This window comes from Kaistia sp. UC242_56, assembly GCF_044452255.1.
Lineage (GTDB): Bacteria > Pseudomonadota > Alphaproteobacteria > Rhizobiales > Kaistiaceae > Kaistia > Kaistia defluvii_A.
The window spans coordinates 132740-246324 of the sequence record NZ_JBIOAN010000002.1 but is presented as its reverse complement, the minus strand read 5'-3'; the positions used below and the strand labels follow the sequence as shown (position 1 = coordinate 246324).

Sequence of the window (113585 nt, the reverse complement as noted above, 5' to 3'; positions counted from 1 at the left end):
GCGGTCGGTCAGCATGGCGAGGGCGCGCTCGGTCGGCGTCGCATCCTCGTCGGTGTCGCCGATCGATCCGGCGGAGGAGAGCGTCGCGTCGAGCTGGGCGATCACCGCCTCGCCGTCATATTCCGCGCCGATATGCCGGCCGGCGATGGCGCGCACGATGCGCAGCGTCGCCTCGGTGCGCTCGACATAGCGGCCGAGCCAGAACAGGTTTTCCGCCGCCCGGCTGGGCAGCGTCTGCGTCATGCGCTGCAGCGCAACCTTGTCGGGCGAGGCAAGCAGCGTCGTCTCCGCCACCGGCTTGTCAGACAGCACCCAGACATCGGCCGAAGCGCCGCCCTGGTGCAGGGTAACGGCGCGGGCGTCGGGCTGGTCGGAAACCCGGCAGAAGCCGCCGGGCATCACCGTCCAGCCGTCATTCGTGCGCGCCACATAGAGGCGGAGGATCGAGGGGCGGGGCTCCAGCCGGGCGCTGTCGCCCTCGCCGCGCCAGACCGGCGTGGTCGAGAGCTTGACCGCTTCCTGGCCCACGAAATCCGTGCCGCGCCGGCCGATGGCGCGAATCAGGGCGGCCTTGCGGTCGGGATCGATGGTGGCGCCAAGCACCGCGCCGCGATCGAGCAGGCCGGGCACGCTGGAGCCGAGCGCCGGCGCGATCACCATCCGGTCGAACTCGGCCACGACATGGTCGCGCTCCAGCGTCTGGCCGCACCACCAGGTGGCGACATTCGGCAGGATCAGGTCTTCGCCAAGGATGCGGCGGGAGAGGCCGGGCAGGAAACCCAGAATGGCCCGCGCCTCGACCAGACCGGAGCCCAGCGCATTGGCTATCGCCACATTGCGCTGGCGCACCGCGCCGGCCAAGCCCGGCACGCCGAGCCGCGAGGCGGGGTTCAGTTCCAGCGGATCGGCGAAATCGGCGTCGAGGCGGCGCAACAGCACATCGGCCCGCTTCAGGCCGGAAATGGTGCGCATGTAGACGGTGTCGTCGCGGACCGTCAGGTCCTCGCCCTCGACCAGGACGAAGCCGAGATAGCGCGCCAGATAGGCGTGCTCGAAATAGGTCTCGTTGAGCGGGCCCGGCGTCAGCAGCGCGACGCGGGTTTCCTCATGCCGGTTCAGCCGGTTCAGCCCGGTTCGAAACGCCTGGAAGAAGCCGGCCAGCCGCTCGACGTTGAAGCTGCGATAGAGGTCGGGCAGCGCGCGGGACAGGGCGATTCGGTTTTCGAGCGCGTAGCCGGCGCCGGATGGCGCCTGGGTGCGGTCGGACACGACCCACCAGCGCCCGTCGGGACCACGGCCGACATCGACGGCGTAGAAACGCAGATGATGGCCGCCGACCGGCTCGGCGCCGACCAGCGGGCGCAGATATTCCGGACTGCCGGCAATGATCGCCGCCGGCAGCGCGCCATCGGCGGCGAGCCGCCCCTCGCCATAGGCATCGCCCAGAATCGCATCGAGCAGCTTGGCACGCTGGATCAGGCCGGCTTCGAGGCGGGCCCATTCCTTCGGCTCGATCAGGAAGGGCACATGCGACAGCGGCCAGGGCCGCTCGTCGCCATTTTCCGCGCCATAGACGCGGAAGACGACGCCGGAATCGGCCAGGTGCCGGTCGGCCTGGCCGAAACGGTGCTGCACTTCGCTCGGGCCGAGCTCGGCCATCGATTCGACGAAGCGCATCCAATGCGGCCGGATGCTGCCATCGGCGCCGATGAACTCGTCGGCGATGCCGGGCAGCGGCCGGTAATTGGCGATCAGCCGCTCCGCCCGGTCGGCCGCGACCTTGCTGCGGCGCAGCGTTTCCTTACGCGTCACGGGCATCGGCAATCCTGCGCAAGGGCGACGTGGTGCTTCTCTCCCTCAGGGAGAGGTGAAAGGGCAGTCCTCGCATCAGGACTTTCCGGACCGCCATCAAAGATTGGCCGGGCGGCGGAGGTCGAGCGTCATCGGGAACTCCGGCGAACCGGTCTCGGCCTGCGGCATGAAGTGGCCGGCCGTGTGGCCGATCGCCTCGAAGCGCGCCAGCCGGCGGGCTTCCGCCTCATAGGAATTGACCGGGAAAGTGTCGTAGCTGCGGCCGCCCGGATGGGCGACGTGATAGACGCAGCCCCCCAGCGAGCGCTGCGACCAGCTGTCGACAATGTCGAAGGTGAGCGGCGCGTGGGCGGGAATGGTCGGGTGCAGGCCGCGCGCCGGCTGCCACGCCTTGTAGCGCACGCCGGCGACGAACTGGCCGGCCGTGCCGGTGGACGTCATCGGCACGCGGCGGCCATTGCAGGAAACGACATGCCGGCGCGGGTCGAGACCTTCGACCTCCACCTGCATGCGCTCGACCGAGGAATCGACATAGCGCACCGTGCCGCCGATCGCGCCCTCCTCGCCCAGCACATGCCAGGGCTCCAGCGCCTGGCGCAGCTCCAGCTTGACGCCCTGCTGCTGGATGCGGCCGACGAAGGGGAAGCGGAACTCGCGCTGCGCCTCGAACCAGACGGGATCGAAGGCATAGCCGGCGCGCTGCAGATCGCCGAGCACGTCGAGGAAATCCGCCCAGACGAAATGGGGCAGCATGAAGCGGTCATGCAGCTGCGTGCCCCAGCGGGTCAGCAGGCCGTGCTGCGGGTTGTTCCAGAACATCGAGATCAGCGCCCGCACCAGCAATTGCTGCGCCAGGCTCATGCGGTAATCCGGCGGCATCTCGAAGGAGCGGAACTCGACCAGGCCCAGCCGGCCGGTCGGACCGTCCGGCGAATAGAGCTTGTCGATGCAGATCTCGGAGCGATGCGTGTTGCCGGTGACGTCGGTCAGCAGGTTGCGGAACAGCCGGTCGACGAGCCAGGGCGGCGGCGGCGTGCCATAGCCGGGCGCTGGCACGCTGGCCATGGCGATTTCCAGCTCGTAGAGCGCGTCGTGCCGGGCCTCGTCGATGCGGGGCGCCTGGCTGGTCGGGCCGATGAACAGGCCGGAGAACAGATAGGAAAGCGAAGGGTGGCGCTGCCAATAGAGCACCAGGCTCTTCAGCAGGTCGGGCCGGCGCAGGAAAGGGCTATCGGCCGGATGGGCGCCGCCGACCACGACATGGTTACCGCCGCCGGTGCCGGTGTGGCGGCCGTCGGTCATGAACTTCTCGGTGCCGAGCCGCGACAGCCGGGCTTCCTCATAGAGGTCGCGGGTGATGGCGACGCATTCGGTCCAATCGCCCGCCGGCTGCACGTTGACCTCGATGACGCCGGGATCCGGCGTCACCTTGATCACGTCCATGCGCGGATCGATCGGCGGCGGATAGCCCTCGACATGCACGGCGAGGCCGAGCGCGCGGGCACTCTCCTCCAGCGAGGCGAGCAACTCCAGATAATCCTCGAGCTTCTCGGTCGGCGGCATGAAGACGCAAAGCCTGCCGTCGCGCGGTTCGACCGACAGCGCGGTGCGCACGGTCTCGCCCTCGGTCAGGAATTGCTCGACCTGCTCGCCGCGCTCGGATTCGGCGTCCTCCGATCCTGCGCCGGCCAGATGGCGGGCCAGTTCCTCCTGCCGGGCGAGGGCTTCATGGCCCGCGCGATCGCGACCGGCCAAGACCTCGGGATCGGGCAGCGGTCCGCTGACGGCTCCGGGATCGCGCTGGACGATGAAGGGATAGGACGAGACCGGGACGAAGGGCAGCGAGGACAGCGGCAGGCGGAAGCCGACCGGGCTGTCGCCGGGCACCAGGAACATCTTGCCGCGCCGCAGCGGCCATTTCTCCGACATCCAGCGCTTGTCGGGCGCGGCCTCGGCCTGCCAGCGCTGCACCGGCAGGATATAGCCGGAAGGCTCGGTCAGGCCGCGCTCGAACACGCGGGCGATGCGGGCGCGGGCCTCCGGGTCGTCGAGCTTGGAATCAAGCGGGGTGACGTTTTCCGGCAGCTCGGCTTCCTTGAGGATCCAGTGCGCCGGATCCTCATAGGCCGGGACGACATGGTCCGCCGAAATGCCCAGCCGCTCCGAGAGATCGGCCAGCAGCGCACCGGCCTGCGCCGGGGTCGCGTTGAGGTCGTCGGCCTCGGCGGCGATCAGGCTGGAATCGCGCCAGATCGGCTTGCCATCCTTGCGCCAGTAGAGCGCGAAGGTCCAGCGCGGCAGGCTCTCGCCCGGATACCATTTGCCTTGGCCGTAATGCAGGAACCCGCCCGGCGCGAAACGCTCGCGCAGCCGGCGGATCAGGTCGTCGGCGCGGTCGCGCTTGGTCGGACCCACGGCTTCCGTATTCCATTCCTCGGCCTGGTAATCGTCGATCGACACGAAGGTCGGCTCGCCGCCCATGGTGAGGCGGACATCGTTCGCCTTGAGATCGGCGTCGACCCGGAGGCCGAGCGCGTCGAGCGCCGCCCAGCTGTCGTCGGAGAAGGGCAGCGTCACGCGCGGATTCTCGGCGACGCGGTTGACCGTCATCTCGAATTCGAACGAGGTCTCGGTGCCCGGATCGGCGATGAACGAGCCGGTGATCGGCGCCGCCGAACGGAAATGCGGCGTGGCGCAGAGCGGAAGATGCCCTTCGCCGGTGAACAGGCCCGAGGTCGGATCCATGCCGATCCAGCCCGCGCCCGGCACATAGACCTCGGCCCAGGCGTGCAGGTCGGTGAAATCGACCTTGGTGCCGGAGGGGCCGTCGAGGGCGGCGACGTCGGGCTTCAGCTGGATCAGGTAGCCGGAGACGAAGCGGGCGGCGAGGCCGAGATGGCGCAGCGCCTGCACCAGCAGCCAGCCGGAATCGCGGCAGGAGCCGGCGGCCGAGGACAGCGTCTCCTCCGGCGTCTGTACGCCCGGCTCCATGCGGATCAGATAGCGGATGTCGTTCTGGAGCCGCTGGTTGATCGAGACGAGGAAATCGACGATCTGCATCTGCCCGCGCGGGATCGATGCCAGGAAATTGGTCAGCAGCGGCCCGGCCGGCTCCGGCGCCAGATAGGCGGCCAGTTCCTCGGCGAGCGCCGGCTCATAGGCGAAGGGGAACTGGTCGGCATAGGGTTCGACGAAGAAGTCGAACGGATTGTAGACCTCGAGCTCCGCCAGCAGATCGACCTCGATGGCAAACTCCGTGGTCTTTTCCGGGAAGACGAAACGCGCCTGCCAGTTGCCGTGCGGGTCCTGCTGCCAGTTCACGAAATGGTTGGCCGGCGTCACCTTCAGCGAATAGCTCGGCACCTTGGTGCGACAATGCGGGGCCGGACGCAGCCGGATAACCTGCGGCCCCAATTGGACCGGCCGGTCATAGCGATAACGGGTGACGTGGCGAAGCGCGGCGAGGATCGACATCGGCTTTTGGGCTCTCCATGGGCGTTCGCAGCAGGACGTTGGCGGCGGGCGCACCGACCGGAATGACGCAAGAATCACGCCATGCCGGTCCCTTGGCACGTCCGCCCGAAGTTCAGGCCTTCACGACCGTCGAGCGGAATTTCGACGCAAGATACTCGCCGGACCCCACCGGAGGATAGCTCGCCGTTTCGCCCGGCTTGAGGCAGGTCGGGATGCAGGCGATGGCCGCGTCCCAGTTCGGCTGGTGGAAAAAGGCCATCGACTGGCGCCTGGCCGAGCGGCCGAGATCACGCGGCGGGATGGTGACGCGGTGCAGCGTCGACTTCCACTGATCATTCGTCCAGCGCTGCATCAGATCGCCGATATTGATGACGAAGCTGTCGGGAATGGCCGGAACGCGGTGCCATTCGCCGTCCAGCCCCTTCACTTCCAGGCCGCCCGGCGCGTCTTCCTGCATCAGGATGGTGATCGAGCCGTAATCGGAATGGACGCCGGCGCGAAGCTGGCCGGGGACGGGATCTTCCGTGAGGTCGGGATAGTTGAGCAGGCGCAGCGCGCTGGCCTCGCGGTCGATGAAGCGATCGAAATAACTCTCTTCCAGATCGAGCGCGAGGGCGAAGAAGCGCAGGATCCGGCCCGCCAGCGCCGACATTTCCCGGTAATAGGCCTGGGTGGCGAGGCGGAATTCGTCGCCACCGAGCGGCCAGGGATTGGCGGAGAACACGAAGGCTTCGGCGTCGTCGGCCGGCTTGTGGTCGAGGCGCTGGAAGGCGGAGGGCCCGAAGGAAAACGTCTCCTTCAGATCGGCCGGCTTGGCGTCGCCGAGCGAGGCTGCGAGCGTCTCGCCCTTGACCGGGCTGTAGCCATAGGGATAGCCCGGGTAGGGCATCACGGCGGTCAGCTTCTCTTCGACCGGGCGATCGAAGAAGGCGCGGGCCGCCTGCCAGCCGCGCTCGACGATTTCGCGGTTCGCGCCATGGCCGGTAATAAGGAAGAAACCCGTTTCGCGGCAGGTGCGGACGATGGCATCGGCGACCGCGCGCGGGCCCTGGGGATCGGAGAGATCGATGATCGGAATGATCGACATGCGGGTCCTTGAACCATGACGAAGCGAGACGCCGAGACTATGGGGCCACCACGACCTTGGGAACCGTCAATCGGCGGAGCGTGCACATGAATGAGGCAACCGCGGCCCTGCAGGGCGATCGCGCCGCCGCTTCCACCGCCATCGCCCGCCCGCCGCGCATCGCCGCCCTCGACGTGGCGCGCGGCGTGGCGCTGGTCTGCATGGCGATCTTCCATGGCGCGTGGGACGTCGCCTTCCTGCATATCGTACGCTTCGACCCCGGCGCCTCGATCGGCTGGGTGATCTTCGCCCGCGCCATCGCCGGCTCGTTCCTGATGCTGGTCGGCATCAGCCTGGTGCTCTCGACCCGCAACGGCTTTCGCCCCAGGCCCTATCTGATCCGGCTGGCGATGATCGTCGCGGCCGCGGCGCTGGTCTCGGCCGCAACCTATTTCGTCATGCCGGAAGGGTGGATCTTCTTCGGCATCCTGCACCAGATCGCGCTGGCAAGCGTGCTCGGCCTGGCCTTCCTGCGGCTGCCGCCGCGCCTCGTCTTCCTCGCCGCCATCGCCATCTTCGCCCTGCCCTTCCTGTATCGAAGCGAGGTGTTCGCCCAGCCGGCGCTCTGGTGGGTCGGGCTGGCACCGAAGCCGCCGGGCTCGTTCGACTATGTGCCGCTCTTTCCCTGGTTCGGCGTGGTCCTGGCCGGCATGGCGCTGGCCAAGCTCGCGATTTCGCAGGGCTGGGACCGGCGGCTCGCCACCTGGCAGCCGCGCTTCGTGCTCGGCAGATGGCTGGCCTTTGGCGGGCGCCATTCGCTCGCCGTCTATCTGATCCACCAGCCGGTGCTCTACGCCCTCTTCTTCGCGCTCGCCGCCATCGTCGCGCCGAACGGCGCGGAAAGAGATGCGCGCGCCGATTGCGCCGATCGCTGCGTCGCGGTCGGCAAGAGCGCGGCCGATTGCCAGAGCTATTGCGGCTGCGTGTTCGACGATCTGAACGGCAAGGGGCTGATGGCCGCCTTCATGGCGCGCACCCTGGCCGAGGACCAGACCCTCCGGCTGCAGGAGACGATCGCCGTCTGCTCGGCCAAGACATTCCCTCCCGTGCCGGAAACCCCGGAGTCCGGCACGCTGCAATGAGCTTCAAGGAATCCCCATGAACGAACCCGTCCGCACGCCGATCGTCCAGTTCGGCACCAGCCGCTTCCTGCAGGCGCATGCCGATCTCTTCCTGTCGGAGGCGCGAGACCAGGGTCAGGATGTCGGCCCCGTCACCATCGTGCAGACGACGGCCTCCGGCGCCCGCTCCGGCCGGCTCAAGGCCTTTGACGGTTCGCCGATCCCGATCGTCATCCGCGGCATCGAGAATGGCGCCCCGGTCGAGCGCACGGTCGGCGTCACCTCGCTGGTGCGCGGCCTCTCCGCCGTCGACAACTGGGACGAGGTCGAGCGCATCGTCGTCGAGGAGGCGAAGATCCTGATCTCGAACACGTCGGATGCCGGCTTTGCGCTCAACGAGGGCGAAAGGCTTGGCAGCGACGTGCCGCGCGCCTTCCCGCTCAAGCTCCTGAAGCTCCTGCTCGCCAGATGGCAGGCGAAGGGCGCGCCGCTGACGCTGTTTCCCTGCGAGCTGATCCCGCGCAATGGCGACGTGCTCAAGGCGCTGCTCATGACGCTCGCCGACGAGAACGAACTGCCGGCGGAATTCGTGGCCTGGCTCGACACCTGCATCTTCGCCAATTCGCTGGTCGACCGCATCGTCTCCGAGCCGATCGAACCGGCCGGCGCGGTGGCCGAACCCTATGCGCTCTGGGCGATCGAGAAGCAGCCGGGGCTCGTCGCGCCCTGCCTCCATCCGGACGTGCGCATGGTCGACGACCTCGCCGTCTATGAGCGGCTGAAGCTGTTCATTCTCAATCTCGGCCATACCGTGCTGGCCGAAGGCTGGCGGGAGACCTACCGGCCGGAAGGCGAGCTGGTGCGCGAGAGCCTTGCCGATCCGGTCGTGCGCGAAAAGCTCGATGCGATCTATGACGCCGAAGTGCTGCCGATCTTTGCCGCCGGCGGCATCCATGAGGCGCCGGAATATCGGGCGAGCGTGCTGGAGCGGTTCGAAAACCCCTTCCTCGCCCACCGTCTGGCCGAGATTTTCGGCAACCATGCCGAAAAGAAGCGCCGCCGCATCGGCGGCCTGCTGGCGTGGAAGCGCGAGCTCGGCCTCGACCTGCCGACAGCGCGCCTCGACGCGATTTTGGCCTCCAGCATCGGGTAGCGGGCGGAGAGGATCGGCCGGTCGCCGACCCTCGTCTCCCAAGCTGGATCATCATCCTGAGGCACCCGGCAAGGCCGGGCCTCGAAGGAGGGTCCAGCGAACTCACCCGATGTGGATTGCCGGCGGCGTTGTCCGCCTCCCGCTGTGCTCGGCTGGAGCCTCCTTCGAGGCTTCGCTCACGCGAAGCACCTCAGGATGATGGCGGAGCCATAGGAGGCAGCAACGGCGCCCGCGTCACGCATGCCGCCCACCGGACTAGCGCCCGAGGACAGACCCCTCAATCCGGCCGGGCGTTATACCCGCGATACCAATCGACGAAGCGGTCCATGCCCTCGTCGATCGAGGTTTTGGGCGCGAAGCCGAGCTCGGAAGTGGCGAGGTCGATATTGGCGAAGGTGGTCTCGACATCGGCCTTGCGCATCGGCGCGAAATTGATCTCGGCCTTGCGGCCCGTCGCCCGCTCGATCGTGGCGATGAAATCCATCAGCGCCACCGGCTGGTTGTTGCCGAGGTTGAAGATGCGGTTTTCCGCCCGCTCGGGGTGGCGGTCGACCGCGCCCAGCACGCCGGCGACGATGTCGTCGATGAAGGTGAAATCGCGCTGCATCGCGCCATTGTTGTAGACGGTGATCGGCCGCCCCTCGAGGATGGCGCTGGTGAACAGCCACGGCGCCATGTCCGGCCGGCCCCAGGGGCCGTAGACGGTGAAGAAGCGCAGGCCCGTCGAGGCGATGCCCTGAACATTGGCATAGGAATGGGCGATCAGCTCGCCGGCGCGCTTGGTCGCGGCATAGAGCGAGGCGGGCCGGTCGACCCGGTCGCTTTCGCGAAACGGCACGTCCTCGTTCAGGCCATAGACCGAGGAAGACGAGGCATAGACGACATGGCGCAGGCGTGGCAGGCGCAGCGCGGCCTCGAACATCACCACCTGGCCGGTGACGTTGGCGTCGGCATAGGCGAGCGGGTTCTCGATCGAATAGGCCACGCCCGCCTGGGCTGCGAGATGCACCACCGCCTCGATGTCGGCATGGGTGGTGACCAGCCGCTCCATCGCCGCCATGTCGCTGACGCTGGCCTCGACGAATTCGAAATGCCGGTGTGCCGCCAGCCGGTCGAGCCGGGCCTGTTTCAGCGCCGGGTCGTAATAGGCGTTCATGTTGTCGACGCCGATCACGGCGTCGCCGCGCTCGAGGGCCGCCTTCGCAACCTGCGAGCCGATGAAGCCCGCCGCACCGGTGATCAGCATTTTCATGCTTCAGGACTTAGCTGATTTGCCGCTGCCGACAAAGGCTTCGCCCGGCTTTTCGCGAGCTTTCGTTTCATTCCTTGCGCCGATCCGCTATGACAGGAGCGCGCCGCCCCGGTGCGAAAGGATGCTGGACGTCGGATGATTTCGCAGAAGGCCAAATACGCATTCAAGGCGCTGATCCATCTCGCCAAGCAGCCCCAGGGCGAGACGACGCAGATCGACGACATCGCCCGGCAGGCCGGCGTGCCGCGCAAGTTTCTCGAGCATATCCTGCTCGACCTGAAACATCGCGGCATCATCGCCAGCCGGCGGGGCCGCGCCGGCGGCTATGTCATGATCAAGCAGCCCGGCGAGGTCACGATCGGCCAGGTCCTGCGCGCCATAGACGGGCCGATCGCGCCCCTCTCCTGCATTTCCCGCACCGCCTACCAGCCCTGCGCCGACTGCCCGGACGAGGCCGCCTGCGCGGTCCGCCGCATGTTCGCCGGCCCCTATGAGACCCAGCTCCAGGCCTTCGAGGCCACGACGCTGGCGGACGCGCTGGGGCATGAGGCGGATCCGGTAGATCTGGACATCTCCCGCGACATCGTTTCTGCTGGGGGCCGGATCTAGGAAGGATTTTCTAGAACGGCTCTAACAGAAGGCGTTGCGTGGTTTGAAATTGTCGAGCGCCTATGTCGAGATAATGGGGTCATCGATCAGGGAGCACACGATGGTCCGCCCGATATCCACGCTTGTCCGCCGCCTCCGACCCGGGCTTGCCGCCCTCGTCGCCGGCGTGGCGATGGTTGTGACGCCGGCGCTGGCCGACGTGTCGCTGCTCAACGTCAGCTATGACCCGACCCGCGAGCTCTACAAGGCCTACAACGCCGCCTTCGCCGCGCACTGGAAGGCGGAGACCGGCGAGACGGTCACCATCCAGCAGTCGCATGGCGGCTCCGGCAAGCAGGCGCGCTCGGTCATCGACGGGCTCGACGCGGATGTCGTGACGCTGGCGCTCGAAGCCGATATCGACGCGATCGCCAAAGCGACGGGCAAGATCCCGGCCGATTGGCGCGGTCGCCTGCCGCACAATTCCTCCCCCTACACCTCGACCATCGTCTTCCTGGTCCGCAAGGGCAATCCGAAGGGCATCGCCGACTGGGGCGACCTGGTCAAGGACGGCGTCGAGGTCATCACCCCCAACCCGAAGACCTCGGGCGGTGCGCGCTGGAATTATCTGGCGGCCTGGGCCTATGCCAACAAGGCGTTCGGCAACGATCCGGAAAAGACCAAGGAATACGTCTCGACGCTGTACAAGCACGTCCCCGTGCTCGATACCGGCGCGCGCGGCTCGACCACCACCTTCGCCCAGCGCGGCATCGGCGACGTGCTGCTTGCCTGGGAGAACGAGGCCTTCCTGGCGCTGGAGGAACTCGGCCCCGACAAGTTCGACATCGTCGTGCCGCCGCTCTCGATCCTGGCCGAGCCCCCGGTCGCGCTGGTCGACGCCAATGTCGATGCCAAGGGCAGCCGCAAGGCAGCCGAAGCCTACCTGACCTATCTCTATTCGCCTGAAGGCCAGACGATCGCGGCGAAGAACTATTATCGCCCGTCCAAGCCGGAAACCGTCGACGCAGCGCTGCTGGCGCGGTTCCCCAAGCTCGACCTCGTGACCATCGACGACCCGCAATTCGGCGGATGGGCCAAGGCCCAGCCGGAGCATTTCGGCGATGGCGGCATCTTCGACCAGATCTACAAGCCGAACTGAACGGATCCAGATGGCCGCAACGACCATCGCATCGGTCAGGAAGTCGAGCGTCATCCCGGGCTTCGGGTTGGCGCTCGGCGTCACGTTGACCTATCTCAGCCTGATCGTGCTGATCCCGCTCGCCGGCCTGTTCTGGCGCTCGGCCAGCGGCGGTCTCGACGAGTTCATCCGCATCTCGACCGATCCGCGCACGCTCGCGGCGCTGCGCCTGTCCTTCACGACGTCCTTCGTCGCCGCCCTGGTCAATCTCGTCTTCGGCATGATCCTCGCCTGGATCCTGGTGCGCTACGAGTTTCCCGGCCGTCGCCTGATCGACGCCGTCATCGACCTGCCCTTCGCGCTGCCGACCGCCGTCGCCGGCATCGCGCTGACGACGCTCTATGCGCCGAATGGCTGGATCGGCGCCTGGCTGGCGCCGCTCGGCATCCGCATCGCCTATTCGCAGACCGGCATCATCATCGCGCTGATCTTCATCGGCCTGCCCTTCGTCGTGCGCAGCGTGCAGCCGGTGCTGGAGGACCTCAACCGCGAGGTCGAGGAAGTCGCGGCGACGCTCGGCGCCAACCGCCGCCAGACGGTGCGCCGGGTCGTCATGCCGGCGCTGTGGCCGGCGCTGCTGACCGGCTTCGCGCTCGCCTTCGCCCGCGCGGTCGGCGAATACGGCTCGGTGATCTTCATCGCCGGCAACAGCCCCTACAAGACCGAGATCGCGCCGCTGCTGATCGTCATCAAGCTGGAGGAATTCTCCTATTCCGGCGCGACGACGATCGCCGTGCTGATGCTGATCGCATCATTCCTGGTCCTGCTCGCGATCAACCTGATCCAGAGCTGGAGCCGGCGGAGATATGGCGATGTCTGACGAAGCCTTCACCACCGCCCGCCTGCCGGGAGCCTCGGCGATCCGCTTCCGTCCGGTGACGATGGAGCGCAAGCGCGTCCGCGTCGCGCTGATCCTGGTCTCGCTGGCGTTTCTCGGCCTGTTCCTGGTCATGCCGGTCGTCGCCGTCTTCGTCGAGGCGTTTCGCGGCGGCATGCCGGCCTTCGCCGAGGCGATCTTCGAGCCGGACGCGGCCGCCGCCATCCGCCTGACCCTGCTGGTTGCGGCGATCTCGGTGCCGTGCAACCTCGTCTTCGGCCTGGCTGCCTCCTGGGCGATCGCCAAGTTCGACTTCAAGGGCAAGAGCCTGCTCAACACGCTGATCGACCTGCCCTTCTCGGTCTCGCCCGTGATCGCGGGCCTGATCTACATCCTGATGTTCGGTTCGCAGAGCCTGCTCGGCCCCTGGCTGAAGAGCGAGGGCATCCAGGTCATCTTCGCGGTGCCCGGCATCGTGCTGGCGACGATCTTCGTCACCTTCCCCTTCGTGGCGCGCGAACTGATCCCGCTGATGGAAGAACAGGGCCGCGGCGACGAAGAGGCGGCGCTGTCGCTCGGCGCCTCCGGCTTCCAGGTATTTTTTCGCGTGACCCTGCCCAACGTCAAATGGGCACTGCTCTATGGCGTGCTGCTCTGCAACGCCCGCGCCATGGGCGAATTCGGCGCGGTTTCCGTGGTTTCCGGCCACATTCGCGGCCTGACCAACACCATGCCGCTGCATGTCGAGATTCTCTACAACGAGTATAATTTCGCGGCCGCATTCGCCGTAGCCTCGCTGCTGGCGCTGCTCGCCCTCTTTACACTGGTCGTCAAGTCGGTCTTGGAATGGCGTTATGCCGACGAGATCGCCGCGACGCGCCGCCACTGAGGTAACTGGAATGAACGCGATCACCCCGATCGACAAGGGTGCTTCGGTGGCGCTTGGCGCGCCGATCGACGTGACCATCGAGAACGTCCAGAAGGCGTTCGGCGACACGCCGGCGCTGCATGGCGTCTCGCTCGACGTCAAGGCGGGCGAGCTGGTGGCGCTGCTGGGCCCGTCCGGCTCCGGCAAGACGACGCTGCTCAGGATCCTCGCCGGCCTCGACGCGCCGACCGCCGGCCGCGTGCTGTTCGGCGGCGACGATGCGCTGGGCCTTTCGGTGCAGGACCGCAATGTCGGCTTCGTGTTCCAGCATTACGCGCTGTTCCGTCACATGACGGTGTTCCAGAACATCGCCTTCGGCCTGACGGTGCGGCCGCGCGGCGAGCGCCCGCCCAAGGCCGAGATCCGCAAGCGTGTGCTGCATCTGCTCGACCTGGTCCAGCTCACCGGCCTCGACAAGCGCTATCCCTCGCAGCTCTCGGGCGGCCAGCGCCAGCGCGTGGCGCTCGCCCGGGCGCTGGCGATCGAGCCGCGCGTGCTGCTGCTCGACGAGCCCTTTGGCGCGCTCGACGCGCAGGTCCGCAAGGATCTGCGCCGCTGGCTGCGCGAGATCCACGACCAGACCGGCCACACCACCTTCTTCGTCACGCACGACCAGGAAGAGGCGCTGGAGCTTGCCGACCGCGTCGTCGTCATGTCGAAGGGCCGCATCGAGCAGGTCGGCACGCCGGACGAGATCTATGACGCGCCCGCCAGCCCCTTCGTGTTCGAGTTCATCGGCGAATCCTCGTTCCTGCCGGTCACCGTCGTCGACGGCGCCGTACAGCTGGATGGCCGGCCGCTCGACCTCTCCGGCCTCGGCGCGCCCTCCGGCACGGCCACGCTCGGCTTCCGGCCGCATGACGTCTCGATCGTCGAGGATGGTGGCCCGGCGATCACCGGCACGATCGTCACCGAGCGCCGGCATGGCGGCGCCCGCCGGCTCGAGCTCGAAGTCGGCGCGGACAAGCATCGCGTGGAGATCGACATGCCCGTCGACCACAGCCGCCTTACCGGCAACCAGATCGCCTTCCGCCCGCATCGCTGGCGGATCTTTCCGCGCTAGGTCGCCTCGCGGGCACGGATATCCTATCTTTTCTGCGCGCCCGCTGGGCGTCCGTCCGTCGATCTCCCGACCGCTCTAGCCGGAAAGCGGTCGCCGTTTCGTGCTTGCGAATCACATAAGTGTACGCTTATGTAACGGCATGATTGAGTCTGCGATCTTCAAGGCCCTGGCCGATCCGACCCGTTGCGCCATCTTCGAAAAGCTGGCGGCAGGCGGCATGAACGCCAGCGCCTTGCGGCAGGGCATGGCGATCAGCCAGCCGGCCATGTCCCAGCACCTGTCGGTCCTGCGCCAGGCGAAATTGGTGCGGGAAGAGCGGCAGGGCCGCTTCATGCATTACGAGGTCGACCCCGAGGGCCTGGCGCTGATCGGCGCATGGCTGGCTAGATATCGCGCCTACTGGCCCGCGCGCATCGACGATCTCAAGGCCTTGCTGAGGGAGATGGACCCATGAGCGACATCGAGACCAAAGAGCAGGCCGGACGACGGACGAACGTTCTGGTGCTCGAATACGAACTCGACGCGCCGCCGGAAAAGGTCTGGCGGGCCATCAGCATCCCCGCCCTTCGCGAGAAATGGCTGCCGAAGGGCAGCCTGGCCGACGCAGAGCCGGTCTCTTCGACGCCGGGCGAAGAGATTCGCTACGGGATGCGGGAGACCGAACCGCCTTTTCTCGACAGCGTCGTCACCTTCCAGCTCAGCCCCAATGAAACGGGCGGCACCCGGTTGCGGATCGTCCACGGTCTGACGGACGCGCGACAATGGCTGCGTCCGCAAAGCGCCGCGAACGGCAACGCCGTCTGCAGCCTGCGCGCGGCCTGACCCGCCGGCCCAACCAAGGCTTTTCAAAACGGAAGGAATTCGCCAATGCGCGAAGCGATGCAACTCGTCCCTATGGTGGTCGAACAATCCAGCCGCGGGGAGCGGTCCTTCGACATCTACTCCCGCCTCCTGCGCGAGCGGATCATCTTTCTGAACGGCGAGGTCAACGACACCGTGTCCGCGCTCGTCTGCGCGCAACTTCTGTTTCTGGAGGCGGAAAACTCCCGTCGTCCCATCCAGCTCTATATCAATTCGCCGGGCGGCGTGGTTACCAGCGGCCTCGCCATGTACGACACCATGCGCTACATCCGGGCGCCCGTGCACACCCTCTGCATGGGCACCGCCCGGTCGATGGGGTCCTTCCTGCTGATGGCGGGCGAGCCCGGCCAGCGCGCCGCCTTGCCCAATGCGAGCATCCACATCCACCAGCCGCTTGGCGGATTCCAGGGGCAAGCGTCGGACATCCTCATCCACGCCGAGGAAATCCAGCGAACCAAGCATCGCCTGACACGGCTCTACGCCGAGCACTGCGGACGCAGCTATGGAGAGCTTGAGGCTGCGATGGATCGGGACCGATTCCTGACCGCCGAGGAGGCGCTGGAATGGGGGCTCATCGACCGCGTCCTGACCGAGCGCGACGATCGGGCGGAGGCGATGCTGTCGGCGCCGTGACGGCGCTCCCGGGAAGGTGCGGCGGCAGGTTGCCGCCGCCGTTCGTCACTCACACGTCGAGGATCGGCGCGAAGCCGCCATAGATCATGCGCTGGCCGTCGAACGGCATGTCGAACCGCATGCGCGGATCGGCCATCACCTTCTCCCAGCCGGCATTGCGGGCTTCCTTGCTCGGCCATTCGATCCAGGAATAGACGACCTTCTCGCCGTCGGTCGCCTTCACCGCGCGGCGGAAATCGGTGACCTTGCCGTCCGGCACGTCATCGGCCCAGGTTTCGACGACGCGCGACGCGCCATGTTCGCGGAACATCGGCGCCGTCTTCGAGGCGAGCGCGAGATAGGCCTCCTTGTTGGCCTCCGGCACGGCGATCAGGATGCCGTCGACATAGCCGGGCTTGCCGGGCCGACCGTCATCCAGGAACGCTTCGAAGCCGCCAAAGATCATCCGCTTGGCGTCGAAGGGCATCGAGCTTCCCATCGCTTCCATGCGCGGATCGCTCATCATCTTCTTGTTGCAGGCATCGCGCGTCGCGCGGTCGGGATATTCGAACCAGGAGAAGACGATGACCTCGTCGGGCTCAGCCTGCACGGCGCCCTTGAAATCGGTGACCTTGCCGTCTGGCACGTCGTCGCCCCAGGTCTCGACCATCCGGGTGACGCCATGTTCCTTGACGAAGGCCGCCGCGTCGGCGGCATGCTTGCGATAGGCTTCCTTGTTGGCAGCCGGAACGGCCACCACGAATCCCTCGATATAGGTCATGGTTCGATCTCCTCCTGATCATCCCGCTTGGCGGGTCGTTCTCCCGCGTCTTCCCTTGCCGGGCCTCCGGCGCCTCGGCGCGCCCCCGGTGGACAACGGCTTTCGTGATGGATTGTCCGATTGACAATTTAGGTTGATATCAACATAAGAAAGGCATGTCAAACGCCGGCCCCGTGCCCTTCTCAACCACGCTGCATGTCCGCGATCATTGCCTGTGCCTGGCCGCCCAGCGCGCCGCCCGCGCCCTGGCGCGCCGCTTCGACGAGGCGTTGCGGCCCGTCGGCCTGACGAGCGGCCAGTTCTCGCTGCTGATGTCGCTGAACCGGCCGCAGCCGCCGTCGATCGGCGCCGTGGCGGCGCTGCTCGCCATGGACCGCACGACGCTGACCGCCAATCTGAAGCCGCTGGAGCGGCAGGGCTTCCTGAGCACCGCCGTCGACCCGGAAGATCGGCGCAGCCGCCGCCTGGCGTTGACCGATTCCGGCCGGGCCGTGCTGGCCGCCGCTTTGCCGATCTGGCAGCAGACGCATGCCGAGGTCGAGGCGCCGCTCGGCGAGGGCGTGGCAGATCTTCTGCGCGCCGGCCTGATGGCACTGGCCTAGGAGAGGCGGCGGCGCTACTGGCGGGCCAGCTCTTCGGCGCGGCCGCGCTTGCGCAGGCTCTTCTGGCGCTGGAAGGCGACGTCGACCGAGCCCACCGTCATGCCGAGCATCGAGATGACGCCCTTGTTGACGATGCTGTCGCGGCCGGTGCGGCGGATCGTATCCTCGAAATGCAGCTGCAGCTTGCTGCCATTCTTGCCGCGCGTAATCAGGTCGTAGGACATGCGGATGGCATCCTCGCCCACCACGACCTTGGCCGTGCCGACGACATCGTCGCGCGTGCCGACATAGGTGTTGGGGCCGGTCTTGCGGAAATGCCAGGTGCGGCGGTCGAGCGCGCCATTGTCGAAGCGGAAGACCTGGTCGAGCACGAACTTGCCGCCGGCGCCGCGCCCCTTGGTGGTGACGACGAAGCCGCGATCGACCCCAGCGAGCTGGCTCTTGAAGCGGCCGACGCCCGTCGCCTCGCCGCGGAACGCCTCTTCCAGCGTCGGCCCGGCCTGGGCGGCGCCAAGCCCGGCGCCCGAAAGCAGCAGCGCCAGCAGGAGGACGAGAGGATGCGCGATCTTCATGGAAAAGGCCCCGTGCATGAACCCGATGTCCCTGCCCGGAGCCAGTCTAGCCTGAGTTTTGTGGTTTCGTCAGCCATGGCGCGGCGCAATCGCGCCGAAGGTCAGCTCGAGGCGCTGACGGGCGCGGAGGCGGCGCTCTCGGTCAGCACGGCAAACAGCGCCGACTGATCGCTCGAGGCGCGCAGCTTGTTGGCGAGGCCAGGCTCGCGCAGGAGGCGCGCAATGCGGGCGAGCGCCTTCAGATGGTCGGCGCCGGCATTTTCCGGCGCCAGCAACAGGAAGATCAGGTCGACCGGCTGGTCGTCGAGCGATTCGAAATCGATCGGCTTGGGAAGGCGGGCGAACACGCCATAGATCCGCGTCAGCTGCTGCAGCTTGCCATGCGGGATCGCGATGCCGTTGCCGACGCCGGTCGAGCCGAGGCGCTCGCGCTGCAGCAGGGTGTCGAAGATCTGCCGTTCGTCGAGACCGGTCAGTTTCGCAGCCTTTTCGGCCAGTTCCTGAAGAGCCTGCTTTTTGCCATTGGCTTTCAGGGCCGGGACGATGGCGTCCTGGCTGATGAGATCACTGAGGTCCATGACTTGGTTCAAAAATGCCTCGGTTCAAACCTTCAAGACCCGTCGTTTCGGCGCACTCCCCGAGCGCGCCGAAAATCCATTCCGAGTTTACGCGGAATCAGCTGACGACGGAATCCCCTTTGCCGGCCTGGGCCGGGTCGATCCACCCAATGTTGCCGTCGCGCCGGCGGTAGACGATGTTCACGCCACCATGCCCGGCATGCCGGAACACCACGACCTGCGACTGCGCCAGATCCATCGCCATCACGGCGCCGGATACCGACATCGTCCGCAGGGCCTTCGTTTCCTCGGCGATGACCATCGGGTTGTAGTCGGCCGCCAGTTCCTCGTCCTCGTCGGGCGTCGCCGCCAGAACGGTGTAGTTGGCGTCGATATCCGCCGCGCCGTTGCGCGGATGATGATCCTTCAGCTTGCGCTTGTAGCGCCGCAACTGCTTTTCGATCCGCTCCGCGGCCTGGTCAAAGGTCGGGTAGATCTCGTGCCCACGTCCCTCGGCGTGCAAATCCGCCCCGCTATCGAGATGCAGGGCACAGTCAACGCGATAGCCGGTTCCATCACGCTCCAAGACGACGCGGCCCGAGAAGCCGCCGGCGAAATACTTGCCGATCGCGTCACCAACGCGGCCCTCCACATGGGTGCGGTAGGCGTCGCTGATTTCGATATTCTTACCGGAGATGCGCAGAGACATGGATTTCTCGTACCCCTTGGTCGTCGTTGCGAACCGAGGCTCCCTCGCGCATTCGCGTGAAGCAGCCCCGTCGGGCACGTCGCGTTCCGGCGTCACCAAGGCCTGCCGACTTCGAGCCGATATCCTCCCGGCTCAGAGGCCTCGGCTGCCGTTGGCGCCGCGCCCTTCTAGTGACAGCATGCCGGGAAGTCAAGAAAGGCCGCCCGGCAACAGCCGCCATGTCTTGAAGCTGGTCCTTCTACGGTCCCAAGGCAAGGGCAGACGGCTAAACTTTAAGTCGCCAGAAGGGCTTGCTTTTCGCGGCGGCGCTGTACCGACGAGGGAATCCGCAACGCTTCGCGGTACTTGGCGACGGTGCGCCGCGCGATGTCGATGCCGGAATCACGCAGCATCTTGACGAGCGTATCGTCGGAAAGAACATCATCCGGTGTCTCGCCGTCGATCAGCGCCTTGATGCGGTGGCGCACGGCCTCGGCCGAATGCGCCTCGCCGCCCTCCGACGAAGCGATCGAGGCGGTGAAGAAATATTTCAGTTCAAACACGCCGCGCGGCGTCGCCATGTACTTGTTCGAGGTGACGCGCGAGACGGTCGATTCGTGCATTGCGATCGCCTCGGCTACCGTCTTCAGGTTGAGCGGACGCAGATGCGCCACGCCCTGGGCCAGGAAGGCGTCCTGCTGACGCACGATCTCGGTCGCCACCTTCAGGATCGTCTTGGCCCGCTGGTCCAGGCTCTTCACCAGCCAGTTGGCGGTCTGCAGGCATTCGCTCAGATAGGTGCGGTCCTCGCCCTTCGAATGGCGCGCGACATTGGCGTAGTAGCTCTGGTTGACCAGCACGCGCGGCAGCGTGTCGGTATTGAGCTCGATGCGCCAGCTGCCATCCGGCGCGGCGCGCACGACCACGTCCGGCACCACCGGATGGATCGGCGCCGAGCCGAAGGCGCTGCCGGGCTTGGGGTTGAGGGCGCGCACTTCGCGCAGCATCTCGGCCAGATCCTCGTCATCGACGCCGCAAAGCCGCTTCAAGCCCGCATGGTCGCGGCGGGCGACGAGATCGAGATGGGCGAGCAGGATCGCCATGGCGGGATCGTAGCGGCCGCGCTCGCGAAGCTGGATGGCCAGGCAATCGGCCAAATCCCGGGCGCAGACGCCCGTCGGCTCGAAGGTCTGCAGGATGGCCAGAACCCGCTCGACCAGCGCCAGCGGCGCGCCCAGCCGCGTCGCGACGGCATCCAGGCTGCCGCGCATGTAGCCGGCCTCGTCGACCTCGTCGATCAGCGCCTGGCCGATCAGCCGCAGCGTCGGGTCGGTGACGGCGAGGCCGAGCTGGTCGCCCAGCGCGCCGGCCAGCGACTTCTCCTCGGCGACGAAGGCTTCGAGGTTGTAGTCGTCGCTGCTGACCGAATGGCGGTCGGACGGCGTCGCCCAGGGGTCGGCTGCCGGCATCGCGGCGCCCTCGCCCGCCGGGGCGCCGTGGTCGTCGGGAAAGACATTGGCGAGGTCGGTATCGAGCCGCTCGGCGATCGCGTCGGGCGAGACCTCCAGCCGGGTCTCCAGCCAATCCGGCCGCTCGTCGGCGACATCGCCCGCGACGTCGCGATCCTCGGCGGCGTCCGAAGCGCTCTCGGCGGGAAGCGCGATGCCGGCGCTGTCGTCCCGCTCGTCGCGCTCGAGCAGCGGATTGCGCTCGAGTTCGGCATCGACATAGGCGACGAGGTCGAGATTGGAAAGCTGGAGCAGCTTGATGGCCTGCATCAGCTGCGGTGTCATCACCAGGGACTGGCTCTGCCGAAGCAGTAGTTTTTGTGAAAGAGCCATTCTTCGGCAGCGAATCCCGGATGTGGTCCAAGGCTTTTTGCCTTATGGCCGCGGACCTTCCGGCCCGGTGGCCCAAGACTTGCTTGGTTCACCCTTTGGTATCGCAAGCCGCGCCGGCTTCAAAGCGTAAACTGCTCTCCGAGATAGAGCCGTCGCACGTCCGGGCTGGCGACGATATCCTCCGGCCGGCCTTCCATCAGCACCTCGCCGGCGTGGATAATGTAGGCGCGGTCGATCAAACCGAGCGTTTCGCGCACATTATGGTCGGTGATCAGCACGCCGATGCCGCGCTGGGTCAGATGGCGGACCAGCGTCTGAATGTCGCCCACCGCGATCGGATCGATGCCGGCGAAGGGCTCGTCGAGCAGCATGAAGGCCGGACGGCTGGCCAAAGCGCGGGCGATTTCGCAACGCCTACGCTCACCGCCGGACAGGGCAATGGCCGGCGACTTGCGCAGATGGCTGATGTGGAACTCGGCCAGCAGCGAATCGAGCTCCTCCTCGCGCTTGTGGCGGTCCGGCTCGACCACTTCCAGCACGGCCTTGATGTTCTGCTCGACCGTCATGCCGCGAAAGATCGAGGTTTCCTGCGGCAGGTAGCCGATGCCGAGGCGCGCGCGGCGATACATGGGCAGGTTGGTGACGTCGTTGCCGTCCAGCTCGATGCGGCCGTGATCGGCCTGCACCAGGCCGGTGATCATGTAGAAGATCGTCGTCTTGCCGGCGCCATTGGGGCCGAGCAGGCCGACCGCCTCGCCCCGCGCCACGGCGAGGCTGGCCGAATTGACGACGCGGCGGCGGCGATAGCTCTTGCCGATGCCATGGGCGACGAGCCAGCCGGGACCGCCGGCGTCCTGCGCATAGCGGGTGACTTGCGGCTCGGCGGCGCGCATGGCGGCAAGATCGGCCGTTGCCGGTCCCCGGCGCTTGAATAGGCTCGAAAAAATGTCCGGCGCTCCGTTCGATGCCCCGGCGCTGCCGGCTGCTGTTGTCATCGGGACGATCCCTGTGGGACCGCGGCGTCCTCCGACGCCTCGCCTCGGGCCGCCGCGACGCGGCCGCCCGCCGGCGCTCTGCGGCGCCTAGGGCGTCTTGCCCGGCGCCGAACCCGGCGTGAAGATGCCGCGAATGCGGGCGCCCGGCTTCTGGTCGACGCGGGCGCGGCCGGTCGTCATGTCCCAGGTCAGCTTGTTGCCGGTGATGACGTTGGGGCCCTGGCTCAGCACGACATTACCCGAAAGGGTGACGAGCTTGCCGACCATGTCGACGACGGCGGTGTCGCCGGTCGCCGTCTGGGCGCCGGAATTGACGTAGACCTTGCCGCTCGCCTCGATGCGGGTGAAGCTGCCGGCGCCCGGAAGGTTGCCTTCGAGCTGCGAGGCTTCCTTGTTGGCGGCGGCCGGCTTGGCGTCCGTCGCCTTGGCGTCCGCCGGATTCGCATCCGCGGCTTTGGCATCAGCAGCCTTGGGCGCGGTTTTCGAGCCGGCCGAGAAGATCGAGATCTTGCCCGCCTTGAGCACGCTGTCGCCGCGCGTGACGGTGACGTTGCCGGTAAAGGTCGAGATCCGCTGGCCGTCCTTTTCCACCACGTCGAGCGAATCCGCCTCGACATTGACCGGGCCCTTCTGGCCGGTCTGGAAGCCCTTGAACAGATCGGCGGAGGACTGCGCCCGCGCTTCGACAGCGCCAAGCGCCAACGGCAGGAAGGCGAGTGCAAAGACGAGGCGGTGGGACAATCTTGTCATTCGATCACCGAAGGTGCGGCGGGCTGCGGGGAAGGCGAGTCGGCAGGGGCAGAGTATGTCACCTTTACCCCATTTCTGAACAGAACGCGCTTGCCGCGATCCTGCACTTCGACGCTGTTGGCCTGGATGCGGCTTCCCTGGGCGGTGAAGTCGATCGGCTGGTCGGAGCGCATGGTGCCGGCCTTCATGTCGATGTCGGCGTTCTGCAGCGTGCCGGCGATGCCGGTCGAGGTCGACAGCGTGATCGCCTTGTCGAGGTACAGGCGCTGCTTGTCGGCATAATAGGTGCCGGTGGTCGCAATGACCTTGGCCGTGCCGCCGGTGTCGTCCATGCCGATCGTGGCGCCGATCTTCTGCAGCGTGACGACCTTGGTGTCCTTCAGCGACTGCTCGGCCCGGTCGGCCTTCAGCTCATAGGCACGGCCATTGTTGGTGAAGCCCGAGACATGCGGGTTTTCCATCACCACGGCGTTGTTGGTCACGTCGATCGAGCCGAACGAGACGCCTTCCGGCAGGCTCGGTACGAAATAGGTGAAGGCGAAGAAGGCGCCGGCGACCAGCACGCTGACGGTGGGCAGGGCGATCTTGAGGATGCGCACGAAGCGGCTGTGGCGCATGGCCGCGCGATAGCGCGTGTCGACGCCCGGGCGGGCGTCCACATATCGGCCAGGGCCTCCTGCTGACCAGGTCGGGTCAGTCGACGCGCTCATGCACTCTCCGCTCTTTCATCGTTTCCCACCGCAGCAAGCCTGCGACACCATATGGATATCCGACGGCGCAAACCAAGGCGCGACGCAACGTCGCCCTACGTTCAGGAATGCGCGAAGATATCCTGTTCCGGCCAGCCTGCAAGGTCGAGCGCCGCGCGGGTCGGCAGGAAGCGGAAGCAGGCCTCGGCCAGCTCCGTCCTGTTCTCGCGCGCCAGACGCTCGTCGAGCCGGGTCTTCAGGCCATGCAGATACAAGACATCGGAGGCGGCATAGGCAAGCTGCGCCTCCGTCAGTTTCTCCGCCGCCCAGTCGGAACTCTGCTGCTGCTTCGACAGATCGACGTCGAGCAACTCCTTGACCAGATCCTTCAGGCCGTGCCGGTCGGTATAGGTCCGGGTCAGGCGCGAGGCGATCTTGGTGCAATAGATCGGATTGACCGTGATGCCGAAGGCATGGCCGAGCACGGCCACGTCGAAGCGGGCAAAATGGAAGATCTTGGTGACGCAGGGATCGGTCAGCAGCTTGACCAGGTTCGGCGCTTCGCGCTGGCCCTGCGCGATCTGCACGACATCGGCCGAGCCGTCGCCGGGCGACAGCTGCACGACGCAGAGCCGGTCGCGATGCGGATTGAGCCCCAAAGTCTCGGTATCGATCGCGACCGATGCGCCATAATTCGAGAGATCGGGCAGATCGCCGCGATGCAGGCGGATCGTCATGACAGAAAAAATCCTCAGATTTCGGAAGCGTTTGCGTTTTCCTAGCGAAGCATGTCGACTTCTGCAATGACGCAGGTCACAGCGACGCGGGTGCAGCGCCCCGAAGCCGCGCAGACGAAGGAACCCCGCCATGCCCAACCCGCCAGGCGAGCCCGCCACCGACCCGGTGCGCTGGGGCATTCTGAGCACCGCCCGCATCGCCCGCCAGCGGGTCGTGCCGGCCATGCTGAAGAGCCCGTCGACACGCGTCACCGCCGTCGCGTCGCGCAGCCTCGACAATGCCCGGAACTTCGCCGCCGCCTTCGATATTCCCAAGGCCTATGGCTCGTATCAGGAACTGATCGACGATCCCGAGATCGACGCGATCTACAATGCGCTGCCCAACCATCTGCATGTCGAGACGACGCTCGCCGCCGCCGCGAAGGGCAAGCATGTCCTGTGCGAAAAGCCGATCGGCCTCGATCTCACCGACGCGCTGCGGCTGAAGGCCGTGCCGGCCGGCATCCTGATCGGCGAGGCCTTCATGATCCGCCACCACCCGCAGTGGCAGGAGGTGCAGAAGCTCCTCGCGGCAGGTCGGATCGGCAAGGTCCGCGCCGTGCAGACCTTCTTCGCCTTCCTGAACGTCGACCCGGCCAACATCCGCAACCGGCCCGAGACGGGCGGCGGCGCCATTCTGGACATTGGCTGCTACGCCATCGCCTCGGCGCGGCTGATCTTCGGCGCCGAGCCGCTGCGCGTCATGGCGCTGATCGACCGCGACCCGGCGATGCACACCGACCGCACCACGTCGATCCTCGCCGATTTCGGCGCCGGGCGGCAGTTTTCCGCGACGCTCTCGACCCAGGCCTTCCGCTATCAGCGCGTCGGCATCGTCGGCAGCGAAGGCCGGATTGAGATGGAAACGCCGTTCTCGGCGCCGACGGACGAGAAGTCGAAGATCCTCCTCGACCTGCATGGTCCCGGCCAGCCGGTCGAGACCATCACCTTCCCGCCCGTCGACCAGTATGCCCTGCAGGCGGAAGCGTTTTCGCGCGCGGTGCGCGGCACGGGGCCGTGGCCCTACGGGCTCGACGACGCCCTGGCCAACATGGCCGTTCTGGACGCCCTCTTCCGCTCGGAACGGTCGGGAATATGGGAGAAACCCGAGCTTTTGCCTGCGGCAACGGGACCCTGAAGGATCGGTTGCCAACGTTCTTGAAGCGTCGGGTCGGCACAACCATATTGGGACCACGGGAAGGTTCCCGTCGGATGCCTCGTAGAGGGTCCGGTTACAAGGTCGCTTAGTGAAAGGACTTTGTGGATGTCGCGCGTTTCTGCGTTCTCCAGTCCGTTGCTTCTGGGATTCGACGAGATCGAACGGGTTCTCGATCGGGTCGCGAAAGCGTCGGGCGACGGATATCCGCCTTATAATATCGAGCGGATCACCAAAAGCGGTGCGCGCGACGAGTGCCTGCGGATCACGCTGGCGGTCGCCGGCTTCTGCCGCGAGGCGCTCGAAGTCACCGTGGAAGAAAATCAACTCGTCATCCGCGGACGCCAAACCGACGACCGGGAGCGTATCTACCTTCACCGCGGCATCGCGGCACGACAGTTCCAGAAGACCTTCGTGCTGGCCGACGGGATCGAGATCATCTCGGCGGAGTTGAAAGATGGACTGCTTGCCATCGATCTCGCCCGGCCCACGCCGGAGCGGGTGGTGCGCAAGATCGAGATCGGCGTTCGCGACTGAGGTCGCCGGTCCTTCTCGCTCTCAATGAGGAGACATATTATGTCTGCACGTACTGCCATTTCGCCCGAGAGCCTTGCGGGTCTCGGCAACGGCCAGATCGCCTATGTGAAGGCGGTCCAGTCCGAGAATATCCGCGACCTGTTTCCCGATGCGCCTGAACTCGCAGCCGGCCAGAAGTTTTGGGCCCTGCTCGACGCACGCGGCACGCCGCTGATGATTTCCGACAGCCGCGACGCCGTCGTCATGAACGCGCATGAAAACGACCTCGAAGCGGTGAGCCTGCACTAGGCTCGATCCCTGCCGCGCCGGCCTCCCCCGGCGGCGGCGGACTTCAAGACGATGCTGGGCATCGGATTCTTCCCGCGGGAAGATCCGGTGCCTTTTGCATTTTGGGGAGAGGGCTTCGGGACCTGCGCCTTGCAAGCCGAGGGATCCCCTCGCCCATCATATGAGGCGCTTCGCGCAGCGAAGCCTCGAAGGAGGATCCAGCGGAGCTCCCACTTTCGGGCGGTCCACCGATCCGAGTTCCCTGGACCCTCCTTCGAGGCCCGGCTTTGCCGGGCACCTCAGGATGATGGCGGAGCGGACGGAGCCTCAGGGTGGATCGGTAGGCGGAGACCTTGGGAGCACCACGCCCCTTAGACGATCCGCGTGCCCGGCCAAAATCCGAAAAAGCCCCCTCAGCCTCCCCCGGCGGCGGCGGACTTCAAGTCGATGCTGGTCCTTCCCCCCGGAAGATCCGATGCCTTTTGCATTTTGGGAAGAGGGCTTCGGCGACCTGCGCCTTGCAAGCCGAGGGATACCCTCCCCCATCATCCTGAGGCGCTTCGCGCAGCGAAGCCTCGAAGGAGGATCCAGCGGCACTCCTGCCTTCGGGCGGCCAGCGATCCCAGATCCCTGGACCCTCCTTCGAGGCCCGGCCTTGCCGGGCACCTCAGGATGATGGTCGGGGAAATGCCACCTTGGAGCGGCCCACGAAAGCTCGCCCCGACAGACAAAAAAGCCGCCCGAACCAAGTCCGGGCGGCTTTCTGCATTCAACTATGCGCGGTCAGGAACGCAGGACGCCCTGCGTTGCCTTGCCGACCTGGGCGACGATCTTGGCGGCGACCGCCTCGATCTCCTCGTCGGTCAGCGTCTTCTGCGTTGGGCGAAGCGTCACCTCGATGGCAACAGACTTCTTGTCGGCGCCGAGCGCCGCGCCCTCAAACACGTCGAACACCGAGACGCTGGAGATCAGCGCCTTGTCGGCGCCCTGCGCCGCCTTGACCAGCTTCGCCGCCTCGACCTTGCGATCGACGACAAAGGCGAAGTCGCGCGTCACCGGCTGGTAGGGCACCAACTCCAGCGGCGGCTTGGTCTTGGTCGGACGGGCGCGCGGCACGGGAATCGCGTCGAGCAGGATCTCGAAGCCGACCAGCGGGCCGGAAACGTCGAGCGCCTCCAGCACGGAAGGGTGCAGTTCGCCGAACCAGCCGATGATGTTCTGCGGTCCCAGCTGGATCGTGCCGGAACGGCCGGGATGGAACCAGGACGGTGCCCCCGCGACGATCTGGAACTTGTCCACCGGCGCGCCGAGCACGTCGAGCAGCGCCAGCGCGTCGGCCTTGGCGTCGAAGACCGAAACCGCCGGCGCCTTGCCCTGCCAATGGCGGCCGGCGCCGTTCACCGTTGCGGTGCCGCGACGGATGCCGGTGGCCGCGGTCAGCTGGTCGGACGGCTTGGTGCCGCGGAAGATCTGACCGACTTCGAACAAAGCGAGGTCCGCGACACCGCGATCGGCATTGCGCTGGGCGGCCAGCAGCAGGCCGGGCAGCAGGCTCGGCCGCATGTCGGACAGGTCGGCCGCGATCGGATTGGCCAGCGCCAGTTCCGGCTTGCCGCCGCCAAAGGCTTCGGCCACCGGCTTCGCCACGAAGGACCAGGTCACCGCCTCGACCATACCGCGCGCCGCGAGGCCGCGCTTGGCGCGGCGGGTGCGGGTCTGGGCCAGGGTCAGCACCGGCTTGGTGACGTTTTCGGACTTCGGCAGCGGCGTCGAGGGCACGCGGTCGACGCCGAGGATGCGCATGACTTCCTCGACCAGATCGGCCTTGCCGTGGACATCCGGCCGCCAGGACGGCACGCCGACCGTAAGCGACGGCGCATGGCCCGAGACCGAGAAGCCGAGGGCCGTCAAAACGTTGCGGATCTCGTCCTCGCTCGGATCGATGCCGGCCAGGCGCTTCACCTCCGTGATCGGGAAGGCGATCGTGAGATGCGGCTCCGGCACGCTGCCGGACATCACGACCTCGCTCGCCTCGCCGCCGCACAGATCCTGCACCAGGCGGGTCGCCAGCTCCAGGCCGGGCACCATGAAGGCCGGATCGACGCCGCGCTCGAAGCGATAGCGCGCATCCGAGTTGATGCCGAGCTTGCGGCCGGTCTGGGCGATGTTGAGCGGGTCCCAGAGCGCCGATTCGATCAGCACGTCGACGGTGTTCTCGTCGCAGCCGGAGGCTTCGCCGCCCATGATGCCGCCGAGCGACTCGATGCCATTATCATCGGAGATGACGACGATCGATGGGTCGAGCGCATAGGTCTTGCCGTCGAGCGCGAGCAGGCTTTCGCCCTCCTTCGCCCGACGCACGACCAGATCGCCCTTCACTTTGGCCGCGTCGAAGACATGCAGCGGACGATTGCGGTCGAAGGTCAGGAAGTTGGTGATGTCGACCAGCGCATTGATCGGCCGGAGCCCGATGGCGCGCAGCTGGCGCTGCATCCATTCCGGCGAGGGGCCGTTCTTGACGCCGCGCACCAGGCGCAGCGCGAAGGCGGGCGTCAGCGACGGCGTGTCGCCGAGGTCGAGATGCACGCGGACCGGCGACGGGAAGTTACCCACGACCGGAGCGACGGAGCGATCCTTCAACTGGCCGAGGCCGGCGGCTGCCAGGTCGCGCGCCACGCCATGGATTCCGAGGCAATCCGGGCGGTTCGGCGTGATGGCAATGTCGATGACGGGATCACCGAGGCCGGCATATTCGGCGTAAGGCTGGCCAACCGGCGCGTCGGCCGGCAGCTCGATGATGCCGTCATGGTCTTCCGACAGCTCCAGCTCGGCGGCCGAGCACAGCATGCCGTGGCTCTCGACGCCGCGGATGGTGCCGACCGTCAGGGTGATGTCCTTGCCGGGGATGTAGGTGCCGGCCGGCGAGAAGACGCTCTTCATGCCGGTGCGGGCGTTGGGCGCGCCGCAGACGACCTGCACGGGATCGCCCGAGCCGGTATCGACCATGCAGACGCGCAGCCGGTCGGCATTGGGGTGCTGAGCGGCGGAGACGACATAGGCGATGGTGAACGGCGCGAGCAGCTTCGCCTTGTCCTCGACGCCCTCGACCTCGAGCCCCACGCGGGTCAGCGCATCGGTGATCTCGTCGAGCGAGGCGGTGGTCTCAAGATGCTCCTTGAGCCAGGAAAGCGTGAATTTCATGGGTCTTTCCTTACGAGCTCAGGCCGCCGACGAGCGTCGGCAGGTCCAGCGGACGGAAGCCGTAATGATTCAGCCAGCGCTGATCGGCGTCGAAGAAGGCGCGCAGGTCGGGCATGCCGTATTTCAGCATGGCGATCCGATCGATGCCCATGCCGAAGGCAAAGCCCTGGTAGACGTCGGGATCGAGGCCGGCGAAGCGGATGACGTTCGGGTGGACCATGCCGCAGCCGAGGATTTCCAGCCAGTCGTCGCCCTCGCCGAAGCGCACTTCATTGCCGACGCGCTTGCAGCGGATGTCGACTTCCATCGACGGCTCGGTGAAGGGGAAGAAGGACGGGCGCATGCGCATCTCGACCTTGTCGACCTCGAAGAAGGCGCGGCAGAACTCTTCCAGCAGCCACTTCAGGTGACCGATATGGCTCGACGTGTCGATCACCAGGCCCTCGACCTGGTGGAACATCGGCGTGTGGGTCTGGTCGCTGTCGTTGCGATAGGTGCGGCCGGGCGCGATGACGCGGATCGGCGGCTTCTCGCGCTCCATGGTGCGCATCTGCACCGGCGAGGTGTGGGTGCGCAGCAGCAGGCGCTCGCCGTTCTCGTCGGGATTGAAGAAGAAGGTGTCGTGCATCTCGCGCGCCGGATGGCCGACGGGGAAATTCAGCGCGGTGAAATTGTAGTGGTCGGTCTCGACATCCGGGCCCTCGGCGATGGCGAAGCCGAGATCGCCGAAGATCGCCGTGATCTCGTCGATCACCTGGGAGATCGGATGGATGCGGCCCTGCTCGAGCGGGCTGGGCCGGAGCGGCAGCGTGACGTCGACGGCTTCCGAAGCGAGGCGGGCGGCGAGGCCGGCTTCCTTCAGCGTGGCGCGGCGGGCGGTCAATGCCTCGGAAATGCGATCGCGAAGGCCGTTCAGCGCCGGTCCCATGACCTTGCGCTCGTCCGGCGTCATGGCGCCGAGGCCCTTCAGCAGATCGGAAACGGAGCCCTTCTTGCCAAGGGCGGCGACACGGACCGTCTCGATGGCGGCTTCGTCGGAAGCGCCGTCAATGGCCGCGCGGATGTCGCGTTCGAGAAGTTCGAGATCGGACATGTCATTCCTCATGGGCGCCCGTCGAGCGCCGGATCATCGTCAGTTCGATCCGAAGAGGAATGCTCGCCGGATCACGCCAAACGCCGCAGCCGCTGTTCAAGCGGCGGCGGCGCGGTTGCGTTCCGGCCCCGGAAAGTCCGGTAGGAGGCCGCCCGAGGGCGGCCGCCCAACTCAGGCGGCCTGCTGCTGCAGAGCGCCCTGAGCCTGATCGACCAGCGCCTTGAAGGCTGCCGGCTGGCTGATAGCCAGTTCGGCCAGCACCTTGCGGTCGACTTCGATACCAGCCTTTGCGAGGCCATCGATAAATCGGCTGTAGGTCAGGCCCTCGGCAACTTCGCGGACAGCCGCGTTGATGCGCTGGATCCAGAGAGCGCGGAAATTGCGCTTCTTGGCCTTGCGGTCACGGAACGCGTACTGGGCGGCCTTATCGACGGCTGCCTTGGCGGTCCGGATGGTGTTCTTGCGACGGCCGTAGAAGCCCTTGGCGCGCTTCAGGACCTTCTTGTGCTTGGCGTGGGAGGTTACGCCCCGCTTAACTCGCGACATGGTTCAAACTCCAGGTAAGGGGGACGGTTCAGCCGTTCAGGAACTGCTTGACGATCTTCGCATCCGCATCCGAAAGCACGGTGGTGCCGCGTGCATTACGGACAAACTTCGCGGTGCGCTTGATCATGCCATGGCGCTTGCCTGCCTGGCCTGCCTTGACGCGTCCGGTACCGGTGAGCTTGAAACGCTTCTTCGCGCCGCTCTTGGTCTTCAACTTGGGCATTTTGCTCATCCTTAATCATGCTGCCGAGATGAGAACCACCCTCGCCCGTCTTGCAACGGGCGCTGAATGGTCGCTTCGGCATGGAAGCATTCGTGAGCCGACGCGGCATGCCCTGAGAAAATCGTCAACGAATTGACGTTCCTCGCGCCGGGCGGCTCGGAAACGGCGGATCTATAGCGGGAGACGGGGTTGGTGGCAAGGTCCTGTGAAAGGGCGGGCCGATGATTCCGGTCCGCCGACTTGTCAGGCCTGCAAAGCCATGGGGCGACGTTCCTGCGAACGTCGATCCCGGGCTGCGTATCCGCTTAGCGGGGTGCCAGAACCATGATCATCTGGCGGCCTTCGAGCTTCGGTTCCGCCTCGACCTTGGAGATCTCGGCCGTCTCGTCGCGAACCCGCTCGAGAAGCTTCATGCCGAGATGCTGGTGCGCCATTTCGCGGCCACGGAAGCGGAGCGTCAGCTTGACCTTGTCGCCCTCTTCGAAGAAGCGCTTGATCGCCTTCATCTTGACCTCGTAATCGTGGTCATCGATGGCGGGGCGCATCTTGATCTCTTTGACCTCGACGACCTTCTGGTTCTTGCGAGCCTCGTTGGCCTTCTTCTGGGTCTGATACTTGAAGCGGCCGAAATCGAGGATCTTGCAGACCGGCGGCTCGGAATTCGGCGAGATCTCGACGAGGTCGAGGCCTGCTTCCTGGGCAGCAGCCAACGCATCCTGAATCGGGGTGACGCCAACATTCTGGCCGTCTTCACCGATCAACTGAACTTCACGGACACCACGAATTTCGCGGTTGATACGCGGCCCATCCTTAGTGGGTTCCTGCGCTTTGAACGGACGGCGAATGGGGGCACTCTCCTCTAACGTTAATGAATCTGGCCGGATTGACTAAATGGGTACGGTCCACTTGTTTGGCTAGGCCCCGGATTCGGGTGCGAGACAAAAAGCGGACACGCGGGTCAAAGATCCCGGACAGCCCGGCAAACCTCTGCCAAGCTGCCGGGAAAGTCAACCAAAAGCAGCCATTCCGCGCCGGCCTGGCGCAGCGCGGCGCTTATTTCGAGTCGTGGATGAGAAATTGATACAGTCAGAACCCCGAACCATCCCTGTCGGCGCCGGTGCGGAAGCCCGCGACATCGCCGTGCTGGCCCGTCCGGGCAAGGGACCGGGCGTGCTTTTTCTCGGCGGCTTCATGTCCGACATGATGGGCTCCAAGGCCGAGGCGCTCGACCAGTGGGCGGCGGAAACCGGCCGCGCCCTCACCCGCTTCGACTATTCCGGGCACGGCCGTTCGGGCGGCGACTTTGCCGACGGCACCATCACCCGCTGGCTGGAGGAATCGCGCGCCGTGCTCGACCAGGCCGAGGGACCGCAGATCCTGGTCGGCTCGTCGATGGGCGGCTGGATCGCCCTGCTGCTGGCGCTGGAAATGATCAAGGCGGCGCCCGGCCGCATCGCCGGGCTGGTACTGCTGGCGCCGGCCGTCGACATGACGCGCGACCTGATCTACGCCCGGATGACCCCGGCCGAGCGGGCCGAAATGGCGGCGACCGGCGCGCTGAAGCAGCCCAGCGCCTATTCCGACCAGCCCTATCTGATCACGCAGAAGCTCATCGACGACGGCGAGACACATCTTCTCGGCCACAGACCCGTTGCGCTCGGCGCGCCGGTCCATATCATCCAGGGCGTCCTCGACGACGAAGTGCCGTGGCAGGTCGCGATCGACCTTGTCGCGCAGCTGGCCCAGGACGATGTGGTGCTGACGATCATCAAGGATGCCGGCCACCGGCTGTCGCGGCCGGAAGATCTCAAGAAGCTGATCGCCGCGGTCGAGGCGATCGCCTGAACGGAATTTTGCGGGGGAGCCGGATGGCCGGTTCGCCCGAAACAGGATCGGAGCGAGGCATGGCGACACGCGGCTTCATCGGCAAGCGGCCCACCGACGGCGTCGGCGACAGGCTGCCGCCGGGGCAATATCTGACCGAGGACTTCCCCGTCCTCTCGGCCGGACCGACGCCGCGCGTCGCGACGGCCGAGTGGCGCTTCACCCTCAAGGACGGCGTCCGGCCGGTGATGAGCTGGGATTGGGAGGCCTTCAACCAGCTGCCGCAATCGAAGCTGACGCGCGACATCCACTGCGTGACGAAGTGGTCGAAGTTCAACACCGCCTGGTCCGGCGTGATGGTCGACGACATCCTGGCGGAGGCCGGCATCGCCGCGCCCAGCGAATGGACGCTGGCGCATGCCTATGACGGCTATTCCACCAATGTGCCGACCGAGGATCTGATCGGCGGCAAAGCGATGGTGGCGACGCATTTCGAGGGCCAGCCGCTGAACGCCGATCATGGCGGCCCGGCACGGCTGCTTGTGCCGCATCTCTATTTCTGGAAATCGGCGAAATGGGTGAACGGCCTGCAGTTCACCCGGCGTGACGAGGCTGGATTCTGGGAGCTGCGCGGCTATCACATGCGCGGCGACCCGTGGCGCGAGCAGCGCTTTACCGGAGATTGAGATTCCGCCTTGAGCAGCCTTCCCGACATTGCGCCACAGCCCTCCCGGCTGGTCTGGCAGCCGGCCACCGTGGTCGCCATCACGATCGAGACGCCGCGCGTCAAGATCTTCCGGCTGAAGCCGGCGGACTGGCATGGCTTCACCGCCGGCCAGCATGTCGACGTGCGGCTGACCGCGCCGGACGGCTACCAGGCCGAGCGCAGCTATTCGATCGGCTCGGCGCCGGATGGCAGCGGCGAGATCGAACTGGTCATCGACCTCATCGAGGAGGGCGAGGTGTCGCCCTTTTTCCATGAGGTCGTGGAGATCGGCGACACGATCGAGATCCGCGGCCCGATCGGCGGCCATTTCATCTGGCGCGCCGAAGATGGCGGGCCGCTGCTGCTGATTGCCGGCGGCTCCGGCCTGGTGCCGCTGATGTCGATGCTGCGCTACCGCGCCCAAGCCGCGCCCGAAATCCCGGCGGCGCTGATCTATTCCGCCCGCCACCGCGACGACCTGATCTGGTGCGACGAACTGCTGCGCCGCACGGCCGAGGATCCGAACTTCAGCCTGTTCGCGACGCTGAGCCGCGAGACGGCCCCGACCGAGGGCATTCGCCACGGCCGGATCGACCGCGCCCTGGTCGATGCCGCGCTGGCGAGCCTGCCCGCCGCGCCGAAGACTACTTTCCTCTGCGGCTCCAATCCCTTTGTCAGCGCGGCCTCCGGCTTCGCGCTCGATGCCGGCCTCCCCTTCGCCAGCATCAAGGCCGAACGCTATGGGGGCTGAGCCGCACGCGATCGTCACCTCTGCCGTGCCCGAGACGATCGACGCCCGCGCCACCGACGAGCTGCTCGCCGTCGCGGCCCATCTCGACCGCATGGCGGCGGCCTGGCTCGACAGCCTCGGCCCAAGCGTCCGACGCGACGGCAGGCGCGTCGCCTATGTGCTGGTCGGCACGGCGGAATATGCGCTGGGCCTGGATGTGCTGGTGCGCTCGCTGCGCGCCGTCACCGACCTGCCGATCCTGCTTCTCGCGGCCGGCGGCTGGCAGCCGGCGCTTCAGGCACCGAACCTGGCCGTGCTAGCCGTGCCGGAAATCGTCAAGCTGGACCTGGAAGGAAGCATGGCGGCGCGGTTTCGCCGGACGCTGACTAAGCTCTGGACGTTCGGCTTCGTCTCGCTCGACCGGCTGGTCTATCTCGATGGCGATTGCCTGGTGCGGCAGCCGATCGACGATCTGTTCGACGGGGCGGGCTTCGCCGCCGCGCCCGACCTGCTCAGCAACCAGCCCTTCCCCGTCTTCAACTCCGGCGTCTTCGCGCTTTCCCCGGATGCCGCGCTGCGCAACGCGCTGTTCGAAAGCCTGCCGGCGACGCCCTCCTTCGACGGCGGCGACCAGGGCATCCTCAACGCCATGCTCGGCAAGGATGTCCGCTGGCTGCCGATCCGCGACAATTACCTGCGAACCTACGAGCCGATCCTGCCGGGCGCGGCAAGCGCGGCGCGCGTCATCCACTATACCGCCAAGAAGCCCTGGACCGTCGTCTCCGAAGCGGTCGGCGATCCTGCGCTGCTGGGGCTCGACGATGTCTGGACTGAAAGGCTCGACCGCGCCGGGCTGATGGGGATGGTCACCGCCTGGCGGCGCAGCGTCGCCGAAAGCGAGATGGCCGCCAATGCGGCGCTCGGGCGGGTCGAGGCGGACCTCGCCCTCCAGCGCCGCCGGATCAACCGGCTGATGCGCCGCGTGCTGGCCGGCCTCGGCCTCGTCGCGCTGCTGCAGCTGGCCCTGCTGGTTGCCTGGCTGTTCGGCTGATCAGCCGCGCCAGCTGCCATCGTTCCAGAGCGCGGTGATCCCCTCGCGATAGGTCGGATAGGCGAGCCGCACGCCGAGATCGCCGGCGAGGCGCTTGTTGCCGACCCGCTTGTTCTCGCCATAGAAGGACCGCGCCATCGGCGACAGATCGGCGGTCTCGAAATCGATTGCGGGCGGCACGGGCTTGCCGGCGATCTCGGCCGCGAAGGCCACCACGTCCTGCGGCGGACCGGGCTCGTCATCGGTGACGTTGAACACGCCGGAAGCCTTCTGCGCCGCGCCGGCCGCCACCGCGGTCGCGATATCGGCCACATGGATGCGGTTGAACACCTGCCCCGGCTTGACCAGGCGCCGCGCGGTTCCCTCGGCGATCTGCACCAGCGCGTTGCGGCCGGGACCATAGATGCCGGACAGGCGGAACAGCGCTACCGGTACGTGGCGTTCCTCGCCGAGAATCTGCCATTCCGTCTCGGCCCGCACCCGCTCGACCGAGCGGCCGGACTGCGGATTGGGCGGCGTCGCCTCGTCGACCCAGGCGCCGCCATGGTCGCCATAGACGCCGACGGTCGAGAGATAGCCGATCCATTCGAGGTTTTCCGCGCCGATCAGGGCCTCGCGCAGCAGGGCGATGACCGGGTCGCCGGCCGTGCCGGGCGCGATCGACTGGACGATATGCGTCGCCCGCCGGGTCGCGGCGATCACCGCGTCGCTGGCGCTCTCGCCGTCGAAGACCAGCGCCTCGATGCCGGCCTCGCGCAGCCGCGCCGCCTTCTCTTCCGTGCGGACCGTGCCGCCGATCGAGGCGTAGTCGCCCTTCACGCGCTGCGCCAGCGCCTGGCTCGAAAAGCCCAGCCCGAAAATGAAGAGGTGCTTGCCGGTCATGCTGTCTCCGCGGGCCAGGGAAGGAAACCCGGTCTATCGCCCAAGCGGGCGGGCGTACAAGCCCCCTCGCGGCGCCGTCCTCAGGCGTGGCGGACGGAGGCCAGCGCCTGGGTCAGGGCGGTCGCGAAGGATTCGCGATCGTCCGGATTGAGGAAGCCGCCGATCGCAAGCCGCCGGCCATGCGAGGCGAGCGCCATGCGGATGATGCCCCAATCCGGCACGCGCTCGACCTCAAGCCGCGCCCAGTAGGGATTGAAATCGAAGGCCTCGGCGCGGCCGTTCGGCGCGATCCGGCGCACCGTCAGGTGCTCCTGCGTCATCTCGACGATCTCGCAGGCGCGGGCCGAGCGATAGTTGAGGCGGAAGGCGAACTGGATGGCGAGGATGTCGAGCCCGAAAAAGGCGGCGATCGGCCAGGCGCCCATCGACCAGAACAGCAGCGCGCTGCCGAGGCAGGTGAAGACGACGACCATCATCAGCGCCGCGAAGCCGCGCGGCGTCAGCGATCGGTACGGCGTCAGCGTCGCCCGGAACAGCACGTTTCCGGACGCCTGCGGCGCGGTCTGCGGCATGTCGACATTGCGGTCGCTCATGGGGTGTCAGTATAGAGGATGTATGTCCGATGCACAGCCTCTCCCGCCATCCGCGCCACCGCGCCGCAAGGCCCCGCGCGCCCTGAAGCGCTTTACCAAGGCGGAGGTGGCCGAGGTTTTCGCGCGTTTCGAGGCGCGCGACCCGGAGCCCAAGGGCGAGCTCGAAAGCGTCAACACCTTCACGCTGCTGGTCGCCGTGGTGTTGTCGGCGCAGGCGACCGACGCCGGCGTCAACAAGGCGACCCGGGCGCTGTTCGCCATCGCCGACACGCCGGCCAAGATGCTGGCGCTCGGCGAGGACAGCGTGCGCGACTATATCAAAACGATCGGCCTCTACCGCACCAAGGCCAGGAATGTCATGGGCCTCTGCCGGCAATTGGTGGAACTGCATGGCGGCGAGGTTCCCGATGACCGCGCCGCGCTCGAGGCGCTGCCCGGCGTCGGCCGCAAGACGGCGAATGTCGTGCTCAACATCGCCTTTGGCCATCCGACCATCGCCGTCGACACGCATATCTTCCGGATCGGCAACCGCACGGGCCTCGCCCCCGGCAAGACCGTCGATGCGGTGGAAAAGGAACTGAACCGGATCATCCCGGCGCGATACATGCTGCACGCGCATCACTGGCTGATCCTGCACGGCCGCTATGTCTGCAAAGCGCGCAAGCCCGACTGCCCGGTCTGCCTCATCAACGACCTCTGCCGCTACCCGGACAAGACGCTGGCATAGCCGGGCTTTTCGCACACCCCGCCCAACCCAGACCGGCCGTCATCCTCGCGAAAGTGAGCGCTCCGATCTCCACCATCCTGAGGCGCTTCGCGCAGCGAAGCCTCGAAGGACGCACCGCCCTGAGGGCAGATCCTGATAGCGGCGCCGCTGTGCGTGCTTCGAGACGGCCCTCCGGGCCTCCTCAGCATGTTGAGGAGGGTGTTCGCGAGCGTCTCCCGAGGTAGGGTGAAAAAGCCTCAGATCCCGATGCCGCGCGCCATCATCGATGCGAAGATCACCACCAGCACCAGCATCGCCGTCTCGGCATGCACCAGCCGGCGCACGCCGGCGATCTCGGCCGCCGAGGGGGCGAAGCCTGGCTCGACCTTGGCCCGCTTGCGCCAGGCGAGAATGCGGTGCGTCGGCTGGATCGAGATCACGCCCAGCGCCGCGAAGGCGAGGATCTTCGCCCAGAACACGGGATTGCCGATATAGAATTCGGAGCCCTTCAGGCCGAGGAACACCCGGCCGAAGCCCGCCAGGATCAGCAGCGTCGCCGCCCCGCCATAGATCGCATCGACCCGGCCGAGCTTCTCCAGCGCCGCACCGGCAAGCCCCGGCTTCAGCAGCATCAGCTCCATCGTGAGCACGGTGACGATGGCGAAGACGAGCAGGAAATGGGCGATGGCGAGCAGCAGATCGACGAGCATGGCGATGTCCCCCGTGGCGCGGACCCTGGACCGCCCGCCTATCTTGTCGAGATTTCGGCCGGGCGGGAACCCGTCACGCGCTTGTGCACATGCGTCATGAAGGCGGTGGCGAAGAGCGGCGTCAGCAGGTTGAGGATCGGGATCGCGAGGAAGGCGGCGATGACGAATCCGGCGAACAGCACCGTCACCGCATTGTCGCGCCGAAGCTGCCTTGCTTCCGCGACGGGGCGAAAGCGCGACGCGGCGGATTCAAAGAATTCGCGCCCGAGCAGATAGCCATTGCCGAGAAAGAAGGCGACGAGGTTGACGCCGGGGATCAGCAGCAGGAACAGGCAGACGATGTTGACTAGGATCACCGTCGCGGTGAAGCCGAGCGTCGAGACGACGCTGTCGACAAAGGAAAGCCCCCGTCCCGGCGGGTCCTGCGGATAATGCGTGGTCTCGACCACCGCCGCGATATCGTCGGAAAACAGGCCCGCCATCAGCGCCGAAACCGGCGCGATCAGGAAGCCGAGGCCGATGACCAGCCCGAAGCCGGTGACGATGGCGACCGAGGTGTTGATCCAGGGCTGGCTCGGCCAATCGGCGAAATGCACCACCAGCGCCTGCAGCCCGAACCAGAGGCCGATCAGCAGCACGAGGGTGAGCCCGAGCGTCTTCCACAGCACGGCGCGGAAGGGCGGCGTCCAGATATCGCTGAGAGCCAGCCAGGCAGCCGAAAGCATGTTTGCACCCTCCCCCGATCGACGCACGCAGATAGGATGCGGCCTCGCCCCGCGCAAGGCAACGCGCGTGGGGGGCTTACGGGCGGGGCGAGATCCCGACTTCGCGCAGGAGATCGAGCGTCGCCGCGACAACCGGGGCGACCGGAATGTCCGTCATCGCCGAACCGCCAAAATCCTGCGCCCGCACGATGCGCGAGGCCGGCGTATTCGGCGCCCAGCGCTCCGGCTTGGTCGGGCCGAACAGGCTGACCACCGGCACGCCGGCGGCGCCGAACAGATGACCGAGGCCGCAATCATTGGCGACCAGCAGCTTTATGGACGGCGCCAGCGCCAAGGGGGCATCAAGCTTCCCACGCGGCGTGTCGATCGCCATCGCCGTCATGTCGACGACGTCGACATCCGGCGCGGTCTCGGCCAAGACCGGGAGCGCCGCGCGCTCGTCCGGCCCGGCGAGCAAAACGGGCCGGTAGCCAGCGGTCCGCAGTTCCCGCGCCAGCGCAACAAAACGTTCGAGAGGCCAGTTCTTCCAGGCCTTGTTGCTGCCAAAGGCAAAGCCGATCCAGGGCTCGGAAGGCGGCAGGATGGTGGCCGCCAGCGCTTCGGCGCCGGCGCTCGCGGCGATCCGGCCTGTGGCATCGACGGTGTCGAACGCCTGATGCGCCAGGTTCAGCGCGCGCTCGCCGATATGGGCCGGCCGCCGCCGGTCCCACCAGGGCGCGCCGACACGGCGGTTCAGCCCGGGCAGGCAGACGTAATATTCCTCCGCCGTCAGCGCCAGCCGCGCCGCCAGCACGCTGGCCACGCGGGTGCGCGTGTCGAAGACGGCGCTGAAGGCCGGCAATTGCTTCAGCGTGCGAAACCCCTGCAGCAACGGCTCCGTGAAATGCAGCTGCGACATCACCCGGGCGATCTCGCCCTCGACATAGGGCAGGACGGCCGCCTCCATGGCGGTATCATGCGCCGAAATCCACCAGATCGCGCGATCCGGCCGGGCATGGCGGATCGCCCTGAGCAGCGGCAGCTTGAGGATGACGTCGCCCAGCCCCTCGCGCTCGACGATCACCGCGATCGGACGGTTCGCGGCGGGGTCTCCGGTGGTCTGGCTTATCATCCTGCCCATTCCAAAATAATGCGTGCCGCCGCACGCCGGTACGGCGGCAACCGTCCGCGGCGCCTTCTCTGGGGTGCGTTTGTGTCGGGCTTGCGACGAGCCGCCGCGCGACACGGCCAGACGCACCGTTTCTCCCGCGCCGCAGGGTGGTTGCACGGCGAACGACCGACTGTATAGTCCGCCTCCGTCACTCCCGCCGGCCAAGGGCCGCTTGCTCTATCAGGATTTTCTCATGACGGAAGCCCGCTACGACGTTCTCGGCATCGGTAATGCGATCGTCGACATTCTGGCGCGGGCGGAAGAGGACTTCCTGGTCGAGCAGCAATTGTCCAAGGGCTCGATGCGGCTGGTCGACATGACCGAGTCGAAGCGGCTCTACGCCGCCATGGGCCCGGCGATCGAGGCATCGGGCGGCTCGGCCGGCAATACCGTCGCCGGCGTCGCCTCGCTGGGCGGCAAGACCGCCTTTGTCGGCAAGGTCGCCGATGACGAACTGGGCGCGATCTATGGCCACGACATGCGCTCGATCGGCGCCACCTTCGACGTGGCGCCGCTGGTCGGCGGCGCACCGACGGCGCGCTGCATGATCTTTGTCACGCCCGATGGCGAGCGGACGATGAACACCTATCTCGGCGCCTGCCATGCGCTGACCCCGGACGACATCGACCCGGTACTCTTCGCCGATACCAAGATCACCTATTTCGAAGGCTTCCTCTGGGATGCGCCGACGGCGCGCGACGCCTTCTTCAAGGCGGCCGACATCGCCCATTCCGCCGGAAGGCAGGTGTCGCTGACCCTTTCCGACGCCTTCTGCGTCGATCGCTTCCGCGGCGATTTCCTGCGCCTGCTGCGCGACGGCACGATCGACATCCTGTTCGCCAACGAGGTCGAGCTGAAGTCCTTCTACGAGACGTCGAGCTTCAACACGGCGCTGAAGGCGCTGCGCGAGGATTGCCGTATCGCCACGGTGACGGTCGGCGCCGAAGGCTCCTATGTCGTGACGCCGGACGGCATCGAGCATGTGCCGGCCACGGTGGTGGAGGACGTGGTCGACACGACCGGCGCCGGCGACCTCTACGCCTCGGGCTTCCTCTACGCCGTCGCCAAGGGCCTCGACCTCCGGACGGCGGCGGCGCTCGGCTCGCTGGCGGCCGGCGAGGTGATCAACCATATGGGCCCGCGCCCGGCGACCTCGCTGATCGACCTCGCCCGCCAGTCCGGCTACGCCCTCTAGCGCCCGGACTCGATTGAGCCAGTCGGCGCGGATTGCGGCCGGGACCGCGCCGAAGTGGAGCTCCCGGCCAACGTCTCGTATCGGGTGGCGACCCGGCGGAAGTCCTTGACAATGCGCCCCATGCGCTCGACGCGGTTTCCATCCTTGTAGGCGAGGAGTTGGAGGGGACGGGTTCCCGTCGCGAGGCGGTGGACGGGATCGCGGCCTCTGTGCCCTGGGCGGCCGGGCGCCGCCGGAGGGGGCCGCGTCGTAGCCATTGTTGGCCGGCAACAGCCGGGATCGGCCCTACGGCCTGGATCAGCGCCTCGGCACGCGGATATCCGCCGACGAGGCTTCGGGCCGAGATGGCCTCGAAGGCGGATGCCGAGGCAATCCGGCTTGCAAGGCCGCGGAAATTCGTGTCGCAGCGCGCCTCCGCGGCCGTATCCGGAGCCTCGATCGCGGTTTCGCTTGTGCGAGCCTCGGGGCATAGGCGGCTCCCGCTGGGGCCTCTCGTGGCGGAAGCGGCATAGGCGGCTCAGAGTTTTCCCCAGCCCCGAATTATCCCTCGCGATCGCATCGTCTCGTGATTGACAAGCCCCCGGCCTCCCCGTATTCATCCCCCCGCGCCCAGATGGCGGAATTGGTAGACGCGCACGGTTCAGGTCCGTGTGACGAAAGTCGTGGAGGTTCGAGTCCTCTTCTGGGCACCAATTTCTGCAAAAAGCCCCGTATTCCGAACAGGATGCGGGGCTTTTGCTTTTTGGGCTTTTCCCGCTGGAGGCAGGGCTGCCCGCGCGACCGCGTTCCGGCTGGCCCGGCGCCCCGGCTATGGACAGTTGTGTTTGACGTCCGCCACGTTTCCAGAATCAATAGGCCCACCTTAGGGAACGTTCGGCAGCTAGCGCTTGGGCGGGGCAGACATGACGTGGATCCGGAGCGGCCGAGGCAGGCCGCTGGACATCTTCCTGGTTCTCGCGGGAATCGTTGCCCTGGCCTGGATCTCGGCGATGCCCGCCAGCGCCTGCTCGGGTTGCGGCTGCCGCGGTGGGCCGGGCTATCGCGGGCCGAATGGCCGCTGCGTCAGCTGGGCCAATATCGGCCGGGTCTGCGGCTCGCCGCCGAGCGAACGCTGTTCGCCGGATGGGCCGAATGCCGGCGCCGAGGAAGCGGCCCGGCTGGGTGTGCGCCCGCCCAAGCCGGAACGACCTGCACTTTCGCAAGAAACCCCGCCCGAGCCGAAGCCGGAATAGTCTAAACCAGCCGGCGATGGCGTGTGCCACCGCCGGCCGGGTTGGATCAGGAGGGGGTCGGGGCGTCGGCGCGCAGCAGGCCGGCCATCTTCAAATCGGACCAGAGCGAGGCCGGCACCGACCGGTCGAAGGCGGCGCGGTTGCGCTTCGTCTCCTCGGCCGAGACCGAGCCCATGACCAGCGAGGCGACCGCGGGATGGCCGAGCGGGAACTTCAGCGCCGCGTCCGCGAGCGTCACGCCATGCGCCTCGCATACCCTCTGGATCGCCGCCACGCGCTCGAGGATCTCCGGCGGGGCGTCGCGGTAATTATACTTGGCGCCGGGCACCGGGCCGGTGGCGAGGATGCCCGAATTGAACACGCCGCCCAGCATCATGCCGATGCCCTTTTCCTGCGCCAGCGGCAGGAAGCTGTCGAGCGCCGGCTGCTCCAGCAGCGAGTAGCGCCCGGCCAGCAGCATGGCGTCGAAATCGCCGGCGCGGGCGAAGCGCTCGCACATGTCGGCCTCGTTGAGGCCGACGCCGATCGCGTCGATCACCCTCTCCGAGCGCAATTGCTCCAGCGCCTTGTAGGCGCCCTCCATCGCGGCCTTGAAATGGCCCTCGACCGCCGCCGCGCCATGCGAATAGACGTCGACGTCGTGGATCAGCACGATCTCGATCCGGTCGACGCCGAGGCGGATCAGCGACTGCTCCAGCGAGCGCATGGCGCCGTCATAGGAATAATCGAGGCGGGCGGGATGCGGCTGGCCACCGGCGAAGTTCGGCGGCTGGGTGTTGCCGTCGGCGGGCTGGTGCAGCGGGTCCATCCAGCGGCCGACCTTGGTCGACAGCACGAAGGATTTGCGCGGCACGCCGCGCAGCACGGTGCCGATGCGGTGCTCGGCCAGGCCGTGGCCGTAGAAGGGCGACGTGTCGTAGAGGGTGACGCCGGCCTCGACGGCCGCCGCGACCGCGCCGCGCGCCGTTTCGTCATCCAGCCGGTGATAGAGGTCGCCCAGCGGGGCGGAGCCGAAGCCGAGGGTCGTGACCGGAATCCCCGTGCGTCCGAGCGGGCGCGTCTCAAGTGCCATGGCGTTTCATTCCCTTTGTCTTTTTTGGATCGCGGGATGCTGCCGTCCCGATCGCGGTCACCTTGCCGGTCTAGCCGGTGTCGCGCCCCGTTGCGGCAAGGCCCCGTCCTCCTCGCGGCGACAGGTTTCTCGATCGCCGCCGCCGGCGTCAAGCCAAGATCGCGAACGGACACGAACAACCGGACGAGCCCACGTGAAAAGGCCGCCCTCTTGGGGCGGCCTGGGAAGGCGCTTGGAACCGGAGGGCAGAACAGACTGCCGCGGCCGTCGCGTGACGTCACTTCGTATTGATGCCACTGCCGTCCGAAAAGTTGCTGTCTTCCTGGAAACCGACGGTGCCGTTGTCATTCTTGGTGACGATCACGTGCTCGCCGCCATAGACGCCGCGCAGCAGCATCGGCTGGCTGACCTGGAACGTGCCGGCGCCCACGACGGTGACGGTTCCGGTAGAAGGATTCACATTCGAGACGACGCCGCCATAGGTCTCGGCCGCGAGGGCCGGGCCCACGGCCAGCAGGCCGGCGACGGGAAGAAGGAACAGGATCTTGCGCATGATGTTCATCCGTTGTTTGCCCCACGATGGAGACATGGCGCGGGCCGGGCGGCTGACAATCGGTGGCAAGGATCATGAACAAATTTTAATCCGGCATCCATATAATGCGCCTCCCTGCTTCATCCGCCCGGCGGCCGCGAAACAGCAGGATCCCGCGCTCAAATGCCGATCCGCCCTGTTGCCAGGCCATAGATCGCGGCAACAGCGCCGAGCGATGCCAGCAGAAAGAGCGCGACCTCCGGCGCCGAAAACACACGCCTTCCCTGCTCGCGCCGCGCGATCGCGAACAGGATCGTGCCCGGCGCGTAGATCACGGTCGAAAGCAGCAGGAATTTGAGCCCGCCAGCATAGATCAGGCCGACCGCATAGATCGTGGCGAGGCCGGCGCGGGCCAGATCGTGGCGTCGGGCAGCCGGTTCCCCGGCATAGGTCTCCCGCGTCCAGGCGAGCTTCAGCGCATAGGCGGCGACCAGGAGATAGGGCAGCAGGATCATCGACGAGGTCAGCTTCAGCGCCAGCAAAAAGGCTTCCTCGGCGAAAAACGTAAAGATCAGGAACAACTGGATCAGGCCGCTGGTCAGCCAGAGCGCCGCGGCCGGGACCTGGTTGCGGTTCTCGATCGCCAGGAATCTCGGCATGCTTTCCATCCGCGCCGCCGAATAGAGCACCTCGGCGGCCAGCAGCGACCAGGAGAGGTAGGCGCCGAGCACCGAGACGATCAGCCCGAGGCTGACGAAGACGGCGCCCCAGGGGCCCACGACCGCCTGCAGCACGCCCGCCATGGACGGGTTGCGCAGCGCCGTCAGGTCCGGCCGCACCAGCACGCCATAGGACAGCATCGTCACCAGCACGAGCAGGCAAAGCACGCCGACGAAACCGAGGATGGTGGCAAGGCCGACATCGCTGCGGTTCCTGGCATAGCGCGAATAGACGCTGGCGCCCTCGATGCCGACGAAGACGAAGACGGTCACGAGCATGGTGCCGCGCACCTGCTCGAACACATGGCCCAAGGTCGCCGCCTCGCCGCCCCAGAAATTGAGCGCGAAGATGTCCGCCTTGAAGCCGAAGCCGACAAAGACCAGGAAGATCAGGATCGGGATGATCTTGGCGACGGTGACGATGGTGTTGAGGCCGGCCGCCTGCTTGACCCCGCGCAGGATCATGAAATGCACGCCCCACAGGATCAGCGACGAGCTGACGATCGCCGGGATGGTGTTGCCTTCGCCAAAGGCCGGCACCAGCGCGCCCAGCGTCGACTTGATCAGCACGAAATAGGAGACGTTGCCGAGGCAGCAGACCGTCCAGTAGCCGAGCGCCGAGGCGAAGCCGAGATAGTTGCCGAAACCCGCCTTGGCATAGGCGAAGACGCCGGCGTCGAGGTCGGGCTTGCGGCGCGACAGGCTCTGGAAAGTCAGCGCCAGCATCAGCATGCCGGTGCCGGCGATCGCCCAGGCGATCAGCGCGCCGAAGCCGCCGGTGACGCGGCCGAAGGTCTGCGGCAGCGAGAAGATCCCGGCCCCGACCATCGAGCCGACCACCATCGCGCTCAGATTCGGCAGCGACAGCTTTTGCGCCGATGCAGACTCCATCCCCGCCTCCCCCGCGCCGCTCGCCACTACCGGAAGATGTGGCGCTCCAGCTTCGCTCATCCCGGCTTGGCGCGCGAGCTCAAAAGTGGGGCTGGAATCGGGGAAGCCGTGCCGATTCCGTCGACGCAACGCACCGGGGCGGAGCCACCCGTCCCGGAAGCGCGCCGCATGCCTCAGCCGCCCCGCAGAGCGCCTGGGCGGAAGGGATGCGGATCAGTAATCGCCGGCTCCCGCATAGGAACTGTCTTCCTGCACGCCGATGGTGCCATTGTTGTTGCGGGTCACGATGACATGTTCACCGGGGGCGAGATTGCGCAGCAGCCGCGGATCTGTGACCTGGACGCGACCACCGCCAACGATTTCCAACTCGCCCGTATTCGGATCGGCCCGCGCCACGACGCCGTTCAGCGTCTCCGCGGCAAGGGCGGTGCCGGACACAAGAAGCAGGCCGGCGAAGGAAAGGAACAGCAGGTTCTTTTTCATGGCTGATCTCCAGCGTTTCGGCTTCGGAGTGCCCCTGGCGCCCGACAAGGGGCGACGGTCTGGAAGATGGGAATTTCGCGCCGCAGCACCAGAAAATCTCAAGGCATTGTGAAGAGACGAGGCGCGCATCGCGCACCTCGTCGTCATGCGGCGCTGCTTCGGAGGCTATGCGCCGGGCGACAGGGCGACCGCGTCGGCGCCGGCGGGGATGCGCATCGGCGCGTTGGCATCGGTCGCCGCGCGCCAGACCGCCTCGGCGACGTCCAGCGACGTCGTGATCGCGTCATCCGGCTGCTGGAAGCGGGCCACCACAGCCTGCACGAGATCGTCATACGGCTCCGGGAAGCCGCCCTCGCCGGTGATCCGGCCGCGCGCGGTCGTCGCGAAGCTCGTGTCGGGAGCGCGACCCGGCAGGACGAGATGCGCGCGCAGGTCGAAGGCGGCCAGTTCCAGCGCGAGGCTTTCGGTGAAGGCGTTCACGGCCGCCTTGCTGGCCGTATAGGCAGAGAGCAGCAGAAGCGGCTTCAGCGTGACGCTGGAGGTGACGTTGACGATGATGCCCGACCGCCGCTGCCGGAACTGAGGCAGGATGGCCTGGATCATGGCCATCGTGCCAAACGTGTTCGTCTCGAAGAGTTCACGCGCCACCTGCATCGGCGTGCCCTCCAGAGCATTGAGCCAGCCGATTCCGGCATTGTTGACGAGGACGTCGACCGGACCGGCAGCGTCGATGGCAGCGGCGATGCTGGCAGCATCCGTCACGTCGAGCGGCAGGATACGCAACCGGTCCGATGGCGGCAGGATGCCGTCTCGCGGGGTGCGCATGGTCGCGATCACGCTCCAGTCACGGTCGAGGAAATAACGCGCGATCTCGAGGCCGAAGCCCGACGAGCAGCCGGTGATCATCACGGTCTTCATGGAAAGTCTCCTGGTTCATCGATGGGTCGAATGTGGACAGAGAGAACCGGACTTTCTATCATCAGAAATCCAGTCTGAATTCGCATGAGTCCAAAAATGGCTGACCCCCTCGCCGAGATCGTCACCTTGCTCCAGCCGGGCGCGCCCTTTTCCAAGATCGCGCGGGCGTCCGGCGCCTGGCGGGTGCAGCGGACGGAGGTGGGGCAGGTCTATTACGGGCTGATGATCTCAGGCAGCGCCCGGCTGGAGGTCGGTGGCAAGCCGGCGATCATCCTGCGGCAGGGCGATTTCGTGCTGGTGCCGGCGATCCAGGATTTCACCATGTCGAGCCTCGACCCGGCGCCCCCGGCGGGGCTCTACAGCCAGCCCGTGATGCAGGCGGATGGAACCGCCCGCATCGGCTCGCCGGACGCGCCGGTCGAGGTCGAGCAGCTGATCGGCTATTGCCGGTTCGGATCGCCAGACGCCACCCTGCTGGTAGCCCTGCTGCCCGATATCGTCGTCGTTCGGGGAGAAAGCCGGTTGGGCATCCTGGCGACGCTGGTGGCGGAGGAGGCCCGTGCCAGCCGCCCGGCGCGCGATGTCGTGCTGGCCCGGCTGCTCGAAGTGCTGCTGATCGAAGCGTTCCGATCCACCGGTGAGAGGACGGCCAGCCCCGGCGTGTTGCGGGGCATGGGCGACGACCGGCTGGTCGTGGCCCTGCGCTGCATGCATGCGGATCCGGCCCGCGCCTGGACCGTCGCGGAACTGGCGAGGGAAGCAGGCCTCTCCCGCTCGACCTTCTTCACGCGATTCCAGCGGGAAGTCGGCAGGCCGCCGATGGACTATCTGACGGACTGGCGGATCACGCTTGCCAAGGACCTGCTGCGCCGGGGCCGCAGCCTTGCCGAAGTGGCGCAGCGCATCGGCTATGGCTCGACCAGCGCCTTCAGCGTCGCCTTTTCGCGCCAGGTCGGCAAGCCGCCGGCGCGCTATGCCGAGGAACTGAGCCTGTCGGCGGGCTAAGCGCTTGCGGGGGAAAAAAGGCCCAGAACGCGAAAAGCCGCCCCGAGGGGCGGCTTTCGTTCGCTTCAGTTGCCTGAAGGGTGGAATTGGTGGAGCCAATCGGAATCGAACCGACGACCTCTTGAATGCCATTCAAGCGCTCTCCCAACTGAGCTATGGCCCCACTCGTTCCAGAAGTCGGAGGGGTTGGGACCCCCCCGGAACGGCGCAACTCTTAAGCCGCGCTCTTTTTCAAATCAAGCGCCAATTCCAAAAATCGAACCGGTGCCTGTGGATAGCCTCAGGACTCCTCGTCCTCGACGCCACCGATGATGTCGGCCACGTCGTCGCCTTCCTCTTCCTCGTCCTCGATGAAGACGTCATCGGCTTCGTCGTCGACGATCTCGACGTCGTCGTCATCGCTCTCGACCACAACGGCGCCGCCGGAAGCCTCTTCATCGGCTTCCTCGAGGCTGACGAACTCGGCGCCCTTGGCGACGTCGTCCTCGACCTCTTCGTCCTCATCGTCCGTCACATTGGCCGGACGCGCCTTGGCCGGTCCGCTCTCGAAGAAGGAGCGGGGATACGAAACGCCCGTGAAGGGCGAAACGATTGGGTCTTTGTTCAGGTCGTAGAACTTCTTGCCCGTCTCCGGGTCGACCCGCTTGGTGCCGAGTTCCGCTTTCGCCACGTCGTGCCTCATCGGTTAAAAGAGCGGCTGTCCCATAATGACTCGTATCGGCGCTGTCAAAAGCAATTCTGACACGGCCGTCAACTCGCGCGCCGCCGGGTCCTCAACTCGGGTGACGGCAGCGGACAGGCGTGCTATCCGACGACCGTCCCTTCTGGTCTCTGAGCCCGCATGCGCGACCGCGAATTCGCCCGTGCCGAATGCCCGAGGTGCCGACCCGATGCCATCCATGTCCCCATCGCCCGCCCCCCTGGTCGCGGCTTCTGCCCGCCCGCTTCAGGGGCGCGTCCGCGTGCCGGGCGACAAGTCGATTTCGCATCGTGCGCTGATGTTGGGCGCGCTGGCAATCGGCGAAACGACGATCGACGGACTGCTGGAAGGCGACGATGTGCTGGCCACAGCGGCGGCCATGCGCGCCTTCGGCGCCATCGTGACGCGGACCGAGCCCGGCCGCTGGCGGGTGCGCGGCGTCGGCGTCGGCGGCTTCCTGGAACCGGAAGACTGCATCGACTTCGGCAATTCGGGCACCGGCGCCCGGCTCGCCATGGGCCTGGTCGCCAGCCAGGCGATCAGCGTCACCTTCACCGGCGACGCATCGCTGCGCGCCCGGCCGATGGGCCGCATCCTCGATCCGCTTCGCCGCATGGGCGTGCAGGTGCTGGCCCGCTCGAAGGATCGCCTGCCTTTGACCCTCAAGGGCCCCGACATCACGCTGCCGATCGAATATCGCGTGCCGGTGCCGTCGGCGCGGGTCAAATCGGCCGTGCTGTTCGCCGGCCTCAACACGCCCGGCATCACCACGATCATCGAACCGACGCCGACGCGCGACCACACCGAGCGGCTGCTCGAACGGTTTGGCGCGGCGCTCGAGGTCGATCGCAACGAGGATGGCGAGCGGGTGGTCCGGCTGGAGGGGCGCCGCGATCTCAAGGCGCAACCCCTGGTCATTCCCGGCGATCCGAGCTCGGCCGCTTTCCTGATCGTCGCGGCGCTACTGATCGACGGTTCGGACCTGACGATCGAATCCATGCTGCTGAACCCGATGCGCATCGGTCTGATCGAGACGCTGGTCGAGATGGGCGGCGCCATCGAGATCGACAATCGCCGCACCGTCGGCGGCGAGGCGGTGGGCGACGTGCGCGTGCGGGCAAGCCGCCTGCGCGGCGTCGTCGTGCCGGCGGAGCGCGCGCCCTCGATGATCGACGAATATCCGGCGCTTGCCATCGCCGCCGCCTTCGCCGAGGGGGTGACGGTGATGAACGGCATCAGCGAGCTCCGGCTGAAGGAATCCGACCGGATCGCGGCGCTAGCCGCCGGCCTCGGCGCCAATGGCGTCACCGTCGAGGAGGGGCCGGAATCGCTCGCCGTCACCGGCGGCGCGGCGCGGATCGGCGGCGGCACGGTCGCCACCCGGCTCGACCACCGCATCGCGATCAGCTTCCTGGTGCTGGGCCTCGCCGGGCACGCCCCCGTGACGATCGACGATTCCCGGGCGATCGACACCCACTTCCCTGAATTCCAGGCCCTGATGAACGGGCTTGGCGCGCATTTCGAAAGGGCGGAGCCCGCCGCAGCATGATCATCGCAATTGACGGACCCGCCGCCGCGGGCAAGGGCACGATCGCCCTGAAGCTGGCCAAGCACTATGGCCTCAACCATCTCGATACCGGCCTGCTCTATCGCGCCATCGGCCGGCTGATGACCGAACAGGGTCTTGACGTCGACAATGCCGCCGAGGCCGGCGCCGTCGCCCGCAAGCTGAAGGCAAAAGACCTGAACCACCCGGACCTGCGCGGCCGCGAGGCGGGCGAGCTGGCTTCGCGCATCGCCGTGCATCCCGAAGTCCGCGCTGCGCTGGTCGATTTCCAGCGCAATTTCGCGCGCACGCCGCCCGGCGCTGTGCTCGACGGGCGCGACATCGGCACCGCGATCTGTCCCGAGGCCGACGTCAAGATCTTCGTCACCGCCTCGCCGGAAGTGCGCGCCCGCCGCCGCACCGACGAGCTCAACGCCAAGGGCCGCGACGTGCCCTATGAGCGGATCCTGGCCGAGATCCTGGAGCGCGACGAGCGGGATTCGCATCGCTCCGCGGCGCCGCTGCGCCAGGCAGACGACGCGGTGCGGCTGGATACGACGGCGCTGGACGCCGAGGCCGCCTTTGCCGCCGCAATCGAGATCGTCGACGCCGGACACGAGTGATTGAACGTTTTACGGCGCCGGAAGGGCTGAAATCGGCCAGTTTTGCCTTGCCGCATGGGCATCAAGCCTATATAGAGCCCCAGATCCGCGAAGTCTCGACGTCGGTCCCCATCCCCGGATGGAGGCCTGGCGGCTGGAATTCATGGAAAAACACCCGAATCCAGGTCCGGAAGCGTCGGTCCGCCACATGCGGTTGCCCCGATTTCCGTCGAGGGCAGGATCGAGATCTCGGGTTTCAGCAACACCAACCGCCGACGCATGCCAGAAATGGCACCAGGAGATTTCATGGCTGTTACCAACCCGTCCCGCGAAGATTTCGCCGCCCTTCTTGAAGAGTCCTTCGCCAACGAAGACCTCTTTGAAGGCAGCGTCGTCAAGGGAACGATCGTCGCCATCGAGAAGGACCTCGCCGTCATCGACGTCGGGCTCAAGACCGAAGGCCGCGTGGCGCTCAAGGAATTCAATGGCCCGGGCCGCGAAAACGCGCTCAAGGTCGGCGATGTGGTCGAGGTCTATCTCGAGCGCGTTGAAAATGCTCTCGGCGAAGCCGTTCTCTCGCGCGACAAGGCTCGCCGCGAAGAGAGCTGGATCCGTCTCGAGGAGCAGTTCAACAAGAACGAGAAGGTCACGGGCGTCATCTTCAACCAGGTCAAGGGCGGCTTCACCGTCGACCTGGACGGCGCCGTTGCCTTCCTGCCGCGTTCGCAGGTCGACATCCGCCCGGTGCGCGACGTCGGCCCGCTGATGCACACGCCGCAGCCCTTCCAGATCCTCAAGATGGACAAGCGTCGCGGCAACATCGTCGTCTCGCGTCGTACCGTGCTTGAAGAGACCCGCGCCGAGCAGCGTTCGGAGCTCGTCCAGAGCCTCGAAGAAGGTCAGATCATCGAAGGCGTCGTCAAGAACATCACCGATTACGGTGCGTTCGTCGACCTCGGCGGCATCGATGGCCTGCTGCACGTCACCGACATCGCGTGGCGCCGCATCAACCATCCGACCGAGGTGCTCTCGATCGGCCAGACCGTCCGCGTGCAGATCATCCGCGTCAATCACGAGACGCACCGCATCTCGCTCGGCATGAAGCAGCTCGAGGCCGATCCGTGGTCTGGCATCGAAGCCAAGTACCCGGTCCAGGCCAAGTTCTCGGGCCGCGTCACGAACATCACCGACTACGGTGCGTTCGTCGAGCTGGAGCCGGGCATCGAAGGCCTGATCCACGTCTCCGAGATGTCCTGGACGAAGAAGAACGTTCATCCGGGCAAGATCGTCTCCACCTCGCAAGAGGTTGAGGTCATGATCCTCGAAGTCGATCCGGTGAAGCGTCGTATCTCGCTCGGTCTCAAGCAGACCCTGTCGAACCCGTGGGAGAGCTTCTCCGAGAAGTTCCCGATCGGCACGATCGTCGAAGGCGAAGTCAAGAACAAGACCGAGTTCGGTCTGTTCATCGGCCTCGACGGCGACGTCGACGGCATGGTTCACCTGTCGGATCTCGACTGGAACCGTCCCGGCGAGCAGGTCATCGACGAGTACAACCGTGGCGATATCGTCAAGGCGCAGGTTCTCGACGTCGACATCGACAAGGAGCGTATCTCGCTCGGCATCAAGCAGGTTGGCGGCGATCCGTTCGTCGAAGCTTCCGGCGAGCTGCGCAAGGGTGCGGTTGTCACCTGCGAGATCACGGCTGTGACCGAAGGCGGCCTGGAAGTTCGGATTGCGGATTCCGACCTGACCTCCTTCATCCGTCGCGCCGATCTGTCGCGTGATCGTTCGGAGCAGCGTCCGGAGCGTTTCGCCGTTGGCGAGAAGGTCGACGCCCGCATCACCAACTTCGACAAGAAGGCCCGCAAGGTCGCCGTCTCGATCAAGGCGCTTGAAATCGCCGAAGAGAAGGAAGCGGTTGCGCAGTTCGGCTCGTCGGATTCGGGTGCATCGCTCGGCGACATCCTCGGCGCCGCCCTCAAGGCACGCCAGGGCACCGACGAGTAATCGTCACCGCCCCATGGATCTAGGAAACGCCCCGGCTCGTCCGGGGCGTTTTCGTTTTGGGAGGCTATTTTTTCGAAATCGCCAGTGCCGACAATCGCTTGGCACGGTCTTGTTTGATTTCGCAGTGCAAAACATATAACCCGTACAGGGTCTTCGAGATCGACCGGGAGCGTATGGATGAGCATCGACGCGGATCAGATCCTGGATCGCCGACGCCTGAGGCGAAAGCTGACGACCTGGCGTGTCGTCGCCTTCGTGGCGGCGGCGCTCGCCATTGTCGGCGGCGGCCTGCTCGCGGCCGGTCCCGATGCGCTGGGCGGACGCTCGCGGCCGCATATCGCGCGGCTGACGATTTCCGGCTTCATTTCCGAAAACCGCGCCGAACTCGACCTGATCGACAAGATCGGCAAGAGCGACGCCGTCCAGGGCGTCATCGTCTCGATCAATTCCGGCGGCGGCGCCACCGCAGGCGGCGAAGCGCTCTATGACGCGATCCGCAGGCTCTCGGACAAGAAGCCGACCGTTGCCGCCATCCGCACCGTCGGCGCCTCCGCCGCCTACATGACCGCGATCGCCGCCGACCATGTCGTCGCCTACCGCACCTCGATCACTGGCTCGATCGGCGTCCTGTTCCAGTCGCCGGAAGTGAGCGAGGCGATGGCCAAGCTCGGCATCAAGCTGACCGAGGTGAAGTCGTCGCCGCTCAAGGCCGCGCCCTCGCCCTTCGCGCCGCCGACACCCGAGGCGCTGGCCGTGATCGACTCGATGATCCGCGATACCTACAACTGGTTCGTCGACATCGTCGCCGAGCGCCGCAATCTCGACCGCCCCAAGGCCCTGCAGCTGGCCGATGGCCGTGTCTTCTCCGGCCACCAGGCGCTCGAAGCCGGCCTGATCGACGAAATCGGCGGCGAGGAAACGGCGATTGCCTGGCTGACGACCAAGAAGGGCGTCGATGCGCGTCTGCGCGTGGTCGACTGGGAGCCGGAAAGCAGCAGCAGCCCGTTCTCCTTTTCCAGCGCCGCCTTCGTCTGGCTGGCGCGCCAGGCCGGCTTCTCGCCCGACCTTCTCTATGCTTCCGGCGTGGCGGGCCTGCTGCCTTCCAGACTCCAGCTTGACGGTCTCCTATCCGTTTGGCACGCTCCGTCCGGTCTGAACGACGCTGAGGGGGCGCCGCGGTGATCAAGTCCGAACTGGTGCAGAAGATCGCCGAGCAAAATCCGCATCTCTATCAACGGGATGTGGAGCACATCGTGAACTCGATTCTCGACGAGATCATCGATGCGCTGGCCCGAGGCGATCGGGTCGAGCTCCGCGGCTTCGGAGCTTTCTCCGTGAAGAACCGCCCGGCGCGACAGGGCCGCAACCCGCGCACCGGCTCGAAGGTCGAGGTCACGGAAAAATACGTGCCGTTCTTCAAGACCGGCAAGGAGATGCGTGAGCGTCTCAACGACGAGGACTAGACCACGACCGGTTCGAAAGGCCGCGCGCCGCGCCTTGAACCAAACGTGATCTGGAATGTTATTGGCGCAGGCCCTGGCCGGATGGTCAGCGGCGTTCCGGCGTCCGGCTCGAGGCAATGTTGATGAAGAAGTTCCTTGCGGTCGTGATCCTGGTGCCGATCGCAATCATCGCGGTGGCGCTCTCGGTCGCCAACCGCCATGCCGTGGCGCTGTCGCTGGACCCGTTCAATTCGACCGATCCCGCCGTCGTCATCAGCATGCCGCTGTTCGTCCTGGTCTTCGGCGCGATCGCGCTCGGCGTCCTGATCGGCGGCGTGGGCGCCTGGCTCGGCCAGGGCCGATGGCGCCGCCAGGCCCGCAAGCTCCGGCACGAGCTGCAGGACACGCGCCGCGAGAACACGCAGTATCGCGCCGCCGCCAGCGCCAGCCCGGCAACCACCCTGCCCGCGCCCCGTCGCGTCGCCTGAACGGCGGAAACCCGCCCCTTCCGTCTTTTCACGTGAAACGCGCTTCCCTGTATCCAGGCATGGGCCTGCCGCGTTGATGCAAGCCACGCCTTTCCCGGTGCGGCGCGGACGGCTTTCAGACAGACCCGCGTCAGGCTTCGTGCGATCTGCTCCGGCAAAGGCCCGGGCGACCGCGGACTTTCCATCGCGGACTTTTCTTGGACTTGCCGCCTCTTTCGTGCCAAACCGTTGCGCCAAACCATGACCGTGACATCGCCGCTGCTCGTGAACCCATGGCTGATCGTGAATCCATGACCGTGACCGTCAAAATCTGCGGTCTTTCGACCGAGGAGACGCTCGACGCCGCGCTGGACGCCGGCGCCGACATGGTCGGCTTTGTGTTTTTTCCGAAGAGCCCGCGCGCTGTTTCGAACGAGCGCGCCCGGCAGCTCGCCGACCAGGCGCGCGGCAAGGCCGAGATCGTCGCGCTCACCGTCGACATGGACGATGCGGCGCTGGCCGCGATCGTCGAAACGGTGCGGCCCGACTGGCTGCAGCTGCATGGCGGCGAGAGCGTGGAGCGTGTCGCCGAGATCAGCCGCCGCTTCGGCCTGCCCGTCTTGAAGGCGCTCGGCATTCGCGAGGCAGCCGATCTCGCCGGGATCGGCGCCTATGCCGCGGTGGCGGACCGTCTGTTGCTCGACGCCAAGCCGCCCAAGGGCGCGACGCTGCCGGGCGGCAATGGCGTGTCCTTTGACTGGCACCTGCTGGATGCGCTTGACCCCGGCCTTGCCTATATGCTTTCCGGAGGCCTCGACGCCGGCAATGTCGCGCAGGCGCTGGCGGTGACCCAGGCCCCCGGCATCGATGCTTCCTCGGGCGTGGAAAGTGCGCCCGGTATCAAGGATCCCGACCGGATCCGCGCCTTCATCGCCGCCATTCGCGGCTTTCGACCCAACCCTGACCACAGCCGGGCTCTTGCCGGCGAGAGGATTTCGTCGTGACCGTTGCTGTCGAGCCCAATTCCTTCAAGACCGGCCCGGACGAGCGGGGCTATTTCGGCATCTATGGCGGCCGCTTCGTCGCCGAGACGCTGATGCCGCTGATCCTCGAGCTGCAGCAGGCCTATGACGACGCCAAGGCCGATCCCGCCTTCAAGGCCGAACTGCAGGCGCTCTCGACCTATTATGCGGGCCGCCCGTCCAAGCTCTATTTCGCCGAAGGCCTGACCAACCATCTCGGCGGCGCGCGCATCTTCTTCAAGCGCGAGGACCTGAACCACACCGGCAGCCACAAGATCAACAACTGCCTCGGCCAGATCCTGCTCGCCAAGCGCATGGGCAAGACGCGGATCATCGCCGAGACCGGCGCCGGCCAGCACGGCGTGGCCTCGGCCACCGTCTCGGCCCGCTTCGGCCTGCCCTGCGTCGTCTATATGGGCGCCACCGACGTCGAGCGTCAGGCGCCGAACGTGTTCCGCATGAAGCTGCTGGGCGCCACCGTCAATCCGGTCACCGCCGGCAACGGCACGCTCAAGGACGCGATGAACGAGGCTCTGCGCGACTGGGTCTCGAATGTCGAGGATACCTATTATCTCATCGGCACAGCGGCCGGCCCCCATCCCTATCCGGAGATGGTGCGCGACTTCCAGTCGGTGATCGGCATCGAGGCGCGCGCGCAGATGCTGGAGCAGGAAGGCCGCCTGCCCGACATGATCATCGCGGCGGTCGGCGGCGGCTCGAACGCCATCGGCCTGTTCCATCCGTTCCTCGATGACAAGGATGTCGAGATCGTCGGCGTCGAAGCCGGTGGCCACGGCATCGCCGTCGAGAACGGCCATGCCGCCTCGATGACCGGCGGCCGCCCCGGCGTGCTGCATGGCAACCGCACCTATCTGCTGCAGGATGCCGACGGCCAGATCCTTGAGGGCCACTCGGTCTCGGCCGGCCTCGATTATCCCGGCGTCGGCCCCGAGCACAGCTGGCTGCGCGACACCGGCCGCGTCCAGTACGTGCCGATCGTCGACCAAGAGGCGATCGACGCGTTCCAGGTCTGCACCCGCGTCGAGGGCATCATCCCGGCGCTGGAATCGGCGCATGCGATCGCCCAGGCGATCAAGGTCGCGCCGACCATGGCCAAGGACAAGATCATCGTCATCAACCTGTCCGGCCGCGGCGACAAGGACGTCCACACCGTGGGCAAGCTGCTCGGCATGGACATCTGACCGATGCCGGCGGCGCGGCTCCCGACCTGTTCTTCCCCTCCTCCCGAGGGAAGGGTAAAGAGGGCGCCGTTCCGCGTTTCGCTTCTCCGTCGACTTGACGTCACAAAGCATCGAGCCTAGGCCCATTGTCATGACTGAAACCCGTATCGATCGCCGCTTCGCGGCCCTCAAGGCCGAGGGCCGGCCGGCGCTCGTCACCTTCATGACCGCCGGCGACCCGGATCCCGCCACGACGCTGGCCCTGCTGAAGGCGCTGCCCGGCGCCGGCGCCGACGTGATCGAGCTCGGCATGCCGTTCTCCGATCCCATGGCCGACGGCCCGGCGATCCAGGCCGCGGGCCTGCGCGCGCTGAAGGGCGGGCAGACGCTGGTCAAGACGCTCGATCTCGTGCGCGAATTCCGCCAGTTCGACGACGCCACGCCGATCGTGTTGATGGGCTATTACAACCCGATCTACAGCCACGGCTCGGAAGCCTTCGTCACCGAGGCCAAGGCTGCCGGCGTCGACGGGCTGATCATCGTCGACCTGCCGCCGGAAGCCGATGACGAGCTCTGCATCCCGGCGCTCGAAGCGGGCCTGAACTTCATCCGCCTCGCCACGCCCACCACCGACGACAAGCGGCTTCCCGCCGTGCTCGCCAACACCTCGGGCTTCGTCTACTACGTCTCGATCAACGGCATCACCGGTTCGGCAGCCCCCGACGCCTCGCGCGTCGCCGAATCCGTTGCACGGATCAAGCGTCACACCCATCTACCGGTTGCCGTCGGTTTCGGCGTCAGGACAGCCGAGCAGGCGGCAGCGATCGGCGCGAATGCCGATGGCGTCGTGGTCGGCTCGGCCATCGTATCGGCCGTCGCCGCCTCGCTCGACAGCGAGGGCCGCGCCACGGCCGCCACCGTACCCGCCGTCCTGGCCCTCGTATCCGAGCTTTCGGGCGGCGTTCGCGCTTCCCGCAAATCGGTCGCCGCCTGAACAAGGATTACGCGATGAACTGGATCAACGACGTCGTTCGTCCGAAGATCAAGAGCCTCCTGAACAAGCGCGAGGTTCCGGAAAACCTCTGGATCAAGTGCCCCGAGACCGGCGAGATGGTGTTCCATCGCGACCTCGAGGCCAACCATTACGTGATCCCGAATTCGGGCTATCACATGCGCATGAGCGCGCCGAAGCGGCTCGCCTATTTCTTCGACGATGGCCAGTATGAATCCATCGCCGTGCCGGAAGTGGCGATCGACCCGCTGAAGTTCCGCGACGAGCGCCGCTATACCGACCGCCTCAAGGACGCCCGGACCAAGACCGGCCTGCAGGACGCGATCCTGGTCGGTGCCGGCACCGTCGAGGGCGTGCCGATGGTCACCGCCGTGCAGGACTTCGACTTCATGGGCGGTTCGCTCGGCATGGCCGCCGGCGAAGCGGTCATCGCCGGCATGGAAGCGGCGCTGAACCGCAAGCAGCCCTTCGTGATGTTCGCCGCCTCTGGCGGCGCGCGCATGCAGGAAGGCATCCTCTCGCTGATGCAGCTGCCGCGGACCACCGCCGGCGTCATCGCGCTGCGCGAGGCGAAGCTGCCCTATATCGTCGTGCTGACCAACCCGACCACGGGCGGCGTCACCGCTTCCTACGCCATGCTGGGCGACATCCAGATCGCCGAGCCGGGTGCGCTGATCGGCTTTGCAGGCCCGCGCGTCATCGAGCAGACGATCCGCGAAAAGCTGCCGCCCGGCTTCCAGCGCTCGGAATTCCTGCATGAGCACGGCATGGTCGACCTCGTCGTCCACCGCCATGAACTGCGCCAGACGATCGCGCGGCTTTGCGGAATCCTGACGCCGCAGCCGACCCGGCAGATCGACAAGCCCGAAGCCAAGGCGAAGGCGAAGTCCGCGCCGGCACAGGATGTCGCGCTGGCGTCCTGATCGACGCCGCGCACACGCCCATCACACCATCACGGTCGGCGGCCCCCGGGGCCGCCGCCGGCATTGCGTGGATCCTCTCCACGCCACGGGATCGCGTCATGGACCATATCATGGACCGCAGCACCGTCATCCTGGAGCGCCTGTTCCAGCTCCACCCCAAGGAAATCGACCTCTCGCTCGACCGGCTGAAGCCGCTGATGGCGAAGCTCGGCGCGCCCGAGACGAAGCTCGGCCCGGTGCTGCATATTGCCGGCACCAACGGCAAGGGTTCGACCACCGCCTTCCTGCGCGCCATGCTGGAGGCGGCCGGCCTCTCCGTGCATGTCTACACCTCGCCGCATCTCGTCCGCTTCCACGAGCGCATCCGCCTCGGCAAGCCGGGCGGCGGCCGCTTCGTCGACGAGGCGGAGCTGGTCGACACGCTGCTCGACATCGAGAAGGTCAATGACGGCGCGCCGATCACGCATTTCGAGATCACCACCGCCGCCGCCTTCAAGCTGTTCGCCGACCATCCGGCCGATGTGACGCTGCTCGAAGTGGGCCTGGGCGGGCGCTATGACGCCACCAACATCATCGACCATCCCGACGTCGCCGTGATCACGCCGATCTCGGTCGACCACGAGAAGTTCTTCGGCAGCGCGCTGGACGGCATCGCGCATGAGAAATCCGGCGTCATCAAGCGCGGCCGTCCCGTCGTGGTGGCGCCGCAGCCGGGCATCGTTCTCGACGTGATCGAGCGCGACGCGGCGCGGCTGCGCGCGCCGACCTTCATCGGCAACCGGGACTGGGTGGCGCATGCCGAGCGCGGCCGTCTTGTCTACCAGGACGAGGACGGTCTGCTCGACCTGCCGCCGCCGCGCCTGCCGGGCCGGCACCAGTTCGTCAATGCGGGGGCGGCCATCGCGGCGCTACGCAAATCGAGCCTCGACGTACCGACGGCGGCGATCGAGGCCGGGTTGCAGAACGTCGAATGGCCGGCCCGGATGCAGCGGCTGACCAGCGGCAAGCTGGTCGACCAGGCGCCGGCCGAATCCGAGATCTGGCTCGATGGCGGCCACAATCCCGGCGCCGGCGTGGTCATCTCCGAGGCGATCGCCGATCTCGAGGAGCGCGTGTCGCGGCCGCTCTACCTGATCGCCGGCATGCTGGTGACCAAGGACCCTGTCGGCTTCTTCCGACCCTTCGCCGGGCTGGCGCAGCATGTCTACACGGTGCCGATCGAAGGCTCGGCCGCCGGTCGCGACCCGCTGGAACTCGCCGCCGCCGCCGAGGCCGCCGGCATCACCGCCGAGGCGACGTCGGGCGTCGAGGCGGCGCTCGCCGCGATCAAGAAGCTGCTGCCGCCCGGCATCGCGCCCCGGATTCTGATCTGCGGCTCGCTCTATCTCGGCGGTACGGTGCTGGCGGCTAACGGGACGCTACCAAAGTGACCAAAAGCGGTCGCCGTTAACCCGGCTGTTAACCCCAACGAAAACGGGGCCCATCGGGCCCCGTTTCCATATTCCAAGTCTGTCGGGAAGCGATCAGATCGCGCCCTTGATCCAGTCGGCCAGGCGGCTCTTCGGCGCGGCGCCAACCTGGATCGAAGCCGGCTCGCCATCCTTGAACAGGATCAGCGTCGGGATCGAGCGCACGCCATAGCGCACGGCAATTTCCGGATTCTCGTCGATGTTGAGCTTGGCGATGGTCACCTTGCCTTCCATTTCGGTCTGGATCTCTTCCAGAGCCGGGGCGATCATGCGGCAGGGACCGCACCATTCCGCCCAGAAATCGACGACGACCGGGCCGGATGCCCCCAGAACGTCGGCGTCGAAGGAACTATCCGTTACTTTGGCAGTCGCCATGGCAAGCCTCAAATGGGATGGAGGAGAGTGGTTCTAAGGTAGGAACCCGTCTCTTGCCGGTCAAGGCAAAGGGATTTCACGCCGCGGTAATGGCAGCCATGCGACTATCGAGCAACTCCGACGGGATCGCCATCAACAGCGGGATCTCGGTCCAGAGCAGCGCCGTCTCGATCGGCCGGTCGGGATAGAGCGTCGATAGCAGCGCCCGGTAGAGCGCCAGCTGGGCCAGATGCGCTTCCGGCACCTCCGAAAGCTCCCGCGGCGCCGGGCGGTTGGTCTTGTAGTCGACCAGGATCACCCGGTCCGGCAGCACGACGAGCCGGTCGATCCGGCCGGAGACGGACGCCGTGCCGCTGCGCGTCTCGATCGAGCCGGCGATCGGCACCTCGGCGCGGCTCTGCGGCCCGAACAGGGCGGAGAAGCTGGCGTCGTCGAGGATCGGCAGGATGCGATCGAGCAGGCCTTGGCGGGCCGTTTCCGGCCATTCACGGCCAACGACTTCCAGATAGCGCGTGGCAATGGCGGCGCGCTGCTCGGGCGGCTGGTCCGGCAGCGCCTGCAGCAGGCGGTGGATGATCCGGCCTCGATCCAGCGCCGTCAACGCCGCCGGATCGAGCCTTGCATCCAGCGCGGTCACCGGCGGAAAGGCCGGCTCGGCTTCCGCGAAACCGACCGCGGCCGAGGGCGTCAGCCGCTTCGGCTGGGTGGGCGGCGGCGGCGGATTTTCAGCCAGCCAATCGGGCAGCGGCGCGATGGCGCGCTCGCCGGACCCTGCTGTTTCGGCGACCGGCGGCACCGCTTGGCGGCTCCAGTCCTGCCGCCATTCGATCGTGTCAAAGCTTTCGCTCGGCAGCTCGACCGGAACGGTCTTGCCATCAACGCCGAGCGCCTTGCCGACCAGTTCGTGCCAGAGCAGATCGGCGCCGGTATTCGCCTTGACCGTGCCGCAGACGATCAGATGGTCGCGCGCCCGCGTCAGCCCCACATAGAGCAGCCGGCGGTATTCTTCGCGCGCCTTGTCGCGCAGCGTGCCGATCGCCTGCTCGACAATCCTAGGCTTCCGGGCGCCGGGCGCGACCCAGATCAGCGGCGCGCCATCGGCATCGTCGGGATCCTCGGCCAGCGCAACGATCTTCGGGTCATGGCTCGCATGCACCGGCTTGGAACCGGTATCGACGAGGAAGACGATGTCGGCCTCGAGCCCCTTGGCGCCATGCACGGTCATGACGCGGATCTCGTCACGGGCGAGGTCGGCGTCGCGCTTGATCTCCGTCGCCGCCTCGCGCATCCAGCCGACAAAGCCCTGCAGCGAGGGCACGGAGGCCTGCTCATGCGCCAAAGCCTGCGCGAGGAACTCGTCCAGCACGTCGTCGGCCTCCGGTCCCAGCCGCGCCAGCAGCCGCTTGCGGCCGCCATCGGGTCCAAGGATGCGGGCGAAGAAGGCGTAGGGGCTCATGAACTCGGCCCGGCTGCGCCAAGTCTTCAGCCGCGCCGAGGCGGCCATCGCGGCCGGATCGGTCGAGCGGTCGAGCGCATACCAGAGCGAGCCGCCGCGCGGATGCGCCAGCTCGAACAGCTGCTCCTCGGTGAGGCCGATCAGCGGGCTCTTCAGCAGCGCGGCGAGCGCGAGGTCGTCGCGCGGCTGCAGCAGGATCTCGGCCAGCGCCAGCAGGTCGAGCACGGCGATATGGCTTGCCAGAGCCAACCGGTCGGCGCCGGCGACCGAGAGGCCCGCCGCCTTCAGCGCGCGGTTGATCGCGTCGGTCTGCGGCCCGCGCTTCCGTGTCAACACCAGGATGCCGCCCTCGCGGATCGGTTTGCCCGTCGCGGCGATCGTCGCCTTGTCCCGCTTCCAGCCGGCGACGGTCTCGGCGATGCGCTCGGCCAGCCGCACTTCCGGGCTCTTCTCGTCGAGCCGGTCGAGCGGCGTATGCCAGTCGTCCGGCTGCGGCGGCTTGTCGGCCTCGATCGGCGGCCAATAGGTGACGCGGCCTGGATCGAGCCGGCGCGCCGCGGCATGGACCGGGGCCGCCTTCGCCTGGGTCAGGCCGGTATGGGCGTCCTCGGGCCGGAAGATCTCATCCACTGCGGCCAGCACGTCCGGGGTCGAGCGGAAGGAGAGCTGCAGTTCGAGCTCGTGGAACAGGGCGCCCGCCTCGCGCGCGCCCCGGCCGATCGCCTCGCGCTGCCGCGCAAACCAGGCCGGAACCGCGCCCTGGAACGAATAGATCGACTGCTTCTCGTCGCCGACGGCGAAGAAGGTGCGGATGATCTCGCGCGCGCTCTGCCCCGAGAAGAACTCGCCGGCCAGCCGCTCGATCACCTGCCACTGGCGCGGGCTGGTGTCCTGCGCCTCGTCGACGAGGATATGGTCGAGGCCGCGGTCGAGCTTGTAATGCACCCAGGCGGCGGCGTCCGAGCGCGCCAGCAGATTGGCGGTCTTCACCACCAGATCCTGGAAATCAAGCGCGCCGCGCAGCTGCTTGGCCCGCTCATAGTGGCCTATCACCGCGTCGCCGAGGATCAGCAGCGCGCTCGTCACGCCATAGGCCTCGGCCGCGGCAATGCGATCGAGCAGGAACTCGATGCGCTCGCGCTCCGCCTGCAGGATTTCTTCGAGGCCAGGCCAAGCGGTCCGGACGCCCTTGGCCGTCAGGCTGCCGACAACGCGAAGATCGCCATCCTGCTTCATCCAGAAGCCGAGCCAGGCTGCCGCCCGGCCTTCCATCGTCTCGGCCGTCAGGATCGGCGCCAGGCGCGCCGCGCTCTTCTGGTCATTGGCGCCGCTGGCCGAAAGCCGGTCGACCAGTTGCTTGAGCTCGGCATCGTCGAACGGGATTTCCGAGCCGATGCGCTCGCGCAGGCTTTCCGCCGTCTCGCCCGAGCCAAGGCTGAGCGCCCGGCGCAGATCGCGCAGGCCATTGGCGAGATCGCCCGACCGGACGATGAACTCGCGCACCGCGTCGCGCGAGGCGACAATCGCCGCCAGCGCCGCATCGATACCCTGGTCGCTCGCCGCCTCCAGCACGCGCGCAAAGGCGCGGCCCTGCGCCGTGTCGGCCTCCAGCGAAGCGCGGGCGATCACCTGGCGCTGCGCCTCGGCGATAAGGATCGACGCGCCGCGATCGTCCAAAACTTCAAAACTGCCGGCGACATTGGCCTCGAACGGGAACTGGTGCAGCAGCCTTTCGCAGAAGGCGTGGATGGTCTGGATCTTCAGCCCGCCCGGCGTCTCCAGCGCGCGGGCGAACAGCCGGCGGGCGCTGATCCGATGCGCCGGCAAAGCGGGCACGCCCTGATAATCCGCCAGGATCGCCGCTAGCTCGGCGTCGGGCATCGTCGTCCAGCCGGCGAGTATCTCGAACACGCGGCTCGACATTTCCGCCGCCGCCGCCTTGGTGAAGGTCAGGCACAGGATGGAGGATGGGTCAGCGCCATTGAGCAGCAGGCGGATGACGCGGCGCGCCAATACATAGGTCTTGCCGGAGCCGGCATTGGCGGAAACCCAGGCCGAGGCCTCGGGATCGGTCGCCCGCGACTGGGTGTCCCTCGTCTTGTCGTCGACCGAGATCACGCCGCTCATTCGCCGCCCTCCTCGGCGTCGCCCAGCGCCCATTCCCGGATTCGGGCGAGATGATCATAGGGGCTTTCGAAGCGGGTCTCGAACATCGGCCGAGCGCGGGAGACATAGGCGCGCTTCGGATCGTCGAAGGCTTCGATCAACGAATAGAGCCGCGCCCTGGCCTCGTCGCCGAGTTCATCGGCCGTCTTATCCTTGGTGACCGCCGAGGAGAAGGGATCGCCCTTGCCGACCTTGCCGAGGCCGATCCAGCCGAGCGTGGATACGGAGACGCCGGCCTCGACCCGGTCGAAGCCGCCGCCGCGCGCCATGGCCACTTCCAGCGCCAGCTGCGGCGCGAGGCCGGTCGAAAGCTGCTTGGCGCTTGGCGGCGAGCCGGTCTTGAAATCGAGGATCTCGAGCGAGCCGTCGAACCGGATATCGACACGATCGGCGCGGCCGGTGAGCTTGAATTCGCCGGCCGGCGCGGGGAACGCCCAGGCGCCGCCGATCTCGGCATGGCGGTGGGCGACCGAGGCCCGGCTCGCCTCCCAGCCGATGAACCATTCGGCGATCACCAGGAAACGCGGCCACCACAAAGCGTAGACGGCCGGGAACGCCTCGATCCGGGCGAAGACGCGGCGGCCGATGATCGTCAGCGCCGTCAGCGCGGTGGCGTCGAACGGACCCTGCCATTCCTGAATGAAATCGCCGAGGGCCTCATGGATCAGCGTGCCGCGCAGCGCCACGTCCGGCACCACGCCGATCGGATCGAGCGGATCGAGCTTCAGGATGCGGCGCGCATAGATCGCGTAGGGATCGCGGATCAGCGTCTCGATCTCGGTCACCGAAAGTCGGCGGGGCCGGGCCTCCAGCGGCGGCAGCGGCGCGGGGCGGCGGATCGGCACCGGGCGGGCGGTGCGGTCGAGCGCGCGGGCCCAGTCGAGATAGCGCAGTCCGCGGCCGGCCAGCGCCTTGGCCTCGCCCTTGCCGAGGCGGGCCAGCAGGCGCTGCAGCCAACGCGCGGCAACGGTGGGCGTGCCGCCGCGCCGCTCGGCACGGGTGACGACGACTTTGCCGGCTGACAAAGCGCTGGTGAAATCATGCGCCGACTGGCCGAGCTTGCGCTCCGGCGCCTCCAGTCCCAGTTCGGCGCGCATCGAGCGCGACAGCCAGGGGTCAGTTCGGGTCTCGGACGGCCAGACGCCCTCGTCGAGCCCGCCCAGCACCATCAGATCGACCTGCTGCAGCCGGGCCTCGAGCGTGCCCCAGATGAACAGGCGCGGATCGGAGCCCGGCCGGGCCGGAACGCCTACGCCGGCCATGGTCGCGTCGAGGAAGCCCGGATATTCGTAGCCGGCCATGTCGAGCGCCTGGGCGTCGTCGCTCATCAGGCCGGCGAGAAGAGTCGCCAGGGCCTGGCCGGATTCCTCGGCCCACAGCACGTCGGCGCTGCCATCCTCTCGCGCGGCGACCAGATTGAGCGCGGCGACGACGGCCGATGTCATCGCCTTGGCGTCAGAGGCATTCACGCCGTCCATGAGTCGGCTAAGCGGCTCGATCGCCTCGGCCATCCGGCCGGCGAGATCGCGCGCCGCCTGCCACTCGGTCGCGCCGAGCCGCTTGACGGCCGCCGGCGCATAACGCGCGGTCGGCAGGTCCGCCTCGGCCCTGTCCAGCGCCTCGACCAGCCCTTCGAGGCCGTCGGAAAGCAATTGGCCGCGAAAAAGCACGAGGTCGAGAATGTCGATCGCGGCGCGACACGCCGCGCGACCGAGCCCGAACGAGGCGAGCGGATGCTTGGCGAGCGCCAGCAGATCGACGGGCGCGCCGTTCGACTTCGCGGCCGCGACCAGCAGGCGTGCCAGCGTGCCGGGCGACGAGGTCATCAGCGGACGGCCGGCGGAATCATCGACCGACAAGCCGAAGCGGCCGAGCTCGATGGCGACGCGGCCGGCGAGGCGACGGTCCGGGGTCACCAGCGCCGCCGTCCGGCCCGGCTCGCGGATCGCCTCGCGCATGGCGAGCGCGATCGCCACCGCCTCTTCCTGCTCGGTGCGGGCGACGACCAGCGCGACATCGCCGATGGCCGAAGCCGCGACCGGCGGCGCGGTAGCCCAGTCCTCGGTGGTTTTCGGCCGGGCGCATCGCTTCGGAGATCAGGCGGACGCGCTCGGCCATATCCGGCGTCATCGCGCCGAGCGGGACGATCTCGTCGCGCTCCACGCCGATGGTCTCGATCAGCTGCTTCAGGCCGTATTGCGGATGGCCGGGCGCCGAGCGGGCCGGCGCCGAGAGACCGCCGATCGCCACCCAGCCATTCGCGTCGAGCTCCGTATCGATGCCGGGCATGACCACGGCGCCATTCGGCAGATGGGCGATGACCGAGAGAAGCTCCGCGACGGCGGGGATCGAGCCGGTCGAGCCGGCGGCGATGACGAGGCCGCGCGGCGGCGAGGCTTCGAGGCGGGCGGCGGCGGCGCGCAACAGATGATCGCGGCGGACGGAGGGATCGGCAAGGCTGCGCTCCCTCAGGAAGGCCGGCCATTGCTCGCCGACGATGCGCAGGAAATCGAGCGAGATCTGCCAGTAGCGGGCGAGGTCGTCGGGAACCAGCGTCTCCAGCTTTACCCAGGCGATGCCCGTCGTCTCGATGTCGTCGATCAGCCGCGCGAGATCGCCGGCGAGATGGAACGCATCGGCGGCCGAGGCCGGCACCAGCACACGGTCGTCCTCGGAGAGCGACAGCAATTCGCGCCGCACCGCCCGGCCCCAGGCGAGCGTCAGGCGCGTCAGCACCAGCAGGCGGTCGAGGCGCGAAATGGCCTCGGGGAGCACAAGACGGCCATCCGGATCGTCGGCGGCGGCCTCGAGGATCTGGTCTTCCTCGTCGACATCGCCGATGGGCCGGATCGCCGGCAGGATGGCGGCGCGGCCGCCCAGCCGCTCCAGAATCTCGGCATGCAGCGAGCGCGCCGCGCGGCGGGTCGGCACGAGAATGGTGATATCGGCGAGCGCCAGCGGATCCTTAGCCGGATTCGCAATCGCCCCGAACCGGCCGGAAAACAGCGCGTCGACCAGGGTCGGCAGAAAGGGCGTGCCCGGCGGGATCGTGAAGACGCGCGGGTCCGACCTTGCCATCGTACCTCAGGCTGCGCTTTCGGAGACCGACATCTCGGCCTCGCGGATCGCTTCCGGCGTGCCGACATGCAGCCAGGTGCCGTCCATGCGGATGCCGAACAGGCGGCCGGCCTCGATGGCGCGGTCGAACAGCACGTTGAGCGAGAACGAGCCCTGCGGCGCATCGGCGAACAGGCGCGGCGACAGGATGGCGGTGCCGGAATAGACGAAGGGCGCGACCGTGCGCTCGATGCGGCGGGCGAGCCGGCCGTCCTTGTCCATGATGAAATCGCCGGGGCCGGGATAGCCGATCGCGGTGACGGTCGGCGCCAGCATCAGCAGGGCGTCCATGCGGCTGTCATCCCAGGCGCGGGCGAGCCAATCGAGATTGGGGCGCGGCCCCTCGATCCAGAACGAATCGGAATTCATCACGTAGAACGGCTCGTCGCCGAGCAGCGGCAGCGCCTTGGTGATGCCGCCGCCGGTCTCCAGCAGCGCGCCGCGCTCGTCCGAGATAAGGATCTTGGGCGCCTTGCGCTTCTTGACGTGGGTCTCGACGAGATCGGCGAGGTAGTGGACGTTCACCACCACTTCCTCGACACCGGCCTTGGTCAGCCGGTCGAGCGCGTGATCCATCAGCGAGCGGCCCGCGATCTCGATCAGGGGCTTGGGAACGGTTGCCGTGACGGGCCGCATACGCTTGCCGATGCCGGCCGCGAGCACCATGGCCCGCTTCGGATGGAACGGCGTCTGGGAGGGGGAGGTTGGCATATCGGTCTCGGGCAGTTCCGTTGTTCTTGGCTGTGGCGCCGGCCGCCTCGCGCAGAGGCCGTCAGTCGTCCAGCGGCAGGTATCGTTCATACCAGAGTGCCAGACCGGAAAGAACCGGATGGCGCAGGCACCGCTTCAGATAGCCCCTTACACGGGGAATGTGACGGAGATATTGGGGCTTGCCGGCCGCTGCCGCCAGTCGGGCAAATCCGCCCAGCACCTTGGTCGCGCGCTGCGCGCCCGAGATCGCATAGGCCTCGCGGAAGGCCGCCTCGTCGAACGCGCCCAGCGCCTTGCGCGCGGCGACATAGCGATCGGCCAGCGCGATTTCCAGCGCCGGCTCGACCGAAATGCGGACATCCTGCAGCAGCGAGGCGACGTCATAGGCCGAGGCGCCGATCATCGCGTCCTGATGGTCGAGAATGCCGATCCGGCGCAGGCCCTCCCGCTCGGGCAGCCAGAGCAGGTTGGGCGAATGGAAATCGCGCAGCAGCCAGCTCTTCTCGGTCGCGTCGATCCGGGCGAACAGGTCGCGCCAGACGGCGACGAAATCGGCCTCCGCCTCGTCGGACAGAGAGGCGCCGGTCGCGTGCCTGGCAAACCAGCGCGGCAGCAGGTCGACCTCGATCGTCAGTGCGTCGGCATCGAAGGGCGGCACGATGTGGCGGGTGCCGTCCGGCAAGGGCAGCTCGACCGGACGGGGCGTCGCGTGCAGGGCGGCCAGCACGTCGACGGCCACGCCATAGCGCTCGGCATCCGGCGCCCCGTCGACCAGCACGCCCTCGTTGCCCAGATCCTCGACCAGCAGCAGCCCGGCCGGCATGTCGGCGGCGAGGATCGCGGGCGCCGAGAAGCCGGCGGCGCGCAAGCCATCGCTCATCGCCACGAAGGGACGGACGGTCGTGGCGCGATGGGCGAGATCGTCATAGGTGCGGCCATCGCGGACTATCGGGCCCGGCGGCCGTTCCGGCGCGTCCATCAGCACGGCGCGCTTGCCTTCCGGCGTCTCGACCCGCTCGTAAGCGCGCGTCGAGGCATCGCCCTGCAGATGGCGGCGGGAAGCCTCGGCAAAACCGCCTTGATCGAGAAAGGCGCGGATCGCCAGCGTGCGTTCCAGCCGCTGCGGCCAGTCGCCGCCGCCCGACAGCGTCGCCATCCGGCCGGTGCCATGCATGTCGAGCGCAATCTCCAGCCGGTTGGCCGGCAGGCTTTCCTCGGCCCGCTCCGGCCATTCGACCAGCACGACGCCCTCGCTCACCGCCTCGTCGAAGCCGATCTCCTGCATCTCGTCGATCGAGCCGAGGCGGTAGAGATCGAAATGGGCGATCGGCACGCGGGTGTCATAGGTCTGGACGATGGTGAAGGTCGGGCTCGGCACCTCATAGGCGGCATCTGCCGCCACGGCACGGATCAGCGCGCGGGCAAAGCTCGTCTTGCCGGCGCCGAGATCGCCACGCAGCGCGATGACATCGCCAATGGCGAGCTTGGCCGCGACATCTTCCGCCAGGCGGAGGGTCGCCGCCTCATCCGGCAGCTCGACCCGGATCGGCTCCAGCGTGCTCATTCAGCGGCAACGGCCAGCTCGGTCGGCCGGATCGGCAGATGCACGCTGACCTCGGTGCCGCGCCCTTCCTCGGAGCGGATGCTGACGGTGCCGCCATGCAGCTCGACGAAGCTCTTGACGATGGCCAGGCCCAGGCCGGCGCCGCCGCGCGCCGAGCCGGCGGCACGGCTCTCGAAGCGGTCGAACACCGAATCGAGGAATTCCGGCGGAATGCCCGGCCCCTGGTCCTCGACGCTGAAGACGATCGCATCGGCCGAACGCTCGGCCCGCAGCACGATCGAGCTGCCATGCGAGGAGAAGCCGACCGCGTTGGAAAGCAGATTGTAGAGGATCTGGCGGACGCGCTTCTCGTCGGCGACGAAGCTGCCGATGCCGGACGGGATATGGGTCTGCAGCACCAGCTGCGATTCCTGCAGCCGGTCGCGCACGCCCTCGATCGCCGCGGCAACCGTGCGCTCGACATCGACCTCGCCCAGATCGAGGGCGATGATGCCGGCATCGACGGTGGCGAGATCCAGGATGTCGTTGACGATGGCGAGCAGCGAGCCGCTCGAGGACAGGATGTAGCCGGTATATTCCTGCTGCTTCTCCGTCAACGGCCCGATCGAGACGTCGGAGAGCAGCTGGGTGAAGCCGATGATGTTGGTCAACGGCGAACGCAGCTCGTAGGACACGTGCTGGATGAAGGCGTTCTTCAAGCCGTCGGCCGCTTCCAGCGCATCATTGCGCTCGGTCAGCGCGCGCTCGACCTGCACCGTGTCGCTGACATCGATGAAGGTGACCATGGTCTGCCCGCCCGGCAGCGGCACTGTGGCGTAGTCGATGACCCGGCCGTCGGAGCGTTCCATCCGGCCCTGGGTCGGCGCCCTGCCCTCGTCGAGACCGGCCACCGAGGTGGTGAAGCGCGTCCACGCCTCGGGCGCGTCGTGCAGGCGCCGGCAGGCGCGCTCGATCTCGCCGATATGGGGTCGGGTGCAAAGAAACTTCTGGTCGAGATGCCAGATGCGGGCAAAGGCCGGGTTGTCGAGGCGCAGGCGGCCATCCGAGCCGAACACCGCCACACCTTCCGCCAGATGGTCGAGAGTCTCGCCCTGCACCTGCGACAGCGCATTGTAGCGGCTCTCGAGCGCCAGCTGCTCGGTGACGTTCTCGTAGATCCAGGTGATGCCGCCCTGCGGATGCGGATTGGCGAGCACGCGCAGCGTCTGGCCATCCGGCAGGTGCCACCAATGCTCGCGCGCGTCGAGCGACTGATAGGCGGTGAGCAGCTCGTTGCGCCAGCTCTTGAAGTCGGCCTGCTCCGGCAGCTTTCGGCTGGCGCGCATGCGCTCCAGCACCGCGCTTTCATCCGGCTGGCCGTCGAGGAAGCCGGCATCGAGGCTGAACAGCTCGCGGAAGGCGGCATTGTAGGAGCGCAGGCGCCGATCCGAGCCGAAGACCGCGACGGCGGTGGCGAGCTGGTCGAGGGTTCGCGCATGGAACTCGACCAGACGCTTCATCTGGCTCTGGACCGTCTCGAGCTCGGTCGCGTCGATCGCGATGCCGGCGCTGCCGGTGCCGGAGACGACATCGACCACGTCGAAGATGCGGCGCGCGCCGGCGACGATCGCCGGAAGCCGGCGCTCGAACACCGGCTGCTGGTCATGGCCGGCGCCGATCGCCTCGCGGCCGGCGGTATCGAGGAATTCGAGATTGCGGCTGGCCGCGTCCGCGGCGTCCCGCGCCTCGACCGCCCGCGCAAACGCATTATTGACCCAGGACAGCTTGCCGTCCTTGCCACGAATCCAGGCGGGCATCGACGTCGCCTGGAGCAGCGCGCGCATCGCCTCGACATCGCCGGTCAGGCGCTGGTGCCGCGCCTCCAGCTCGGCCAGGGCGAGCCGGTCGCCGGAAAGGTCGCGGAAGCGCGCCACGGCGCGGCCGCCGGCCGTGCGGCCCGCTGCCTCGATGAAGCGGCCATTGGCGGTTTCGAGCGCGATGGTGAAGGTGTCGCCGCGACGGCGCAGCTGTTCCAGCGCCGCGTCGAGGCGGCCAGCGGCATCGGGCGTCAGCCAGGTGCCGAAGGCGAGGAAGGCGGAGCGCTCCTCGGGAGCGCCGCAGGCCTTAGGCAGGCGCCCCATCACCAGCGGCGGCTCGCCGGGCGCGCTCCAGGCGACCAGGCGCTGGTCATCGGCGTCGACGAGCGCTTCGGCCCGGTCGGCCGTGGCCTTGAGATCGGCGAGACGGTGCTTGAGGGCGGCGTTCTCCGCCTCGGCCCGGGCGCGCGCCCGCAGCAGCGCCACCGCGCTGAGCACCGAGAAGGCGACGACGCCAAGCAGCGCGCTCGCCATCGCGGTCTTGCCGGCGTCGATCGATCCCGAGGAGGGCTCGGCGGCCAGCGCCTCACCGGCCACCAGCGCGATGCCGGTCAGCGAGGTTGCCGCGAGCATGGTGTTTCGCAGAGTCGGCAGAACGAACCTCCAGCGGCCTGCGCCGCGAGTTCCGTCCAAATTCCTGCGATGCCAAAGCATGCGGCAGGGCCCTTCCGCCGTCAGAGAAATGAAATCGACCCGTCCCGGCGCCGACTACAAACTCCGGCCTCACGCGAATCAACCCCAATGTAGCGGGTACGGGAATCCGGTGTGAAGCCGATGACGCCGAGAAAAAGGCCATGCGGGGGACCCGCATGGCCTGGGATTGTCAGTTGATCGTGGTTAACCGCCAGTTAAGACGGAGCGCCATCAAAATATAGCGCCTCAACACTTCGGTAGCCACGACCGGTAGAGATCGGCTGCGACCGATCGTCAGGGCCGAATTAATCGGTCAGTAACGATAGTGGTCCGGCTTGAACGGGCCGGCCGGCGCGACGCCGATATAGGCCGACTGCTTATCGCTGAGCTTGGTCAGCTTGACGCCGATCTTGTCCAGGTGCAGCGCCGCGACCTTCTCGTCGAGGTGCTTGGGCAGGGTATAGACCTTCTTGTCGTACTGGCCCGGCTTGGTCCAGAGTTCGATCTGCGCCAGCGTCTGGTTGGTGAAGGATGCCGACATCACGAAGCTCGGATGGCCGGTGGCATTGCCCAGATTGACCAGGCGACCTTCCGACAGGAGGATGATGCGGTGGCCGTCGGCGAACTCGATCTCGTCGACCTGCGGCTTCACATTGTTCCACTTCAGATTGCGCAGCGCCGAAATCTGAATCTCGCTGTCGAAGTGGCCGATGTTGCAGACGATGGCGCGGTCCTTCATGTCCCGCATATGGTCGATGGTGATGACGTCGACATTGCCGGTCGCGGTGACGAAGATGTCGGCGCGCTTGGCGGCGTCGTCCATCGTCGTGACCTCATAGCCTTCCATCGCCGCCTGCAGGGCGCAGATCGGATCGACTTCGGAGACCAGCACGCGGCAGCCGGCCTGGCGCAGCGACGCGGCCGAACCCTTGCCGACATCGCCGAAGCCGGCGACCATGGCGACCTTGCCGGACATCATGACGTCGGTGCCGCGGCGGATGCCGTCGACCAGCGACTCGCGGCAGCCATAGAGATTGTCGAACTTCGACTTGGTGACCGAGTCGTTGACGTTGATAGCCGGGAAGAGCAGCGTGCCCTTCTTCTGCATCTCGTACAGGCGGTGAACGCCCGTGGTCGTCTCTTCGGTGACACCCTTGATCGAGCGGGCGATCTCGCCATACCAGCCGGGCTTCGAGACCAGGCGCTTCTTGATCGCGGCGAAGAGGACTTCCTCTTCCTCGTTCTCGGGCTTGTCGAGGAAGGCAGTGTCGCCGCCCTCGGCGCGCAGGCCGAGATGGACCAGGACCGTGGCGTCGCCGCCATCGTCCAGGATCATGTTCGGGACGCCGCCGTCATGCCATTCGAAGATGCGGTGGGTGTATTCCCAATAGTCCTCGAGGCTCTCGCCTTTGATGGCGAAAACCGGGACGCCGGAAGCGGCGATCGCCGCGGCGGCGTGATCCTGGGTCGAGTAGATGTTGCACGAGGCCCAGCGCAGGTCGGCGCCGAGCGCCTTCAGTGTCTCGATCAGCACACCGGTCTGGATGGTCATGTGCAGCGAGCCGGCGATGCGGGCGCCCTTCAGCGGCTGCGACGGGCCGAATTCGGCGCGCACGCTCATCAGGCCGGGCATTTCCGTCTCGGCGATCGAGAGTTCCTTGCGGCCCCAATCGGCGAGGCCGATATCCTTGATGGCGAAGTCGTTGGCGGCAACCATCTTGCTGATCTCCATGCGTTGGGTTTGTCGCGCTTATAGCGGAGACAGCGCCTGGCAGCAATCAGGATATAAAGATGTCTTTATGTGTGCCTGGAGGAAGCCGCGCCGAACGGGCTATTCCTCTTCCCCGAATCGGTCGGCCACCAGCGCCGCGATGGCGTCGAGGGCGGCTTCGGCGTCCGGGCCTTCGGCCGCGACGCGGATCGACGAGCCGATGCCGGCCGCCAGCATCATCAGGCCCATGATCGAGGTGCCGCCGACCGTGTTCTGGTCCTTCGACACGGTGATCGAGGCCTCGAAGGCGTCGGCGCATTGCACGAACTTGGCCGAGGCCCGGGCGTGCAGGCCCTTTCGGTTGACGATGGGCAGATCGCGATAGAGCTCGGACGTATCGGTGTCTGTCATGCTGGGCGCTTCAATGTCCTGCCAGAACCTGGCTTGCCACATTGATGTATTTGCGGCCGGCCTCCTGGGCGCCGATGACGGCGTCGGCCAGCGGCTTGTCGATGCGGACGCTGGCGAGCTTGATGAGCATCGGCAGATTGACGCCGGCGATCACTTCGACGCGGCCGGCTTCCATGACCGAAATCGCCAGATTGGAGGGGGTGCCGCCGAACATATCGGTCAGGAGGATGACACCGTTGCCATCATCGACCCGAAGCACGGCTTCCAGGATGTCCTGGCGCCGCTGCTCCATGTCGTCTTCCGGACCGATCGCGATCGTCTCGATCTGCGTCTGGCGACCAACCACGTGCTCCAGAGCCGCCCGAAACTCGGTTGCGAGCTGGCCGTGGGTTACAAGGACGAGCCCGATCATGCCCTTCGAATACCTGCTTTTCTCAGTTCGGGCTCCGGTGGAAGCCCAGGAAAACGTCGAGACCGCTTTTTGTGGCGGCCGGTCATGATCGGCCATGGCGCCGCATCTTGACCGAACCCTACCGCAACGCAAGAAAAAAGCGGGGCGCTCTCCATACGAACAAGAACGATACTAGACAATCGCTGAACGGAACGCCAATGCGGCGCGAACCCGGATCCAGCCATCCGCCTGCCCCTGCGGAAGGGCGAGCCGCCGCACCGCAACGCCCTCGATCAGCGCCGTGCGGTCGGCCTCTTCCGGCATACGGACGCAGCGCTCGATTGGTTCAAGATCCACAACAAGATCGATCGAAACCGGCGATAAATACGACACAGTAACAAGGCCCTGGCCCCGAATCTCCAAAAGTCCGGCCAGAATGTCGGGGACGCTCGCCTGCAGCTGCCCGGCCACGACGGCGAGCTGGACACGGTCGTCCGCCACCAGACGGCTCGCCGGCCGGTCCGCCATCAGCAGCGCCAGAAGCAGCGACGATTTTCCACACCCGGAAGGCCCACGGATCAGCACGCCCGCACCATCGACCCATACGGCGCTGGCGTGGACTGTGCCCGCCATCGCGGTCACGCGTCGGCCGCGGGCAGGCGGACGGTGAAGCGCGCGCCGACGATCTCGGCCCGGTCCGCCTTGGTCAACTTGCCCTTGGGACGGTTCTCGGCCCAGATCCGGCCGCGATGCGCCTCGACGATCTGCTTCGAGATCGAGAGGCCGAGACCCGAATTCTGGCCAAACGCCTCCTGCTCGGGCCGGTCGGTGTAGAAGCGCTCGAAGATGCGCTCGATCTGCTCGGCGCGGATGCCCGGACCGTCATCCTCGACGACGACGTCGACGGAGGTGCCGCTGCGGCGGACGAACACGCGCACGGCGCCATCCGGGCGGCAGAAGGAACGGGCGTTATCGATCAGATTGGTGAACACCTGCGCCAGCCGGCTGTCATGGCCAAGCACGATGAAGGCATCGGTCTCCTCCGCCTCGGCGATCTCCAGCGCCACGCGCGGCCCTTCCGGCGGGGTGGTGTCACGCGCCATCGACACGACGGCCTCGACCACCGCGGCGACGTCGACGGGCGCCGCATCCTGGCGAGCCAGCTCCGCGTCCAGACGCGACGCGTCCGAGATATCGCTGATCAGCCGGTCGAGACGGCGCACGTCGTGCTGGATGATGTCGTTCAGGCGCTTCTTGGAAGCGGCCGTCTTGGCGAGCGGCAGGGTCTCGACGGCACTTCGCAACGAGGTGAGCGGGTTCTTCAGCTCATGGCTGACGTCGGCGGCAAAGCTCTCGATCGCCTCGATCCGGTTGAACAGCGCGCCGGTCATCTCGCGAAGTGCCTGCGACAGGTGGCCGATCTCGTCGCGACGGTTGGAAAAGTCGGGGATCTGCGGCCGGGCGGTAACGCCGCGGCGCACGCGGTCTGCGGCGTCGGCAAGCCGACGCAACGGCACGGCGATGGTGCTGGCGAGCAGGATCGAAAGCAGCACGACCACGCCGGCCGAGACCAGGAAGACGCGGACGATCGCCATGCGCTCGGCATGCACGATCTGGTCGATGTCGCCGCCCTGGGTCGAGAGCAGCAACACGCCCAGCACCGAGCGATAGCGCTGGATGGGCACAGCGACCGAGACGATCAATTCGCCGCGATCGGTGATGCGGACGATCGAGGACGGACCGCCATCCAGCGCCGTCGCGACCTCCGGATAGCCGCGGCCGTTCGAGCCGCCGAGTTCCTGGTAGATCGGCAGGTCGTCGCGCTGCAGATGGACGTTGAACCACTGCCAGATGCGGTCGAACAGCGCCGGCTCCTCATCGGCCGGCGGAAGGTCGAAGCGCAGGATCTGGCCGCGCGAATAAAGATGGCGGGAATCGACGACCAGGCTGCCGTCGCGATCATAAATGCGCGCGCGGGTGCGGGTCGGCGAGATCAGCCGGCGCAGGACCGGCGCGACCCGCTCGGGATTGATCGGGAAATCCAGCCCCTCGATCGAATTCTCGCCCGGCACCAAGCTTTCGCCGGCCTGCAGTTCCAGCAGCTTGTCGGGATCGATGGTGAGATTGTTGGTCTCGACCGTCGCCGAGGCGGCGATCGCGCCGGCGATGATCTCGCCCTGCGTCAGCAGGCTCTCCAGCCGAGCGTCGATCAGGCCGGCGCGGAACTGGTTCAGATAGAGAATGCCGGAGACGAGGACGATCAGCGCCGCCAGGTTGAGGATGATGATGCGGCGCGTCAGGCTCGAAAAGGCATGCGGGCCGATCGAGCGCACCATGCGGCCGAGGACGCGGCGCAGCATGCGCACGCGAAAGCGCCACGGTCGCCTGCGCGTCGCTACGGTCGGCTCCTCGATGCTGATCGTCATGCCTCTCTGCGCAGCCCGACTTCGCGTCAGGCCTCCTTGAAGCGGTAGCCAACGCCGTAGAGCGTCTCGATCATGTCGAAATCATCGTCGACGACCTTGAACTTCTTGCGAAGCCGCTTGATGTGGCTGTCGATGGTGCGGTCGTCGACATAGACCTGATCGTCATAGGCGGCGTCCATCAGCGCGTTGCGGCTCTTGACGACGCCGGGACGCTGCGCGAGCGCATAAAGGATCAGGAATTCGGTGACGGTGAGCGTGACGGCCTGGCCGTTCCAGGTGCAGGTATGGCGCTCCTGGTCCATGGACAGCGCGCCGCGATCGAGATTGCGGGCGGCGTCCGGTACCTTGGTGGTGGCGGTCACGGCTTCGCGGGGCTGGAAGCGACGGAGCACGGCCTTGACGCGTTCGACCAGCAGGCGCTGCGAGAACGGCTTCTTGATGAAGTCGTCGGCGCCCATCTTCAGGCCGAACAGCTCGTCGATCTCGTCATCCTTGGAGGTCAGGAAGATGACGGGCAGGTCGGTGCGCTGGCGCAGGCGGCGAAGCAGCTCCATTCCGTCCATGCGCGGCATCTTGATGTCGAGAATGGCGAGATCCGGCAGCGATTGCTGGAAGCCATCGAGGGCAGAGGCGCCGTCGGTGTAGGTCTGAACGCGATACCCCTCGGATTCCAGTGCAATCGACACGGAGGCGAGGATGTTTCGATCGTCGTCGACCAGAGCGATCGTCGGCATAGATGGGCTTCTCCCGAAAGCTGCCCCGAATGGGCGTTGACCGGCCTGTCGGCAAGCTGGTGTCGCGTAAGCTGCAAGCCCCACCTAAACGTCGCAGGATTACGCGGAAAATATGGCGTGCAGACTAGCGGATTTAAACCGGCGACGCCAACCATCCGGAAAAGTTCCATCCGATGAGAGACATACAAACATGATAATGGTAATCAGCTTTCGAGATCGCTAGTCCCAAGGAAGGCAATATGCTCGAGAATGCTCCCTTCGATCCGGTCGCAACCGGTCGCGCCGTCATCCGCAGCCCCATCGCTGGCAGCCTCGCCACGCTCGATGAAGCCGGCAATCCGTTCGCGACGCTGGTCACCATGGCGACCCTGCCCGATGGCCGCCCGATTCTCAGCCTGTCCGACCTGGCAGTCCACACCCACAATCTGAAGCGCGACCCGCGCGCGTCGCTGCTGCTGGTCGCCCCCGGCGGCGAGGGCGGCAATCCGCTCGCCGGCGCCCGCATCACCCTGGTCGGCACCTTCGAGCGCAGCGACGATCCCCACGTCGCCTGGCGCTATGCGCTGCATCAGGGCAAGGCCGCCAGCGCCTCCGCCCTGCCCGGTTTCCACTATTACGTGATGAACGTCACCGGTTCGCATCTCGTCGCAGGCTTCGGCAATATTGCGCAAGTTCCGGCAGAAGATCTGATCCAGGATCTCTCGGACTGCGAAGATCTTCTGGCCGGCGAGAAGATGGTCGTCGAGCATATGAATGACGATCACGCCGACGCCATCGCGCTTTACGCCATCAAGCTTTTGAATCAGCCGGGCGGCGCCTGGCGGATTACCGGCTGCGATCCGGAGGGCATTGATATTGCTACCAGCAAGCTGCGCGCGCGCCTGCCTTTCCCCACCCGCGCGACCACGGTCGCCGAGGCGGGCGGCTACCTGAAATCCTTCGCAAAACAGGCGAGATCGCTGGAACAATAATGTTATTTTGCAAACAAATAGAATATTCTGTTTGTTTGGAGTTCAAATTATTAGGCTCCGCCCCTCCGTTGCTTGAGGCGGAACCGATTAAATCGTTTTAATGCGCTCACAATAACTGGAGCCATCCGGTTTTTGTTGCAGTTGCGAAATACGATCCACTAGGTTCTGGCCTGTCGGCGGCATTGGCTGCCGGCAGAGCCGGTGCGGCCCGCTGTCAGGCGGCGCACCCTTTCCCGGAGCGAGGCCTCGCGAAGGAAGCGAGCGCCTCTCAGAGGAGACGACCCTGTGACCGAGAACGGCATTCGCAATCCTGCCCATGGCGCCGAGCAGTTCGGCTTGAAGTGGCTGGCCGGTCTCTATTGGAACTACGGGGCGCCGGCTCTCTATGAGGAATCGCTGCGCCGCGGCGAAGCCACGGTGTCGGTCGACGGCGCGCTCGTCGTCGAGACGGGCGTTCATACCGGCCGCTCGCCGCAGGACAAGTTCGTCGTGCGCGACGCGCTGACCGAGAACGCGGTCTGGTGGGACAACAACAAGCCGATGTCGGCGGCGCATTTCGACACGCTGCATGCCGACATGCTCGCCCATGCCTCCGGCCGCGAATTGTTCGCGCAGGATCTGCAGGGCGGCGCCGACCCGGCCGAGGCCGTCGCGGTGCGCGTCTTCACGGAAAAAGCCTGGCACTCGCTGTTCATCCGCAACCTGCTCATCCGCCCGGATGCCGCGACGCTGAAAGCCTTCGTGCCGAAGCTCACCATCCTCGACCTGCCGAGCTTCAAGGCCAATCCGGAGCGGCATGGCAGCCGCACCGAGACGGTGATCGCCTGCGACTTCACCCGCGGCATCGTGCTGATCGGCGGCACGTCCTATGCCGGCGAGATGAAGAAGGCGGTCTTCACCTACCTGAACTTCACTCTGCCGCCCAAGGGCGTCATGCCGATGCACTGCTCGGCCAATGTCGGGCCGGACGGCGACACGGCGGTGTTCTTCGGCCTGTCGGGCACCGGCAAGACGACCCTCTCGGCCGATCCGACCCGCACGCTGATCGGCGATGACGAGCATGGCTGGGGACCCGAAGGCGTCTTCAACTTCGAAGGCGGCTGCTACGCCAAGACGATCAAGCTCTCGGCCGAGGCCGAGCCGGAGATCTTCGCCACCACCAAGCGCTTCGGCACGGTGCTGGAAAATGTCGGCATCGATCCGGTCACGCGCCAGATCGACTTCAATGACGCCTCGAAGACGGAGAATACCCGCGCCGCCTACCCGCTCGACTTCATCCCGAATGCGAGCGCGACGGGCCGGGCCGGGCATCCGAAGACGATCGTCATGCTGACCGCCGACGCCTTCGGCGTGATGCCGCCGATCGCCAAGCTCACCGCCGAGCAGGCGATGTACCACTTCCTGTCGGGCTACACCGCCAAGGTCGCCGGCACGGAAAAGGGCGTCACCGAACCGCAGGCGACCTTCTCGACCTGCTTCGGCGCGCCCTTCATGCCGCGTCATCCGGCCGAGTACGGCAATCTGCTGCGCAGCCTGATCGCCGAGCACGGCGTGTCGTGCTGGCTGGTCAATACCGGCTGGACCGGCGGCGCCTATGGCACCGGCCGCCGTATGCCGATCAAGGCCACCCGGACGCTGCTGACGGCCGCCCTGAACGGCTCGCTGGACGACGGCCGCTTTTACACGGACCGCACCTTCGGCTTCCAGGTGCCGACGGACGTGGCCGGTGTCGAGCCGCATATCCTGCATCCGCGCAAGACCTGGGCCGACAAGCCCGGCTATGACGCGCAGGCGGCCAAGCTGGTCGGCATGTTCCTGAAGAACTTCGAGAAGTTCGAAAGCCATGTCGACGCGGAAGTGGTTTCCGCCGCACCGGGCATGGTGGCCTAGCGCCCACTGGCGACGCCCTTTTCGAAGGGCCGCGCCTTCGCTACCCTCCCAGGCTGACCTGCGCAGCCTGGGAGCTTCTCATGCCACCGCCGATACCCGTCGAGCTCGAGCCGCATTCGCCGGACTGGCTCGATGCCGCGGCCCGCGAAGCGCAACGCCTCGCCGAGGCGCTCGGCCCCCAGCTTGTCGCGGTTCACCACATCGGATCGACCGCGATCCCCGGCATCCTCGCCAAGCCCATCCTCGACCTGATCCCCGAAGTCCGCTCGCTCGCCGGGTTCGACGCCTGCCAGCCCGTCCTGTTGCAACTCGGCTATGAGTGGTGGGGCGAATACGGCATGGCGGGTCGCCGCTATGCGACACTGACCGACGGCACGACGGGGCGGCGCTGCATCCAGCTACACGTCTTCGAGACCGGCTCGCCGCATATCGAGCGACATCTGGCGTTTCGCGACTTCCTGCGCGCACATCCGGAGAAGGCGCGTGCCTACGAGGCTGTGAAGCTCCAGAGCCGGGACCAGCACCCCGAAAATTCGCACGCCTATTCCGACGCCAAATCGGCCTGGATCGTCGCAACCGAAGCGGAGGCCATTTCGTTCTACCGCCGCGGCTGAGACGGCCGGCAGCGACGAAACCCTGCTGCCATGTCATGCTGCCCCGAAACGCACTTCCCCGCCCGCGACAGGAAGACGCCGTGCCGCAACAGACTTTTCACCGCGTCGTCGGCCTCGGCAAGATCTGCCGCGCCAAGCACAACATCGAGCGAAAATGGACGGAGTATCGGCGCACGAGCCTTCGGGCGACGACGGATTGCCTGACGCGCACCGTGTTCGACTGGCAGGCGACGCCCTATCCGGCGCTGCTGGAATATCTGCGCCGCGACTTCCGGGGCATGTTCGAACTGGCGGATCTCGGCATGTTCGAGGGCCGCGTCATCAACGAGCGTTACGGCACGCTGCACCGGCATGATTTTCCCGACAATCCGGATCTCGCGCAGCATTATGCGGCGGCGCGCTCGCGCCACGACCACCTCTGCAACAAGACGCGCCGCGCGGTCACCGATCCGCTGCCGACTCTGTTCGTCCGCTATGGCGCGCTCGCGCCGGATGAGGAGCGCGAGCTGCACGGCGCCATCGCCGCTCTCCGGCCCGGCAAGGCCTTCGCGCTCGCGCTGATCGACGATGACGACCAGCCACTCTCCGATCCCAACGAGGAATGGCAGGGCAACCACGACTATTGGGATAAGGCCCTGGCGCAATATTTGGTCCGATCCGAGGTGCCAATGCGCACGCTGCTGCCCAAGATCGCCCGCGAGCAGGCGCTGCGCATCGCGGGGCATATCCGACACTTCCGCTTCTGATCGGCGCGAGCCCCAACGAAAAAGGGCCCGGCGATTGCGCGCCGGGCCCTTTCGGATTTCGCGGAGGAAGCGGCGATTACTCGCCGGCGGCTTCCGTCTTTTCCTTGATCTCTTCGCCGGTCGTCTGGTCGACGACGCGCATCGAGAGACGGACCTTGCCGCGCTCGTCGAAGCCCAGCAGCTTGACCCAGACCTTGTCGCCTTCCTTGACGACGTCCTGGGTCTTCGCCACGCGCTGGTTGGACAGCTGCGAGATGTGGACCAGGCCGTCCTTGGCGCCGAAGAAGTTCACGAAGGCGCCGAAATCGACGGCCTTCACGACGGTGCCCTGGTAGATGGCGCCGACTTCCGGCTCGGCAGCGATGCCGCGGATCCAGTTCAGCGCGGCGGTGATCGCCTTGCCGTCCGACGAGGCGACCTTGACGGTGCCGTCATCCGAGATGTCGATCTTGGCGCCGGTCTTTTCCACGATCTCGCGGATGACCTTGCCGCCCGAACCGATCACTTCACGGATCTTGTCGGTGGGGATCTGGATGACTTCGATGCGCGGAGCATGCTCGCCGAGCGACGGACGCGCGGTGGTCAGCGCCTTCGCCATCTCGTTGAGGATGTGCTCGCGGCCGCCCTTGGCCTGGTCCAGAGCGACCTTCATGATCTCTTCGGTGATACCGGCGATCTTGATGTCCATCTGGAGCGAGGTGACGCCCGCTTCCGAACCGGCGACCTTGAAGTCCATGTCGCCGAGATGATCCTCGTCACCGAGAATGTCGGAGAGAACCGCATAGCGGTCGCCTTCGAGGATCAGGCCCATGGCGATACCCGCCACCGGACGCTTCAGCGGCACGCCGGCATCCATGAGGGACAGCGAGGTGCCGCAAACGGTTGCCATGGACGACGAGCCGTTCGATTCCGTGATCTCGGAAACGACGCGCAGCGTGTAGGGGAACTCGTGGTGGTTCGGCAGAACCGGGCGGACAGCGCGCCAGGCGAGCTTGCCGTGACCGATTTCGCGACGGCCGGGCGAACCCATGCGACCCGTCTCACCGACCGAGTAGGGCGGGAAGTTGTAGTGCAGCAGGAAGGTTTCCTTGTAGGTGCCTTCCAGCGCGTCGATGAACTGCTCGTCATCGCCGGTGCCCAGCGTGGCAACCACGAGGGCCTGGGTCTCGCCACGCGTGAACACGGCCGAACCGTGCGTGCGCGGCAGGACGCCGACTTCCGAGACGATCGGACGGACCGTCTTCAGATCGCGGCCATCGATGCGGCTGCCGGTGTCGAGGATGTTCCAGCGAACGATCTTCGCCTGGAGTTCCTTGAAGACGGCGCCAATCTTCTCCTTGTCGAAGCGGGGCTCTTCTCCCTCGGGGAAGAAGTGCGCCGTGACCTTCGCCTTGACGGCGTCGACTGCGGCGTAGCGTTCCTGCTTGACGGTGTTCTTGTAGGCGGCGCGCAGCTCGGTCTCGGCGATGCCGAGCATCTCCGTCTCGATCGCCGAGAGATCGGCGGGAGCGAACTCGCGCGGCTCCTTGGCGGCCTTCTCGGCCAGCTGGATGATCGCGTCGATGACCGGCTGGAAGCCACGATGACCGAACATCACGGCGCCGAGCATGGTCTCTTCCGAAAGCTCCTGGGCTTCCGACTCGACCATCAGCACGGCGTCCTGGGTGCCGGCGACGACGAGATCGAGCTTGGAGCTCTCATGCTGGTCGAGCAGCGGGTTCAGCACGAACTCGCCATCGATCAGGCCGACGCGGGCAGCGCCGACCGGGCCCATGAAGGGCACGCCGGAGATCGTCAGGGCTGCCGAGGCGGCAACCAGCGCGACGATATCGGGATCGTTCTCGAGGTCATGGCTGAGGACGGTCGTGACAACCTGCGTCTCGCAACGGAAACCGTTCGGGAACAGCGGGCGGATCGGACGGTCGATCAGGCGCGAGGTCAGCGTCTCCTTCTCGGAGGGACGGCCTTCACGCTTGAAGAAGCCACCGGGGATCTTGCCCGCGGCGAACGTCTTTTCCTGGTAGTTGACCGTCAGCGGGAAGAAGTCGATGCCCGGCTTCGGCTGCTTGGCGGCGACAACGGTCGCCAGCACGGTCGTCTCGCCATAGGTGGCGAGAACGGCGCCATCGGCCTGGCGGGCGATCTTGCCCGTCTCGAGGACGAGCTGACGGCCGCCCCATTCAATTTCGACGCGTTGAACATCGAACATGGCAAATTCCTTTCCTGCGCGGATGCGCCAAAAGAGCCATGAGCAAGACGGCTAGAGGCTTTCGACCTTGCGAGGACAAAGCATCCGGCGATCCTGCCATGGCTCGACCGCTGATCCGCGGGCAATTCGCGCGGCAGCCCCATGCCGCCGCGCCGTACAGGCGTCTTTGGAGGCGGGCCGGAGGCCCGCCTGTCTCAGCGACGCAGGCCGAGGCGCTCGATGAGCGTCTTGTAGCGCTGCTCGTCCGTCTTCTTCAGATAGTCGAGCTGGCTGCGACGCTGGCTGACCATCTTGAGCAGACCGCGGCGCGAATGATTGTCCTTGGCATGACCCTTGAAGTGCTCGGTCAGGTTGACGATCCGCTCGGTGAGCACGGCAACCTGCACTTCCGGCGAGCCGGTATCGTTCTCGACGGTGGCGAATTCCTTGATCAGTTCCGCCTTGCGAGCAGCTGTGATCGACATCGGTTATCCCTTTCCTGGGCTCTAGTCCCGGCTTTCGTGCCGGAAATTCATAAGGTTTGATCGAAGCCTGCCCGCCCTCCCCGCACCGGTCACCCGGCCGCGGGACGCTGACGCAGCGTCGATCTCTGACGTACCGGACGGCCGAAACCGTCGCGGTCGCCGCTCGTTCGACGGCCAGTGCCGGGATGTCGTCCAGCACGGTCGTCGCTCCAAGCGACTTCGCCCAGACGGTCAGGACCGTCCGGGAGCGCGGCCTATATGGCCGAAAAGGGGCTCAATAGCCAGCGAAAACTGGGACAAGCCTCGATCACGCGCCGACGAAGACGCGCGAGGGATGGAACTCGCCGCGCTCGACCTCGCCGATGGCGATCAGCGTTCCGGCCACCGTCGCGAACACCGTCTCGCCATTGGCGGGTGCATCGCGGCCGCGCAACAGCACGCTCTGGCCATTGCGAAGGCGCACGGCGTCGGGCTCGGAAAGCCGCACCTCGGCCAATTCGCCAAGCGCAAACTCGACGGGATCGAGATGCGTGTCGCAGCCTTCGGCGCCAACCTCTTCATGGGTCGCGCGCAGATCGTCGAGCTTGACCATCGAGGCCTCGTCGAACGGCCCGACCAGCAGCCGGCGCAGGCCGACGACATGGCCGCGCGTGCCGAGCGCCCGGGCCATGTCGCGGGCGATCGCCCGCACATAGGTGCCCTTGCCGCATTCAGCCGAGAAGACGGCGGTATGCTCGTCCGGCATGTCGACGAGATCGAGACGGTGGACCTGGATCGGACGGGCCTCGAGGACGACGTCCTCGCCGTCGCGGGCGAGGTCATAGGCACGTTCGCCCTCGACCTTGATCGCCGAGAAGGCGGGCGGCACCTGCATGATCTCGCCGGTAAACTCGCCGAGTACAGCCTCGATCGCCTCGCGGGTCGGCCGCACGTCGGAAGTGGCGACGGGCTGGCCCTCGGCGTCGTCGGTGCGGGTTTCCTCGCCCCAGCGCACCGTGAAGCCATAAATCTTGCGGCCGTCCATGATGAACGGGACGGTCTTGGTCGCCTCGCCCAGCGCGATCGGCAGGCAACCGGTCGCCAGCGGGTCGAGCGTGCCGGCATGTCCGGCCTTCTGGGCGCCGAACAGGCGCTTCACCACGGAGACGGCCTGGGTCGAGGTCATGCCCAGCGGCTTGTCGAGGCTGAGCCAGCCGGAAACCGGCCGGCCCTTCTTCTGGCGTTGGCCCATGATCTACTCTTCGTCGGAATCGTCGTCATGCGCGGCGGATTCAATGTCCTGGCGGACCACCGGATCGTGGCGCAGCAGGGCATCGATGCGCGCGGCCTCGGCAAAGGAGGTGTCGAGCACGAATTTGAGATCGACGGCGAACTTGATCTCCATCCGCCGCGAAACCTCGCCGCGCAGATATTTGCGATGCAGTTCCAGCGCTGCCACGACCGCGTCGCCATTCTGCCCGCCGAGCGGCATGATATAGCAGGTCGCCATCTTGAGATCGTTCGAGACCCGGACTTCCGGGACGGTCACGATGATGCCATCCAGCGCGGGATCGCTGAGATCGCCGCGCGAAAGCACCTCGGACAAGGCATGTCGGACGAGCTCGCCGACGCGGAGCTGGCGCTGGCCCGCCACGCCGATCTTCTTGCCATTGGCAGCCGTTCTGGCCATTCGGAAATACTCCATCGCGCCATTCAGGCAGCGTGCGGTCCGCTCCGGGGAGGGATCCACCTCAGGCCGCGACATTCGTCCGGCCGATCCAATTGCGAACGGGATGAACGTGCCCGCAAGGGGCGCGTTCATCCCGCACTTCACTACCCAGACGACCGCTCCTTAGAGCGAGCGCTTGATCTCTTCGACGCGATAGCACTCGATGATATCGCCAGCGCGCATGTCTTCGTACTTCTCGAAGGCCATACCGCATTCCTGGCCCGCCGGCACTTCCTTGACTTCGTCCTTGAAGCGCTTGAGCGTCGACAGCTTGCCGTCGTGAACGACGACGTTGTCGCGGATGAGGCGGACATTGGCGCCGCGCTCGACCGTACCATCGGTGACGCGGCAACCCGCGACCTTGCCGACCTTGGAGATGTTGAACACTTCCAGGATCTCGGCATTGCCCAGCATCGTCTCGCGCCGCTCGGGCGTGAGCAGGCCGGACATCGCTGCCTTCACGTCATCCACGAGGTCGTAGATGATGTTGTAGTAGCGGATCTCGATGCCTTCGCGGTCGGCCACATCGCGCGCCTGCTTGTTGGCGCGGACGTTGAAACCGATGATCGCCGCATTCGACGTCGCGGCCAGCGTGACATCGGACTCGGTGACGCCACCGACGCCGGACAGGATGATGCGAGCCTGCACTTCATCCGTGCCGAGCGCTTCCAGCGCGCCGGCGATCGCCTCGACGGAGCCCTGCACGTCACCCTTGATGACGAGCGGGAATTCCTTGAGGCCGGCGCTCTGACGCTGGTTCATCATCTCGGCGAGCGAGCCGCGAGCCGTCGTCTGACGGGCCACTGCCTTCTCACGCTTCTGACGGGCACGGTAATCCGCGATTTCACGGGCACGCGCTTCCGTCTCGACGACGGCGAAGCGGTCGCCGGCGGCCGGCGCGCCCTGGAAGCCTAGGACCTCGACCGGCGTCGACGGCTCTGCCTCGGTCATCGCGGTGCCGCGATCGTTCAGAAGCGCGCGGACGCGGCCCCATTCCGAACCGGCGACGACGATGTCGCCCGGACGCAGCGTACCGCGCTGGACGAGGACGGTCGCGACGGGGCCGCGGCCCTTGTCGAGCTTGGCCTCGATGACGGTGCCTTCGGCCGAACGATTGGGGTCGGCCTTGAGGTCGAGCACTTCGGACTGCAGCAGGATGGTCTCGAGCAGCTTGTCGAGATTCTCGCCCGTCTTGGCCGAAACCTCGACGTCCAGCGTCTCGCCGCCCATCGATTCCACGAAGATCTCGTGCTGCAGCAGCTCGGTGCGAACCCGGGTCGGGTCGGCCGAGGGCTTGTCGATCTTGTTGATCGCCACGATGACCGGCACCTTGGCGGCGCGGGCATGGTTGATCGCCTCGATCGTCTGCGGCATCACGCCATCATCGGCGGCCACGACCAGGATCACGATATCCGTCGACTTGGCGCCGCGGGACCGCATCGCCGTGAAGGCGGCGTGGCCGGGCGTGTCGATGAAGGTGATCTTGTGACCGTTCTGTTCGACCTGGTACGCGCCGATATGCTGGGTGATGCCACCGGCCTCGCCCGTCTGCACATTGGTCTTGCGGATCGCATCAAGCAGCGACGTCTTGCCGTGGTCGACATGGCCCATGATCGTGACGACGGGAGCGCGGGTGATGAGCTCACCCTGCTCGTCGCTGGTCGCGAACAGGCCTTCCTCGACGTCAGAATCGGCGACGCGGCGAACCGTGTGGCCCATGTCCTCGGCGATGATCTGCGCCATGTCGGCGTCGATCACGTCGGTGGCCTTGAGCAACTGGCCCTGCTTCATCAGGAACTTGATCACGTCGACGGCGCGTTCGGCCATACGATTGGCGAGATCGCCGATCGAGATCGTCTCCGGCAGGATGACTTCGCGAGAAACCTTCTCACGCGGGCCCTGCGACATGTGACGATTGCGTTCCCGCTCGCGGCGACGGCGAACCGAAGCCAGCGAACGCTCACGCTCGGAATCGTTCAGCGCGTTGGAAAGCGTCAGGCGACCGCGCGGGTTGCCTTCTTCCTTCTTGACGGGCTTGGGATCGACGGCCTTCGGACGCTTGGCGGTCGACGGACGCAGACCGCCGGAGCGGTCCTCCTCGTCGGCGCCACGGCCGGCCGGACGGGCACCGGGAGCCGAGGTGCGCTGCACGGGCTTTTCGGTGGCGTTCGGGTCGCGCTGCGTCGGCGCGGCGGGACGGCCCGCCGGCTGCTGGTCGGCCGCAGGCTTGCGGGCGGCCGGTGCCGGGGCGGTCTCGTTCAGACGACGGCGTGCCGTATCCTCGGTCTTTTCGCGGATGACAGCCTCGGCGGCGCGGCGAGCATCTTCCTCGGCTTGGCGCTTGGCTGCCTCTTCCCGCTCCTTGGCGAGACGCACTTCTTCCTCGGCGCGACGGATCGCGTCGATCTCGGCCTGGCGGCGCTCCTCGGCGTCGCGAACGACGGCATCGGCCAGCGCCTTGGCGCGGGCGCCAAGCTCGTCGGTCGACAGCTGGCGCAACACCATGCCGGACCGTCCGCCCTGCGGACGAGGCGACTGCACCGGTGCTGCCGGGCCCTGCCGCGACGGCGCGGAGGACTGGATCGGCTTCACCGAGGAAGTCGGGGAAGGAGCCGGCGACGGACGCGGGGCAACCGGCGCTGCCGCGGTCGGCTCGCCCTTGCCATGCATCAGCACCCGCTTCTTCTTCTCGACGACAACGGTATTGGTCCGGCCATGCGAAAAGCTCTGGCGCACAGTACCGCGCTCCGGATCGCGGCCCTTGAGGCTCAGTGTCTTCTTCGCGCCGCCAAGATCCTTGTCGCCGCTATTGTTCGTATCGTTCATTCGGTCTTCTGTCCTGCGGGGTCTTCGGCCATTGCCGACACGTTCGGTTCACGCACTTGCGGCGCGTCGATCGCGCCAACGTCATCGCCAATAGCAACGAGCCCGTCTTCACCCAGAAAACAGGCGAGCGCGGCGACACGCTCTATCACATTTTCACTCGCCCGGCCCACGAGCAGAGCAGCATGTATCACATTTGACCGGCCCAATGCCAAATCCAATTGCTCCGAACGGAACATACGGATGGTTGGAACTGCGCCAGCCCTTCCAAAGCGACGTTTCAAAGCCGCCTCGATCTTCGCGCGGCCGTCCTCGGCCGCCTCTTTCGCCTGCACGATGCCGGCAACCCCATCACGGGCAATCGCCGTCTCGACCTTGGCGAAGCCGGTGACGATTTCACCGGCCTTGCGTGCGAAGGACAGAGCCGAAAGGGCCGCGTCCTCCAACAAATTCTCAATGCGGCCGGCCATTCCTGGCTCGACCGTGACCTCTTCCTTGAAGCCGCGGGCGAAAAGCCGCTTCTTCTCGGCCAGCGCCACCATGTCGGCGCGGGCGGTTACCCATACGCCCCGGCCCGGCAAGCGGTTCCGGAGATCCGGGACTACCTTTCCTTCCGGGTCGATGACGAACCGGATCAGTTTCTCGATCGGCATCGTCTCCCTGGAGACGATGCAACTCCGTGTCGTCGGCTCGCTCTTGCGCGGCAAATCGATTCTCCGCGTTTCGAACGGCCTCAGGCCTCGGCCTCTTCGCCCTCGACGCTGGCTTCCAGTTCCGCCGCGGCTTCGTCCTCGGTGATCCAGCCGGCCTTGACGCGGGCGGTCATGATCATGTTCTCCGCGTCGCTGCGGGACAGGCTGAAGGCATCGAGCACGCCGCCATGGCGGGTGGTCTCGCCTTCGTTCCGCTCCGCCCAGCCGACCAGATCGTCCGGCACGTAGCCGGCAAAATCCTCGACCGTCTTGACGCCGTCCTTGCCGAGCGCAACGAGCATGGAGCTCGTGAGGCCCGGAATTTCCTTGAGTTCGTCGGCGACGCCGAGCTTCTTGCGCTCCTCGTCATGCTCGGTTTCGAGCTTGTCGAGATAGTCGCGGGCGCGCTGCTGCAGTTCCGCCGCGGTCTCTTCGTCGAAGCCTTCGATCGACGCCAGTTCATCCGGCTCGACGAATGCGATTTCCTCGAGTGAGGCAAAACCTTCGGAAGCGAGAAGCTGGCCGACGACTTCATCGGCATCGAGCGCCGTGTTGAACAGCGCCGAACGCTCCTGGAATTCCTTCTGGCGGCGCTCGGATTCTTCCTGCTCGGTCAGGATGTCGATATCCCAACCGGTGAGCTGCGAGGCGAGGCGGACATTCTGGCCGCGACGACCGATCGCGAGGGATAGTTGGTCATCCGGGACCACAACTTCAATACGCGAGGCTTCTTCGTCGAGCACGACCTTGGCGACTTCCGCCGGCTGCAGCGCGTTGACGATGAAGGTAGCCGCGTCCTGCGACCACGGAATGATGTCGATCTTCTCGCCCTGGAGCTCGTTGACGACGGCCTGGACGCGGCTGCCGCGCATGCCGACGCAGGCGCCGACCGGATCGATCGAGCTGTCACGCGAGATCACGGCCATCTTGGCGCGCGAACCCGGATCGCGGGCAACCGACTTCACCTCGATGATGCCGTCATAGATTTCCGGCACTTCCTGGGCGAACAGCTTCGCCATGAACTGCGGATGCGTGCGCGACAGGAAGATCTGCGGGCCGCGCTGTTCGCGGCGCACGTCATAGACATAGGCGCGGATACGATCGCCATAGCGGAAGGCTTCGCGCGGAATCATCTCGTCACGACGGACAATGCCTTCGCCACGGCCGAGATCGACGATCACATTGCCGTATTCGACGCGCTTGACCGAGCCGTTGATGATCTCGCCGATGCGGTCCTTGAACTCGTCGAACTGGCGATCGCGCTCGGCCTCGCGGACCTTCTGCACGATGACCTGCTTGGCCGACTGAGCCGCGATGCGGCCGAAGTCCATCGGCGGCAGCGCTTCGGCGATGTAATCGCCGACGCGGGCTGCCGGATTCTGGTCGGTCGCGAGATCGAGCGAAATCTCGATCGCCGGATTATCGACCTGTTCGACGACCTGAAGCAGGCGCTGCAGCCGGATCTCGCCCGTCTTGGGGTTGATCTCGGCGCGCACGTCGGTTTCCGAACCGTAACGCGAGCGAGCCGCCTTCTGGATCGCATCCTCCATGGCGGCGATCACGATCTGCCGGTCGATCACCTTCTCGCGGGCGACCGCGTCGGCGATCTGCAGAAGTTCGAGGCGGTTGGCGCTGACTGCCATCGTCCTGTCTCCGTTAACCTGAACCTGATGACGGCGTCGCGATCAAGCGTCGCTGGTCTCGTCTGTTAAATCATTGTCGTCGATGTCGATGTCGGCGGGCTGCTGGCGCTTGGCTTCGCGCAGCGTCTCGGCGACCAGGGCGTCGGTCATGATCAGCCTGGCATCGGCAATCGTGTCGAGCGGCAGCCAGACCCGGTCCGGCGCGCCTTCCGGCGCATCCTCGAGCTTGACGCCGGTCGTCTCGCCGTCGAGACCGATCAGGATGCCGCGATAACGCTTGCGCCCCTCGACCGGGACGCTGAGCTCGATCTTGGCTTCATGGCCTGCCCAGCGCACGAAATCCGTGCGGCGGACCAGCGGCCGGTCGATGCCGGGCGAGGAGACCTCGAGATGGTAGGCGCTCGTGACCGGATCCTCGACGTCGAGGGCGGGCGAGATGTTGCGGCTGATGATGCCGCAATCTTCCACCGTCATCGAACCGTCCGGACGTTCGGCCATGATCTGCAGCGTCTGGCCGTTGCGGCTGGAAATCTTGACGCGCACCAGACGATAGCCGAGCCCCTCGATGATGGGTTCGACAATCCCCGCGACGCGGGCGTCGAGGCCCGTCTCGGTGACAATGCGTGCTTCGTTTTCCAGGGCGACGTCCGCCAAAGGCATGCTCCGTTCAAGATCTCGCAAGGTGCGTTCGGTCCGAGCGGGCCCGGGGGTCCACTCTCTCTTACGAACCGATCGTTTGAGATGAATGACAGGCGTATAGGCCCACAGGCGCTTGAATGCAAGCAAAACTGGCTCGAACGGCCCGGTCGATGGATCGTTTCGAAGCCAAAGGCGAGCGCAACAGCGCGCCCGGACGCCGCTCAGCGGCGCTGGAAGGTCAGATAGCTGCCCTGGCGGCCCTCACGGAACGCCTTCTGTTCGTAGCGCGTGCCGGGCCAGCCATCCCATGGCGTGCGCCAGTCGTCGGCATCGCGCGCCGTCCAGGTGAATTCCGCGTGATCGCGCACATGCAGAAGCGTCCACTCGACATAGGATTCGATGTCGGAGGCGAAACGGAACAGGCCACCCGGCCGCAGCACGCGGGCGAAGCGCGTCAGGTTCTTTTCCGACACGAAGCGGCGCTTCCAGTGACGGAATTTCGGCCAGGGGTCGGGATAGAGCAAGTCGATCGCCGCCAGGCTCGCCGGCGGCAGCCAGTCGAGCAGTTCGGCCGCGTCGCGGTCGAACAGGCGGACATTGGCCAGCTCGCCGGCATGGATGGCGGACGCCGCCTTGGCCATGCCGTTGACGAAGGGCTCGACGCCGATGCGACCGATGGTCGGCTCGGTGGTCGCGCGATGCACCAGATGCTCGCCGCCGCCGAAGCCGATCTCGAGCACGACGTCGCCGACCGGCGCTTCGAACAGGGAGGGGAGCGAGGCGGGGGCAGGCGCCGATACGTCGACGCTCAGCCGCGCCAGGACGTCGGCGAGGGTTTCAGCCTGACCGGCGCGGAGATTGTGTCCCTTGCGCCGGCCGTAGAAGGAATCGCGCCGCAGCGCGTGGTCCGGCGTGGTCACAGCGATTTACGGATCGCATCCACGAGGTCGGTCCGCTCCCAGGAGAAGCCGCCATCCGCTTCCGGCGCGCGGCCGAAATGGCCGTAGGCCGAGGTGCGGGCATAGATCGGCCGGTTCAGCTGGAGATGCTCGCGAATGCCGCGCGGCGACAGGTCCATGACCTCGGCCAGGACCTTCTCGACGCGCGCTTCCTCGACCTTGCCGGTGCCGTGCAGATCGACATAGATCGACAGCGGCTGCGACACGCCAATGGCGTAGGAGAGCTGGATGGTGCAGCGTTCCGCAGCGCCCGAGGCAACGACGTTCTTGGCGAGATAGCGCGCCGCATAGGCGGCCGAGCGGTCGACCTTGGTCGGATCCTTGCCGGAGAACGCGCCGCCGCCATGCGGGGCCGCGCCGCCATAGGTGTCGACGATGATCTTGCGTCCGGTCAGGCCAGCGTCGCCATCCGGGCCGCCAATGACGAACTTGCCGGTCGGATTGACGTGCCAGATGGTGTTGGCGCCGATCCAGCCCTCGGGGAGCGCTTCGCGGATATACGGCTCGACGATGGCGCGGACGTCATGCGACGAGAGGTGCTCGTCGAGATGCTGGGTCGAGAGTACGATCTGCGTGACTTCGACCGGCTTGCCATTGTCGTAGCGGACGGTGACCTGGCTCTTGGCGTCGGGGCCGAGCGCGTGCGTCTCGCCCGAACGGCGGGCGTCGGACAGGCGCTTCAGGATGCGGTGCGCGTAGAAGATCGGCGCCGGCATCAGTTCCGGCGTTTCCGAGCAGGCGTAACCGAACATGATGCCCTGGTCGCCGGCGCCTTCATCCTTGTTGCCGGCCGAATCCACGCCCTGGGCGATATCGACCGACTGGGCATGGAGATGCACGTCGACAGCGGCGGTTTCCCAATGGAAGCCGTCCTGCTCGTAGCCGATATCCTTGATCGCCAGACGGGCGACATGGGAAACGAGGTCACGGGTGATCGTCGCAGGCCCGCGGGTCTCGCCGGCAATCACCACCCGATTGGTGGTGGCAAGCGTTTCGCAAGCTACCCGAAGATGGCTCGGATCCCAGCCCTGCTCCGGCCCGATGCGGAAGAAGGCATCGACGATTTCGTCGGAGATACGGTCACAGACCTTATCAGGATGTCCTTCGGAAACAGACTCACTCGTGAACAGATATGACGTTCTCGACACCGCAACGGACCCCGTGCAGAAAAATGGCCGAAGCAGGTGCTTCGGCAATACCAAGGAGCTTTTTTAGCCAGTACCGCCAGTGGGTCAAGCTGCAAAGGGCTGGTTGGCGCGGATCAGCGGGAACGGAGAACAAAGTTCTGACGCGGACCGGTCCGGCGCAAGCAGGAACTCAGTCTTCCAGCTCTCGCGCGGCCAGAGCCGGCAAAGCAATCAATCCTCGGTTTCTTCACCCGCCACGGCACGCACGAGTTCGACGATCCGACGACGCACCTTGGTGTCCTTGATCCGCACGAACGCCTTGTTCAACTGCAGACCTTCCGTGCTGGTCAGGAAGTCGGTGACGAAGGCGGCGGGGCGGGATTCAGCGAAGCCGACCTCGGTCGAGGAACCGGGGGCATCCTCGAAAAAGAACGAGACCGGGACTTCCAGCACCTGTGCGATGTGCTGAAGACGGCTGGCGCCGATGCGGTTGGTGCCCTTCTCATACTTCTGAATCTGCTGGAACGTGATGCCGAGGCTCTCGCCCAGCTTTTCCTGACTCATGCCCTGCATCATACGGCGAAGCCGGACGCGCCCACCCACATGCGTATCGACCGGATTGGGCTGCTTCTTGTTAGCCATCAAGGGCTTTCTCTCCTAAGACCCATGCTGCACTGTCCGGAATATTCCGTAAGGGCCGTTTGGCCCCGACTAGTCCGCGCACCTGCACTCGACGATCGGCAAATGGACCGCCGATCCAATAAGCCCCGCCCGCGCGCAAAATGCAGCCGCGCAATCTGCCTGTCAATTGCGTTGTTTAGTCCGGGTGAAACCACGAGTAGAGACGACAACGAGAGCGAGTATCATCAAGGCGAAATAAAGACTGTCGCGATACTTGGAATAGATTGTCGGCCTTAGTGCGACAGGAAGCGCACCGTCGAGAACAGCGACCATTTCAACGCCGCGTTGTGCCCGAACCCGACCATAGGGATCGATAATTGCCGAGACGCCGGAGTTCGCGGCCCGGACGACCGGGAGACCTTCCTCGACCGCCCGGACGACGGATTGCTGGAGATGCTGCCAAGGGCCCGGAGTGTCGCCAAACCAGCCATCATTGGTTAGATTCACGATCCATCCGGGTCGATTTTCGGCGTCAACGACGCTGCCAGGGAAGATTATCTCGTAACAGATGAGCGGACTGAAGGATGGCGCATCGGGCAGGTCGAGCGTCAAACGGCGATCACCGGCAGCAAATCCACCCGGTAAAGCGATCATTTGACTGATTCCGAGTCGACGAAAAATCGCTTCCAGGGGAAGGTACTCGCCAAACGGAACTAAGTGCACCTTATCGTAAGATTGTCGTATAAACCCGTCGGAGTCGATGACCTGGAGGCTGTTGAAGACGCGGGCCTCGACCTCCTCGCCCACAACCGCCTCGGCCCTCGCCGCCCCGGTGATCAGGGTCGAGCCCTCGGGCAGTAGCGCGCCGATCGCGGCGAGCGCGTTCGGATTCTGGTCCAGCAGGAACGGAAAGGCGGTCTCGGGCCAGATCAGATGGGTGAACGGCGCGGGCTTGCCGTCCTCCATTCCGGTTGCACTGAGGCTCAGATAGCGACCGAGAATTTCATCGTCCCGGCCCGACGCCCATTTCTCGTCCTGTGCGATCCTCGGTTGTACCAGGCGCAGGCGAATGTTGGGGACAGTGGCGTCATCGGCGGTCGAAAGCCGCGCCGCGCCGAAGCCGACAATGGCCAGGAACAGCGCCGCGAGCGCGAAAAAGGCGCACCGATCGGCAAAACGGTACGCCGGATCGCGGCTGAACCACAGAACCGGCGCCGCGGCGATCAGGAAGGCGAAGAAGGTGACGCCCCAGATGCCGATCCACGACGCGATCTGCATCAGCACCGGGCTCGGCATCATGGCGTAGCCGAACGCGTTCCAGGGAAAGCCGGTGAGGATATGGCCGCGCAGCCATTCCGTCAGGCTGAGCGCCATCGCCAGCACCACCAGCCGCGACCAGTCTGGCGCCCAGAACAGCCGCGCCAGGCCGGCGCCCAGCCCCCAGAACAGGGCGAGGCCGGCCGGCAGCGCCAGCACCGCCGCCGGCATCAACCAGGCGAAGGCCGCCGCATCGACCAGGAAAGCGGCGCCGATCCACCAGAGCCCGCCGACGAAATAGCCGAAGCCGAAGCTCCAGCCGACGGCGAAGCCGGCCCGGAAGCGCGCCAGCGGAGCCGCGTCGGCCCGGGCCGGCGCGTCATCCAGCAGCAGGACGAAGACGGGAAGCGTGATCCAGAGGACCGGAAACCAGCCGAGGGGCGGCAGCGCCAGCGCCGAGGCGGCGCCGGCGAGGATGGCGGCGGCAATCCGCCGCCATCCTCGGGCCAGCAAGCCAATGCGAGGCCGGCCGGGGGCCGCCAGACTGTTCGAGCGAATGGCCATGATCTCCCGGACCGCGAATGGACGGCGCGAAGACGCGGCGTCGAGGGATGCGGGACCGGGGTCCCGCGGTCAAGCCGCCGCGGCGTCCGGCCTGCGTATGCGCAGGCGCTTCACCCGGCGCGGATCGGATTCGAGGATCTCGAACTGCAGGCCGCCGGGCACGTCGATATGCTCGCCGGGCGCGGGAATGCGGCCGAGAAGCGTGAAGACTACGCCGCCCAGCGTATCGACGTCGTCATGCTCGGAACCGAGATCCAGGCGCGTGCCCATGGTCGCCTCGAGGTCGTCGAGATCGGCGCGGGCATCGGCAAGGTAGGAACCGTCCGCCTCGCGCGTGATCATCGGCGCTTCGTCGTCATGCTCGTCCTCGATGTCGCCGAAGACGATCTCGACCACGTCCTCCAGCGAGACCAGGCCGTCGGTCCCGCCATATTCGTCGATGACGACGGCCATCTGGACGCGCTTCGCCTGCATGGTGGAGAGCAGGGTCGCGGCCGGCATGGAGGGCGGCACGAACAGGACCTCGCGCACGACCGTGGTCTGCTCCAGGCCGACATTGAGATCGATGAGCGAAAGATCGAGCCCGCCCTCGGTCGAGGCCGTGGACATCATGTAGTCCATCAGGTCCTTGATATGGACCATGCCGATCGGGTCATCGAGGGTTTCGCGATAGACCGGCATGCGCGAATGGCCGGAATCGCGGAAGGCCGCGACCGCCTCGCCGATCGTCTGGTCGACATCGAGCGCCAGGATGTCGGCGCGCGGGATCATGACGTCGTCGACTCGCACCTCGCGCAGATGCAGGATATTGCGCAGCATCCGGCGCTCTTCGGGGGAGAAGGTATTGTCCGCCTCGCCGGCATCGAGCGCATCTTCGATATCGTCGCGCAGCGAGCCGGGCGCCTTCAGCCCCACTGCCTGGCGGATGCGATCCAGCCAGCTTTCGGGGGCGCGTTCGACCTCGCGAGTGTCAGGCGCGGCGGTCTGACTACTCGGGGGTTCAGGGTTCGATTCAGCGCTCGAACCGGGCGTCTCGGTATCACTCATCGTCCGTCGTTTGTCAGTGTTCTATCGGTCGCCGCCATCACAGCAGAGGTTCGGCGTAGGGATCGGCGATGCCGAGTCGGGCGAGGATCTCCGTCTCCAGAGATTCCATGCGTTCCGCTTCGTCATCCTCCAGATGATCATGCCCGAAGAGGTGAAGCAACCCGTGCACCACCAGATGGGTCAGATGGTCTTCGAATGCCAGCCCTTGCTCGGCCGCTTCGGCGACGACTGTTTCACGTGCAACCACGATATCGCCCAGCAGCGGGCCGAAGCGTTCGGAGTCCGGCGGGCTGCCCGGGAAGGACAGGACGTTGGTCGCCTTGTCCTTGTCGCGGTAGTCCGCATTGAGCTGGCGGACATGCTCGTCATCGGTGAAGACGACCGAGAGCTCCGATCCCTTGACCGCCGGCAGATGGCCGACGGCGAAGCTCGCCTCGACCGCCTGCGCGACAAGGCGGGCCAGTTGGTCCTCCTCGGGCCAGTCGCCAGCCTCGACCAGCAGGTCGATCGCGATCGGCACGGTATCGACGCTCATGCCTGGCCTCCCGACCGGGGACCGCGCGCCGGCGGCTGGACCGGACGCGGCGGCGCCTTGTCATAGGCGCGAACGATGCGGCCGACCAGCGGATGGCGCACGACGTCGACATCGGTGAACTTGATCTGGACGATGCCCGGCACGTCGCGCAGCAATTCGCTCGCCTCCGCCAGGCCGGAAATCTGCCCCGGCGGCAGATCGACCTGGGTCGGATCGCCGGTGACGATCATGCGCGAGCCTTCGCCGAGACGGGTCAGGAACATCTTCATCTGCATCGAGGTGGTGTTCTGCGCCTCGTCCAGGATGACGACGGCGTTCGCCAAAGTCCGCCCGCGCATGAAGGCGAGCGGGGCGACCTCGATCATGCCGGAGGTGAGGCCGCGCTCGACCTTGTCGGGCGGCATCATGTCATAGAGCGCGTCATAGAGCGGGCGGAGATAGGGATCGACCTTCTCCTTCATGTCGCCGGGCAGGAAGCCGAGCCGTTCGCCGGCCTCCACCGCCGGACGCGACAGGATCAGCCGCGAGACGTCGCCGCGCTCGATCAGCGCGGCGGCATAGGCGACCGCGAGATAGGTCTTGCCGGTACCGGCCGGCCCCATGCCGAACACCAGCTCGGCCCGGTCCATAGCGCGGATATAGGCGTCCTGGGCCGGGTTGCGGGCCATGACGGTGCGGCGGCGGGTCGAGATCTGCGCCATGGCCAGCCGGCCCTTCGGCTCCAGGCTCGGCAGGCTCAACTGCTCGTCATCGGCGATCGCCATGCGGATGGCGCCCTCGACATCGGCGGGGCCGACCTCGTGGCCCTGCTGCAGGCGGACATAGAGCAGGTCGAGCGCAAGCCGCGCCTGCGCGCAGGCTTCCGGACGGCCACGCACCGTCACCTGGTTGCCACGCGCGACCGCCTCGACGCCGAGCTTCTGCTCGAGGATGGCGAGGTTCTGGTCGAACTGGCCAAGGAGCTCGCTCGCCAGCCGGTTATCGTCAAAGGCGATCACGACATGGGTGATGTCGGACGCATGCGACATGTCGGCGGCGCGGCCACCCGGCAAACCGGATGGCGTATGGGAGCGTGCATTCACGTAATGACCTCCACGGTGCTTTGTGTCGCGGCCGACCGGACATCCGGCTCGACCAGGGTGCCAAACAGGGAATTCGAACCAAGACTGTCGATGACGACCCGGCCAATCGTTCCGATGCGGCTGGTGTCGGCGTCGACCAGGACGGCCTGCAGATAGGGCGAACGCCCCATCAGCTGGCCAGGCATGCGGCCCGACTTCTCGAACAGCACGTCCATGACCGTCCCAACGCGCGAGCGGTTGAATTGTGTCTGCTGGTCGAGAATAAGTGCCTGGAGGCGCGAGAGCCGCTCGGACATGCGCCGGTCGTCGACATGGCCGGCATGGTTGGCGGCCGGCGTGCCGGGACGCGGGCTGTATTTGAAGGAATAGGCGGCGGCATAGCCGACGGTCTCGACCAGCCGCATCGTCGCCTCGAAATCCTCGTCCGTCTCGCCGGGAAAACCGACGATGAAATCGGAGGACAGCGCGATATCGGAGCGCGTGGCGCGGATGCGGTCGACCAGGCGGAGATAGTCGTCCGCCTTGTGCTTGCGATTCATCGCCGCGAGGATCCGGTCGGATCCCGCCTGCACCGGCAGATGCAGATAGGGCATCAGCGCCGGCAGATCGCGATGCGCCTCGATGAGCGCATCATCCATGTCGCGCGGATGGCTGGTGGTATAGCGAAGCCTGTCGAGGCCGGGGATCTCGGCCAGGCGATAGAGCAGCTGGCCCAGGCCCCATTCGCGGCCGTCTGTGCCGACGCCATGCCAGGCATTGACGTTCTGGCCGAGCAGCGTCACCTCGCGCACGCCGGCATCGGCCAGCCGCGTCGCTTCGGCGACGATCATGTCGACCGGACGGGAAACCTCCGCGCCTCGCGTATAAGGCACGACGCAGAAGGTGCAGAACTTGTCGCAGCCTTCCTGAATGGTGAGGAAGGCCGTGACGCCGCGGGCGCGGGTCCGCTCCTTGGTCGCCGCGGGCAGGCGCTCGAATTTCTCGGCGAGCGCGAATTCCGTCTCGACCGCCCGCTTGCCGCCGGCGACATCGCGCAGCAGCTGCGGCAGGTGCTGATAGGATTGCGGCCCGACCACGAGATCGACCACCGGCGCGCGCCTTGCGATCTCGGCGCCCTCGGCCTGCGCGACGCAGCCGGTCACGCCGACGGTGAGCTGACGGCCGTTGAGGGCCGCCTCCTCCTTCATCACGCGCAGGCGCCCGAGCTCGGAATACACCTTCTCGGCCGCCTTTTCGCGGATATGGCAGGTGTTGAGCAGGATGAGGTCGGCGTTATCGACCCGGTCGGTCGCTTCGTAGCCATCGCTTGCCAGAGCATCCGCCATACGATCGGAATCGTAGACGTTCATCTGGCAACCATAGGTCTTGATGAAGACGCGCTTCTTTTCTTGGGTTCCGGTCATTGATCCGGTTATCTACCGCCACGGTTCGGCTTGGCACGATCGCTTCCGGCGGATCACCCGCCGTCGCCTGTCCCTTCCTATCCGCTTTCTGTCTCGCTGAGAATAGGCGCGTCCGGTGACGCTGCCATGACCGTGATGTTCTTGAGACCGCGCGAGCGGATCGAACGCACCATGGCGCGCACTTCCGCCTCGGCCGCGGCCGTCACCTGCTTGCGGTCGGCATCGGGCCCGAACCGGATCGGCGTGCCGAAGGCAACCACCGCGTCGACCGCGCCGATCTCGAGCAGCGACACCAGATGCGGCGCCAGGTCCATATGGCCGTGCCAGGCGATCTCGGCCATGCGCGAGCGATCGATCGGCAGGCCCTGGAAGCCGACATAGACGATGGCGACGGGCTGGATGGTGATCGGCTGATCGGCGCCGCTCGCCTCGCGCGCCGCGCCCACCAGGGCGCTGCGGAACGGCAGCACGGTGATGCCGTCGCCGGTCGTGCCTTCCGCGAACAGCACCAGCGCCTCGCCGCTCGCCAGCCGGGCCGCGATGGCGCTGTTGGAGGCGGCGGTGGCCGTGCGGCGGGTGCGATCGATGAAGACGCTGCGCTGCAGGCGGGCCAGCCACTTCACCACCGGCCAGCCGCCAACCTCGCTCTTGGCGATGAAGGAGACCGGCAGCAGGCTGCCCAGCGTGACGATATCGACCCAGGAAGTGTGGTTGGAGACGATCAGCAGCGGCCGGTCGGTCGCAGGCTCGCCCTCGATGCGAACCCTGAGGCCCAGGCACCGGGCGGCGACGCGCTGCCACCACATCGGCACCCGGGCGGCGAGCGCCGGACGGAAGCGCATGGCGAACAGCTGCAGCGGCAGCAGGATCAGTGTGGTCAGCAGCAGGCTCACCAGGACGAGGGCGAGCCGGAGCTTCCCCATCAGGAGCGACCCTTCGGGGTCTTGTCGTCGATCGGCACGGCATAGAGCTCCAGGCGATGATCGACCAGGCGGTAGCCGAGCCGGCGGGCGATCAGATCCTGCAGCGCCTCGATTTCCTCGCTGCGGAATTCGATGACGTCGCCGCTGCGCAGGTCGATCAGGTGATCATGATGTTCTTCGGAGACCGCCTCGTAGCGGCTGCGGCCATCGCGGAAATCGTGCCGCTCGATCATGCCGGCATCCTCGAACAGCTTCACCGTCCGGTAGACGGTCGAGATCGAGATGCGCGGATCGATGGCCGAGGCCCGACGGTAGACTTCCTCGACATCGGGATGGTCGGTGGCGGCATCGAGCACGCGCGCGATGATGCGGCGCTGCTCGGTCATGCGCATGCCCTTCTCGACGCAGGCGTCTTCCAGGCTCGTTGGATGCTGTAGCTCAGGCGTCACGCTCATCTCCTGCCCCTCGGACCTCGCACGAAACCTCGGCGCTTAGCGGAGTTGCAGCCGCATGACAAGCGCGGTGCCGCCCGGCCCCTTGCCATCGGCATAGTAGCCCTTCCGGCGTCCGACTTCGACAAATCCAAGCGATCTGTAGAGGGAAACGGCGCTCGCATTGTTCTCGTCGACCTCGAGAAAGACTTCGGGGACAAGTTCGCGGTAGAGCGCGCGCAGCGCCTCTTCCATCAGCAGGCGGCCATAGCCGCGCCCGCGGGCGCCCGGCGCCACGGCGATGGTCAGCACCTCGGCCTCGCCGGCGACGGTGCGCACCAGGATGAAGCCCTGCGGGCGCCGCGTGCCAAACAGAGATTCCCGCCGCAGCACATGGCCGGTCACCGTCTTGTCGGCGACCAGCCCGTCGATCTCGTCGGCGCTCCAGCCACGGCGGAAGCCGGCGGCGTGGATCTCCACCAGCGCGTCGATATCGGCAGGGTCCACGGCGTCGATGATGATGCGGGGCCGCAGCAGAAGGTCCATCATTGGCGCGCAATTCCCTTGTGAAGCTGCGGCTTGGCGTCGGGGGGCTTGAGGTAGAGCGGTTTGGGCGGGTGATCGGCCGGATCGAGGCTGGCTCCGAGCGAAAGCAGCGTCGCGATATCCGGGGCGGAACGGTCGTGGATCACCCGATCCGGCCTTTCCAGCCGGATCGCGCCGGCGCCGGCCAGATCGGCGTCCGACTCGGCGGCGAGCGCCGCGAAATGCCCGATCGAGGCGAGCACCGCCTCGCCAGCCGGCGCCAGCTTCGCCGAAAACAGCTGGCCATAGAGTTCGTCGCCACGAGCCGGCAGCAGGGCGAGGATCGGCCGGTCGTCGCCGGGCGGGCGCAGGCTCGCGGCCAGGGCGGCGTGGCTGAGCAGCGTGCCGACGCCAACGACCGGGACGCGGTGGACCAGCGCCAGGCCGCGCGCCGCGGCAATGCCCACGCGAAGGCCGGTGAACGAGCCGGGCCCGACCGAGACGGCGATGCGTTGGATGGCCGAAATCGCCACGCCGGCCTCGGCCAGCAGGCCTGCGATCTCCGGCATCAGCCGCTCGGCATGGCCCTTGCCGATGGTCTCGGCGCGCAAAAAGACAGCCCCGCCGGCCGAAAGGCCAACGGAGCAATTTTCAAGGGCGGTATCGATGGCAAGCAGGGTCATCAGACCCGGATAGAGCCAGAAGGCGGGGCTGTCGAGCGCCGCCGATCAGGAAACTGCCTCAACCTCGCGAACTTCCGGCACGAAATGACGCAGGAGGTTCTGGATGCCGTGCTTGAGGGTCGCCGTCGAGGACGGGCAACCGGCACAGGAGCCGCGCATGTTGAGATAGACGACGCCATCGCGGAAGCCCTGGAAGGTGATGTCGCCACCATCCTGCGCCACGGCCGGACGGACGCGGGTCTCGATCAGTTCCTTGATCGTCTCGACCAGCTCGGCATCGCCCTCTTCGAAGAACTCGCCCTGGTCGGGGGTGTGCGGCTTCAGCGTCGCCATGACCGGGACGCCGGCCATGAAGTGCTCCATGATCGCGCCGAGGATGGCGGGCTTCATGTGCTGCCACTCGCCCTCCTTCTTGGTCACGCTGATGAAGTCATGTCCCAGGAACACGCCGGCCACGCCATTGACGGCGAACAGACGCTCGGCCAGCGGCGAACGCTCGGCCTCGTCGGGATCGCGGAAATCGGCCGTGCTTTCCGGCAGGACGAGCCGGCCGGGCAGGAACTTCAAGGTCGACGGATTCGGCGTCGCTTCGGTTTGGATGAACATGATGCGGGCTCCGTGCGATCTTGTTTAGAATATTTCTAGAAACGCATAGTAGTCACTGCCGCCCTTCCGTCCAAGCGGAATCACGGCGTGAACGCTAAAATCGTAGTCTTGGGGTCATGTTTCAAGCGATGGCGGCGATGTCGTCGTCGGAAAGCGTGCCGGGGACGATGGTGATCGGCACCGGGAAGGTTGCCGCGAGCTTGCCGGCGATCGAGGAAACCAGGGGGCCCGGGCCTTCCTTGTCGGTGCCGGCGGCCAGAACCAGGATGGCGATATCCTCGTCCTCCTCGATCAGCGCGGTGATCTGCTCGGCGCGGGTGCCCTCGCGAATCACCATTTCCGGCTCGATCGAGGAATGGCGGCGGGCGATATCGGCGAAACGGCCGAGCGTCGTCTCGGCCTCGTCCATTGCCTCGGCGCGCATGATGTTTTCGACGCCGATCCAGTGCTGGAAGCCGGTCGGCTCGATCACATAGAGCAGCACGAGGCCGCCGCTGGTGCGATCAGCGCGGCGCGCGCCATAGATGACGGCGCGCGAGCATTCGGGCGTGTCGTCGATCACCGCCAGAAACTTGCGGCGGTGACCGGTCTCGGTGCTCTTGCGCTTCATCAGCATGGCTCGATGCTGCCACCCGGCGACCGCTGCCGCAAGTCGCCGACGCGCCTTACTTGCGGCGGATGAAGCCGACGACGTCCTTGACGCCGTCGAGGATCGGGCGGGCGATCGCGTCGGCGCGCGCCGCGCCATCGGCGAGGATCGCGTCGATATGGCCGGGATCGGCCATCAGGCGACGCATCTCGCCGCCGACGGGGCCGAGCTTCTCGACCGCCAGATCGGCCAGCGCCGGCTTGAAGCCGGAGAATTGCTGGCCGCCGAACTCGCGCAGGACGTCTTCCTTGGTGAGGCCGGAGAGCGCGGCATAGATGCCGACGAGGTTGTCGGCCTCGGGACGGCCCTTCAGGCCTTCGACATCGCCAGGCAGCGGCTCGGCATCGGTCTTGGCCTTGCGGATCTTCTGCGCGATGCCGTCGGCGTCGTCGGTCAGGTTGATGCGCGAATAATCGGACGGGTCCGACTTCGACATCTTCTTGGTGCCGTCGCGCAGCGACATGATTCGGGTGGCCGGGCCGGTGATGACCGGCTCGGTGATCGGGAAATAGGCATCGCCGAAGCCATGCGCCGCGATCGACTCGGAATAGTCGTTATTGAACTTCTGGGCGATGTCGCGCGTCAGCTCGAGGTGCTGCTTCTGGTCCTCGCCGACGGGAACATGCGTCGCCTGGTAGGCGAGGATGTCGGCGGCCATCAGGCTCGGATAGGCGAGAAGGCCGAGCGAGGCGTTCTCCTTGTCCTTGCCGGCCTTGTCCTTGAACTGCGTCATGCGGTTCATCCAGCCGATGCGCGCGACGCAATTGAAGATCCAGGCCAGCTCCGCATGGGCGGAAACCTGGCTCTGGTTGAAGACGATGTGCGACACGGGGTCGATGCCGGCGGCGACGAAGGCGGCCGTGACCTCGCGGATCTGCCGCGTCAGTTCGGCCGGATCCTGCCAGACCGTGATCGCGTGCATGTCGACGACGCAGTAGATGCACTCGTTGGCTTCCTGCAGCGCGACGAAATTAACGATCGCGCCGAGATAGTTGCCAAGGTGCAGATTGCCGGTCGGCTGGACGCCGGAAAAGATGCGCGTCTTGAATTCGGTCATCAGAAACCCCGTTTTTCCGGCGCGTTATGGCGCGACGTGTCGATGCGCGCAAGCGCGGAAGGTTAGCGGCGCCGACGGTTGCGCAGCTTGCCGAGGATCGTGCCGAAATGGACGACGCCGGTCAGCTGGCAGAACAGCGCGAACAGCACGAGCCCGATGGCGCAGATGGTGCCCATCGCCACGGCGCGGAACAGGATCCGCTGGTCGGCGAAATAAGGCTCGGCCCACCAGGCGGCGAGGAAGATCGAAAGCCCCATCGCCATGGCGGCGACCAGCGCCATCGGCATGTTGCGCTTCACCTTGTCGTCGAACAGGAAATGGCCGCGCTTGTGCAGCGCCCAGCCGAGCAAGGCGGCATTGACCCAGCCCGAGAGGCTGGTGGCGATCGCGATGCCGACATAGGTGAGCGAGGGGAACAGCGCCAGCGAGCCGATGATGTTGACGGCCACGCCGATCGCGGCGAACCACATCGGCGTCTTGGTGTCCTCGCGAGCAAAGAAACCGGGCGACAAGACCTTGATCAGCACGAAGGCCGGCAGGCCGACGGCAAAGCCCATCAGCGTGTGGGCGGTCGCCAGCGTGTCGTCTGCCCCGAACTCGCCGCGCTGGAACAGTACCTGGACGATCGGCTTGGCGAGCACGAACAGCGCGATCGCCGCCGGCAGCGTCAATGTCATCGCGAATTCGAGACTGCGATTCTGCGTGTAGTGGATCAGGTCCGTGCGGCCTGAGCGGACATGGCGCGACAGATCCGGCAGCATCACGACGGCGATGGTCGCGCCGACAATGCCGAGCGGCAGCTGATACAGGCGATCGGCATAACCGAGGATGGCGATGGCGCCCGGTGCAAACGAGGCGATCATCGTACCGATGACGATGTTGATCTGGGTGACGCCGCCGGCGATCAGGCCCGGCACGGCGAGCGTCGTCAGCCGGCGGACGCCGGCGGTCAGGCGCGGCCAGCGCAGCTTCAGCAGCAGACCGTTGCGCCAGGCATCAATGATGACGACGGCCAGCTGGAACACGCCGCCGATCAGCGTCGCCCAGGAAAGCAGGATACCGGCTTCGGCCGTGTTTTCGAGCTTGTGGAACAGGATATAGGCGAGCGCCGCCACCAGCACGACGTTGAGCAGGCCGGGCGCCATCGCCGCCGCCATGAAGCGACCCTGCGCGTTCAGCACACCGCTATAAAGCGCCAGCAGCGAGATCAGCGTCAGATAGGGGAAGGAGATCCGCGTCAGCAGAACGGCGAGATCGAATTTCGAGGGATCTGACACGAAACCGGGCGCCATCACATACATGAGCGGCACCATCGCGATCAGCGCGATGACGGTGAGCACGATCAGGAAGGCGAACAGCGCCGACAAGGCCTCGGAGCCGAACTGCTTGGCCTCTTCGATGCCCTCTGCTTCCAGCTTGCCGGCAAACAGCGGGATGAAGGCCGAGGAAAAAGCGCCTTCCGCAAACAGCCGGCGGAACAGATTGGGAAAGCGGAAGGCGACCATGAACGCGTCGGCCACCGGTCCGGTGCCGAGGGCGGCTGCCATGAACATGTCGCGGACGAAGCCGAGAAGCCGGCTCGATGTCGTCGAACCACCGACGGTGACAAAGTTTTTCAGGAGAGACATTGCCACCTGGCGGATCGGAAAGAGGAATACGGCCGCCCGCACCCGCGAGCGGGCCGAGTTACGCCTTTGGGTGCTGGAAAATCAAGGCAAAGCGAAGGCCGAGCGACAGCCCTTGCCGATCCATGCGCCCGGGGGCTGCCGGCGCTCGGCGGGACACCTCAGCCGGCCTTGCGGGTCGGCGTCTTGTCTACCGGCGCGATACCCTCGAAAGCCTGATGCAGGCGGCGGCGGATGCTCGCTTCGCGATTGGCGTTCATCACCTTCCGGCCGGTCAGATCGGTGACATAGAAGACGTCGACGGCGCGCTCGCCGAAGGTCACGACATGCGCCGAGGCGATGTTGAGATTCAGATCCGAGATCGAGCGCGTCAGGTCGTAGAGCAGGCCGGGACGATCCAGCCCCGAGGCCTCGATCGCGGTGAACTGGTTCGACCAGGAATTGTCGAGCAGGATCTGGGTCTCCACGGTGAAAGCCTTGATCTTGGCGCGCGGCTTCGCCTTCTTGGCGATCGCCTCCGGTAGCGCGACGGCGCCGGAAAGCGCCTGCTCGATCAGCCCGCCCACCTTGAGCGCACGGGTCATCTCTTCCTCGTCGGTATCGAATTCCCGCGCGATGAAGATCGTGTCGATGGCAAGGCCGTCCGTCGTCGTGAAGATCTGCGCGTCGACGATGTTGCCGCCCGCCGCCGTGCAGGCGCCGGCGATCATCGACAACAGGCGCGGGTGATCCGGCGCCAGCACGGTGATCTCGGTGATCGCCTCGAAGGCGTGCGTCGACACCGCCGTCGCCAGCGTCTGGCCGGATCGATCGGCGTTGCGGATCAGCGAGGCGTGGGCGATCTTGCGCGGGAGATCGACGCGCAGCCAATAGGCCGGATAGTGCCGGTCGCGATAGGCGTCGAGCTCGGCCTGCGGCCAATCCTTCAGCGCGTCGACCAGCTCGGCCTTGGCTGCCGCGACGCGCTCGTCGCGCGATACCTGGCTGTGGCCGCCGGTCAGATGCGGCTCGGTCTCGTAATAGAGCGTGCGCAGCAACTGGCCCTTCCAGCCGTTCCACACGCCCGGCCCCACCGCCTTGATGTCGGCGATGGTCAGCACGAGCAGCATCTTCAGCCGCTCCAGGCTCTGCACCACGGCCGCGAAATCCTGGATCGTCTTGCGGTCGCCCAGATCGCGCGACTGCGCCGTCATGCTCATCAGAAGGTGATGCTCGATCAGCCAGGCAACCGTCTCGGTCTGCGCCGGCGTCAATCCGAGCCGCGGCCCCAGCCGGCGCGCCACCCGGGCACCGGCGATCGAATGATCCTCCGGCCGGCCCTTGGCGACGTCATGCAGGAACATCGCCACGTAGAGGGCGGTGCGATCCTGGATGGTCGGCATCACCATATTGGCGAGTGGATGCTCCTCGCTGCGCGCGCCGGCATCGATCTCGGCCAGCACGCCGACGGAACGGATCAGGTGCTCGTCCACCGTATAGTGGTGGTACATGTTGAACTGCATCATCGCCACGACCTTGCCGAAATCCGGCACGAAGCGGCCGAGCACGCCGGCTTCGTTCATGCGGCGGATGACGGTTTCGGGCTGGTTGCGCGAGGCGAGCAGTTCCAGGAACAGCCGGTTCGCCTCGGGGTCGTCACGCAGCTTGCCGTCGATCAGCTTCAGCGAGCGCGTCACCTCCTTCATCGCGTCGGGATGAAAGGCGAGGTTGTGCTTGTCCGCGAGGTGGAAGATGCGGATCAGATTGACCGGGTCGCGCGCGAAGACGTCGGGCGCCGCCATGTTGATGCGGTCGTGCTCGACGATGAAATCGCTGGAATCGGTGATCTTGCGGTGACGTCGGCGCGAGCCGAAATTGAAGAAGCGGTTCAGCAACGGCGCCGGCTTGGCGTTCTCCTCCTCGAGCCCGGCGCAGAAGATCATCGTGAGGTCGCCGACATCCTTGGCGACCAGGAAATAGTGCTTCATGAAGCGCTCGACATCCTTCATGCCGGGATGCGAGGTGTAGCCGAGGCGAACCGCCATCTCGCGCTGGACGTCGAAGGAAAGCCGCTCTTCCGGCCGGCCGGTCAGGAAATGCAGGTGGCAGCGCACGGACCAGAGGAAGTCCTCGGACTTGCGGAACAGCGCCAGTTCGGAGCGCGAGAACAGGCCCGCCTCGACCAGCGCGTTGCCCGAGCGGACCTGGTAGAAATACTTGGCGATCCAGAACAGCGTGTGCAGGTCGCGCAGGCCGCCCTTGCCTTCCTTGACGTTGGGCTCGACCAGATAGCGCGAGGCGCCCTGGCGCCGGTGGCGCTCGTCGCGCTCGGCAAGCTTCGCGGCGATGAATTCCGGCCCGGTGCCCTTGGCCACTTCCGCGTCGAAGCGCTGGGTGAGCTCGTCGAACAGCCGGTCGTCGCCCCAGAGGAAGCGGGATTCGAGAATGGCGGTGCGGATCGTCATGTCGCCGCGCGACAGGCGGATGCATTCGTCGACATTGCGCGTGGCATGGCCAACCTTGAGGCCAAGATCCCACAGCATGTAGAGCACGAATTCGACGACGCTCTCGCCCCAGGGCGTCTGCTTGTAGGGCAGCACGAAGAGGAGATCGATGTCGGAGCCGGGCGCCAGCATGCCGCGGCCATAGCCGCCGACGGCGACCAGCGCCATGCGCTCGGCCGAGGTGGGGTTCTCGGCCGGATAGATGTGGCGGATGGCGACCTCGTAGATCGCGCCGATCACGTCGTCCTGCAGCTTGGAAAGCGTCCGCGCGCAGGCGCTGCCATGGCCATCGGCGATCAGCTGTGCCTCGGCGGCGGCGCGTCCGTCGCGCAGCACCTGCTTCAGATGGGCCAGCACCGCCGAACGCAGCGCCGTCTTGTCCAGCCCGGGCGCCAGCGCGTGCAGTTCAGCCGCGAGCGGGGGGCGGTCGAGAAGCGCGGTATCGGATCGGGTCATGGAGGCAATCGACGTTGGGGCATGGGAAATCTGCCCGGACCGTAAACCGCTTTTTGCGCCCGCGCCAATAGAAGGCGGCGCGTCAGGGGTGACGCGGCCGCAGCGCCTTCAGCCGGTACAGCGCCTCCAGAGCCTCCCTCGGGGTCATTTCGTCCGGCTGCAGCCCGTCGAGCACGGGGCCGAGCGGGTCTTCCGCAACGACAGGCTGCGGTTTCGCCGCCAAAACCGCAAAAAGCGGCAAATCGTCGATCAGCGTCGCCGCCGGGGATTTCCGGTCGGTTTCCTCCAGATGCGAGAGCACGTCGCGCGCCCGCGCCACCACCGAAGCCGGCAGGCCAGCGAGCTTCGCCACCTGGATGCCATAGGAACGATCGGCAGCGCCGGCGACGATCTCGTGCAGGAAGACGACGTCGCCATTCCATTCCTTGACCCGGACGGTGGCGTTTTCCAGCCGATCGAGCCGCTGCGACAGCGCCGTCAGCTCGTGATAATGCGTGGCGAACAGGCCGCGCGAGCGGTTGACCTCGTGCAGATGCTCGATCGCCGCCCAGGCAATCGACAGGCCGTCGAAGGTCGCGGTGCCGCGGCCGATCTCGTCGAGGATCACCAGCGAGCGGTCGGTCGCCTGGTTGAGGATCGCCGCCGTCTCGACCATCTCGACCATGAAGGTCGAGCGCCCGCGGGCAAGGTCGTCGGCCGCGCCGACGCGGCTAAACAGCCGGTCGACGATGCCGATATGGGCGCTGTCCGCCGGCACGTAGGAGCCGATCTGGGCGAGGATGGCGATCAGGCCGTTCTGGCGCAGGAAGGTCGACTTACCGGCCATGTTCGGACCGGTGATCAGCCAGATCCGGCCGGGCTTGCCTTCCTTGCGCGCGCCGAGTTCGCAACCATTGGCGACGAAGGCGACGCTGCCCTCGCGCTTCAGCGCCTGCTCGACCACCGGATGGCGGCCACCCTGGATCGAGAAGGCGAGCGAGTGATCGACCACTGGCCGGGCGTAATTGTCGGTCTCGGCGAGCGTCGCCAGCGCCGCCGTCACGTCGATCACGGCCAGCGCCGCGGCCACCGCCTTCAGCGCGTCCGAGACGCCGACCACTTGCGCCAGCAGCGCGTCAAAAGTCGCCTGCTCGATCGCCAGCGCCCGGTCGCCGGCGGAGGCGATCTTCGCCTCCAGATCGGCGAGCTCCGTGGTGATGAAGCGCATGGCGCCGGCCATGGTCTGGCGATGGATGTAGCGGCCGGCATAATCGGCGCCGAGCAGCCGCTCGCCATATTGCTGCGGCACCTCGATGAAGTAGCCGAGCACATTGTTGTGCTTGATCTTCAGCGCCTTGATGTCTGTCTCGGCCGAATAGGTCGCCTGCAGCCCGGCGATCACCTGGCGGCTTTCATCGCGCAGCGCCCGCGTCGTGTCGAGATCGGCGTCATAGCCCGGACGGACGAAGCCGCCATCGCGCTTCAGCAGCGGCAGTTCGTCGGCCAGCGCGCCCGCCAGTTCGGCGGCGAGGTCGTGCGGCGCCCCGACGAGCGCGGCGCGGGCGGCAACGAGTTCCTCCGGCAGCGCCGCGTCGGCCTCGCCGAGCACCTCGGCCAGGCGCGCCGCCGCATCGAGCGAGAAGCGGATGCCGGCGAGATCGCGTGGGCCGCCGCGATTGAGCGACAGGCGCGACAGGGCGCGGGCGAGATCGGGGCTGGCGCCCAGCGCCTCGCGGATCACGCCCCGGCGACGGCCGAGCTTCAGCATGTAGTCGAGCGCGTCGAGCCGTCGCTCGATCAGATCAGGGTCGGTCGAGGGGCTGGACAGCCGCTCGGCCAAGAGCCGCGATCCGGCGCCCGTTACCGTGCGGTCGATCGCCGCGAGCAGGCTGCCGCGTCGTTCGCCCGATAGCGTGCGGACCAGCTCGAGATTGGCGCGGGTAGCGGCGTCGATCAGCATCACCGCGCCGTCGCTCTCGCGCACCGGGCGCGACAGGGGCGGCCGCTCGCCGATCTGCGTCTTCTCGACATAGGCAAGCGCCGCCGCCGCTGCCGAGAGCTCGACGCGGGAGAAGGAGCCAAGGCCGTCCAGCGTGTTGACGCCGAAATAGGCGGCGAGCCGGGCGCCGGCCGTCGCGCCATCGAAGAAGGCGCCGGGCAGCGGCGTCACCGCGACGGCAAGCTCGCGCACGAAGGGGCCGAGCGCATCGTCGGCGAAGAAGCTGTCGGGCACCAAGAGCTCACGCGGATCGACGCGGGCGATGTCGGCGGAAAGCCGCAGCTGGTCGGTCTCGGCCAGGCGGAAATCGCCGGTCGAGATGTCGATCCAGGCGATGGAGAAGCGGTCGCTGCCATCCGCCGCCGCGCCGCGCAGCCGCGCCACCGCGGCGAGGTAGTTGTTGCGGCCGGCGTCGAGCAGCGTGTCCTCGGTCAGCGTGCCCGGCGTCACCAGACGGACGACGCCGCGCTTGACCACCGATTTGCCGGGCCGCTTCTTCGCCTCGGCCGGGTCTTCCTGCTGCTCGCAGACCGCGACCCGATGTCCCAGCGAGATCAGCTTCTGCAAATAGTCATTGGCGGCATGGACCGGCACGCCGCACATCGGGATGTCGTCGCCCAGATGCTTGCCGCGCTTGGTCAAGGTGATGCCGAGCGCCCGGGAGGCGATCTCCGCATCCTCGAAGAACATCTCGTAGAAGTCGCCCATCCGGTAGAAAAGCAGGCTGCCGGGGTTGGCTTCCTTGATCTCGAGGAACTGCTCCATCATCGGCGTGGGACGGAGCGCGGCGGCGTCGGGGGCGGAGCGGGGATCAAGCATGGCGCGACGCTAGCAAAACGTTGAAGGTGTTTCACCCTCGCGACCGCGATCGGCATGCTTGAGATCACAGAAACCGGTGATATCGTCCGCA

104 protein-coding genes and 2 tRNA genes (1 of these 106 cut by a window edge) are annotated in these 113585 nt (G+C 66.6%); 38 read left to right on the top strand and 68 right to left on the bottom strand.

Going from position 1 to position 113585, the window contains the following annotated elements:
* From ACHMWQ_RS03915 to ACHMWQ_RS03905, 3 genes are all read right to left on the bottom strand, one after another.
* On the bottom strand, window positions 1-1818 hold the 5' portion of the coding sequence (locus ACHMWQ_RS03915; RefSeq protein WP_396306459.1) for a circularly permuted type 2 ATP-grasp protein. It extends 699 nt beyond the left edge of the window; 1818 of the gene's 2517 nt are visible here — the first part of the coding sequence; it begins with the start codon at window positions 1816-1818; the stop codon falls past the left edge of the window.
* 90 nt (window positions 1819-1908) lie between these two features.
* On the bottom strand, window positions 1909-5286 hold the full coding sequence (locus ACHMWQ_RS03910; RefSeq protein WP_396306458.1) for a DUF2126 domain-containing protein: 3378 nt from the start codon (window positions 5284-5286) through the stop codon (window positions 1909-1911).
* Between the two features lie 112 nt (window positions 5287-5398).
* The gene (locus tag ACHMWQ_RS03905; protein WP_396306457.1) at window positions 5399-6373 is read right to left on the bottom strand and encodes an isopenicillin N synthase family dioxygenase; all 975 of its coding nucleotides are present in this window, start codon (window positions 6371-6373) and stop codon (window positions 5399-5401) included.
* Window positions 6374-6459: 86 nt separating this feature from the next.
* On the opposite strand from ACHMWQ_RS03905, the gene ACHMWQ_RS03900 reads away from it, so the two are divergent.
* The gene (locus ACHMWQ_RS03900) at window positions 6460-7494 is read left to right on the top strand and encodes a DUF1624 domain-containing protein (protein WP_396306456.1); all 1035 of its coding nucleotides are present in this window, start codon (window positions 6460-6462) and stop codon (window positions 7492-7494) included.
* A gap of 16 nt (window positions 7495-7510) precedes the next feature.
* Window positions 7511-8626: a mannitol dehydrogenase family protein gene (locus ACHMWQ_RS03895; RefSeq protein WP_396306455.1), complete on the top strand. Its 1116-nt coding sequence runs from the start codon at window positions 7511-7513 to the stop codon at window positions 8624-8626.
* A 277-nt stretch (window positions 8627-8903) separates the two neighbouring features.
* Here the strand turns inward: ACHMWQ_RS03895 and ACHMWQ_RS03890 are convergent, their stop codons facing one another.
* On the bottom strand, window positions 8904-9878 hold the full coding sequence (locus ACHMWQ_RS03890) for an SDR family NAD(P)-dependent oxidoreductase (RefSeq protein WP_396306454.1): 975 nt from the start codon (window positions 9876-9878) through the stop codon (window positions 8904-8906).
* A 135-nt stretch (window positions 9879-10013) separates the two neighbouring features.
* Here ACHMWQ_RS03890 and ACHMWQ_RS03885 point away from each other — a divergent pair, with 135 nt between their 5' ends.
* The 8 genes from ACHMWQ_RS03885 to ACHMWQ_RS03850 all read left to right on the top strand — a co-directional run bounded on the left by ACHMWQ_RS03885 (window position 10014) and on the right by ACHMWQ_RS03850 (window position 15966).
* Window positions 10014-10487: an Rrf2 family transcriptional regulator gene (locus ACHMWQ_RS03885; protein ID WP_354553185.1), complete on the top strand. Its 474-nt coding sequence runs from the start codon at window positions 10014-10016 to the stop codon at window positions 10485-10487.
* Between the two features lie 100 nt (window positions 10488-10587).
* A complete protein-coding gene (locus tag ACHMWQ_RS03880) occupies window positions 10588-11625 on the top strand; it encodes a sulfate ABC transporter substrate-binding protein (RefSeq protein WP_396306453.1) in 1038 nt (345 codons plus the stop codon).
* Between the two features lie 10 nt (window positions 11626-11635).
* Complete coding sequence (gene cysT / locus ACHMWQ_RS03875) at window positions 11636-12484, top strand: sulfate ABC transporter permease subunit CysT (protein WP_354553182.1); 849 nt, start codon at window positions 11636-11638, stop codon at window positions 12482-12484.
* Entirely contained in the window at window positions 12477-13370 is an 894-nt protein-coding gene (gene cysW / locus ACHMWQ_RS03870; RefSeq protein ID WP_396306452.1) for a sulfate ABC transporter permease subunit CysW, read from the top strand. Before cysT ends, cysW begins: the two co-directional genes overlap by 8 nt.
* Before the next feature lie 64 nt (window positions 13371-13434).
* Window positions 13435-14472: a sulfate/molybdate ABC transporter ATP-binding protein gene (locus ACHMWQ_RS03865; RefSeq protein ID WP_396309380.1), complete on the top strand. Its 1038-nt coding sequence runs from the start codon at window positions 13435-13437 to the stop codon at window positions 14470-14472.
* Between the two features lie 139 nt (window positions 14473-14611).
* Window positions 14612-14926 carry an ArsR/SmtB family transcription factor gene (locus ACHMWQ_RS03860; protein ID WP_396306451.1) on the top strand — a complete coding sequence of 105 codons (315 nt, stop codon included), beginning with the start codon at window positions 14612-14614 and terminating at the stop codon, window positions 14924-14926.
* Window positions 14923-15294, top strand: a complete 372-nt coding sequence (locus tag ACHMWQ_RS03855; protein WP_396306450.1) for an SRPBCC domain-containing protein — start codon at window positions 14923-14925, stop codon at window positions 15292-15294. Before ACHMWQ_RS03860 ends, ACHMWQ_RS03855 begins: the two co-directional genes overlap by 4 nt.
* Before the next feature lie 45 nt (window positions 15295-15339).
* On the top strand, window positions 15340-15966 hold the full coding sequence (locus tag ACHMWQ_RS03850) for an ATP-dependent Clp protease proteolytic subunit (RefSeq protein WP_396306449.1): 627 nt from the start codon (window positions 15340-15342) through the stop codon (window positions 15964-15966).
* A 49-nt stretch (window positions 15967-16015) separates the two neighbouring features.
* Here ACHMWQ_RS03850 and ACHMWQ_RS03845 read toward each other — a convergent pair whose 3' ends face one another.
* Window positions 16016-16726, bottom strand: coding sequence for a DUF1428 domain-containing protein (locus ACHMWQ_RS03845; protein WP_396306448.1), 711 nt, complete (start codon window positions 16724-16726; stop codon window positions 16016-16018).
* A gap of 155 nt (window positions 16727-16881) precedes the next feature.
* On the opposite strand from ACHMWQ_RS03845, the gene ACHMWQ_RS03840 reads away from it, so the two are divergent.
* Window positions 16882-17328, top strand: coding sequence for a MarR family winged helix-turn-helix transcriptional regulator (locus ACHMWQ_RS03840; RefSeq protein ID WP_396306447.1), 447 nt, complete (start codon window positions 16882-16884; stop codon window positions 17326-17328).
* 14 nt (window positions 17329-17342) lie between these two features.
* On the opposite strand, the gene ACHMWQ_RS03835 is transcribed toward ACHMWQ_RS03840, so the two are convergent.
* The 8 genes from ACHMWQ_RS03835 to ACHMWQ_RS03800 all read right to left on the bottom strand — a co-directional run bounded on the left by ACHMWQ_RS03835 (window position 17343) and on the right by ACHMWQ_RS03800 (window position 24157).
* Window positions 17343-17900 carry a DUF3833 family protein gene (locus tag ACHMWQ_RS03835; RefSeq protein ID WP_396306446.1) on the bottom strand — a complete coding sequence of 186 codons (558 nt, stop codon included), beginning with the start codon at window positions 17898-17900 and terminating at the stop codon, window positions 17343-17345.
* 101 nt (window positions 17901-18001) lie between these two features.
* Window positions 18002-18478 carry a PTS IIA-like nitrogen regulatory protein PtsN gene (gene ptsN / locus ACHMWQ_RS03830; RefSeq protein ID WP_396306445.1) on the bottom strand — a complete coding sequence of 159 codons (477 nt, stop codon included), beginning with the start codon at window positions 18476-18478 and terminating at the stop codon, window positions 18002-18004.
* Window positions 18479-18575: 97 nt separating this feature from the next.
* Window positions 18576-19166: a ribosome hibernation-promoting factor, HPF/YfiA family gene (hpf, locus tag ACHMWQ_RS03825; RefSeq protein ID WP_354553168.1), complete on the bottom strand. Its 591-nt coding sequence runs from the start codon at window positions 19164-19166 to the stop codon at window positions 18576-18578.
* A 272-nt stretch (window positions 19167-19438) separates the two neighbouring features.
* On the bottom strand, window positions 19439-20986 hold the full coding sequence (rpoN, locus tag ACHMWQ_RS03820; RefSeq protein WP_396306444.1) for an RNA polymerase factor sigma-54: 1548 nt from the start codon (window positions 20984-20986) through the stop codon (window positions 19439-19441).
* A gap of 119 nt (window positions 20987-21105) precedes the next feature.
* A complete protein-coding gene (gene lptB / locus ACHMWQ_RS03815) occupies window positions 21106-21981 on the bottom strand; it encodes an LPS export ABC transporter ATP-binding protein (RefSeq protein WP_396306443.1) in 876 nt (291 codons plus the stop codon).
* 87 nt (window positions 21982-22068) lie between these two features.
* Window positions 22069-22731 (bottom strand): LptA/OstA family protein, encoded by a 663-nt coding sequence (locus ACHMWQ_RS03810; RefSeq protein WP_354553163.1) that lies wholly within the window; start codon window positions 22729-22731, stop codon window positions 22069-22071.
* Window positions 22728-23390 (bottom strand): LPS export ABC transporter periplasmic protein LptC, encoded by a 663-nt coding sequence (gene lptC / locus ACHMWQ_RS03805; RefSeq protein ID WP_396306442.1) that lies wholly within the window; start codon window positions 23388-23390, stop codon window positions 22728-22730. Before lptC ends, ACHMWQ_RS03810 begins: the two co-directional genes overlap by 4 nt.
* Window positions 23391-23542: 152 nt before the next feature.
* On the bottom strand, window positions 23543-24157 hold the full coding sequence (locus ACHMWQ_RS03800; RefSeq protein WP_396306441.1) for a ribonuclease D: 615 nt from the start codon (window positions 24155-24157) through the stop codon (window positions 23543-23545).
* A 130-nt stretch (window positions 24158-24287) separates the two neighbouring features.
* On the opposite strand from ACHMWQ_RS03800, the gene ACHMWQ_RS03795 reads away from it, so the two are divergent.
* From ACHMWQ_RS03795 to ACHMWQ_RS03785, 3 genes are all read left to right on the top strand, one after another.
* On the top strand, window positions 24288-25334 hold the full coding sequence (locus ACHMWQ_RS03795; RefSeq protein WP_396306440.1) for a Gfo/Idh/MocA family protein: 1047 nt from the start codon (window positions 24288-24290) through the stop codon (window positions 25332-25334).
* 126 nt (window positions 25335-25460) lie between these two features.
* A complete protein-coding gene (locus ACHMWQ_RS03790) occupies window positions 25461-25889 on the top strand; it encodes an Hsp20 family protein (protein WP_354553156.1) in 429 nt (142 codons plus the stop codon).
* A gap of 39 nt (window positions 25890-25928) precedes the next feature.
* Window positions 25929-26177 (top strand): DUF1150 domain-containing protein, encoded by a 249-nt coding sequence (locus tag ACHMWQ_RS03785; RefSeq protein WP_354553155.1) that lies wholly within the window; start codon window positions 25929-25931, stop codon window positions 26175-26177.
* 762 nt (window positions 26178-26939) lie between these two features.
* Here the strand turns inward: ACHMWQ_RS03785 and pheT are convergent.
* The 5 genes from pheT to infC all read right to left on the bottom strand — a co-directional run bounded on the left by pheT (window position 26940) and on the right by infC (window position 32064).
* The gene (pheT, locus tag ACHMWQ_RS03780) at window positions 26940-29357 is read right to left on the bottom strand and encodes a phenylalanine--tRNA ligase subunit beta (protein ID WP_396306439.1); all 2418 of its coding nucleotides are present in this window, start codon (window positions 29355-29357) and stop codon (window positions 26940-26942) included.
* A 10-nt stretch (window positions 29358-29367) separates the two neighbouring features.
* Window positions 29368-30450: a phenylalanine--tRNA ligase subunit alpha gene (gene pheS / locus ACHMWQ_RS03775; protein ID WP_396306438.1), complete on the bottom strand. Its 1083-nt coding sequence runs from the start codon at window positions 30448-30450 to the stop codon at window positions 29368-29370.
* 171 nt (window positions 30451-30621) lie between these two features.
* On the bottom strand, window positions 30622-30996 hold the full coding sequence (gene rplT, locus ACHMWQ_RS03770; RefSeq protein WP_354553149.1) for a 50S ribosomal protein L20: 375 nt from the start codon (window positions 30994-30996) through the stop codon (window positions 30622-30624).
* Window positions 30997-31024: 28 nt separating this feature from the next.
* The gene (gene rpmI / locus ACHMWQ_RS03765) at window positions 31025-31219 is read right to left on the bottom strand and encodes a 50S ribosomal protein L35 (protein ID WP_201401663.1); all 195 of its coding nucleotides are present in this window, start codon (window positions 31217-31219) and stop codon (window positions 31025-31027) included.
* Window positions 31220-31524: 305 nt separating this feature from the next.
* On the bottom strand, window positions 31525-32064 hold the full coding sequence (infC, locus tag ACHMWQ_RS03760; RefSeq protein WP_026304192.1) for a translation initiation factor IF-3: 540 nt from the start codon (window positions 32062-32064) through the stop codon (window positions 31525-31527).
* Window positions 32065-32299: 235 nt separating this feature from the next.
* Between infC and ACHMWQ_RS03755 the strand changes: the two genes are divergently transcribed.
* Genes ACHMWQ_RS03755 through ACHMWQ_RS03740 form a run of 4 tightly spaced genes read left to right on the top strand, consistent with a single transcriptional unit; the run spans window position 32300 to window position 35530 of the window.
* Window positions 32300-33064, top strand: coding sequence for an alpha/beta hydrolase (locus ACHMWQ_RS03755; RefSeq protein ID WP_396309379.1), 765 nt, complete (start codon window positions 32300-32302; stop codon window positions 33062-33064).
* 59 nt (window positions 33065-33123) lie between these two features.
* The gene (locus ACHMWQ_RS03750) at window positions 33124-33729 is read left to right on the top strand and encodes a sulfite oxidase-like oxidoreductase (protein WP_396306437.1); all 606 of its coding nucleotides are present in this window, start codon (window positions 33124-33126) and stop codon (window positions 33727-33729) included.
* 9 nt (window positions 33730-33738) lie between these two features.
* Complete coding sequence (locus tag ACHMWQ_RS03745; RefSeq protein ID WP_396306436.1) at window positions 33739-34500, top strand: ferredoxin reductase; 762 nt, start codon at window positions 33739-33741, stop codon at window positions 34498-34500.
* Window positions 34490-35530 (top strand): hypothetical protein, encoded by a 1041-nt coding sequence (locus ACHMWQ_RS03740; RefSeq protein WP_396306435.1) that lies wholly within the window; start codon window positions 34490-34492, stop codon window positions 35528-35530. The genes ACHMWQ_RS03745 and ACHMWQ_RS03740 overlap by 11 nt, the downstream gene beginning before the upstream one ends.
* Here the strand turns inward: ACHMWQ_RS03740 and ACHMWQ_RS03735 are convergent, their stop codons facing one another.
* The gene (locus ACHMWQ_RS03735) at window positions 35531-36412 is read right to left on the bottom strand and encodes an SDR family oxidoreductase (RefSeq protein ID WP_396306434.1); all 882 of its coding nucleotides are present in this window, start codon (window positions 36410-36412) and stop codon (window positions 35531-35533) included.
* Between the two features lie 80 nt (window positions 36413-36492).
* Complete coding sequence (locus tag ACHMWQ_RS03730) at window positions 36493-37005, bottom strand: DUF2244 domain-containing protein (RefSeq protein WP_396306433.1); 513 nt, start codon at window positions 37003-37005, stop codon at window positions 36493-36495.
* A gap of 22 nt (window positions 37006-37027) precedes the next feature.
* Between ACHMWQ_RS03730 and nth the strand changes: the two genes are divergently transcribed.
* A complete protein-coding gene (gene nth, locus ACHMWQ_RS03725; protein WP_396306432.1) occupies window positions 37028-37732 on the top strand; it encodes an endonuclease III in 705 nt (234 codons plus the stop codon).
* A 236-nt stretch (window positions 37733-37968) separates the two neighbouring features.
* Here the strand turns inward: nth and ACHMWQ_RS03720 are convergent, their stop codons facing one another.
* The 3 genes from ACHMWQ_RS03720 to ACHMWQ_RS03710 form a co-directional block, all read right to left on the bottom strand.
* Complete coding sequence (locus ACHMWQ_RS03720; protein ID WP_396306431.1) at window positions 37969-38421, bottom strand: DUF2214 family protein; 453 nt, start codon at window positions 38419-38421, stop codon at window positions 37969-37971.
* Window positions 38422-38459: 38 nt separating this feature from the next.
* Window positions 38460-39146 (bottom strand): sulfate transporter family protein, encoded by a 687-nt coding sequence (locus ACHMWQ_RS03715; RefSeq protein ID WP_354553135.1) that lies wholly within the window; start codon window positions 39144-39146, stop codon window positions 38460-38462.
* A 76-nt stretch (window positions 39147-39222) separates the two neighbouring features.
* Window positions 39223-40257, bottom strand: coding sequence for a glycosyltransferase family 9 protein (locus ACHMWQ_RS03710; RefSeq protein ID WP_396306430.1), 1035 nt, complete (start codon window positions 40255-40257; stop codon window positions 39223-39225).
* Between the two features lie 232 nt (window positions 40258-40489).
* On the opposite strand from ACHMWQ_RS03710, the gene ACHMWQ_RS03705 reads away from it, so the two are divergent.
* From ACHMWQ_RS03705 to ACHMWQ_RS03695, 3 genes are all read left to right on the top strand, one after another.
* Window positions 40490-41491, top strand: coding sequence for an adenosine kinase (locus tag ACHMWQ_RS03705; protein ID WP_354553131.1), 1002 nt, complete (start codon window positions 40490-40492; stop codon window positions 41489-41491).
* A gap of 607 nt (window positions 41492-42098) precedes the next feature.
* A tRNA-Leu gene (locus tag ACHMWQ_RS03700) sits at window positions 42099-42183 on the top strand.
* A gap of 210 nt (window positions 42184-42393) precedes the next feature.
* A complete protein-coding gene (locus tag ACHMWQ_RS03695) occupies window positions 42394-42723 on the top strand; it encodes a hypothetical protein (protein ID WP_396306429.1) in 330 nt (109 codons plus the stop codon).
* Between the two features lie 46 nt (window positions 42724-42769).
* Here the strand turns inward: ACHMWQ_RS03695 and ACHMWQ_RS03690 are convergent, their stop codons facing one another.
* The 5 genes from ACHMWQ_RS03690 to ACHMWQ_RS03670 all read right to left on the bottom strand — a co-directional run bounded on the left by ACHMWQ_RS03690 (window position 42770) and on the right by ACHMWQ_RS03670 (window position 47338).
* A complete protein-coding gene (locus ACHMWQ_RS03690; protein ID WP_396306428.1) occupies window positions 42770-43795 on the bottom strand; it encodes an aldo/keto reductase in 1026 nt (341 codons plus the stop codon).
* 277 nt (window positions 43796-44072) lie between these two features.
* Window positions 44073-44348 (bottom strand): hypothetical protein, encoded by a 276-nt coding sequence (locus ACHMWQ_RS03685; RefSeq protein ID WP_396306427.1) that lies wholly within the window; start codon window positions 44346-44348, stop codon window positions 44073-44075.
* Between the two features lie 158 nt (window positions 44349-44506).
* The gene (locus tag ACHMWQ_RS03680; protein ID WP_396306426.1) at window positions 44507-45937 is read right to left on the bottom strand and encodes a basic amino acid/polyamine antiporter; all 1431 of its coding nucleotides are present in this window, start codon (window positions 45935-45937) and stop codon (window positions 44507-44509) included.
* A 213-nt stretch (window positions 45938-46150) separates the two neighbouring features.
* Window positions 46151-46420, bottom strand: a complete 270-nt coding sequence (locus tag ACHMWQ_RS03675; RefSeq protein ID WP_396306425.1) for a hypothetical protein — start codon at window positions 46418-46420, stop codon at window positions 46151-46153.
* Between the two features lie 165 nt (window positions 46421-46585).
* A complete protein-coding gene (locus tag ACHMWQ_RS03670) occupies window positions 46586-47338 on the bottom strand; it encodes an SDR family oxidoreductase (protein ID WP_396306424.1) in 753 nt (250 codons plus the stop codon).
* A gap of 96 nt (window positions 47339-47434) precedes the next feature.
* On the opposite strand from ACHMWQ_RS03670, the gene ACHMWQ_RS03665 reads away from it, so the two are divergent.
* Window positions 47435-48343 carry an AraC family transcriptional regulator gene (locus tag ACHMWQ_RS03665; RefSeq protein WP_396306423.1) on the top strand — a complete coding sequence of 303 codons (909 nt, stop codon included), beginning with the start codon at window positions 47435-47437 and terminating at the stop codon, window positions 48341-48343.
* A gap of 87 nt (window positions 48344-48430) precedes the next feature.
* Here ACHMWQ_RS03665 and ACHMWQ_RS03660 read toward each other — a convergent pair.
* Window positions 48431-48506 (bottom strand) — tRNA-Ala (locus tag ACHMWQ_RS03660).
* 117 nt (window positions 48507-48623) lie between these two features.
* Window positions 48624-49013 (bottom strand): TIGR02300 family protein, encoded by a 390-nt coding sequence (locus ACHMWQ_RS03655; RefSeq protein WP_354553104.1) that lies wholly within the window; start codon window positions 49011-49013, stop codon window positions 48624-48626.
* Between the two features lie 220 nt (window positions 49014-49233).
* Between ACHMWQ_RS03655 and aroA the strand changes: the two genes are divergently transcribed.
* From aroA to ACHMWQ_RS03600, 11 genes are all read left to right on the top strand, one after another.
* Entirely contained in the window at window positions 49234-50592 is a 1359-nt protein-coding gene (gene aroA / locus ACHMWQ_RS03650) for a 3-phosphoshikimate 1-carboxyvinyltransferase (RefSeq protein WP_396306422.1), read from the top strand.
* Window positions 50589-51212 carry a (d)CMP kinase gene (gene cmk / locus ACHMWQ_RS03645; protein ID WP_396306421.1) on the top strand — a complete coding sequence of 208 codons (624 nt, stop codon included), beginning with the start codon at window positions 50589-50591 and terminating at the stop codon, window positions 51210-51212. Before aroA ends, cmk begins: the two co-directional genes overlap by 4 nt.
* A 285-nt stretch (window positions 51213-51497) precedes the next feature.
* Window positions 51498-53198, top strand: a complete 1701-nt coding sequence (gene rpsA / locus ACHMWQ_RS03640) for a 30S ribosomal protein S1 (protein ID WP_354553098.1) — start codon at window positions 51498-51500, stop codon at window positions 53196-53198.
* 177 nt (window positions 53199-53375) lie between these two features.
* The gene (gene sppA / locus ACHMWQ_RS03635) at window positions 53376-54380 is read left to right on the top strand and encodes a signal peptide peptidase SppA (protein WP_396306420.1); all 1005 of its coding nucleotides are present in this window, start codon (window positions 53376-53378) and stop codon (window positions 54378-54380) included.
* Window positions 54377-54661 carry an integration host factor subunit beta gene (gene ihfB / locus ACHMWQ_RS03630; protein ID WP_018182303.1) on the top strand — a complete coding sequence of 95 codons (285 nt, stop codon included), beginning with the start codon at window positions 54377-54379 and terminating at the stop codon, window positions 54659-54661. The genes sppA and ihfB overlap by 4 nt, the downstream gene beginning before the upstream one ends.
* Before the next feature lie 122 nt (window positions 54662-54783).
* The gene (locus ACHMWQ_RS03625; protein ID WP_354553094.1) at window positions 54784-55128 is read left to right on the top strand and encodes a LapA family protein; all 345 of its coding nucleotides are present in this window, start codon (window positions 54784-54786) and stop codon (window positions 55126-55128) included.
* Between the two features lie 290 nt (window positions 55129-55418).
* Window positions 55419-56111, top strand: coding sequence for a phosphoribosylanthranilate isomerase (locus ACHMWQ_RS03620; protein WP_396306419.1), 693 nt, complete (start codon window positions 55419-55421; stop codon window positions 56109-56111).
* Window positions 56108-57331, top strand: a complete 1224-nt coding sequence (trpB, locus tag ACHMWQ_RS03615) for a tryptophan synthase subunit beta (RefSeq protein WP_354553091.1) — start codon at window positions 56108-56110, stop codon at window positions 57329-57331. Before ACHMWQ_RS03620 ends, trpB begins: the two co-directional genes overlap by 4 nt.
* Window positions 57332-57461: 130 nt before the next feature.
* Window positions 57462-58304: a tryptophan synthase subunit alpha gene (gene trpA / locus ACHMWQ_RS03610; protein ID WP_354553089.1), complete on the top strand. Its 843-nt coding sequence runs from the start codon at window positions 57462-57464 to the stop codon at window positions 58302-58304.
* A 14-nt stretch (window positions 58305-58318) separates the two neighbouring features.
* Entirely contained in the window at window positions 58319-59245 is a 927-nt protein-coding gene (accD, locus tag ACHMWQ_RS03605; protein ID WP_354553087.1) for an acetyl-CoA carboxylase, carboxyltransferase subunit beta, read from the top strand.
* A gap of 110 nt (window positions 59246-59355) precedes the next feature.
* The gene (locus tag ACHMWQ_RS03600; protein ID WP_396309378.1) at window positions 59356-60675 is read left to right on the top strand and encodes a bifunctional folylpolyglutamate synthase/dihydrofolate synthase; all 1320 of its coding nucleotides are present in this window, start codon (window positions 59356-59358) and stop codon (window positions 60673-60675) included.
* Between the two features lie 93 nt (window positions 60676-60768).
* Here ACHMWQ_RS03600 and trxA read toward each other — a convergent pair whose 3' ends face one another.
* From trxA to ACHMWQ_RS03540, 12 genes are all read right to left on the bottom strand, one after another.
* Window positions 60769-61089, bottom strand: a complete 321-nt coding sequence (trxA, locus tag ACHMWQ_RS03595) for a thioredoxin (RefSeq protein ID WP_354553085.1) — start codon at window positions 61087-61089, stop codon at window positions 60769-60771.
* Between the two features lie 76 nt (window positions 61090-61165).
* Window positions 61166-64672: a double-strand break repair helicase AddA gene (gene addA, locus ACHMWQ_RS03590; RefSeq protein WP_396306418.1), complete on the bottom strand. Its 3507-nt coding sequence runs from the start codon at window positions 64670-64672 to the stop codon at window positions 61166-61168.
* Window positions 64669-66735, bottom strand: coding sequence for a double-strand break repair protein AddB (gene addB / locus ACHMWQ_RS03585; protein ID WP_396309377.1), 2067 nt, complete (start codon window positions 66733-66735; stop codon window positions 64669-64671). Before addB ends, addA begins: the two co-directional genes overlap by 4 nt.
* A gap of 1060 nt (window positions 66736-67795) precedes the next feature.
* A complete protein-coding gene (locus ACHMWQ_RS03580; RefSeq protein WP_354553079.1) occupies window positions 67796-68539 on the bottom strand; it encodes a nucleotidyltransferase family protein in 744 nt (247 codons plus the stop codon).
* A gap of 61 nt (window positions 68540-68600) precedes the next feature.
* Complete coding sequence (gene tsaE, locus ACHMWQ_RS03575) at window positions 68601-70103, bottom strand: tRNA (adenosine(37)-N6)-threonylcarbamoyltransferase complex ATPase subunit type 1 TsaE (RefSeq protein WP_396306417.1); 1503 nt, start codon at window positions 70101-70103, stop codon at window positions 68601-68603.
* Window positions 70100-72532: an ATP-binding protein gene (locus ACHMWQ_RS03570; protein ID WP_396306416.1), complete on the bottom strand. Its 2433-nt coding sequence runs from the start codon at window positions 72530-72532 to the stop codon at window positions 70100-70102. Before ACHMWQ_RS03570 ends, tsaE begins: the two co-directional genes overlap by 4 nt.
* 373 nt (window positions 72533-72905) lie before the next feature.
* Entirely contained in the window at window positions 72906-74309 is a 1404-nt protein-coding gene (gene ahcY, locus ACHMWQ_RS03565; protein ID WP_396306415.1) for an adenosylhomocysteinase, read from the bottom strand.
* A 114-nt stretch (window positions 74310-74423) separates the two neighbouring features.
* The gene (locus tag ACHMWQ_RS03560; protein ID WP_354553072.1) at window positions 74424-74714 is read right to left on the bottom strand and encodes an HPr family phosphocarrier protein; all 291 of its coding nucleotides are present in this window, start codon (window positions 74712-74714) and stop codon (window positions 74424-74426) included.
* Window positions 74715-74724: 10 nt separating this feature from the next.
* On the bottom strand, window positions 74725-75126 hold the full coding sequence (locus ACHMWQ_RS03555; RefSeq protein WP_354553599.1) for a PTS sugar transporter subunit IIA: 402 nt from the start codon (window positions 75124-75126) through the stop codon (window positions 74725-74727).
* 171 nt (window positions 75127-75297) lie between these two features.
* Window positions 75298-75738 carry an HPr kinase/phosphorylase gene (locus ACHMWQ_RS03550; protein ID WP_396306414.1) on the bottom strand — a complete coding sequence of 147 codons (441 nt, stop codon included), beginning with the start codon at window positions 75736-75738 and terminating at the stop codon, window positions 75298-75300.
* A gap of 5 nt (window positions 75739-75743) precedes the next feature.
* Window positions 75744-77531 (bottom strand): stimulus-sensing domain-containing protein, encoded by a 1788-nt coding sequence (locus ACHMWQ_RS03545; protein WP_396306413.1) that lies wholly within the window; start codon window positions 77529-77531, stop codon window positions 75744-75746.
* A 26-nt stretch (window positions 77532-77557) separates the two neighbouring features.
* Complete coding sequence (locus ACHMWQ_RS03540; RefSeq protein ID WP_354553068.1) at window positions 77558-78265, bottom strand: response regulator transcription factor; 708 nt, start codon at window positions 78263-78265, stop codon at window positions 77558-77560.
* A gap of 239 nt (window positions 78266-78504) precedes the next feature.
* Between ACHMWQ_RS03540 and ACHMWQ_RS03535 the strand changes: the two genes are divergently transcribed.
* From ACHMWQ_RS03535 to ACHMWQ_RS03520, 4 genes are all read left to right on the top strand, one after another.
* Window positions 78505-79236, top strand: a complete 732-nt coding sequence (locus ACHMWQ_RS03535; RefSeq protein WP_396306412.1) for a HugZ family protein — start codon at window positions 78505-78507, stop codon at window positions 79234-79236.
* Window positions 79237-79521: 285 nt separating this feature from the next.
* Window positions 79522-81126 (top strand): phosphoenolpyruvate carboxykinase, encoded by a 1605-nt coding sequence (locus ACHMWQ_RS03530; protein ID WP_396306411.1) that lies wholly within the window; start codon window positions 79522-79524, stop codon window positions 81124-81126.
* Between the two features lie 80 nt (window positions 81127-81206).
* On the top strand, window positions 81207-81740 hold the full coding sequence (locus tag ACHMWQ_RS03525; protein WP_396306410.1) for a GrpB family protein: 534 nt from the start codon (window positions 81207-81209) through the stop codon (window positions 81738-81740).
* A gap of 80 nt (window positions 81741-81820) precedes the next feature.
* Window positions 81821-82486, top strand: a complete 666-nt coding sequence (locus tag ACHMWQ_RS03520) for a hypothetical protein (protein WP_396306409.1) — start codon at window positions 81821-81823, stop codon at window positions 82484-82486.
* A gap of 76 nt (window positions 82487-82562) precedes the next feature.
* On the opposite strand, the gene pnp is transcribed toward ACHMWQ_RS03520, so the two are convergent.
* The 26 genes from pnp to mutS form a co-directional block, all read right to left on the bottom strand.
* The gene (pnp, locus tag ACHMWQ_RS03515; RefSeq protein WP_354553059.1) at window positions 82563-84695 is read right to left on the bottom strand and encodes a polyribonucleotide nucleotidyltransferase; all 2133 of its coding nucleotides are present in this window, start codon (window positions 84693-84695) and stop codon (window positions 82563-82565) included.
* Between the two features lie 194 nt (window positions 84696-84889).
* Window positions 84890-85159, bottom strand: a complete 270-nt coding sequence (rpsO, locus tag ACHMWQ_RS03510; protein ID WP_266333766.1) for a 30S ribosomal protein S15 — start codon at window positions 85157-85159, stop codon at window positions 84890-84892.
* 307 nt (window positions 85160-85466) lie between these two features.
* A complete protein-coding gene (gene truB, locus ACHMWQ_RS03505; protein WP_396306408.1) occupies window positions 85467-86390 on the bottom strand; it encodes a tRNA pseudouridine(55) synthase TruB in 924 nt (307 codons plus the stop codon).
* A 3-nt stretch (window positions 86391-86393) separates the two neighbouring features.
* A complete protein-coding gene (gene rbfA / locus ACHMWQ_RS03500) occupies window positions 86394-86828 on the bottom strand; it encodes a 30S ribosome-binding factor RbfA (RefSeq protein ID WP_266333770.1) in 435 nt (144 codons plus the stop codon).
* A 162-nt stretch (window positions 86829-86990) separates the two neighbouring features.
* On the bottom strand, window positions 86991-89693 hold the full coding sequence (infB, locus tag ACHMWQ_RS03495) for a translation initiation factor IF-2 (protein ID WP_354553055.1): 2703 nt from the start codon (window positions 89691-89693) through the stop codon (window positions 86991-86993).
* Window positions 89690-90397: an RNA-binding protein gene (locus ACHMWQ_RS03490; protein ID WP_354553053.1), complete on the bottom strand. Its 708-nt coding sequence runs from the start codon at window positions 90395-90397 to the stop codon at window positions 89690-89692. Before ACHMWQ_RS03490 ends, infB begins: the two co-directional genes overlap by 4 nt.
* Before the next feature lie 26 nt (window positions 90398-90423).
* Window positions 90424-92025, bottom strand: a complete 1602-nt coding sequence (gene nusA, locus ACHMWQ_RS03485; RefSeq protein ID WP_396306407.1) for a transcription termination factor NusA — start codon at window positions 92023-92025, stop codon at window positions 90424-90426.
* A 42-nt stretch (window positions 92026-92067) separates the two neighbouring features.
* The gene (gene rimP / locus ACHMWQ_RS03480; RefSeq protein WP_354553049.1) at window positions 92068-92685 is read right to left on the bottom strand and encodes a ribosome maturation factor RimP; all 618 of its coding nucleotides are present in this window, start codon (window positions 92683-92685) and stop codon (window positions 92068-92070) included.
* A 200-nt stretch (window positions 92686-92885) separates the two neighbouring features.
* The gene (gene trmB / locus ACHMWQ_RS03475; RefSeq protein ID WP_396306406.1) at window positions 92886-93584 is read right to left on the bottom strand and encodes a tRNA (guanosine(46)-N7)-methyltransferase TrmB; all 699 of its coding nucleotides are present in this window, start codon (window positions 93582-93584) and stop codon (window positions 92886-92888) included.
* Window positions 93581-94771, bottom strand: a complete 1191-nt coding sequence (metK, locus tag ACHMWQ_RS03470) for a methionine adenosyltransferase (protein ID WP_354553046.1) — start codon at window positions 94769-94771, stop codon at window positions 93581-93583. The genes trmB and metK overlap by 4 nt, the downstream gene beginning before the upstream one ends.
* 210 nt (window positions 94772-94981) lie before the next feature.
* Window positions 94982-95395, bottom strand: coding sequence for a helix-turn-helix transcriptional regulator (locus tag ACHMWQ_RS03465; RefSeq protein ID WP_354553044.1), 414 nt, complete (start codon window positions 95393-95395; stop codon window positions 94982-94984).
* A gap of 159 nt (window positions 95396-95554) precedes the next feature.
* Entirely contained in the window at window positions 95555-97192 is a 1638-nt protein-coding gene (gene lnt, locus ACHMWQ_RS03460; RefSeq protein ID WP_396306405.1) for an apolipoprotein N-acyltransferase, read from the bottom strand.
* Between the two features lie 69 nt (window positions 97193-97261).
* A complete protein-coding gene (locus ACHMWQ_RS03455; protein ID WP_396306404.1) occupies window positions 97262-98239 on the bottom strand; it encodes a hemolysin family protein in 978 nt (325 codons plus the stop codon).
* A gap of 37 nt (window positions 98240-98276) precedes the next feature.
* Entirely contained in the window at window positions 98277-98774 is a 498-nt protein-coding gene (gene ybeY, locus ACHMWQ_RS03450; protein ID WP_354553039.1) for an rRNA maturation RNase YbeY, read from the bottom strand.
* Window positions 98771-99802 carry a PhoH family protein gene (locus ACHMWQ_RS03445; RefSeq protein WP_354553597.1) on the bottom strand — a complete coding sequence of 344 codons (1032 nt, stop codon included), beginning with the start codon at window positions 99800-99802 and terminating at the stop codon, window positions 98771-98773. The genes ybeY and ACHMWQ_RS03445 overlap by 4 nt, the downstream gene beginning before the upstream one ends.
* Before the next feature lie 50 nt (window positions 99803-99852).
* Complete coding sequence (gene miaB / locus ACHMWQ_RS03440; RefSeq protein WP_396306403.1) at window positions 99853-101259, bottom strand: tRNA (N6-isopentenyl adenosine(37)-C2)-methylthiotransferase MiaB; 1407 nt, start codon at window positions 101257-101259, stop codon at window positions 99853-99855.
* A gap of 77 nt (window positions 101260-101336) precedes the next feature.
* Entirely contained in the window at window positions 101337-102182 is an 846-nt protein-coding gene (locus tag ACHMWQ_RS03435; protein ID WP_396306402.1) for a lysophospholipid acyltransferase family protein, read from the bottom strand.
* Window positions 102182-102637: a Fur family transcriptional regulator gene (locus tag ACHMWQ_RS03430; protein ID WP_354553033.1), complete on the bottom strand. Its 456-nt coding sequence runs from the start codon at window positions 102635-102637 to the stop codon at window positions 102182-102184. Before ACHMWQ_RS03430 ends, ACHMWQ_RS03435 begins: the two co-directional genes overlap by 1 nt.
* 36 nt (window positions 102638-102673) lie before the next feature.
* Window positions 102674-103162 carry a GNAT family N-acetyltransferase gene (locus tag ACHMWQ_RS03425; protein ID WP_396306401.1) on the bottom strand — a complete coding sequence of 163 codons (489 nt, stop codon included), beginning with the start codon at window positions 103160-103162 and terminating at the stop codon, window positions 102674-102676.
* On the bottom strand, window positions 103159-103821 hold the full coding sequence (gene tsaB / locus ACHMWQ_RS03420; protein ID WP_396306400.1) for a tRNA (adenosine(37)-N6)-threonylcarbamoyltransferase complex dimerization subunit type 1 TsaB: 663 nt from the start codon (window positions 103819-103821) through the stop codon (window positions 103159-103161). Before tsaB ends, ACHMWQ_RS03425 begins: the two co-directional genes overlap by 4 nt.
* A 45-nt stretch (window positions 103822-103866) precedes the next feature.
* Entirely contained in the window at window positions 103867-104427 is a 561-nt protein-coding gene (locus ACHMWQ_RS03415) for a NifU family protein (protein ID WP_266333796.1), read from the bottom strand.
* A 121-nt stretch (window positions 104428-104548) separates the two neighbouring features.
* Entirely contained in the window at window positions 104549-105043 is a 495-nt protein-coding gene (locus ACHMWQ_RS03410) for a universal stress protein (RefSeq protein WP_354553027.1), read from the bottom strand.
* Window positions 105044-105092: 49 nt separating this feature from the next.
* Entirely contained in the window at window positions 105093-106133 is a 1041-nt protein-coding gene (gene trpS / locus ACHMWQ_RS03405; RefSeq protein ID WP_354553025.1) for a tryptophan--tRNA ligase, read from the bottom strand.
* Window positions 106134-106195: 62 nt separating this feature from the next.
* Window positions 106196-107761, bottom strand: a complete 1566-nt coding sequence (murJ, locus tag ACHMWQ_RS03400; RefSeq protein WP_396306399.1) for a murein biosynthesis integral membrane protein MurJ — start codon at window positions 107759-107761, stop codon at window positions 106196-106198.
* Between the two features lie 158 nt (window positions 107762-107919).
* Window positions 107920-110706 carry a [protein-PII] uridylyltransferase gene (locus tag ACHMWQ_RS03395; protein ID WP_396309376.1) on the bottom strand — a complete coding sequence of 929 codons (2787 nt, stop codon included), beginning with the start codon at window positions 110704-110706 and terminating at the stop codon, window positions 107920-107922.
* A gap of 73 nt (window positions 110707-110779) precedes the next feature.
* Window positions 110780-113494: a DNA mismatch repair protein MutS gene (gene mutS / locus ACHMWQ_RS03390; protein WP_396306398.1), complete on the bottom strand. Its 2715-nt coding sequence runs from the start codon at window positions 113492-113494 to the stop codon at window positions 110780-110782.
* Window positions 113495-113585: the final 91 nt, after the last annotated feature.

Excerpts from the sequence above, each read along its gene's own strand:
- ACHMWQ_RS03910 (WP_396306458.1), bottom strand. The coding sequence starts at position 5,286 with ATGTCGATCCTCGCCGCGCTTCGCCACGTCACCCGTTATCGCTATGAC.
- ACHMWQ_RS03905 (WP_396306457.1), bottom strand. The coding sequence starts at position 6,373 with ATGTCGATCATTCCGATCATCGATCTCTCCGATCCCCAGGGCCCGCGC.
- ACHMWQ_RS03900 (WP_396306456.1), top strand. The coding sequence starts at position 6,460 with ATGAATGAGGCAACCGCGGCCCTGCAGGGCGATCGCGCCGCCGCTTCC.
- ACHMWQ_RS03895 (WP_396306455.1), top strand. The coding sequence starts at position 7,511 with ATGAACGAACCCGTCCGCACGCCGATCGTCCAGTTCGGCACCAGCCGC.
- ACHMWQ_RS03890 (WP_396306454.1), bottom strand. The coding sequence starts at position 9,878 with ATGAAAATGCTGATCACCGGTGCGGCGGGCTTCATCGGCTCGCAGGTT.
- ACHMWQ_RS03885 (WP_354553185.1), top strand. The coding sequence starts at position 10,014 with ATGATTTCGCAGAAGGCCAAATACGCATTCAAGGCGCTGATCCATCTC.
- ACHMWQ_RS03880 (WP_396306453.1), top strand. The coding sequence starts at position 10,588 with ATGGTCCGCCCGATATCCACGCTTGTCCGCCGCCTCCGACCCGGGCTT.
- cysT (WP_354553182.1), top strand. The coding sequence starts at position 11,636 with ATGGCCGCAACGACCATCGCATCGGTCAGGAAGTCGAGCGTCATCCCG.
- cysW (WP_396306452.1), top strand. The coding sequence starts at position 12,477 with ATGTCTGACGAAGCCTTCACCACCGCCCGCCTGCCGGGAGCCTCGGCG.
- ACHMWQ_RS03860 (WP_396306451.1), top strand. The coding sequence starts at position 14,612 with ATGATTGAGTCTGCGATCTTCAAGGCCCTGGCCGATCCGACCCGTTGC.
- ACHMWQ_RS03855 (WP_396306450.1), top strand. The coding sequence starts at position 14,923 with ATGAGCGACATCGAGACCAAAGAGCAGGCCGGACGACGGACGAACGTT.
- ACHMWQ_RS03850 (WP_396306449.1), top strand. The coding sequence starts at position 15,340 with ATGCGCGAAGCGATGCAACTCGTCCCTATGGTGGTCGAACAATCCAGC.
- ACHMWQ_RS03845 (WP_396306448.1), bottom strand. The coding sequence starts at position 16,726 with ATGACCTATATCGAGGGATTCGTGGTGGCCGTTCCGGCTGCCAACAAG.
- ACHMWQ_RS03840 (WP_396306447.1), top strand. The coding sequence starts at position 16,882 with ATGTCAAACGCCGGCCCCGTGCCCTTCTCAACCACGCTGCATGTCCGC.
- ACHMWQ_RS03835 (WP_396306446.1), bottom strand. The coding sequence starts at position 17,900 with ATGAAGATCGCGCATCCTCTCGTCCTCCTGCTGGCGCTGCTGCTTTCG.
- ptsN (WP_396306445.1), bottom strand. The coding sequence starts at position 18,478 with ATGGACCTCAGTGATCTCATCAGCCAGGACGCCATCGTCCCGGCCCTG.
- hpf (WP_354553168.1), bottom strand. The coding sequence starts at position 19,166 with ATGTCTCTGCGCATCTCCGGTAAGAATATCGAAATCAGCGACGCCTAC.
- rpoN (WP_396306444.1), bottom strand. The coding sequence starts at position 20,986 with ATGGCTCTTTCACAAAAACTACTGCTTCGGCAGAGCCAGTCCCTGGTG.
- lptB (WP_396306443.1), bottom strand. The coding sequence starts at position 21,981 with ATGACAACAGCAGCCGGCAGCGCCGGGGCATCGAACGGAGCGCCGGAC.
- ACHMWQ_RS03810 (WP_354553163.1), bottom strand. The coding sequence starts at position 22,731 with ATGACAAGATTGTCCCACCGCCTCGTCTTTGCACTCGCCTTCCTGCCG.
- ACHMWQ_RS03800 (WP_396306441.1), bottom strand. The coding sequence starts at position 24,157 with ATGACGATCCGCCTGCATCGCGGCGATCTGCCCGATCTCTCGAATTAT.
- ACHMWQ_RS03795 (WP_396306440.1), top strand. The coding sequence starts at position 24,288 with ATGCCCAACCCGCCAGGCGAGCCCGCCACCGACCCGGTGCGCTGGGGC.
- ACHMWQ_RS03790 (WP_354553156.1), top strand. The coding sequence starts at position 25,461 with ATGTCGCGCGTTTCTGCGTTCTCCAGTCCGTTGCTTCTGGGATTCGAC.
- ACHMWQ_RS03785 (WP_354553155.1), top strand. The coding sequence starts at position 25,929 with ATGTCTGCACGTACTGCCATTTCGCCCGAGAGCCTTGCGGGTCTCGGC.
- pheT (WP_396306439.1), bottom strand. The coding sequence starts at position 29,357 with ATGAAATTCACGCTTTCCTGGCTCAAGGAGCATCTTGAGACCACCGCC.
- pheS (WP_396306438.1), bottom strand. The coding sequence starts at position 30,450 with ATGTCCGATCTCGAACTTCTCGAACGCGACATCCGCGCGGCCATTGAC.
- rplT (WP_354553149.1), bottom strand. The coding sequence starts at position 30,996 with ATGTCGCGAGTTAAGCGGGGCGTAACCTCCCACGCCAAGCACAAGAAG.
- rpmI (WP_201401663.1), bottom strand. The coding sequence starts at position 31,219 with ATGCCCAAGTTGAAGACCAAGAGCGGCGCGAAGAAGCGTTTCAAGCTC.
- ACHMWQ_RS03750 (WP_396306437.1), top strand. The coding sequence starts at position 33,124 with ATGGCGACACGCGGCTTCATCGGCAAGCGGCCCACCGACGGCGTCGGC.
- ACHMWQ_RS03740 (WP_396306435.1), top strand. The coding sequence starts at position 34,490 with ATGGGGGCTGAGCCGCACGCGATCGTCACCTCTGCCGTGCCCGAGACG.
- ACHMWQ_RS03735 (WP_396306434.1), bottom strand. The coding sequence starts at position 36,412 with ATGACCGGCAAGCACCTCTTCATTTTCGGGCTGGGCTTTTCGAGCCAG.
- ACHMWQ_RS03730 (WP_396306433.1), bottom strand. The coding sequence starts at position 37,005 with ATGAGCGACCGCAATGTCGACATGCCGCAGACCGCGCCGCAGGCGTCC.
- nth (WP_396306432.1), top strand. The coding sequence starts at position 37,028 with ATGTCCGATGCACAGCCTCTCCCGCCATCCGCGCCACCGCGCCGCAAG.
- ACHMWQ_RS03720 (WP_396306431.1), bottom strand. The coding sequence starts at position 38,421 with ATGCTCGTCGATCTGCTGCTCGCCATCGCCCATTTCCTGCTCGTCTTC.
- ACHMWQ_RS03715 (WP_354553135.1), bottom strand. The coding sequence starts at position 39,146 with ATGCTTTCGGCTGCCTGGCTGGCTCTCAGCGATATCTGGACGCCGCCC.
- ACHMWQ_RS03710 (WP_396306430.1), bottom strand. The coding sequence starts at position 40,257 with ATGATAAGCCAGACCACCGGAGACCCCGCCGCGAACCGTCCGATCGCG.
- ACHMWQ_RS03705 (WP_354553131.1), top strand. The coding sequence starts at position 40,490 with ATGACGGAAGCCCGCTACGACGTTCTCGGCATCGGTAATGCGATCGTC.
- ACHMWQ_RS03695 (WP_396306429.1), top strand. The coding sequence starts at position 42,394 with ATGACGTGGATCCGGAGCGGCCGAGGCAGGCCGCTGGACATCTTCCTG.
- ACHMWQ_RS03690 (WP_396306428.1), bottom strand. The coding sequence starts at position 43,795 with ATGGCACTTGAGACGCGCCCGCTCGGACGCACGGGGATTCCGGTCACG.
- ACHMWQ_RS03685 (WP_396306427.1), bottom strand. The coding sequence starts at position 44,348 with ATGCGCAAGATCCTGTTCCTTCTTCCCGTCGCCGGCCTGCTGGCCGTG.
- ACHMWQ_RS03680 (WP_396306426.1), bottom strand. The coding sequence starts at position 45,937 with ATGGAGTCTGCATCGGCGCAAAAGCTGTCGCTGCCGAATCTGAGCGCG.
- ACHMWQ_RS03675 (WP_396306425.1), bottom strand. The coding sequence starts at position 46,420 with ATGAAAAAGAACCTGCTGTTCCTTTCCTTCGCCGGCCTGCTTCTTGTG.
- ACHMWQ_RS03670 (WP_396306424.1), bottom strand. The coding sequence starts at position 47,338 with ATGAAGACCGTGATGATCACCGGCTGCTCGTCGGGCTTCGGCCTCGAG.
- ACHMWQ_RS03665 (WP_396306423.1), top strand. The coding sequence starts at position 47,435 with ATGGCTGACCCCCTCGCCGAGATCGTCACCTTGCTCCAGCCGGGCGCG.
- aroA (WP_396306422.1), top strand. The coding sequence starts at position 49,234 with ATGCCATCCATGTCCCCATCGCCCGCCCCCCTGGTCGCGGCTTCTGCC.
- cmk (WP_396306421.1), top strand. The coding sequence starts at position 50,589 with ATGATCATCGCAATTGACGGACCCGCCGCCGCGGGCAAGGGCACGATC.
- rpsA (WP_354553098.1), top strand. The coding sequence starts at position 51,498 with ATGGCTGTTACCAACCCGTCCCGCGAAGATTTCGCCGCCCTTCTTGAA.
- sppA (WP_396306420.1), top strand. The coding sequence starts at position 53,376 with ATGAGCATCGACGCGGATCAGATCCTGGATCGCCGACGCCTGAGGCGA.
- ACHMWQ_RS03625 (WP_354553094.1), top strand. The coding sequence starts at position 54,784 with ATGAAGAAGTTCCTTGCGGTCGTGATCCTGGTGCCGATCGCAATCATC.
- ACHMWQ_RS03620 (WP_396306419.1), top strand. The coding sequence starts at position 55,419 with ATGACCGTGACCGTCAAAATCTGCGGTCTTTCGACCGAGGAGACGCTC.
- trpA (WP_354553089.1), top strand. The coding sequence starts at position 57,462 with ATGACTGAAACCCGTATCGATCGCCGCTTCGCGGCCCTCAAGGCCGAG.
- accD (WP_354553087.1), top strand. The coding sequence starts at position 58,319 with ATGAACTGGATCAACGACGTCGTTCGTCCGAAGATCAAGAGCCTCCTG.
- ACHMWQ_RS03600 (WP_396309378.1), top strand. The coding sequence starts at position 59,356 with ATGGACCGCAGCACCGTCATCCTGGAGCGCCTGTTCCAGCTCCACCCC.
- trxA (WP_354553085.1), bottom strand. The coding sequence starts at position 61,089 with ATGGCGACTGCCAAAGTAACGGATAGTTCCTTCGACGCCGACGTTCTG.
- addA (WP_396306418.1), bottom strand. The coding sequence starts at position 64,672 with ATGAGCGGCGTGATCTCGGTCGACGACAAGACGAGGGACACCCAGTCG.
- ACHMWQ_RS03580 (WP_354553079.1), bottom strand. The coding sequence starts at position 68,539 with ATGCCAACCTCCCCCTCCCAGACGCCGTTCCATCCGAAGCGGGCCATG.
- tsaE (WP_396306417.1), bottom strand. The coding sequence starts at position 70,103 with ATGAGCACGCTGGAGCCGATCCGGGTCGAGCTGCCGGATGAGGCGGCG.
- ACHMWQ_RS03570 (WP_396306416.1), bottom strand. The coding sequence starts at position 72,532 with ATGCTCGCGGCAACCTCGCTGACCGGCATCGCGCTGGTGGCCGGTGAG.
- ahcY (WP_396306415.1), bottom strand. The coding sequence starts at position 74,309 with ATGGTTGCCGCCAACGACTTCGCCATCAAGGATATCGGCCTCGCCGAT.
- ACHMWQ_RS03560 (WP_354553072.1), bottom strand. The coding sequence starts at position 74,714 with ATGACAGACACCGATACGTCCGAGCTCTATCGCGATCTGCCCATCGTC.
- ACHMWQ_RS03555 (WP_354553599.1), bottom strand. The coding sequence starts at position 75,126 with ATGATCGGGCTCGTCCTTGTAACCCACGGCCAGCTCGCAACCGAGTTT.
- ACHMWQ_RS03550 (WP_396306414.1), bottom strand. The coding sequence starts at position 75,738 with ATGGCGGGCACAGTCCACGCCAGCGCCGTATGGGTCGATGGTGCGGGC.
- ACHMWQ_RS03545 (WP_396306413.1), bottom strand. The coding sequence starts at position 77,531 with ATGACGATCAGCATCGAGGAGCCGACCGTAGCGACGCGCAGGCGACCG.
- ACHMWQ_RS03540 (WP_354553068.1), bottom strand. The coding sequence starts at position 78,265 with ATGCCGACGATCGCTCTGGTCGACGACGATCGAAACATCCTCGCCTCC.
- ACHMWQ_RS03535 (WP_396306412.1), top strand. The coding sequence starts at position 78,505 with ATGCTCGAGAATGCTCCCTTCGATCCGGTCGCAACCGGTCGCGCCGTC.
- ACHMWQ_RS03525 (WP_396306410.1), top strand. The coding sequence starts at position 81,207 with ATGCCACCGCCGATACCCGTCGAGCTCGAGCCGCATTCGCCGGACTGG.
- pnp (WP_354553059.1), bottom strand. The coding sequence starts at position 84,695 with ATGTTCGATGTTCAACGCGTCGAAATTGAATGGGGCGGCCGTCAGCTC.
- rpsO (WP_266333766.1), bottom strand. The coding sequence starts at position 85,159 with ATGTCGATCACAGCTGCTCGCAAGGCGGAACTGATCAAGGAATTCGCC.
- truB (WP_396306408.1), bottom strand. The coding sequence starts at position 86,390 with ATGGGCCAACGCCAGAAGAAGGGCCGGCCGGTTTCCGGCTGGCTCAGC.
- rbfA (WP_266333770.1), bottom strand. The coding sequence starts at position 86,828 with ATGGCCAGAACGGCTGCCAATGGCAAGAAGATCGGCGTGGCGGGCCAG.
- infB (WP_354553055.1), bottom strand. The coding sequence starts at position 89,693 with ATGAACGATACGAACAATAGCGGCGACAAGGATCTTGGCGGCGCGAAG.
- nusA (WP_396306407.1), bottom strand. The coding sequence starts at position 92,025 with ATGGCAGTCAGCGCCAACCGCCTCGAACTTCTGCAGATCGCCGACGCG.
- rimP (WP_354553049.1), bottom strand. The coding sequence starts at position 92,685 with ATGCCTTTGGCGGACGTCGCCCTGGAAAACGAAGCACGCATTGTCACC.
- lnt (WP_396306405.1), bottom strand. The coding sequence starts at position 97,192 with ATGGCCATTCGCTCGAACAGTCTGGCGGCCCCCGGCCGGCCTCGCATT.
- ACHMWQ_RS03455 (WP_396306404.1), bottom strand. The coding sequence starts at position 98,239 with ATGAGTGATACCGAGACGCCCGGTTCGAGCGCTGAATCGAACCCTGAA.
- ybeY (WP_354553039.1), bottom strand. The coding sequence starts at position 98,774 with ATGAGCGTCGATACCGTGCCGATCGCGATCGACCTGCTGGTCGAGGCT.
- ACHMWQ_RS03445 (WP_354553597.1), bottom strand. The coding sequence starts at position 99,802 with ATGTCGCATGCGTCCGACATCACCCATGTCGTGATCGCCTTTGACGAT.
- miaB (WP_396306403.1), bottom strand. The coding sequence starts at position 101,259 with ATGACCGGAACCCAAGAAAAGAAGCGCGTCTTCATCAAGACCTATGGT.
- ACHMWQ_RS03435 (WP_396306402.1), bottom strand. The coding sequence starts at position 102,182 with ATGGGGAAGCTCCGGCTCGCCCTCGTCCTGGTGAGCCTGCTGCTGACC.
- ACHMWQ_RS03430 (WP_354553033.1), bottom strand. The coding sequence starts at position 102,637 with ATGAGCGTGACGCCTGAGCTACAGCATCCAACGAGCCTGGAAGACGCC.
- ACHMWQ_RS03425 (WP_396306401.1), bottom strand. The coding sequence starts at position 103,162 with ATGATGGACCTTCTGCTGCGGCCCCGCATCATCATCGACGCCGTGGAC.
- tsaB (WP_396306400.1), bottom strand. The coding sequence starts at position 103,821 with ATGACCCTGCTTGCCATCGATACCGCCCTTGAAAATTGCTCCGTTGGC.
- ACHMWQ_RS03415 (WP_266333796.1), bottom strand. The coding sequence starts at position 104,427 with ATGTTCATCCAAACCGAAGCGACGCCGAATCCGTCGACCTTGAAGTTC.
- ACHMWQ_RS03410 (WP_354553027.1), bottom strand. The coding sequence starts at position 105,043 with ATGCTGATGAAGCGCAAGAGCACCGAGACCGGTCACCGCCGCAAGTTT.
- trpS (WP_354553025.1), bottom strand. The coding sequence starts at position 106,133 with ATGACCGAATTCAAGACGCGCATCTTTTCCGGCGTCCAGCCGACCGGC.
- murJ (WP_396306399.1), bottom strand. The coding sequence starts at position 107,761 with ATGTCTCTCCTGAAAAACTTTGTCACCGTCGGTGGTTCGACGACATCG.
- mutS (WP_396306398.1), bottom strand. The coding sequence starts at position 113,494 with ATGCTTGATCCCCGCTCCGCCCCCGACGCCGCCGCGCTCCGTCCCACG.